We start from the raw sequence: 115343 nt of genomic DNA, 5'->3' as shown, positions 1-115343 counted from the left end.
GCCGGTACCGGGTTGGCCGTCGGAGTGAGCGCACTGGTCGGCGCGCAGGACATTCGCAGCGCCGTGGAGGAAGCACGTCACGCGCGCAGGTTGGCTGCCGGGCGTACCGACGGTCGGTGCGTCGTCGGGCACTCCGAACTCGCCACGCTGGTGCTGTTGCTGGCCGGTGTTCCCGACGACGTCCGGCTCATGTTCAGGTCGAGGCTCTTGGCACCGTTGACCGAGTACGACGAAGTCCACGGCAGTGATCTCGTCAGGACGCTGGCCGCATTCCTCGACACCAACGGTTCGTGGACGAAGTGCGCCGACCGAATGCACCTGCACGTCAACTCGGTGCGCTATCGAGTTCAGCGGATCGAGGAGTTGACCGGCAGGGATCTGTCGCAGCTCGAGCACCGTGTCGAGTTCTATCTCGCCCTGCGGTTGAGGTGACCGGTTCACCTGTCACTTCCCATCTGATACCGATCGGTGTCAGTATCTTTCCGTGAGCTCTTCCGATACCGAAATCGCCCCCGGCAGGCCCTATCGTGGGTCGAGCGCAGAGGAGCGACGCGATGCCCGCCGGGAACGGCTGCTGGACGCCGCCGTGGACATCTTCGGCACGAGCGGTTACCGATCCGCGTCGATCGATCGGATATGCAGTGCCGCGGGACTGACCAAACGCTACTTCTACGAGTCCTTCGACAGCAGCGAGGCGCTCCTGGAGGCCGTGTACCGGCGTGCGACCACGACGATGCTGAACAGCATCATCGTTCGTGGCGACGCGCACACCACCGGCGCCGAGCACGTTCTGCAATCGGCGTTGTCGAACTTCTTCCGCACCATCGCCGACGATCCTCGGTCCGCCCGCATCGTGCTGCTCGAGGTTCTCGGCGTCTCCGCCGAGGTGGACGCGCTGTACCGGCAGACCACAGGACTGTTCGTCGACGCCGTCCTCGCCGTCGCGGATTCGGTCGGAACCGCTCACGGCCTTGCCGGGCCCAACCGTCGAACACTCGCGGTGGGTCTCGTCGGTGCGGTGCTCATGATGACCCAGCAGTGGTTGCTCGCACCCGACTCCGAGCCACTGGACAGGGTCATCGCAAGCGCGCACACCATCCTCGGCGCCGTTGCATTCGGTCGACTCGACTAGAACGCATCGGACTCCAAGTCGTTTCCAAGTGCCTCGGTGCATTCTGACCTTCGTCCAGTTCACCTGCAGGCTCCGCTCCTGTATTCATGGTTCCACCGAAGAAATGCGAGGTCCCGATTCCCATGAGCGCACCTACGTCTACCGCCCCCACTCTCGTCACCGGCTGCCGTGTCCGCGCGGCCCGGGTGAGTTTCTGCGACCGGGCAGACGCCGAGATGTTTCTCGAATGGCTGCGGGTTCGGTCGGTAGCCCTGGGGACCGACGTCACGTTCCCGTTGTTCGCCTGCACCGCCGCCGACGCCTACAGCGTGTCCTCGGCCCTGACCTGCGCGGTGTTCGGCGACCTCGAGGTCGACACACTTCCCGGATCCGTCGCCGCATCGGTCATGGCGGCCTCACTACCTGCAGTTCTCGGCCCGCTCGAAAACGCCGACGGCGCGGACGTCGTGTTCGCGATCTCACGACGCTGAGATGGACAGCACCATCTCTCGCACGGCCGCGCGGTCGAGGTCGCGACCGACGACCCGTCCCGCATCGAGAATCGACAACGGAATGTTCTCCCGCATCTCTCGGTCGTATCGCCCGAGGTCGATAGGGTCCATCTTTACGGGGACGTATCCGTTGAGTTCGGTCTGTCGCTCCACTACTCCGAGCAACCGCGCTGCGGAATCGAAGTCGCCTCGCCGAAACAACGCGTAGGCCAGAGTGGCGAGCCCGACCATCCACGAGGACGTGTCGAACACCTTGTCGCAGGCGGAGATCATCCGGGCCAGCTTCTCCTCGGCAGGCCCACCCCAGTTGCCCTGCGCAAGATCTACTTTCGCATTAATCCAGAGTGCCGACCCTTCGCACCACTGGTAACCGGACTCGGCTGCGACATCGGTCGCCGCGGACAACAGTTCTTTCGCGTGCGACAAATCTCCGCTGCGTAGGTAGGCAGTGCCTGCGGACATCAAAGCCTCGGCACGGGTGTAAGGCGCATCGATGACGGTACCGAGCGCGAGTGCTTCGTCGGCGTGCTTCAGTGCCTCCTCGGTCGCGCCTGCCCCGGCTTCGAAGAACGCGAGGGAGACGAGCGCGTCGGAACGGGCGACGTCGTGACCGGGAGTGGCAGGTTCGAGTTCCGCCAGGCGTCCGAAGGATTCGAACAAGCCCGCCATGTCTCCGGCCAGATACCTGGTGATGGTGAGTCCGGCAACAGCGCGAACGAGAACACTGATATCGATGTCCTTCCCCTTCATCGCCGGTTCGAGGTAACGCAGCCCCTCTGCCACGTGACCACGCCGATACCAGTACCAGTACAGGCCTCCGGCGATCCGAAGATAGGTCTCGGACGATTTGTCCACGCGGTCCAGCGCGGCGCGCACGTTCGAGATGTCCCGGTCCAGTCGGGTCATCCATCGGGGGCATTCGGGACCGCGAAGACCGAAGTAGGCCTGCTCGGCCATTTCGACCACCCACGACGTATGCCGGTCCAGCAACGTCATTGTTCGACCCGGGTCGCGATGCAACGCGGCGTAGCTACGCAGCGTCTCGAGCATCCGGTAGCGACGCGGGTCGCCACCGACCGACTTGACGAGCGACTTGTCGATCAGTGCGCCGAGGTCACCGATGATGTTCCGCGTCCCCACTATCGCGCGCGCGGCATCCAGATCGAAACCGCCGTCGAAGATCGCCAGTTCCTCGAACAGCGTGCGTTCGGGGTCGGTGAGGCTCGACACAGACCACTCGACGGCGGCGAGCATCGTCGAATGCCGCACGTTGGTGCGCGGGCCACCTCGCAGGACTGCGAATCGGTCGTCGATGTTGTCCACGAGTTGCCGCACCGACAACGCGCGACATTGCCCGGCGGCAAGTTCGATCGCCAGCGGCATACCGTCGAGCCTGTTGCAGAGCGTCTCGAGCAGATCGAGATCATCCCCGCTCGGGTCCCATCCTCCCAACTGCGCCGCGGCCCGTTCGACGAACAACCGCACAGCCTCGCCGTCGACGCCGGTGCTCAGTGGCGGCATGTCGACGACGAATTCCCCGTGCACGCCGAGTGCTTCGCGGCTCGTCGCCAACACGGAGATCCCGGGCGCCGACGATAGGATCGCCTCCACCAGTTCCGCGATGGGCCCGATCAATTGTTCGCAATTGTCCAGTACGACAATCGTGTTCCGCTCCCGCAGAATCGCCACGAGAGCGTCTGTACCTCCGGAGACCGTAACCTGCAACGCGGTCGCGACAGCGTCCACGAGTACTCCGCCGTCGCGCACATCGGCCAGTTCGACGAACCACGGTCCGTCCGTGTCGTCGCGCGCACGCGCAACTTCCAGAGCAAGCCTTGTCTTGCCCATCCCGCCTGCACCCGTCAACGTGACGAGGCGGTGTGCGTTCACCGCGGCGGAGACGTCGGCGAGGACCTCGCGCCGTCCGACGAGATGAGTTGCCGGAATCGGGACCCGGTTGTTCCGTGGCCGGGCCGACGATCCCGCCTTGGTCGCGGCAGGTGCGTCGAGAGACGGCTCCTGGCGGAGGATTGCGTCGTACAGCGCGAGCGAGCTCGGCCGCGGGTCGGCGCCGAGCTCCTCGGCCAACAGATCCCGAGCCGTCCTCAGAGCAGTAAGCGCGTCTCCCTGTCTGCCGCCGCGATACAGGGCGAGGGCAAGCAGTTCCCACGCACGCTCGCGCAGTGGGTGTGCGCGAGTGTGGCCTTCCAACGCGGCCGCGGCAGCAGCGTTGTGGCCGAGAGCGATTGCAGCGTCCACGCGATCTTCGACGACGTCGAGGCGCAGTTCTTCCAGATGTCGGATCTCTGCTTTCGCGAATTCGCGGTCGGCGCAGTCCACATGCGCGGGTCCGCGCCACAGTTCGAGGGCGCTGCCCAGTATGCGGTCCGCGTCGGCTGCGTCACCCGCCGCGAGCGCCTGCTTGCCCCTCGCTGCTGCGACGACGAAACGCTTGGAGTCGACTGCGTCGGCTGGAAGATCGAGCGCGTATCCGGGACCACGGCGGACGAGAATCGTAGGTTTCGCCGAGCCCCGCCCCGGCTCCAACGCCTTGCGGAGACTCGATATGTATCCCTGCAGAGTCAACGAGGCTGTTCGCGGTGGTGACTCACCCCACAAATCGTCGATGAGCGTGTCGTCTCCGACCATCCGACCGTCGGCGATGACCAGACGTGCGACGAGCGCTCGGGGAACTGGTCCCCCGAGCGCTACTGGGTCACCGTCGAGCGAAGCCTCCAGCGGCCCAAGCACGCGCACCTGGACTCCGGCGCTGGTCGGGGACGGTCGGATCGGCACCGAAGGATCATAAATGCCGATTCGCCATTCGTCGCCCGTAATCGAGGCCGGGCACCGGAACTACGCGGGTGTGACGGTGGCTTTTCTCGCCAACAGAATGCCCAGGACCACGTAGCCGGTCAGCAGCTGAACCGAGCCCATGACCTGACCGGCATCGCGCACGACGAGCACGAGCGGGATCGTGGCAACGAACCACGACTGCGCCCACAGCGTCCACCAGCGGACGACGCCGGTCCATCGCCCTGCTATGGCAACCCTGATTCCGATGCCCACCATCGCGAACATCGACAACGGCCAGAACAGATCGAATGCCATCCACACAGCGGTGCCGTGCAGCAGCCAGAACATGTCGAGGGTGGAGGACACGAGTGCGCCTGTCATGAACACGAACTGGGCGACGTGGAAGCCAGCGGCCACCCTGCCGGTACCCATCGCTCCGGTCCGGTATTGCAAGAGCAACAACCTGATGATCGCGATCTGGAACGCGATTGCCGTGATGCCGCCGACGAGGGACTTCCAGCCGAACCCTTGGTGGTCGCCGACGACGGCGACGCCCACTGCCCACGCCGCGGTGGCGAGGGCGAGTGTGATGCCCACGGAGCGCACCGTTCTGGGTGAGCCGGAGGCACCTGCGTGGATGCTGGGGGGGATGGTCGTGTTCTGGATGGTGGACATGACGGCAACTCCTTGCGTATCGATGTGACGACCGGGATCGATCGGGTGGTCACACGATGGCAAGTGCCGCTTGGAATTCGCTGGGAGTCGACGCGTACTCGCTGGTACTCGCTACTGGGGTTGTTGCCGCTGGTACAGCTGCTCCTCGTAGGACGGGCCGTAATACTGCTCCAGCTCGGCGAGAGTTTCGGGTGAATCCGGCATGACCGCTTTGGTGATCCGAGCGACCGTCGGGAGTGCCGACGGATTCCAGGTGTCCGGCTCCCAGAGCCGTGACCGCATGAACGCCTTGGCACAGTGAAAGAACACCTGCTCGACGTCGACGAGCAGACACAGGATCGGACGATGCCCCTTGACCTTCATGTCGTCGAAGAACGGCGCATCCTTGAGCAACCGCGCTCCGCCGTTGATCCGCAGAGTGTCTCCGCGGCCGGGGACGAAGAAGTTGATTCCCACGTGCGGGTTCAGCAGGACGTTGCGGTAGCCGTCCATCCGCTTGTTTCCCGGCCGTTCGGCTATGGCGAGTGTGGTCTCGTCGAGCACGTGAACCAGCGCCCCCGCCGGGTCCCCCTTCGGCGACACATCGCATCTACCGGTGTCGTCGGCCGTTCCGATGAGGCAGAACGGAGACATGGACAGCCACTCCAGGTGGATCGGCAACAGCGCATCACGGTCCTTGTTGGCCGCCCGGTAACTCGGTGTGCCGAACAGTGCGGTCAACTCGTCGGTGTCGGTGATCTCGTCCCATGCCACGCGAGGAAGCCTAACAACGCCCGGGCACCGAGTCATCGGACTTTTCGGCACATCTGGCACAGTGACGTGCATGACCACTCGCACCACCGTCGTCACCGGAGGAAGCCGTGGCATCGGGGCTGCGGTGTGCAGACGGTTGGCCGCCGACGGCCACGACGTCGTCGTCACGTACGTGCGTGACCGCGCAGCCGCCGAGTCCGTTGCCGCAGACGTCGAAGCCGCAGGACGCCGTGCGTTGGTGTGCCGCGTGGACACGACCGACGAGGAATCCGTTATCGCGATGTACGGAGAGGTCGCGGAGTTCGGGACGCTCACCGGGGTGGTCACCAATGCCAAGGCCGCCTCTGCCGTGGGCGATCTCGTGGACAACGATCTCTCCGACATCAGGGCCGACATCGACCTCAACCTTGTCGGTGTTCTCGCCTGCATCAAGTACGCCATCGCGCCGATGACGCACTCCGGTGGCTCGATCGTCAACATCTCCTCTGCCGCAGCAACTCTCGGAAGCCCCGGAATGTACGTCCACTACGCGGCATCGAAGGCGGGAGTCGAGGCACTCACCGTCGGGTTGGCCAAGGAGTTGGCGGACAGAAACATTCGCGTCAACGCCGTCGCGCCCGGGACCATCTGGACCGATTTTCATCGCGATCCGAACAGACCGGCGAAGGTCGCGGAGTCGGTGCCCATGAAGCGTGCGGGCACCCCGGACGAGATCGCGGGCGCCGTGTCCTGGTTGCTGTCGGACGATGCGTCCTACGCGACGGGTACGACCATTCGCATCGCGGGCGGTCAGTAGCCTCGAATCACGACCGAGACACCGGGGCCCGCCAGATCCCCACCGTCGCGTCGATGATATCGGTGCCGCAGTCGGTCCAGTTGGGCGGGACGTCCGGATTCTCGGCGAACTCCATCTCCTTGTCGGCGCAGGTGTGCATCATCAGGTTGCGGGCCATGTCTCCGCGAATCTTTCGGACACTCACCGGCAACTCGGGCAGGCAGCGCTCCAGACCCGCGAGGGTAGGTTTCAGGGCTGTCAACTCGCCGGCACGGGCGTAGGCGACGGACCGCAGCACCGGGTCGGATATCAGTTGGACGCTGAATCTCCCGTACCAACTGGGCGATCCGAGAGAGTCGAGATGCGAGACGTAGGGCCTGATGAGGCACGCAACCCAATCCTGCAGATCATCCGATCCTTCCACCCGCGCGACCATCTGCGATCGAATCTCTTCGATCGATCGCGAATGTTTCTCCAGAATTGCTCGCACCAGATCCGTCTTCGTCCCGAAGTGGTACGCGACTGCGGCGTTGTTGCCCTGGCCTGCGGCCTCGCTCACGTGCCGGTTCGAGACCGGATGGATACCTTCCTCCGCATACAACCTCTCGGCCGTGGCCAACAGCGCCTCGCGCGTATCAAGGTTGCGGTCTGCACGCGTCATATGGACCAGCCTTCCACAGTCGTCACCGTCGAATTCGTCATCAATCGGACATACCGACCACAGTGAACAACGCCACTTTGACCCCGTCAAGCAGTTGCTTTAAATTGATTCAGTCACTTGCTTTAAAACTAACGCCGGGAGGCTCGAACCCATGTCGACCACTGCCCCACCACCCGACAACGCCACGGTGGCACCAGCAGGCGTCGTCGTTGCCGTGCTTGCGTTCACCGGAATTGTCGTCTCACTGATGCAGACGCTCATCATTCCTCTGATCCCCCAGCTCCCGACCCTGCTCGATGCATCGGCATCGAACACCGCCTGGGCCATCACCGCCACTCTTCTCGCGGGCGCCGTCGCTGTTCCGGTCATGGGCCGTCTCGGCGACATGTTCGGCAAGCGATTGCTGTTGATGGCCAGCCTCGTCCTGATGATCTCGGGGTCGATCGTCGGCGCGCTCAGCGAATCGCTGGTTCCGCTCGTCGTCGGCCGTGCGCTGCAAGGGCTGGCGGCCGGTGTCATCCCCCTCGGCATCAGCATCATGCGCGACGTTCTTCCACGGGAGAAGCTCGCCGGCGCGACAGCCACGATGGGCGCTTCCCTCGGTGTCGGCGGCGCTCTGGGGCTTCCCGCGGCGGCGCTCATCGCGGAGTACGCCGATTGGCATTTCCTGTTCTGGGTGTCCGCCGCACTCGGCGTAATCGTCGCGATCCTGGTGCTGACGCTCGTGCCCGAGTCCGAGGTGCGGACCGGCGGAACGTTCGACGCGGTCGGAGCGGCCAGTTTGTCCGTCGCTCTCGTGACTCTGCTGCTGTCCATCTCCAAGGGCGCGACGTGGGGGTGGAGCAGTTCCACCACACTGGGTCTGTTGGCCGTCGCCGTCGTCTCCCTCGGTATCTGGGGATGGTGGGAACTGCGCACGAAGCAGCCACTGGTGGACCTCCGCGTGTCGGCTCGCAGGCAGGTGCTGTTGACCAACCTCGCATCCGTGGTGTTCGGCTTCGCGATGTTCGCCATGACGCTGGTCTTCCCGCAGGTTCTTCAGTTGCCCGTCGAAACCGGCTTCGGACTGGGCCGCTCGATGCTGGTGACCGGTCTCGTCATGGCCCCCTCCGGCATCGTCATGATGCTGGTCGCGCCGATCTCGTCCAAGATCACCACGACAAGAGGCCCGAAGACGACGCTGATGCTCGGCGCGATCGTCGTGGCCGTCGGCTATCTGTTCGGTGTCGTCACGATGAGCGCTGTGTGGCAGCTCGTTGCCATCTCCTGCATCATCGGCGCAGGCATCGGTCTGTCGTACGGCGCGATGCCCGCCCTCATCATGGGCGCGGTCCCACCCTCGGAGACCGCCGCGGCCAACAGCCTGAACACGCTGATGCGTTCGCTCGGGACATCGACGGCGAGCGCCGTGGCAGGCGTCATCCTGGCGCAGATGACGATCACGCTCGGATCGGCGGAACTGCCGTCGCAGCAGGGGTTTCGGGTGACGATGGCCGTTGCCGCCGGCGCCTCGCTGATCGCACTCGCGCTCGCCGCGTTCCTACCGAGATTCGCGCCGGCAGCCCCCAGCCGTCAGGAGTACGCCCCCGTGAAGGCTGCGACGCGCCCGTAGGCGATCTTCGGCGTGAAATCGCGTCGAAGCAGCCCGAAGTTCTGTTCCGGATCGGCCAGGTTCGTGCCTGCATCTCGCAGGCCGTACACGTAGGACGGTCCGATCCACGCATTACCGAGGACCGCATCCATCACGACGACGATCGAGTCCGCTTGGACCTGTTCGCTCACCGCATTGGATGCGGTTCCCGTCGGGGCACCGAACTCCGTCAACCAGATCTGCTTACCCGCATCGCCTCCGGCAACCATGGTGTCGCGCATCGCCCACAGCGCGAACGCTGTACTCCACTCTTGGGTACTCGGGTCGTTGGGCAGCCACGGGTAGGTGTACGGGTGGACGTTGAACGCATCGAAGTACTTGTTCGCGCCGAGCTGGTACATCGCGGAGAGAAACGACTTGGGATTCATGTTCGTGCCGTTGTCCGTTGCGGGAGCAAGTCCACCACTGAGCACCGTGGACGCCGGCTGCACCTGTTTGATCGCCTGGTACGCCGCGCGCAGCATGATCGAGTACGCAGCGACATCGGGCTTCGGCTTCCAGAAGCCGACGATGTTCGGCTCGTTCCAGATCTCCCACAGATTCATGTGGTCGCGGTAGCGAGTGACGACGGTGCGTGCGAATGCGGCGTAGACGTTCGGATCTGCGGGCCGTGAATGCGAGTCACCCATCGCCTCGGGTACGCGCGCCCACTGCGGCGTGTAGGCGATGACACCGAGCGGGCACATACCGTGCGCCACTACCGCTGCCAGCACTCGGTCGGTGTTCGCCCAGTCGAACTGCCCCCTGTTGCGTTCGATGGTCGACCAGTCGATGTCCACCCGAACGGAGAACAGCCCGGCGTCGCGCGCCAGGTCCAACTCCGCATTCAGATCCGCGTTCGACGCTGCAGCCAGCGTGGCACCGGGCGAAGCACCGATGCGAGGCGAGCTGGTCATTCCGGAACACCGCCCGTCCGGTGACGAGGGCGCTGTGCGCCCAGGCGTCGTAGGTGACGCGTGCGCGGGAGTGATGACCGCGGCGATGGAAACCAGCAGAAGTGCAAGCGTGACCACGATCTTCGGCACGCTCAGCGTTACGCGCCGAAACATCGGCAGAATATAACAGCAGTTCTGCCGGATACCATCATTTGTTCGAATTACTGCCACCGACACGACCTCGAGTGAATGGATACGCCGACTTCGTTCGACTGCATTACCATCGGGAAAATGACAGACGTTGTTTCCGGGTTCGACGACCGCTTACACGAAATTCTCGCGCAACAGGCAGGCAAAGCCGGGGAATCGGTCGAAGCGTATGTGCGCCGCGCGGTCGTGACGCGGCTGGTTCAGGAAATCACTGCCGACGACGATTCCGAACTCGGCCAACTGCTGCGCCATCTGCAGGCCGCACGGATCGAGGTACCGACCTCGGACGAGGAGCAGCCCGAGTCCGATCGCCCGTTGCACAACCGCGACCGCGTCAAGGCCGTCGAGAGAACCGGCCTGATGGACACACCGAGGGAAGACAGTTACGACCGGCTGGTATCGATGGTGGCGGACGCCCTGATGGTTCCGTCCGCGGCCATCTCCTTGATCGACGACAAGCGCCAGTTCTACAAGAGCGCAGTCGGTTTGCCGGCCGAGATAGCCGAATCGCGCCAGCTGCCGATCGACCAGAGCATCTGCCAGTACACCCTCGACGGTGGTGAACCACTCGTCGTCGAAGACGCACGTCTGCACGAACTACTGAAGAATCACCCAGCAGTCCTGAACAACCTCGCGGTGTCCTACATGGGCATCCCTCTCGACGACGGCGAGGGCCACACGGTAGGCACGCTGTGCGTCTGGGACGAACAGCCCAGGCAATGGACAATCGGCCACCAACAAACCCTGCAGGATCTTGCATGGATTGTTCGCGAGCGAATATTCGGGTGAGAACGCCAATCCAGAACCTTTGCCCCGAAATTCAGATCCATAACAGGAATTCGGTCGCTTTTCCGTAACACGATCGATAAAGCAAAAGGGGGTTGTGACCAAATGCCTGAGATAGCCTTTGACAGTGCTTGGAACACGAACTGGGTCATGTACGGAGTAATGGCCCGTGTCTAAAACTCTCGAATCGCCCCTGGCGACCACCGACGCACTGCGCGACGTGCAGTCGCGTCCGCGGAGCCTGACCGATCGGCTACGGGTCGACCCACTGCATACGGTGGTGACGATTTCTGTCGACGTATTGGCAGCAACCATCGCGGTTGTCGAAGGCCTGCTCTGGCGAACCGGCAGCCTCACCGAGTTGGGGTGGCTACCCTGGCTGTTCATCCCTTTGGTGATCGCTTTCCTCGGCGCAGGAGGAATGTACCGACGGAGCCTCCGCAAGAACTTCCTCGACGAGATCGGCCCGGTCGAGACAGCTATCGCGTTCGCCACACTCGCACTGCTGTCGATCATGATCGTCGTCGACACCGAGTACCGCCCCGGCGCGCTGATGGTTCGCATCTGGATCTGTGCAGCGGTGTCCATCGCTGTAGGGCGCCTGATCCGCGTGATCATCCAGCGTCGAATCAGAGCGAAGTACAACTCGGCGGCTCCGACGCTCGTCGTCGGTGGTGGGCCGATCGGTCATCAGCTCGTCGCGCGGATGCGTCAGTTCCCCGAGTACGGGCTGAACCCCATCGGTCTCGTAGACGTGACACCGGTGGCGCCGGTGGACCCCACCGCGCCGGACTTCATCGACGTTCCCTATCTCGGCACACCGAGCCAGTTCGAGATGATCGCCAAGACGACCGGGGCCGAGGAAGTCATCGTGGCGTTCTCCTCCGTTCAACACGAAGAGCTCGTCGCCGCCGTCAGGTCCGCCCACAAGTTGGGCATCCGAGTCTGGGTGGTGCCGCGGTTGTTCGACACCGTCGGCCTCAAGACCCGCGTCGAGCACATCGGCGGACTCCCCCTCATGGTTCTTCCTCACGTCGACCCCAAGGGATGGCAATTCCTCCTCAAGGGACTCACCGACCGAGTGCTGACCAGCGTCGGCCTGCTGCTGATTTCACCGATCTTCCTGCTGCTCATGCTGCTGGTGAGGTTGAGTTCTCCCGGCCCCATCTTCTTCGCTCAGGAACGCATCGGACGTGACGGAATCCCGTTCGACTGCCTGAAGTTTCGGTCCATGCGTCCGCCGCGGGCATCCGATGCAGAGTTCGTCCGAGTCGAGGGCGCAGCACCGGGCGGCGTGGAGGGCGTGGATCGCCGTACCAAGATCGGCAAGATCATGCGGCAGACCTCGCTCGACGAGCTGCCACAGTTGCTGAACGTGATCCGCGGCGACATGAGCCTCGTCGGCCCGCGTCCCGAGCGGCCCGAGTACGTCGACCTCTTCGCCATGCAGATCCGTCGCTACGGTGAGCGCCACCGAGTGAAGGCAGGCGTCACGGGCTGGGCGCAGGTACACGGCCTACGTGGACAGACGTCCATCGCGGACCGTGCGGAGTGGGACAACTACTACATCGAGAACTGGTCCATCTGGCTCGATATCAAGATCTTGTTCCTGACCGTTCTGGCCGTGCTGAAGCGGGCCGAGGACTGAGTGTGAACATCGCTCCCGGCCAACCACACTCACGAGTCCCGGGTCGTCCGTGATCGCGTATGTCGCGATCGCCTTCGCCGCCGTTCTGGTGGTGGGGGCGGGTCTGTTCGTCGCCCGTGCGATCGTGCACCGCCCCCAGCGAGGACTGCTGCTTCTCGCTGCATTCGTGCCGCTCAACGGCCTGTTGGCCATCCTTCCCGTACCCGGCGTCGTGTCCGGATGGAAGGAAGGCCTTGTGCTGTTCACACTCGGCTGCGCATGGTTGCGGCGAGTCAGGCCGCGAACATCGACGCCGACACCACGTCCACACCCGCCGTTGACCATGCCCTGGTGGCCCGCGGCCGCCTTGTTCGTCGTCTTCGGAGTCGTCTCGGCGCTCGTGTCGTTCGGGCTCATCGGGTTCGTCGCCATCAAGGTGACGTTCTTCTACATGCTGTTGGTGGGGATCCTCTGGCTCGCTCCGTTCGACGCCCGTGACCGCGACAACCTGGTCAGTGTGCTCATGGGGATGGGCGTGTTCACGTCGTTGGTCGGGATTGCGCAATTGGTGCTCGGTCCCGCTTTCCTGGTCTCGCTCGGATACGAGTACGGCACGCAGGTCAGAACTTCCGGCGGCCTGCTGCGAACCTTCAGTACGTTCAACCTTCCGTTCCCCTTCGGCTTGTACGTGATGTTGGCTCTGCTCGTCGGCGGTGCTGTCGCACTGGCCGATCCAGCGCGCCGTCGCAACGCCGCGTTCCTGTGGATGTCGCCGATAATGGTCGTCGCGATGGCAAGTTCGATCGTTCGAGGAGCAATCCTCGGCTTGCTCGTCGGCTTGATATACCTGATCGCCGTGCGGTTCCGATTCTTGGCCGTCCCACTCGTCGTCGCCGGTGTGGCTGTCGCGGTGATCGTTCCGTTCGTACCCAAGATCTCCTCCGTCTTCTTCTCGTCCAGCAGCCTCAACGAACGCGGTGACGGATGGAGCGACATCATCGCGAGCATTCTGATCCACCCGTTCGGCCAAGGTCTCGGTGCGAGTGGCGCAGCAGCCGACCGTATTTCGACGGCCTCGGGAGTGACGTTCAGCGGATTGTCCACCAACTATCAACCGGACAACTACTACGTGAAGTCCGCGCTCGAACTCGGGCCCATCGGATTGTGGGCCGTCGTGGCACTCCTCGTTACGGCTCTGCTGTGGTGCACGCGCTTGTCCAGGTCTCTGCCCAGGGGCGACGAGGCCCTTGCGCTCGGTGTCGGTTCGTCGATCGTCGCGGCGATGTTCGCGAGCCTCGTCTCGACCTACTTCGAAATTTTTCCGATCGACGTTTATTTCTGGCTTCTGTTAGGAGTGGTGGGATGCGCAGCAGCGCAACACGAATCAGTAGCAACCCCCGGATCGTCTACGGGGCGCTCGCCCTTCGGCCGGGCGGCAGCGGGGTCCAGACGTACATCCGCGAGTTACTGAACGAGATTCCAGCACTGCTACCGACGGCTGATCTCGCCGCCGTCGTCCAGCGTGACGCGGTGGGCGAACTCCCGGGTGACGTGCAACCGCTCCCCCGCCGTGTCGCCGACGGCGCGGTGCGTGCCGTTCTGGGGGCGCTGCCCGTCGGTGACTGCGATGTCGTCCACGGTCTCGATGTCGACCTCCCTCTCGTGACCAGGGCAGCCACCGTGGCGACCGTCCACGACCTGTCTGTCATCGACATGCCGTCGGCGTCCAGCAAGTTCCGGGCGTTCGGTGAACAGAAGCTCGTTCGACGTGCGCTGAGGAAAGCCGACCTGTTGATCGCGGTGTCGCAGTTCACCGCCGATCGCATCAAGGCCGTCAGCGGCCGAGAAGCCGCCGTCGCGGAACTGGCGCCCGCGGCATGGGCGACGCCCCCGGCGGAATCCGCCCTCGACGCCGTCCGCGAGAAGTATTCTCTTCCCGAAAAGTTCGTATTGCAGGTCGGCACCGTCGAACCGCGCAAGAACGTTCAGCTCGTCGCCGATGCGGCCGAACGACTCGGAATTCCATCGGTGTTGGCAGGCGCTGGATCGAAGGGGCCGAACGCCCCGACGTCGTCGATCGGCCTCGGTTACATCGATGTCGAGGACCTGCCCGCTCTGTACGCCACCGCTACGGTCACCGCGTACGCATCACGCTACGAGGGGTACGGACTTCCACCCGTCGAAGCGATGGCCTGCGGCGGCGCGGTCGTCGCCAGTGCCGTCGGTGCCCTGCCCGACGTCGTCGGCGACGGTGCTGTGCTTCTCGGCTCGGAGCGGGTGGACAACTGGGCGGACGCCATGCGTCCCATCGTGTTCGACGCCGATGCTCGCGCTGCCCTTGTGTCGAACGCCGCGGCAGTCTCCGAGGGACTGACCTGGCGACGCACGGCCCAGCGCACCGTCGAGGCCTACCGAAAAGCGGGGATCATCTCGTGACCGAGGACCCGTCCGCCGAGGGTACCGAGCAGCCGCCCGACTACCGGGCCATAGCCGCGGACCCGAAAGCAGCAGCAAGAGCCACCGCCGCCGTGTTGGTGAGCCGGGTCATCATCGCTGGACTGGGCTGGGTCGGCAGCGTCATCGTGGCCCGTTCGCTCAGCCCTGAGGGCTGGGGCCAGTTCAGCTTCGTGTTCGCGCTGTTGGGCTTGATGTCCGTCGTCACCGATCTCGGGGTCGGCCGGGTGGTGTTGGCACGCTTGATGGACGGCAGCCCGGAGGAGATTTCGCGAACCGCGTCGTCGTTCCTGGCTCTGCGCACCGCCTTGGGCCTCGTCGGGTACGTACTCGCCGTGGGGTACGTCCTCATCCTCCGATACCCCACCGAAGTGGTGCTGGCGACAGCGGTAGGCGGTCTCGTCGTCGTCTTCGCCACCCCGAGTCACGCACTGTCGGTTCTGTTCCAGAGCCGACACCGACTGCTGATGGTCGCTGTCGCCGAGAGTCTCGGCCAAGCAATTCAACTGGCACTGACCATCCTCGCCGCCGTCTTCGCGCCGACTCTGCTCGTGTTCGTACTACCTGCCGTCATCAACGAGATCTTCAAACTGGTGTCGAAATCGGTCGGAATCAGGCGACCGTCGCTGGGTTTGAAGCCGTCCCGGCACATCGATGTGCACCGGTGGGGTCCGTACCTACGCGAAGCGATACCGCTGGCAATCGGTTTCGCACTGACCATCGCGATGCTGAAGATCGATGTTCTGATGCTCAGCCTGCTCGACACATTCGACGCGGTCGGACTGTATTCGATCGGCTACAAGTTCTCGGACATGATGGACACCATCATTCTGGCTGCAGTTGCGCCCATCAGTACCCTTCTCATTGCCGCGTGGCCCGACGACCTCGCGACATTCCGCAAGCGAACACGGTCGGCAGCAACGCTGTTCGCGCTGTTCGGAGCCGCTGCGGTGGTCGCCTTCTGGCCGTCGGCCGATCATCTCATCGAGCTTCTCTACGGCGAGCGGTTCGTGGCAGGTGCGGATGCCGCACGACTACTGGTACTGGGTGCCGCCCTGATGTCGCTGATCCTCCTGGGAATCTTCCTCCTCGCCTCTGCAGGAATGCAGCGCCACTACCCGCTGGTCGCAGTGCTCGGACTTGCCCTGAACGTGGGGCTCAATCTCGTTCTCATTCCGCGGATGTCCTACGACGGGGCCGCCATTTCCACCGTCGCGACGCTGGGAACGACCGTCGTACTCCTGTGGATCGTCATTGCCCGAACGGTTCCGGTGTCGACGTTGCTACCTCTGGGTCCGATCGCGCTGATCGTGGTCCTTGCGGCTGCGCTGTCCTACGCCGGTTCGCTTGCCGTCTCGGCACTTCCATCCCTGTGGCTCGTGGTGTCCATCGTGTTCGCGCTGCTGCTGGTCGTCATCGTGTTCGGTGCTGCGAAGCTCGGACTCGTCGAATCACCACTGGGCAACGACACCACCCCCGGCGCGGCCACACCGCGGGCCGGGGGCCGACACCGAGCGGAGAAACGATGACCGACACTTCCACCGTTGTGTTCGTCGCCCACACCGGACAGGTGTCCGGAGCGGAGAAGATGCTGCTCGCGCTGGTCGATCGAGCGTCGGAAACGGGACACACCGTCGTGGTGGCCAGCCCGGCCGGCGCATTGGCAGAGGCCCTACCCGACAGCGTTCGTCACGTGCCGATCCCGGAACTGGGACTGGGCGGCCAACGCGGCGCAGCGCGGGTGATGGCGGCCGGCCAGATGCTCGCCCGCTGGTGGTCGGCGGGAAGAACCCTGCGCCCCCTGGTGCGAGGAGCAGGGACTGCGACCGTCGTCAATTCCCTCTTCGCTCTGCCGGCAACGCGCATCGCACGCCCACCTCGTGGTGCGTCGTGGCTTGTTCACGACGTGATGGCAAGCGGGCGACAGCGCGCAGTGACGAGGCTCGGCCGAGGTGTCGTACGCAGAGCAGTGGCGTGTACCGACGCGGCCGCTGCTCCGGTGCGCGCTGCCGGTATCGACGTCGAACTCGTCCCGTACGGCGTGCCCTGGCCCGTCGAGGATTTCGGCCGTAGCACTGTCCACACGCCGCCTGTCGTCGGAATGCTTGCGCTGCTGACCCCGTGGAAGGGACACCGGGTGCTCCTCGACGCGCTGGCGCTCACCCCCGGGGTGGATGTCGAACTCGCCGGCGGCAGTTTTCCCAGCGACGAGAGTTACGTCGCCGAACTGCACGAGCGGGCTAGCGAACCGGATCTGTCCGGCCGAGTCAGGTTTCTCGGCCACACGAAGCTCGACGATGCGCTTCGGCGATGGGACGTCGTGGTGTCCACGAGCGTTCTCCCGGAGGCCGGTCCGCTTGCCGTGTTGGAAGCGATGTCACACGGATTGCCCGTGATCGCAACCGATCACGGTGGGCCGACCGAATTTCTGCGCGACGGTGCAGGTGTTCTGGTTCCACCCGGCGACCCTGCGGCGTTGTCCCACGCGATCCAGGACGTGCTGGCGGACGGAGCGCGTCGCACCGTTCTGGGATCCTCCGCCCGCGCGAAAATCGGCGCCGAACACAACATCTCCATCACGATGCCCGCGTTGCTCGAGGCGCTGATCGGATGAGGCCACGGTCGGACGTCGATCTGCCACGGACTCACGAACCGGAGTCGGTCCGGTTCTCGCCGCTCGAAACCGCGTCACCGACTGCTTCCAGCGGTCCGAAAGAACTTCATTCCTGTTTCACGGCAGCGATTTTCGCAACACCGGCACTCACGCGCCGTATCGGGCGTACCGAAGCACCGAGAGGCGGTTTGGGTATCATCACACCTGTCCGGTCTTCACGTTCGAGTGAAGGACTCTCTGCCCGTGTAGGCGATCAAAGGAGCTTCGGTTGGCATCCGTGAACGATCCAGTGCACCGTAGCGACGTGCCGCCGCCGATCGACCTCGCCGGGCACATGAGAGAACTCGGCCGCGCTTTCCTTCCCGCGCTCGTCATCGGCTTGCTGGTGGGCGCTGCGGTGTTCTTCGCCCGAACCGAGTTGAGCGAGAAGCAGTATTCGGCATCGATCGTCACCGAGATCAAGCCTGCACAGGCATTGGTTCCCGGTGATGCGTTCATCGAGCAGATGCGAGCGCCCTTCATCGGGCTCGCGTCGGACAACGACGTGCTCGAGCAAGTGGTCTCGGAGGTGGACACCGACTGGACCGCGGGCACTCTCGCTTCCAACCTGGCACTCGAGCCCGGCACCTCGCCTGCTCTGCTGGTCTTCACCGTCACGGCGCCGTCGCCGGAGCTCGCCCTCGAGTTGACCCAGTCGACGGTGTCGACTGTCGCGCAGGCGGCCAACGCCAACAGTGCTCGCGACACCCAGAGCCAGCTCGAACAGCTTCAGGCAGCGGTGGCCGCGGAAGAAGCACGGAACACCGCGCTTCCGGACGGGGATGCCAAGACTGCATCGAACGCCACTCTGAGCGATCTGCGAGGACAATTGGCGCAGGTACAGAGCGGCGGCGGCGATCAGCTCGTCGTATTGTCCACACCCGAACAGAGCGACACCCCGGTCTCCCCCAAGCCGTTCTCGGAGGCATCGGTTGCCGCGCTCGCCGCACTTGTCATCGCCGCAGAGCTGATCGTGTTGCTGCGCAGCAGAATCGGATCGAGGCCGACGCGGGCATGGGCCAGCCGAGTCGCCAAGAAGTACCGTGCCAGTTTCGATCCTCAGGGTGGAGATGCGCTGCCTCCGTCGGTGGTCGGCAGAATCGCTGCGCGTGAGCGCGGGGGGCCCCGCACATCGGGCTCGGCGCGGCATTCCGCGCCCGGACGTGACGGCTACGAAGCCGTCATCCTGATCGGCCAGGACGCCGAGTCCAACGCAGGCAGCACCACCCCGATCGCCGGATACGCCGTCGCCACAGCGGTCCCACCCCAGGACGGACGTGCGTTCATCGAGGGAGGTCTGGCCAGCGAGTGGTGGACGGTCGTCGATGTCGCAGACGTCGAGAGCGCCGTCGTGATCCTCTCGAAGGGCGGCAAGGATCGGAAAGCCGCCGAGCACGCCCTTCGTCGCCTGCACGAGTTCGGCGTACCCACGTATCTCGTGCTGCAACAAGCCAGTAGCACACGACGCAAGAAGTCTGCCGAGCCACAGAATGCGGAGGCCCCGAGCGATGACCACTGACCGGGTTGCAATCGTCCACGAGCGACTGACCGAGATCGCAGGGTCGGAACACGTCATCGAACAGCTTGCGCTGCAGTGGCCCGAGTCCCAGGTGTATGCCGCGGTGGCACGTGCACAGGGCATTCCGAAGGACCTGCCGCGGCCACCGAAGACGACGTTCCTCAACACGGGATACAAGGCACTCGGCGAGCGCTCCTACGCCCCACTGCTCCCCCTGATGCCCACGGCGTTTCGGCACTTGAAACTCGGCGACATCGACGCTGCCATCGTCAGCCACCATGCGTTCGCCACGCAGGCGGTGTTCGCCACCGACGCACCCGTCGTTGCGTACGTGCACAGTCCGGCTCGATGGGCGTGGGATCCAGCGCTTCGTGCGGGCGAGGGCGGTGGCAAGGCAGGTGCCGCGATACTCACCGCCTTGTCCGCGGTCGCCCGCAAGTGCGAGATCGCTGCTGCTCCCAAGCTGCGTACGGTGGTGGCCAATTCTTCCGCGGTCGCCGATCGCATCTCCAACTGGTGGGGACGCGACGACGCGGTGGTCGTTCATCCCCCCGTCGACACCGAGGGATTCACCCCCGACGCGTCAGTCGAACGCGAGGATTTCTTTCTGCTGGCAGGGCGACTGGTGCCCTACAAACGGCCGGACATTGCGGTGAAGGCAGCCGCGGCCGCCAACATCAAACTGGTCGTTGCGGGTGACGGTCGAGCCATGAGCGCATGCCGCGAACTCGCTGGACCCAACACGACATTCCTCGGGCGTGTGTCGCACGAAGACCTGCTCGGGCTTCACCGACGCGCTCGTGGCCTGCTGATGCCCGGTGTGGAGGATTTCGGAATCGTGCCGGTGGAGACGATGGCAACCGGAACTCCGGTGATCGCACTCGGAGAAGGCGGCGCGCTCGACACCGTCGTACCCGGGGTGTCCGGCCAACTCGTCGCATCGGGTTCCGACGACGAAGTGGTCGACGGCTTCGCCTCCGCGATGTCGTCGTTCGATCCGTCGGCGTTCGACCGCAACGAGATCCGCGCTTGGGCGGAGGGTTTCTCCCGGGCCAACTTCCGAGCCAGGATGCAGGGGGTTCTCGATGACATCGTCTGACCGCACGACAACGTATCGATCCACCGCGATGGATCGCGTGTTTGCCGAAGCCCGCACCATTGCCGTCGTCGGCCCGTGCGTGAGCTTGGACGAGGACGCCATCCGCAAGGCCCTGACAGTAGCGGAGCAGAGCACGTCGACTCCTCGGCTCGCAGTGGAGCCGGACACTCACAACGTCGAGTGGCGCTACCGTCGGAATTTGGGCGAGCGGACCCCGATCGTTCACCTGCCCGCCGAGGACAGTCGCGACCTCGGCCATCTGATGGGCGTGATCCGGCGTCGCCCCGGCGTGCGGGAGCCGCTGGAGGTGGTCATCGCCGGTGACTACATCGCCGTGGACTATTCGCACGGCGTCGGTGACGGTCAGATGGGTGTGCTGCTGCTCGCCACCCTCGGCGGAAACATCGACTTCGACCGCGCCCCGGCTCTCGCCAAGGGACTGCCGAGCAACACCACGTGGACGGCGCTTCGCCACCATTACTTGTCACGTCCCGCGGCACTGCGCGATTTCTGGCGTTTGCGCAAGCAGAACAAGAAGCCGCCTCGCCTGGTAGCGGGTGCCACCAAGCGCATCGAGGACTGGGAAGCCGGTAAGACGTCGCGAGCCGATTTCATGGCCCCTGATCGTGTTGCGCAGCTGAAGAAGTGGGCGTCCAGTCAACCCGGAAAGGCCACGACCGCGTCGGTCACCATTGCGTTGTGGATTGCCGCGCTGGAGGCAGAGGGCGTCACCGTCGACGAGTCGGTGATGATTCTCTTCAACAGTCGTCGTTACCTGCCACCGAAGCTGCAGGACGGCCACGGCAACTTCGCCGTCGGTATCCCTGTCCGGATTCCCCCGTCGCCGAGCGCCGCCGACATCGCCGCACTGATGCGTCAGGTGATCGAATCGGGTTGGCCCATAGCCATTCTGGGGATGTCGCAGATCAAAGCCGCTCTGAAGCGCTCGGCACCGACAGCTCACGCGCCGACCGAGTCGTCGATCGAGGTGAACGACCGCGTCCGCCTTGCAGTCAGCGATCTCGGCAAACTGACGATGTTCGACGACGGGCTGTGGATCCGTGACGAGCGGCCCCCGCGCCTGGCCGCGTTCTTGGAGCCGGACGGGCCCGACGGCGCCACACTGCTGGTGTCGGAGATCGACAACGGGCGCACGTTCACTGCGTCGTTCTGCGACAAGATGATCGACCCCGCCGTGATCGAATCCGCTCTGCGCCGGATGTGCGACGACCCCGTCGGGACCCTTCAGGCCGAACCGAAGTGATGACCGATGATCCGTGGAGCGCTCCGAGCACGAGGAATCGCTGCGGCACTCGTCGGCGTCCTTGCACTGGCGGGGTGTTCGAGTTCGTCCGGTGACGCAGCGAACGTCGACGCCGCGGCGACCGACGGGTCACCAGGCCGGCTGCTGGCCGAGCCGGTCGAGTTCCCGGGGTATCCCGCGCTGGCGGACCTCACCGGCACGTCGGTGTCGGTGCGCTATGCCTCGACATCCGGTATCGACGGCTCCCCCACCGAAGTCACCGGAGTGGTGTTCGCGCCCAAGGGAACTCCGCCCGAGGGAGGGTGGCCGATAGCGTCGATCGGCCACGCGACGACCGGGGTGAACAGTCGATGCGCCCCGTCGACCCGCATCGGCCTGCTGGGCAGCCTCACGACGATCATTCCGTTCTTGTCCAACGGTTATGCCGTCACGATGACCGACTACCAGGGCCTCGGCACCTCGGAGGTGCACCCGTACCTGGAGCCGACGACGGCCGGATACAACATCATCGACGCGGTGCGCGCGGCGCGGGAGGTGCTGCCGGAGAGCTCCACCGACTGGGTGGGGTACGGGGTGTCCCAGGGAGGGCAGGCCGTGTGGTCGGCCAACGAACTGTCCGACGACTACGGCGAGGGCCTCCAATTGCTCGGCACGGTGAGCATGTCCCCCGCCACCGACCTGACCGGGTTGGTCGACGAGATGCAGAACGGCACCTTGACCACCGCCCAGATCGCCGCTCTGCCGTCCATCCTGACCGGTATCGCGGCCAAACATCCCGAACTCGAGACGAGCGACTACCTGCATGGGGTGCTCGAACGCCGAAGCGACGCATTTCTCACGTGCGTCGGCGAGAATTCTGCCCTGCAGTCCACCCTGGCCGACTCTGTTGTTCCCGCCGACTACGCTCCGGTGTCCCCGCAGGCAGCGGACCGGTTACGAACGTGGCTCGCCGAGTACAGCATTCCGAAAGGACCGGCACCCCAGCCGATGTTCGTCGGTTACGGTGACCAGGACCAGCTCGTGGCACCGCAGTGGACGATCGATGCCGTCCGCCGGGGATGCGCCATGGGCGATGTCATCGAACTGCAGGTCGCCGCGAATCAGGGACACGGCATCCTGAATCTCGGTGCGCTGCCCGCGCAGTGGCTCGACGGACGCGCTGCAGGCACGCCGCCGCCCAACAACTGCGGCGGTTGATGTCGCTACGCCTGGGGCTGCAACGGCAGCCCGAAGGCCAGTATGGCGGTGTCGTCGGACAGCCCTTCGCCGAAGCCCAGCAACAATTCTCGAAGATCGTCGACGAACTCGACGGGCGATGCGGGCGATCGGGAGGCGGCGAACTCCAGCAGTGCGCCCTCATCGTCGTACCGTTTCCGCCCTACTCCGGTCCGAGCCTCGGTCAGGCCGTCCGTGTACAGCACGAGCGTGTCCCCCGGTAGCAGCTGCACGTGGACGGACAGGAAACGCGGTGCGGGGAGGATGCCGACCAGCTGGCCGCCGGTGGTGTCGAGATAACTCGCTGTGCCGTCCACTCGCAGCAGCAGAGCCGGCGGGTGCCCGCCGCTGGCCAGTTCGACGTCGAGCCGGCCGTCGCGCACGGTCAGGACGCCGAAGATCACGGTGCAGAATCTCGAATCTTCGTGCCCGAACTCGTGGAGCAGAAGCGAATTGAGGTTGTGCAACACCTCGACCGGGTCCTGTGCGTACACCGCCGCCGTGCGTAGCGAGTACCGCGTCGCGGACGTCACGACGGCCGCGTCGGGCCCCTTCCCACATACGTCTCCGAGGAAGAATCCCCAGCGGTCGCCGGACAGTGGGAACAGATCGTAGAAATCTCCCCCGACGTCGTCCTGCGACGCGAAGTGGTAGTACGCGGCGGAGTCGACGCCTGCGGGTGGCGACAGTGCAGGCGGCAGCAGTGAGCGTTGCAGTGTGCGTGCGAGCACCTCGACGCGCTCGCGCTCGCGCTCGGCACGCCGTCGTTCGGCGACCAGTTCACGCTCGTATGCTCGCCGCTCCCCGGCGTCGAGAGCGGTGATCCGAACCAGAGCAGGCAGCCCGTCGGGTCCGCGTCCGACGTTCGCCGTCACGAACATCGGGTGGCGCTCGCCGTCCCGGGCAACGAGGTCGAGCGCGACGCTGTCCACCGTTCCGCGGGTGAACAGCAGGGGCACGAAATGCGTCTCGTAGTGAATCCGCCCTCCCGCCGTCAGCAACTCGGTGAAGCGCAGACCGAGCAGTTCCTCGCGCTCGAATCCGAGCCAGTTCGTCAGCGTGGAATTGACCTTGGCAATGCGGCCGTCCGGCCACGTCGAGAGGTAACCGCACGGAGCGTTCTCGTACAGATCCTCCGCGGATTCGACCAGGAGCGGATCTACGTCGCTCACGTGCGGCCGACGAAGGACAGTATTGCGGCGGCCGTCAAGTCGGGATGACTCACGTGCGGACAGTGTCCACTGGCGTTCAACGTGATCAGCTCACTGCCGACGATGTTGTCGTGGACGTAGCGGCCGACCTCTCGCGGCGCCAACGCGTCGTGCTCGCACTCGATGACGAGCGTGGGGGTCACGACGCGACCGAGGTCGGTGCGGTTGTCGGAGAGGAACGTCGCGCGGGCGAACGAACGGGCACAGGATGGATCCGTCCGACAGAACGTGTCGGTGAGTTCGGCCGCCAGTTCGGGACGATCGGGGTTGTCCATGATCATCGGTGCGATCGCTGCCGACCAACCGAGGTAGTTCGCATCGAGCGATTCGAGTAGTTCGTCGATGTCGCCTCGGGTGAAACCGCCCTGGTAGTCATCGTCGTCGATGTAGCGCGGTGACGGCGTGACCAAGACCAGCTTGTCGAAAAGTTCCGGGCGCTCGGATGCGGCGAGCACCCCGATCATCGACGCGACGGAGTGGCCGACGTAGGTGACGGGCCCGAAATCCAGATCGACGAGAAGATCGACGACGTCCGCTGCGTATGCATCGAGGCCGGAGTAGTCCTCTTCGTTCCAAGCAGCCAGGTCCGATCCGCCCGCACCGACGTGGTCGAACAGCACGATGCGGCAGGTCGACGCCAACAGCGCGGTGACGCCGCGCCACAGATGCTGGTCGCATCCGAATCCGTGTGCGAGCACGACGGTCGGGCCGTCGGGAACCCCGGTGACCGTCACGTTGTTCTTCACACGCACATCCATCGGCACAGTCTTTCACCTGCTGCTACGTTCGGACGATGGTACCCACGACACCGGAGTCGCAGCCGCCGTCTTCCTCGGGTTCTCGCGGCGCGACACTGACTGGAAGCGGCTGGAATGTGACCGTCGCGTCGGTGGGCGCGGAGTTGGTGTCCGTACGAACACCGTCCGGGCGAGAATTGTTGTGGGACGCGGGTCCGCAGTGGCGTCGGCACGCCCCGATCCTGTTTCCGTGCATCGGCAGATCGCCCGCCGACTCGGTCACCGTGGACGGGGTGGTGTATCCGATGCCGCAGCACGGGTTCGCGCGGGACATGGCATTCACGCTGGTCGACACGTCCGACGACACGGCCGAGTTCGAGCTCGTCTCCGACGATCACACACGCCGGCACTACCCGTTCGATTTCGCCCTTCGGGTTCGCCACCGCGTGCGTGGCAGCTACCTGACGTCCGACTACACCATCGCCAACACTGGTTCGCGGTCCATGCCCGCGTCCTTCGGGCTGCACACGGCGTTTCTGTGGCCGACCGAACCGGGTGCACGCAACTCCAGCACCGTCGTGTTCGCCGAGGATCAGGCCGACCGCGTCCACCGCGTCGTCGACGGTGTCCCGATGCCCCAGTCCCAGCCGTCTCCGCTGGCGGGGCGAACTCTGAACCTCACCGACACACTGTTCGACGCAGGCGCTGTGGTCTTCGAGCGGGTCTCGGGGACCGAGGTCCGGTACCGGTCCGAGGCCACGGGATCCCTGACGCTGACATGGGCCGGTTTCGAGCAATTCGCGGTGTGGTCTCCGCCGTCGGGCGCGGGTTTCGTGTGCTTGGAACCGTGGGCGGGTCTGCCCGCTCTGGAGACGTCGGACGGAGAGTTGGGTAGCAGACCGGCAAGTCTGGCGATACCGCCCGGGCAGGATCGTGCGTTCTCCTGCACCGTGAAGGTGGACGCGGAACAACCACGCCAGAAGAACGGTTGAAGCGACAATGAAGAAGATAGGGTTTCTTTCCTTCGGCCATTGGACGCCGTCGCCCCAGTCGCAGACGCGCTCGGCCTCCGACGTTCTGCTGCAATCCATCGATTTGGCGGTCGCCGCCGAGGAATTGGGAGCTGACGGCGCGTACTACCGCGTCCATCACTTCGCCAACCAACTTTCGTCGCCATTTCCGCTGCTCGCAGCCATCGGAGCGAAGACGAGCACCATCGAGATCGGTACCGGCGTTATCGATATGCGGTACGAGAACCCCTTCTACATGACGGAGGACGCAGGGTCGGCGGACCTGATATCCGGAGGGAGACTGCAGCTCGGCATCAGCCGCGGATCGCCCGAGCAGGTCATCGAGGGATACAAGCACTTCGGGTACTCCCCGAAGGGTGGATCCGACCACGCCGAGATGGCGCGCGAACACACTCGCGTCTTCCTCGAGCTGCTGGAAGGCAAAGGGTTCGCCCAGCCGAACCCGCGTCCGATGTTCCCGAACCCCCCGGGGCTGCTACGCCTCGAGCCGCATTCGGCAGGGCTACGCGAGCGGATCTGGTGGGGTGCGGGCAACCGCGACACTGCTGAGTGGACGGCACGGCAGGGCATGAACCTGATGAGTTCGACGCTGCTCACCGAGGACACGGGCATTCCGTTCCATCAGCTGCAGGCCGAACAGATCGAACGGTTCCGCAAGACCTGGGCCGACGTCGGTCATTCGCACCAGCCACGAGTTTCTGTCAGCCGCAGCATCTTTCCCATCGTCAGCGATCTCGACCGGGCCTACTTCGGACGTCAGGCCGACGGCCAGGATCAGGTCGGATACATCGACGGCGGCATCGCACGTTTCGGCAAGTCGTACGCAGGCGAGCCCGATCAGCTGATCGAGGAACTGGCGGGCGACGAGGCCATCGCGGCCGCCGACACTGTGTTGATCACCGTCCCGAACCAGCTGGGCGTGGACTACTGCGCACACGTCATGGAGGCTCTGCTCCGCGACGTCGCTCCTGCTCTGGGCTGGCGCTGACCGACGATGTTTGAGCCCCGGTCGGACCGGTTACTCGCGTAATCGGCTGCGGGGGCCCGGGCATTCGTATGCCGCCGAAATGAGCCAATCAATTTGAAATACAATTGATTTCGGCTCATTTCGCGGTTTTCCGACACAGACGCGGGTGTTGGCGTTACGTTTCAGGTGTGGCAGAGCGGGGGGCCAAGCCCCAGGTATCTTTTGTGCGAAGAACAGCGCTTCGCGCGGTTCGAATGTTGTTCAATCCATTGAGACCGGACGACTATCTTGCGTTGATCAACCCGTTGTGGACGACGCGGGAACTGCGTGGGCAGGTCGTTCGGGTCGCGCCGGAGGGCTCGGAGGCGGTATCCGTCTTCATCCGCCCCGGCTTCGAATGGGCTGGTCACATACCCGGACAGTACGTCCGGCTCGGTGTCCTCATCGACGGGCGCTACCACTGGCGGGCGTACTCGTTGACGTCCGACCCGGACCCCGTAGACGGACTGGTCAGCGTCAGTCCCAAGCTCGTACCCGAGGGGACTGTGTCGCCGTACCTCGTCGGCACCATCCGCACGGGCGACATCGTCCGTCTCAGCGAGGTCGAGGGCGAGTTCACCCTTCCCGACCCGCTGCCGGACAAGATGGTCTTCATCAGCGCAGGCAGCGGCATCACGCCGATCATCAGCATGCTACGCAGCCTCGACCACCACGACCAGGTCCGAGACATCGTCGTGGTTCACTCGGTTCACACCCGCGAGCAGCTCATGTTCGCGGACACCCTCGACGAGCTGGAGGCCAAGCACGACGGCCTCAGCGTGAAGCTGCGCATCACCAGCGACGAAGGACGCATGAAGGCGACCGAACTGGACGAGCTGGTTCCCGACTGGCGAGAACGTGACGCATTCTGCTCCGGCCCGGGTGAGCATCTGGACGATCTGAAGTCCTACTGGAAAGACCAGGGCGATTACGACAGATTTCACCACGAGAGTTTTCAACCGGTCATCGGGGGGAACGCGGAGGAAGGTGAAGGCGGCGTGGTCGCGTTCACCAACAGCCAGAAGAAGGTCGAATGCGACGGTGGAACGACCATTCTCGCGGCCGGTGAGGATGCCGGTCTCGACCTCACCTTCGGGTGCAGGATCGGCATCTGCCACACCTGCGTGGGAACTCTGAAATCCGGACGGATACGGGACCTTCGAAACGGGGACGTCTCCGAACCGACCGGCCAAGCGGTACGCATCTGCGTGAACACAGCGGAAGGCGACATCGAAATCGAGCTTTGACATCTTCTGGGAGGACATAGATGACGATCGACGACGCAACCAGGACCGACCCGAGCAGGACCGAACCGGTCAATCCTCTGGCGCATCTGAGCGACGAGACCATAGCCGAGCTCGCCAAGGAGTTCGACGCCATTCACGACGAGGTGTACGCGAGCCTCGGCGCCAAGGACCGCAAGTACATCACGTCCGTCATCGCAGCTCAACGGCAGTTGTTGGTTGCCGGCAGAGTTCTGCTTCTGGGCTCGACGAGCAAGCCCGCCTGGGTTGCAGGTACCGCGTGCCTCGGGATCGCGAAGATTCTCGAGAACATGGAAATCGGCCACAACGTCATGCACGGTCAGTGGGACTGGATGAACGATCCGGAGATCCACTCGTCGGTGTGGGACTGGGACACCGCGTCGACGGCGCAGTCGTGGAAGCACTCGCACAACTACGTCCACCACACGTATACGAACATTCGTGGCAAGGACAAGGATCTCGGGTACGAGATCATGCGCATCGACCCCAACCAGAAGTGGCACCCCGTTTATCTGGCTCAGCCGTTCTACAACGTGTTGCTGATGGCGTTCTTCGAATGGGGAGTCGCGCTTCACGATCTGGACATCGAAGCGATCCGCCGGGGCGAAAAGCCCGTGAAGGAACTGGTCCGCGATCTCAAAGGAATCGCAGGTAAAGCGCGTAGGCAGTTCGTCAAGGACTACGTGGGTTGGCCGACCATCAGTGCCGGCGCGTTCGCTCTGGCGCAGCTGGCGAGCGGCGGCCGTATACGCGAGAGCAAGAAGTCGAGACTCGCCGCGAAACTGCGTGGCTCCAGTCGCTTCGGAAAGTCGAAGAGGACGACCGGTTTCCTCGATTCCCGATTCAGCGGCGTCGAGAGCACATTCCTGGCCACCCTTGCCGCGAACTTCACCGCCAACATCATCAGGAACGTGTGGTCGCACGGCATCATCTTCTGCGGTCACTTCCCGGATCAGGCCTACACCTTCAGCCAGGAGGAAGTGGAGAACGAGACACGGGGCGGGTGGTACGTCCGTCAGCTGGTCGGCGCAGCGAACATCGACGGCGGGCCGCTGTTCCACCTGATGAGCGGCAACTTGAGTTACCAGGTCGAGCATCATCTGTACCCGGACATGCCGAGCACCAGGTACTCCGAGGTGTCGCCCAAGATCAAGGACATCTGCGAGCGGTACCAGCTCCCGTACAACAGTGGTCCGCTCATCCAGCAATGGACCATGGTCCACCGCACCATCGCGCGTCTTGCGCTTCCCGGCGGGAAGGCTCGGCCCAAGCCCGGACCGTACCGCCCGGAGGAGGCATGGCGCCGCAAGTTCGACGATGCTCCCTCCGAGAGCGAGGCCGCGCGGTCACGTAGCCGTGTTCCCGCGGGCCATCCGGACGCAGGTCCGGAGCACTCGTCCGGTGGCGTCGACGTCGAACCGCCGCCCCGCGGTGACGACTGACGGTCTCGGTTCACAGCACACCACGTCGGGCGTTCTCGGTTCATGGAACCGAGGACGCCCGACGATTTTCGTGCTGGGTGTGCTCAGGCCTCGTGGCGTGTGTACAGGGCCCGGGCGGCGGCGTCGAACTCGGCTGCGCTCATGCGGCTGTCGACGGCACGCTTGACCAGTTCGGCATGAGTCTCGCCCGCCAACCCCGTCAACGGCTGGTCCAGATCGAGGTTCGACGGGAAGGCGTACCCTTCGGCCGACGCAGCGATGACGTTCTCGACGTCACGGGTGCGGCCACTCTGGGTCCACTCGAGCAACGTCGGGTACAGAGCCGATCCGATGGCTTCACGGTCGACGCTGTCCAGTGCGCGTCCGAACGCCGAGGAGACCTGCAGTAGGTTCGCCATGCGGTAGATGTCCGTCGACGTGTTGTGACCTGCCGCATGGAACAGCGCCGGGTTGAAGAAGACGGCGTCGCCCTCCTCCAACGGAAGCTGAATGTAGTTCTCCGCGAAGTACTCCCGGAACTCGGGCAAGTTGAACGCGATGTACCCGGCCTCGAACTTCTGGGAGTAGGGAAGGTACATCGTCGGGCCGCTCTCGATCGGCATGTCGCAGTGAGCAACTGCACCCTGGAGGGTGAGGGCGGGCGACAGACGATGGACGTGCGCACGGAATTTCGCGGCGGTGTCCGTCGACATGAAGCCGAGATGGTAGTCGCGGTGGGGGTTCTGAGCCGCACCACCGGGATTGACGACGTTGATCGCCGAGGTGACCTGATACATCGGGCCGAGCCATGCCTCGGAGACGAGAGCGAGAATGTCGTTGGAGTAGTAGCGGGCGTAGAGCTCCGGCTGCGCCAAGGCCAGCTTCTGCAGCGCAGACCAGATCCTGTCGTTGGCGCCCGGCTTGGCGAAGTGATCGCCACCGACGACGCCGGTTGCGTGCTGCTGCTCGATGATTCGCCGGTACTCCGCCGTCGTCTCCGCAAGCGCGTTCTCCGACGTGAACGCCTTCTTGAACACCACGATGCCCGGACCGTTCAGCAAAGCGTCGGCGAGCTCGTCCTGGATGTCCGAGCGGGCGTCCGCATCTGCGGCCTGTGCCGTCAGCGCGGCGGCGTCGTAGATCAGGACGTTCGACGCGACGTCGGCCGCATGGGGGTAGTCCGCCAGTTCGGTGGTCTGCGCGACGAGCTCACGAAATCGGTCGATGTTGCAGTCCGATTCGCTGAGCCTGTCGGTCCGCGGGGTCTGCCGGATGTCATTGGTCATGATGAGGTTCCTCGAAGTTCGGGGGATCGTTCCTGGATGCAAGCTTGCCAAGACGGATGTGGCCGATCAACGAAAAAAACCATCAAGATCCCCTCGAGCAACGGACGCGCTTCTCGAGGGGAATTTGATGGATCGGCCCGTTGATCGAGACCAGCGTTCCCGGGGACGATGAGCAGATGATCTCCGATGAGCCGGTGAAGTCCACGGACAATGCGACCCGAGTCCCCGCCGACATGATCGCCGCGTGCTGGACGTCCGCAGGAAACGTGCGTCCCGACGCCTCCCCCGCGCTGAGCCCGATTCCCATCACCGAACGCATCGCCGCCGTCGCGTCCGCGGGTTTCGCCGGGATGGGCATCGTGGCGGCGGATCTGGCCGCGATCGAGGCCGGCGTCGGATTGCGCACTCTCCGAGCGATGTTGGACGATTCGCCGCTGAAGTTCGTCGAGATCGAATTGCTGGAGAAATGGTGGATTCCGCGAGGCGAGGACGGCAACACCTTCGCCGTCCGTGACTTGCTGTTCCGCGCATCCGACGTGCTCGGTCCGACTCACATCAAGATCGGCTCGGAGAACGCAGAACCTCGCGACCTCGCTCCGTACACCGAACCGCTGCTGGAACTCACCCGCCAGGCCGCAGAACACGGAACGCGGATCGCGCTCGAACCGATGCCGTTCTCGATCGTCTCGACCATCCCTGCCGGGGCCGATCTCGCCCGATCCACCGGTCACCCCGATTGCGGGATCATCGTCGACGCGTGGCACGTGTTTCGGGCGGGCACGAAGTTGGACGAACTGCGCGACTCGCTGACGTCGGATGTCGTCTTCGGAATCGAACTGGACGACGCCGATGCAGAGGTGGTGGGTACGTTGCTGTCCGACACGATGGACAATCGTCGGCTCTGCGGCGACGGCACGTTCGATCTCACCGGACTGGTCGGGGTCCTGCGCGACATCGGTTACACCGGTACGTGGGGTACGGAGATCCTCTCGACCGAATTTCGTTCCACTGCCCTCGATCTCGCCCTGAAACGAGCGATCGACACCGCACGCGCCTTCGTCGAATAGTCAGAACATGTTGAACGGGGTGAGTACGCGAATCGCCGACGACTTGGCGGACACCGGCGCCAGCGCGCCTTGCGCGTGCATCAGCATCCGGCATGCTCGATTGGCGTCCGCACGGAGGTCGTGATCGAGCACGACGGTGATGCGATGCCGGTACAGCAGTTCACGGTTGTCGGCGTCCAGGTCGTGGGCCACGAACACCGAACAGCCGCGGCCGAGTTTGTCGAACGCACGCACGATCGCGGAGTTGCCGCCGCCGCACGAGTAAACGGCCACGATGTTCGGATTACGTTCCAGCGCATCGAGAACCAGAGTCTCGACCCGTGAATCGAGCCCGTCGTTCTCCGCGATCTCCACCACCGACCGCGGACGGTTGTCCTCGATTCCGGAGATCCTGCGCATGGCACTTCTGAATCCGATCTCTCGTTCTTCCTCACCGCGGTAGGAGTTGCTGCTCAGGGTGATCAGCACGTCCCCGGGTGTCTCGCCGAGCATTTTGGTGACCAGGTACGCGGCCGTCTCCCCTGCTGCCCGATTGTCGATTCCGACGTAGCCGACCCGTCGGCTCCCTGGCACGTCGGTGACGTGGGTGACGACGGGTATTCCAGCTGCGACGACCCGGTCGATCGCGTCGACGATGTCCGGAACTGCGGGCGCCTTCACGATGACTCCGTGGGACGACCCGGTTGCGATCCGGTCCAGCCGCTCGACGAGCAAGTCGACGGATCCGTGCTCCTGGAGGTGAAATCGAGCTCGGACCGACGCAGGTTCGAGAGCCGGTAGCTCGGCCTCGATCGCGCGCTTGACTGCGCCCGAGAACCGATGGGGCGCGGACATGACCACGTCGAACATGAACTTGCGCCCCGCGACTCGCAGCTGAGCGCGCTGATTGTCGAGGTCTGCGATCGCTTTCTCGACCGCATCCTTGGTCGATTCGCGAACCCCGGGACGCTTGTTCAACACTCGATCGACGGTGGCTTCGCTGAGTTCGGCCTGCTGGGCTATCTCGCGCACCCGGTATCGGTGGGGCATGCGTGCTCCTGATGGGATTTCGGCATCCGCACGGCGCAACAATCCATCACCGTACCCGCAGAGAATATCAGCGGCCGTGAACCGATTTTGCCTGAATCCAGCATCTCGCAGGCCCCGCGAACCAGGAGCCTGCCCGGGCGTGCCTCCATACGAAACGATGCCGTCCGCCAGCCATGAATGTGATTCACATCACACCCGCGTTTGCTTTGCCCCTCGGGAACCGACTGAGTATCTGCAATTTTCAATCACACATAGAAGAGGTGCTCGGATGAGCTTCATCGACAAGGCCAAGAACGCAGCAGAAGACGCATTGGGCAAGGCCAAGGAGGTCGTGGGTGACGCGACGAACAACAAGGATCTCGAGGCAGAAGGCAAGAAGGACCAGGGATCCGCAGGCGTGAAGAAGGTCGGCGAGAACATCAAGGACACGTTCAAGTAGACCTGCCCTCGACAATCCAGGCCCCGGCAGGGTCCAAGGCAGCACCTGGACCCCGCGGCGCCCGGATTCCCAGCACGACAAGTCCGCCGAGTTCATTCAGCCCAGCTACATCTCAGCCCCGAGGAATCACCATGACCACCACCGACTCCACCTCCGTACGCCCCGCACCACGCCGCCGCGGAGGTATCACCTCCAAGCTCGCGCTGATAGTCGCCCTGCTCCTGGCCGTCGCGCTCGTCGTCTTCGTGCTGCAGAACACGGTGCACACGCAGATCAACTTCATCGGGTGGAACTTCGACCTCGCTCAGGGCGTGTCACTGTTGGGCGCCGCTGCAGTCGGCGCCGTCATCACCCTCGCGGTGGTTGCGGCACTCCGGCTTCGACGCGCGGTGCGTTGACCGATGCTTCCACTTCTGGCTCGAAAGTACTTGTACCGGTACCTGTTCGTCGCGATCGCACTTCCGATTCTCGCGCGAATCCTGATGCTGGCCGGTCTGGCCATCGAGAAGCGCTCCGGCAAGCCGAACATGATCTCCAAGGTGTTGACTAAAAGCGGGCGGTTCGCCGAGCGCCGAGCGGATAAGGCCTCCGGTAAGCACGCCGCATGACGACGTAGGCAGACACTCGTGTCGACGGCAATCGAAGTCGAACGTCGGGAACAATCGGTGACAGGCGATGGTTCTCTTCCTCATGGCTCCGATCACCGTCGACATCTGGTCCGATATCGCCTGCCCGTGGTGCTACATAGGTAAGCGCCGCTTCGAAGAAGGTCTCGCGGCCTCCGGCCAGGGCGGAAACGTCCACATCGTGTACCACAGCTTCGAGCTTGCACCGGACACCCCGGTGGACTTCGACGGCTCCGAGGTCGACTTCCTGTCGGGACACAAGGGAATCCCCGCCGATCAGGTTCAGCAGATGCTTGCGCACGTCGGAAGCATCGCCGCGTCCGTCGGGCTGGACTACGACTTCGACGCGCTACAGCACACCAAGACGCTGAAAGCGCACGAACTCCTTCATCATGCCAAAGCACACGACAAGCAGCTCGAGCTTGCCGAGCGCCTCTTCCTGGCCTATTTCACCGAGGGCAGGCACGTCGGACGGATATCCGATCTGGCCGACCTCGCCTCCGATATCGGACTCGACCGGGCGGACGCCGAAGCGGCACTGACGGAGGGCAGGTATTCGGATGCTGTCGCATCCGACATCGACCAAGCCCGCACCTTCGGTATCACCGGTGTCCCCTTCTTCGTGATCAACGGCAAGTACGGGGTCTCGGGTGCACAGGAACCCAGCGCGTTCGCTGACGTCCTGCGCACAGTCGCTGCAGAAACCACAGCCGACACCGCCGCGGCCGATGTCTGACCAGACGCCTGGGGACGGTCCGGGCATTCCGTTCCGGATGCTCGGTGAACCCGCCGAGGCATGCGCGGGCGGCGTGTGCGCGTGGCCCCCGGCCGATAAAGAAGCGCTCTACGACGCCCCCGATTCCACCAGCCATTTCGCTCGCGCGGCCGACCCGACGTAGACGAACCGGTGCTGCACCGCGTGGTGACTCGAGCGAGATCCCGTGGTCACTAGACTGACGGCCGTGTCCAGTATCGATCAGCCCCACTCGGATCGACCGTGGGCCGAGCCGTCCAGAACCGGCCGCCGCCAGCAGGACCGCAGCCGGGAGACCCAGGGCAAAATCCTGAGTGCCGCAGTCACCGTGCTGATCGAGCAGGGATATTCGGGGGCGTCGACTCTGCGGATCCAGCAGCAGGCCGGGGTGTCTCGCGGCCGATTGCTGCATCACTTTCCCTCGCGCGAGAAGTTGCTCAGTGCCGCAGTCCACCACTTGGCGCTCGAGCGCATCCGTGGTCTGCACATCAGCTCGGACATTCCACAGGAACCGAAAGCGCGGATCCGGGCAGCCATCGACGCGATGTGGTCGAACTACAGCCAGCCCTACTTCTGGGCATCGAACGAGCTGTGGAATGCCGCGCGCACCAATGACGAGTTGCGAGCCGAACTCCGGCCCGTGGAACAGCGAATGGGTCAGGTCATCCGTGATCGGACCGACGCTCTCTTCGGTTCGGAGTGCACGACCCGACCTGGCTACAAGCAGATGAGGGAACTTCTGCTGACAAGCATGCGCGGCACCGCCATGACCTACACGTTCGATCCGCACGATCCGACGACCGATCGCCACCTCAGCCAGTGGTACTCACACGCGGAAAGCGTTCTACTGCACTAGAAATGCACGTAGGCGAAGCGCCCGAAGCACGCCCGACCATGGATGCCTCTTGCCGCACGCTCACCGGTGAGAGCGTCGGTGCGTCGCACTCGGACCGTGGTCCACCGGGCATCCCGTGGGAAACGTCCCGAGTTCGCAGATCCGGTACCCAGCAGGATAGGAACGGACCGCCTTCTGATCACGGGCGCGGTATGCCGTCGTACGCGGAGGAAGGAGACGGACCACACGTGCGCGCACCTTCACCATGGCTTCGGCAAGCGACCGTTCGAGCTTCGTCGGCTCCGGGTAATGGAAGGCGTCGAGCAGAGGCTTGTCCATCAGCGCGTATGCCATTCGCCGAAAGACCTTCTTCGGCAAGAATTTGTACGGCGCGAACGTGGACATGAGGTCGAGGGTGGCGTCGGCGACGGCGGTGCTGCCCACGTCGGAGGCGAAGTGCTGCTCCTCGTACTCGTCCATGTAACAGGCGAACTGGTCGTAGGTCTCGGGGATCTCCCTGATTCCCATGTGCCGCCCCAGAGTGCGGTAGTACATGACCATCGCGTCGCGCTCACTCACTCCGACCGGACGCCATCCGAACTTGTCGAGCCAGCGGACCGGCACGACCACGAACGTCGCGAGAACGTACAGAAAATCTTCGTTGGAGATGTCGTACGCACCGTGCATTCGATTCATCCGACGGATCGCCGTGCGGCCGTCGACGCTCCCGAACCCCGACTCGACGACCTGGTCGAGGATCAGATTGGTGTCGTCGTAGCGCTGCTGTACACGTTCGGTGAACTCGCCCGTCGCGGCCAGCAGGCTTCCGACGGTCGGGACTGCGTAGGTGCGGAACAACGCAAAGCTGAGGGCCTGAACCGTGTCCCACGGGAACTCGTAGGAGTAGTGCAGGCGGTATATCTCTTCGTAATCGGTAGTCGGGTCCAGAGACTCGATTCTCGTGGTCCACGGATCGTGAAACATGCGCACTCCGATGCAGTCACAGTGACCTCACTCGCTCACTGGTGAATGTAAGGGTTCACACGTAATCAGTCAACAGTGACCGTTTATGAGTCCGGCGACGCACGACGAAGCCGAGAACCAGGACATCCCCGACCCGGTTCTCGGCACAAAAAACCGGCTAGCGCCCGACGCAGCCTTGAAGCGTCGTGAAGCTACCCGCGAGACTGAGACCGGTGCACACTGCACCTGTCGGCGTCAGCGTGACAGTTCCGCCAGGACCTGCCACCGCAATCGACAACCCCGGCCCCACCCCTTCGTTCACGGCCGAACTGCCCGGCCCGAACGAGATCGCTGCCGGGCCCGCACCGGCGGTGGCGTCGGACACCGCGGTGCCGCCGTTCAGACCGAGGGCGAGCGCTGCCGCCTGCTCGAGCGCCGCGGCAGAACCCCAGCCCTCGAATCCGTATCCCGCGGCCGCACTGGATCCGTCGGCGACGCTGTCGCACTGCGACTGGCCTTCCATCGACGCCTCCTGCGCTCCGCCGGGGGCCGTGGTACATCCGACCGGCGCAGCCGAGGCGGCGGCGGGAGCGAGAAAGGACATGCCTGCGGCCAGGCCGAGAGTTGCTGCACCACCGAAGAGCTTCGTGAACGTTCTCATCTTGACGCCTTCCTTGGAACGACTTGGAGATCGATTACCAGCCTCACGCTGCTCTGTGGACAGCACGACCGTCGATCGCGAATATCTCGAATCAGCATCGACCTGATCACGCCAAAGTAACACCGCTCTTCTGCCGGCGAGCCGGGAACGTCGAACACGCAGTGGGTCGACCACGGTTGATCGGCTACCGCGCGGGTACACGATTCTCATGAGCGCACCAGCGCACGCCGCTGTATCACCCACCTTGCCCACACCGGACGGCGAATTGTCCGCGTCCATCGTCGACTATCTGTCCGGTGCGACCGCGTCGGTTGCCACCGTCCCCGACGTCGATCCCGTGGGCCGCGACGCCCAATTAGCGCTGTCCATCTGCTACGAACTTCACTATCGCGGATTTCATGACGTAGACGACGAATTCGAGTGGGACCCCGAGATTCTGACGTTTCGTAGGTCGATCGAACAGCCGTTCTTGGCGCACGTGCGCGATGCTGTCGAGGACGGCGACGACGCAGTTGCGGAAATGGACGCTCTGTCCGTCGAACCACGGAGCGGCAGCGGTCCGTCCTGGTTTCTGCGGGACGACGGAACCTGGGACCACATGCGCGAGTACTTCACGCACCGGTCCCTCTACCACCTGAAGGAAGCCGATCCGCACGCCTGGGCCATACCTCGGTTGATCGGGCAGGCGAAGGCGTCGTACGTCGCGGTCGAGTTCGACGAATACGGTGGTGGCCGCGGCGATCACGTCCACCAACAAATGTGGAGCGCGTTGATGGACGCAGCCGGGCTCGACTCGTCGTACCTGGGTTATCTGGACCGCGTACCTGCACAGACTTTGGTCTGGGTGAATCTGATGTCTTTGTTCGGCCTGCACCGGAGTCTGCGCGGAGCGACGGTCGGTCACTTGGCGGCAACGGAGATCACGTCGTCACCGGGTTCCCGACGATTCGTCGACGGTCTCCGCAGACTCGGGGCGCCGGATGCGTGCGTGGCTTTCTACGCCGAACACGTCGAAGCCGACGCGGTTCACGAGCAGGTACTGCGCCACGATGTCGTCGGAGATCTTCTGCGCCGAGAGCCCGAACTGGAACGCGACGTGGTCTTCGGAATGCGCGCTCTGGCCTACGTCGAGGATGCTCTTGCCGATCACATCATGGGTGCGTGGCAGAAGGGCGAGTCGTCACTGATGCAGCGGTGACGTGACTACAGCGGTGACGTGACTACAGCGGTGAACTAACTACAGCAGTGACGCGACGTCATGCGGGCCGTTGCTTGCGTCGGTGGCTCGTGTCGCACAGCGGATAGGTCTTGCTGCGCTTGCACGTACAAAGTGCGACCGCGAAACGGTCGGACGTAGTGTGGGTTCCGTCGTCCGTCTCGATGTCTACGGGACCGGACACGATGATCGGTCCGTTGGTGACGATCCGGATCGACGTTCGCCTGCCGTCATTGCTTGTCGGCACGGATGACCACCAATCGTTCCGTACGTTGACCGGTGCGCGCGATGCCCACGTTCTCGAGCCACTCCGCGCGCGAGGACACGACCGGCCCGTAGCCGATCGTACGTGAATCGACGATCGCCGCGGACATACCTCTCGCCGTCAACATCGACAACGTGAGCTGCGGATCTGCGAACTCGGATTGGACCGCCAGCAGCGTCCCACCCGGCGACAACATGTCGAATACGTTGTTGCACAAGGTATCGAGTACGAGTCGGCCGGTGGGGCCCGCGTCCCACGCCCGGGCGGGGCCGAGCTCGACGGGCACGTTGTCCGACGGTACATACGGCGGATTGCACACCACCACGTCGAACGGCCCCGCGCGTCGGGCATCGTCGAACGATCCCAATCGCACGTTCACATCCAACTCGGCATTCCGCGCGTTCTTCCGGGCACACGACGCGGCAACGGGATCGATGTCGAACGCGTGCACGCGTCGAGCCCCCGACTGTGCGGCATGAACGGCGAGAACCCCCGAACCGGTGCACATGTCCACGACACGAGCACCGACGGCAATTCCCGACGCCGTGAGCGCCTCCGCCAGCAGCCACGAATCCTCCTGCGGTCGATACACACCCGGATCGACCGCCACGTCGAAGAACTTCTGCATATCGTGACCGGCACGGACTGCCGTCGAGTTCGCCATGGAGGTAGGTATGCCGCCTGGCGAAAGACCCAAACCTCGAGGATCCTCGCCACCCGAACCATGCGTCGTTCTCGCTCTCGGCTGACGTTTGAGTTGGCCGGTTCGGGGAATCCGTCCCGAAGCAGCGAGGGTCTTCGGTTGAGCGTGCAGCCGACAACTCTTCATTTTTCAGTCGAAATTTTCGTCCTGTCGATGCCGGTCGTGCCCGGAGCACTTGTATCCGGCCGTGATTCGCCTCCGTCGCGGCATACGCAGGCGTCGGGACGCGAGAACAGGTGATTGCCGTGATGGATCGTGACCGATACCGAGCGGAGTGGTCAACCCTGCACGGGGGTCTCGACGCGTCGTCTTCGCGTCTGATCGACGGCTGGCTCGGGATCATGTACCTCTGCGCTGCCCCCTTCGTGCGACGCCGTGTCTCCCCGACGACCGTGACGATCCTGGCGCTGGTCTGTGCGGCGATCGCGGTGGCGGCGAGTGGATTCGGCCGCTGGGGCGCACTGGCGGCAATGGTGTTGATTCTGATGTCGACCCTGCTGGACGGGGTCGACGGCGCGGTGGCCGTCATGTCCGACCGCGCATCCGCGTGGGGGTCGGTCCTCGATTCCACCGCTGATCGCGTCAGCGATCTGTGTTTCTACGCGTGTGCCGCCGTGGTGGGTGTGCCGCTGCCGCTGATCGCGACGATGGCAGTCTCGACGCTCGTCCACGAATCCGTTCGCGCCCGGGCGGCCGCAGTCGGCATGCCGGAGGCGGGCGTGCTCACCGTGTGGGAACGACCGTCTCGCGCTGTCACCGTGTTGCTGATACTCGGCGCGAACATGCTCTTCCCCGATCAGACGTGGACCTCCACCGCCGGCGGAGCCGTCGGAGCCGGATTGGCGCTCATCGGGCTGGTCCAACTCCTGGTGGTGGTGCATCGTCGGCTCGCGGTCCCTGCGCAACAACCTGCGCGGTCGCCTGGGTGAACGTCCAACCCGTGATGAGCAGGACATGGAGCACCCACATCCACAGACCGATCGCGATCGCGGCTCCCACAGAGGTCAGGCCTCCGAACGGCGCGCCGAGCGACACCGGAATCGCCAGAAACAGAACGAAGCCCTGAACGAAGCCTGCGATGAACGACGCTGTGACCGCGGCACACCACCAGACGACGGCAAACGGAATGTCCTCTGCCGCAACTATCGAATACGCACCCGCGACCAGGACGCCGAGCACGAGCCACACGATGACGAAGCCCAACCACACGCGTAGCACCAGGGCCGCTACTCCCCCGCCCGTCGTAGCATCGGCGAGCCATTCTGCCGACGCCAGTACGCCCAGAAGCAGAAGCGGCGCGACCACCGCCACCGGTACCAGGGCAAGCCGGCCTCGCCAACCGTCTAAGGATGTAGGGCGAGGTCGCCTCCGCGAGGTCAGGGCTCGGCGCAGGCCCTCGCCGTAGAACGTGGCAGGGAAGATCGCCAGTACACAGTGCAGCAGACTCAACTCGGCTCCCGCCGAAACCAGCTGCAGCACAACGCTCCGGGCCCCGAGCGCGTCGGGTAGCAACGATGCGACGTCGTCGCCTCGCGCTTCGACCCACGACGCCGACGTGACCAGAGCACAAGCTCGCAACGACAACAGCAGCAATGGCACCACCGCGATGGCGCCGTAGAACGTCAGCGTGGCGGCCAGAGCGCTCGAGTCTCGTGTAGCCGAGATTTCCTTGTATCGCGCGACCGTCGCCGACGCTCGTCGCCTGACGGATCCGAGGTTCCGAGTGCTGGGCAATATGTTCATGATCTGTTGCCAATTCCCCGCGGACCCGCCGATCAACCCCGACCCGGGTTTTCGCGCGACCTACCTGGGTATGCCTCACACGATGACATTCGACGGTACTCCCGCGCCCACTGCCTTTTCTGCGCCTCGACATGGGCCGGAGGTGACCGACACCTTCGATGTTCTGATCATCGGAGGCGGCAACGCCGGAGTCAGCACTGCCGCTCGTCTGCTGCGAGAACACGTGACGGACAACGTTGCCATCATCGAGCCGCAGCAGGTACACACGTACCGGCCGATGCTGTCCTACGTCGGATCCGGCCAGGCCCGCCTGGCCGACGCGCAGAAGACGCAGCGGTCGGTGACTCCCGATGGATGCAGGTGGATCGAGGACTCGGTGGTCTCGATCGACGCGGAGTCTCGAACGGTGCGCACCAGCTCGGGCCGCGAGTACAAGTACACAGACCTGATCGTCGCGGCTGGTCTCGTGCCTGACCTGGACGAGCTTCCCAACGTGTTCGACGCCCTCGAGACTCCCGCTGTCGCCAGCAACTATCTCGACCGCGCAGAGAAGACTGCGTCGCTCGTCGACTCGATTGCTCTGCCCGGGCATGCTGTGTTCACGCTGCCACGACCACCGGTCAGCTGCAGCGGCACCACACTGAAGCCGCTGTTCCTCGCCGCGTCGCAGTGGCAACGCGACGGCCGGCTGCCGAGAATCGACATCACACTCGTCGTCGACCGCTCGTATCTGGTCGGTGTTCCTGCCTTGGACGACATTCTGCGCCGTAGGCTCGACGAACTGGGTGTGCGAGTTCTGTTCGACACCAGCATTTCCGGGATCGAGGCGGACCTCCAGCGCCTGCACATTCACGGCGGTGGCACCCGGAACCGGATCGACTACGACTTGCTCCACCTCGTCCCGCGGTTTCGCGGGCCCAGCTGGCTGGCGGACCTGGCCGATGACACACCTGCCCATCTCGTCGACATCGATCCGATGACCTTCAGGCACGTCCGCCACGACTCCATCTGGTCGCTCGGTGACATCGCGGCAACCGGCACCGACCCGTCGGGCGGAGCTCTGCGCAAGCAAGCTGCGACGCTCGTCGACAACATCGCGGCGGCCCGGAATTCACAGCCGTTGGCGACTTACGACGGTTACACCGTTGCACCTGTGGCGGTCGATTCGCATACCCTGATCGCCGGGGAGTTCGACCGAGATTTCGTGGTCTCGTCCTCCCTTCCGAGTTTCCTCGATCCGCTCAAGCCGCGTAGGTCGGCATTCCTGTTCGACCGCTACGCCCTGCCGCAGGCCTACTGGCGCAGGATTCTCCGCGGACGTCTGTGACGCCGGTGCCGGCTGATCGTACGAGCCGCACGGTTTGGATGACCTTGTTTGTGGACACCCACACCACATGACCGCTGAGCTCTACACCGCCCTGGTAACCGCGACGGAAGCAGGAGTGACGTCCGACGACGGATTTCTGTCACTCGACGTCCACGAGCCCGAGAAGCTCGGCGGGCCAGGAGAAACCACCAACCCCGAACAGTTGATGGCCGCAGCCTTGGCCAGCTGTCTCGTGCAATCCCTGCGCATCGCCGTCGGAACGGTCGAGGGAAGCATGGACTCCGTCGCCGTCGAAGGCACAGTTGTTCTCACCGACTCCGACAGTTCCGGATACGACGCCCGGTTCTCGTTGAAAGTCCAGCTACCCGACGTCGAGGATCCCGATGCCGTACTTGCACAAGCTGTCTCGATCTGTCCGTTCCTGAAGGTCATCGAGTCCGTCGATGTGAGTCTCGGCTGATTCTCTTTCGACCTCCCGATACGTCATCGGGTAACCCCCGCCTCCGCGGACTCTGTGGGAAAGTATTCCCACCGACGACCGCGAGGGGAACCCGTGACACAGACTCATCCCGGACTGCACCGTCAACGGGTGCCAGCCGAGCACCGTGTGCTCGGCCTGGACCGAAGAACGCTCCCGCCAGCACTTTTCGTCATCGCGGTCTTTCTGGTTCTCACCGTCGCCGTACCGCGCGTCGATGCTGCCATCGGCTGGAGCGATACCGTGCGCGCCGGTCAACAACTTGCACTCACGGACACGATTGCCTTCACGCCGAGGACAGGCTGGGAGGTCGAGACCGGGTTTCGTGTGGGCGAAGCAGACGGGAGATCCGGCGACGCCACCGTATCCGGGGACGGCGTCACGTTTCAGGTGACGGCCGACTCGTTCGACGGGACACCGGACGATTTGGTGGACCAGGTGGAAAAGGTCACCTCGCGCACCACCGACCCGTCGTTCCGGGTCGACGGAGACCGGACCACTCTGACCACAGCGGCGGGGCAAACCGGTGTCGTGCAGGCCTACAGCAGCCTCCGCGGAGACGGACTGGTCGCAGCGTTCGTTGTCGACGGCACCGGCCTGAAGATCACGGCGTACGGTCCGCCCACTCAGATGACCGCGGCGGCAACCGATATCAAGGACATGATCTCCAGCATCCAGACCGTCGACGGGAGCAACCGATGAGTGACGCCGTGACAGACACCGCGTCGTCCGCGGCCGAGCGCCGTCGGCACGAGGCGCTCGAGGTCTCCGGGTGGGGTGAACGGTTTGAATTCGTGCAACCCCACAACCTGTCGTTCTGGGTGTACATCGCGCTCACCGCCGTCGGAGCGTTCCAGGCGTGGGCGTTCTTCGCACCGGGAGCCGGGTTCTACGCCGAGGGATTCGCCGTGTCCGCGGTGCTGTGTACTCTGTGCGGACTCGCCTGGTTCGCGTGGTTCCGGCACATCGACCGGTGGGAACGACAGCCAGGCCGGCTGGTCGCAGCAGCACTGCTGTGGGGCGCAATCCCCGCCACCTTTGCCTTCGCGATGACGGTCAACACTGCGATGCTCAGCATCTACCCGAAGCTGTTCGGCCAAGTGTGGAGCGCGAATTGGGCTGCAGGCGCGACTGCACCGATCACCGAGGAAGCGGCCAAGCTCTGCGGTTTCATCCTGCTGATGAGCCTCGCCCCTCGGCTGATCCGAACGGCCAACGACGGCCTCATCGTCGGCGCGTTCATCGGCCTCGGGTTCGCGGTGTTCGAGGACTTCCTCTACGCAGCCAACGCCACTGCTCGGACGTTCGGAACCGACCCGGTGGGCAATGCCGTCCACATGTCGCTCACGCGGATAGCCGTCAGTTTCGTCTCGCACCCTCTCTTCAGTGCGCTGGTGTGCGCAGGCGCGGTGTACCTCATCGGTACGAAAGCACAGGCACGCAAGGTCGGGCGTGGTCTTGCTTTCGTTGCGGCGGGAGTGTTTCTGCACTTCACCTGGGACGACGCCACCGGGCTCGGCGGAGGTAATCCTCTTCTGTTGTTCGGCGTCATGTGCGCCTCCGTCGTCATCGCATTCACGGTGCTGACGATCGCGTTCCACAGAGCAGCACCACGCGAGTACCAATTCGTCCGCGACATTCTGGCTCCCGAGGTCGATGCAGGATTCCTCACCGACGCCGAGGTGGACGGCGTTCTCGACAGAAAGGCCAGAAAGGCATTCCGCGCGTCGTCGCCCAATCGGCGGGCCCGGAAAGCGCGTAAGCATCTTCGACGCGCGATCCTGGACCTCGCACACGACATCGCGAGCGCCAAGGGCGCGGACACCGAAGCGGTGCGGCACTCGCGTGCCGAGGTCGAACGTCTTCGCGCCGAGGACGGCATCCGGCAGCCACTCGGCAGTTAGGTGATCGACGGCGAATTACGCCTTCGCCACGAGCGGTGCCACCTCGGTCCCCAGTAGTTCGATTCCTCGGAGCAGATCTCCGTGTGCCAGGCGAGGATTCGTCATCTGCAACGACAACCGATCGACACCGCCCAGCTGCTCACCGACGCGCAGAATCTTGTCGGCAACGGTCTTCGGATCGCCCATGAAGAATGCTCCGTTCGGACCTGAAGTCGCGTCGAACTGTTCGCGAGTAGGACGCGCGAACCCACGCTCACGCGAGATCTTGGCGAACATCTCGTGCCAGCCGGGATAGATTGTGTCTGCTGCCGCTTGTGTCGATTCGGCGACGAAGCCGAACACGTGCAGTCCGACCTGCAGCTTCTCGGGCGCGTGCCCGGCCTCGGCGCCTGCCCGTCGATAGAGATCCACGAGCGGCGCGAACTGGCGCGGCTCGCCGCCGATGATCGCGATCATCAACGGCAGTCCCAACAATCCGGCACGAACGAAGGACTCGGGGGAACCTCCGACACCGACCCAGATCGGCAGCGGATCCTGTACCGGACGGGGATAGATGCTCTGCTTGTTCAGCGCTGGTCGGTGCTGCCCGGACCACGTGACTTCCACGTTCTCGCGGATGTCGAGGAGCAGCTCGAGCTTCTCGGCGAAAAGCGAGTCGTAATCGCGTAGATCCAGACCGAAGAGTGGGAAGGACTCGGTGAACGATCCGCGGCCGACGACCAGGTCGATCCGGCCCTTCGAGATCAGGTCGAGCGTGGCGAACTCCTGGAACACTCGTACCGGATCGTCCGCGCTGAGCACTTTGACTGCACTGCCGAGCCGGATTCGCTCCGTGCGCGCAGCCGCGGCCGCCAGAATGATCGACGGCGCCGAGTCGTAGTACTCGCTCCGATGGTGTTCACCGATTCCGAACGAATACAACCCGACTTGATCGGCGAGCGCGATCTCCTCCAACAGATGCCCCATCCGCTCGGACGGGCCGATAACCCGTTCGTCGGTCGGGTCCGTCACGGAGGAAACGAAGCTGTCTACGCCCAGGTGCATTGTTCGACCTCTCGATTCGGGGCGGACAGGCCCACCCGTGTCGATTGTAGATTCAACCATCAGGTCCGACGGTCCCTGTCGGCCCCTCACCGGTTCCCCTAACCTTGACGTGATCGTCTCACTGTCCGTGCGCACCCACACGTTCAAGCCGACAAGGGAGAACCCATGACAACGTGGCTCATCACCGGATGCTCGACTGGCCTCGGACGGCATCTGGCCGAGACGGCATTGGCACGTGGTCATCACGTGGTGGTGACCGCGCGCGACGTATCGAAGGTCGCCGACATCGCTGCCCGCTACCCCGACACCTCACTCGCCATTGCCCTGGATGTCACCGACGACACTCAGGTCTCTGCTGCCGTCGACGCTGCCACCGTCAGGTTCGGCACAGTCGACGTACTCGTCAACAATGCGGGCTACGGATATCGCTCCGCCGTCGAAGAGGGCGAGGACGGTCCGGTCCGCCGATTGTTCGACACCCATGTCTTCGGTACCGTGCGCACGATCAAGGCCGTTCTGCCGGGAATGCGCGGCCGTCGCTCCGGGACGATCGTCAACATCTCGTCGATCGGAGCGCGTCTTTCACCCGCCGGATCCGGGTATTACGCCGCGGTCAAAGCCGCCATCGAGGCGCTCACACTGTCGCTTCGTAGAGAGGTAGCCCCGCTGGGCATCCGCGCCCTCACGGTCGAACCCGGCGCGTTTCGCACGGACTTCGCGGGCAGATCCCTGACCCAGTCCGCCTCCCCCATCGCCGAGTACGCAGCCACGGCCGGTGCGCGCCGGATCGAGAACGACACAGCGCACGGCAACCAGCCAGGCGACCCGGTCAAGGCAGCACAGGGTGTCGTCGACGCAGTCGAATCCGAGGATCCCCCGTTCCTGCTGCTCCTCGGCAACGACGCGGTCGACGGATTCACCGGTGCGCTCGACGCCCTGCGCGCGGACGCCGAGTCATGGGAATCCGTTTCACGAAGCACAGATTTCGACTCCTGAACTGCACGCGATTCAGTCGTTCTGCGGGTTGTCGTCGTAGGTGACGGTGATTTCCTGGAACCCTTTGTTGCGTTGAGCTTCCGCTTGCCCGGTGTACGAGTTCTTGTCGCCCTCGGTGAGTTCGACATTGTCGGTGAACGGGGTCAGCAGCGCGCGCGGGTGAAGGTGATCGACTCGAACTGCGTTGATCTCGATACAGATCACGATCAGAACCGACGCTACGTACAGAAAACCCAACAGCCCCAGCACGATTGCGAACACACCGTTGCTTGTGCTGACGTTGCCGACGACGTATCGGATGTAGATACCGCCGAAGGATTGAAGAGCTTGCCAGATCACCGCGGCGGCTACGGCTCCGGGCAGCACGTCGCGGACACTCAGTGGCCGCGCGGTTCCGATGCGGAAAGCGGCAGCGAAGACCGCGCTGTTGAGCGCGACGGCGCCCAGGATCGCCAACACACCACCGGCGAAGCCGAACAGACCGGACGACGCGACCACGTTCAGCACGGTCAAACCGATGATTGCGCTGCCGACGGTGCTGAGCAGCAGCAGCCCGCGCACTCGGGCGCGAATCGGGTCAGGCTGGTTGTTGCGTGGGACGGACCACGCCGTGTTCAACGCGTGTTGCACCGCCAGTGACACCCCGAGACCGCCGTACAACGAGCCGGCCACGCCGATCACGATTGCCGTGACGCCGCCACTGAGACGGTCGGGCTCGCCGAGCTGGGCTCCGATGACCGGGATCTGACTCATCGCCGAGTCGAGGATGCGTTCCTGCAGATCGGGATTGCCCGCCAGCACGATGCCGAGCAGGGTGGTGAACAGCAGCAGCAGCGGGAACAGCGACAGAAACGCGTAGTAGGCGATCAATGCCGCCAGGTATCCGCCGCGGTCGTCGAGGAATTTGTAGACGACCGCGAGCGGGAACCCTGCCGCCGGGTGCTTGCGCTGGAACCCGTCGATGCGAGAGACCATCAGCGGTCGAAGAGGGACTTCGATTCGATGCTCCGCGCCAGTGCCCGCACAGCGCGAGTCGGCGCGGCCTTCAGCTGACGTTGACGACGGTTTCTCCTGGCGATGACGAACGCGATCGTTCCGGCGCCGATCACAGCGGCCACGACGGCCACGGCTCGAGGAGATGTCGCCGTGTCCACGACGCTGTCGACGTCGACCTCGCGGACCGTGGACGCTGCATTGTCGGCCAAGTCAGTGACCGAAGCCTTGGCGTCAGCTGCGGTCGATGCCGCGGAGTCGGCGAGCGAGGAGGCTGCCTTGGTGGCCGAATCGGCCACGTCGGACACGACGTCTGCGGCCTTGTCAGCGACCTCCGACGCCTTGTCGCCCAGTTCCTCGGCGCCGTCGGACACGGTGTCGGCGAGTTGATGAGCATTGCCCTTGGCCTTCTGCGCCGCCCCGCTACCGCGGAGTTCGTCGTCGCCCGTGGCGTTGCCGACGCGCTCCTTCGCATCACCGGCGAGTTCGTCGGCCTTGTGTTGCGCTTTGTCGATGAAGTCGGACATCAGGTTCCTCCAGGTCGTTCGCGACGCGGCACGGCGTGTGCGGCGTTCGAGGGTCGATCGGCCGGTCGAAACCGGCAGCATTAAGTCGGTTCGAACGGAGAAAAACAAACGCGGAGAAGTAAGTGATCTGCGCCACACTACCCAGAAGCGATCTCCTGCGCCGGCGGCCGCGAATTGATTGAAGAAAAAAGGTCCGACCAGTGTGTTTCATCTGCCATGCCACACGCCGACTCGGCGCAGGCCGTGCCAGAATCAGCTCCTCGATTCGACGTCCGATGCCGAATCCGAACAAACGCGGGAAGTAGGTCGTCTGTGGGCGCGAAGTCGATAGTCGAAAACGGGTCCGACATCAGACGGCCGACGAGGGGGTCCGACACCGACCGGACCTGCCAGAACATCGTCGACCTGGCCGTGGCGACCGTGGAATGCACGGGTGCGTCGATCACTGCGATGACCGACCGTGGCCGGCCCGCCATCGTCGCGGCCACCGATCCAGCGGTGATGCGCACAGCTCTGGAAGTCGCGTCGATCACCGGGTACTCGGCGACCGAGGCCGTCATCGACGGTCGGAGAGCCGTCGTGGTCGACGACATGGCCACCGAACCAGACCGGCCCGAGTACTCCCAGGAGATCCTGGCTCGTACCGGGGTGCGCTCGACAGCGAGCTTCCTACTGCTTCTCGACGACATCGAGCTGGGCGTGATGACGTTCTACTCGACGGAACCACGCACGTTCACACACGACGTCCTTGATCGGTGTGCACGTTTCGCGGACCAGTCGGCGCTTCGGTTGGCATACGCGAGCGCACGGGAGCGGGCAGACCAACTGGCCACCGCGTTGATACGTAGCCGTGAAATCGGCATCGCGATCGGCGTCGTCATGGCCACGGCCAAGGTGGATCGCGACGCTGCTTTCGACATGCTTCGTCGGGAGTCGTCGCTCACCAATCGCAAGCTGCACGAGATCGCGTCCGAGACCGCGAGAACAGGTGAAGTGCCGGGACTCCGCGTGCCGTGAATCGGTTGCCTGTCCGTCGGGCGCTGATCGATGTCGCGGAACGACCGACTATCGAGTCGCCCGCGATGTCTGCTCGACACGCGCGTCGATCCATCCGATCACCTCGGGGTAGGCGGCGACGTTCGCGCCGGGATGATCGAACGCGGGCACGAGATCGGTCCCGAAGTCGAACTCGCGGACGGTGATGTCGTGTGCACCAGCCGCGAGCCAACGATCTGCCAGGATTCTGCTCTGCTCGATGCTGACGGAGCGGTCGTTCACGCCCTGCACGATCATCACGGGCACGTCCGGGGCCATGAGCCCGATGGTGTTCGCAGCCGTGAGCGGACCCAGCACGGGCCCCGCCATGAGCTCACCCAACGTTGATCCGTCGGCGGTGAGATCCTCCGAGCGCAACGATCCGTAGGAGAGGGCGTCCACAGTGCAGAAGTTCTGCACCGTATCGAGAGCTGCGCGTCCGCGGTCGTTGAAGAGTCCACGAATTTCGTCGGCTCGGTCGGGGTGAGCGCCCATCGAGCCCACGATCGGATACAGCATCGTCGCGGCGAATGGGCTGCCCTCCAGGCCTTCCACGCGCAGCACGGGATCGGTCGGTGCGGCTCCGACGTACGCCCCGACCACGTCCAGATCCGGAGCGTAGGTGGAGGCGAGTTCCGCGGCGGCAGCCGACGCGGCGCCGCCGGCCGAGTACCCGTACAGCACGACGGGCGCGTCCGTCCCGTCTGCCGCGGCACGCGCCGCGTCCAGCACGGCACGGGCGACGGCGACGCGGCCGATGAATTCGTAGGCGCCCGGGGTTCCGAGCCCCTGGTAGTCCGTCGTGACCACCTGGTACCCGCGCGCCAACAAAGGCATTAGCGCAGGCATCGTCGTTGTCAGTCCCTGCCCGGACGAGCCCGCGCAGCGATCGGCGATCCCGTAACTGCCGGGGGCGTAGGCGATCACGGGCCGAGGCCCGGGACCATCCCACGTACTCCTCGGAGTGATGAGCAGTCCGGAGACCGCCACTGCAGAATCACGGGGATCGGCCGACCGGTACAGGATGCGCTCGGCGTGCGATCCCAGAAGGTCCAAGGCCGGCACCGGTTCTCGGCGCAGGATGGACCCGGGCGCGTATGCCTCGAGGTCGGCAACGGGAGCGGCATAGAAATCGGAGCCCATGGGGGCCGCCGCCACGGGCGCGGGCGACACGGCGGCTGCCCCGGTGAGGACGACGAGGGCGACGGCAGCAGAAAGGAGTCTCATGTCGAGAGTAATTATGACCCTGTGCTCAGTCGGCCTGATCCGCGCGTGCCATGACGCCCTGGTAGTCGTCCAGATCTATTTCCTCCGCAGTCACGGTCTTGGTCCCGTTGTAGACGTCGCGGTCGATCTCGTCGTCGGCGTTCGCAACGAGCATCGCAACGAACGTGTCACCGTTGACGTTGAGGAAGGTACGAAAGATTCCGGCGAACCAATCGACTGCGATCAGCAGGCCGACGGCTTCGAACGGCAGGCCGAGCGAGGTGGCCAGGAACATCGCGACGACAGGGAATCCGCCCGGAACGGTGATGGTGCCCATGTTGAGGAGGATCGCCAATCCCATACCGAGAGCGATCTGTCCGATGCTCAGGTCGATGTTTCCGGCTTGCGCGAGGAACATCACCACGATCATGTAGTTCAGGACCGCGCCGTAGGAACCCATCGTCAAGCCGATGGACAGCGTGAAGTTGGCGACCTTCTGACTGACTCCTACCTTTTCGACAGTGTTCTTCAGCACCGTCGGGAAGGTGACGGCCGAACTCGTCGTCGTCACCGCGACGATGGTCTGCTCGGTGAGCTTGTTCGGCAGCTTCCACGGGCTGAGACGAGTTCGTGCTGCCACGACAGCGACGAACAGCGCGAACAGGACGATGACGCCGATGAGTGTCGTGCCCAGATACTTCAGCGCGGTCGAGACCACCGAGAAGCCGACATCTCCCGCGAGAGCTGCCAGTAGACAGAACACGCCGATCGGGGCGATCACCATGACGAGGCGAATCATGGTCAGGACGATCTGTTGAATCTGATCGAACAGCCTCAGGACGCCGGTGTCACCGGTCTTGTTCACGTGGATGCGCAGCGCGATTCCGAACAGCAGCGCGAAGACGATGATCGGCACCATCGTCGCGGTGGACATCGCGTCGAACACGTTGGTGGACACGAAGTTCAGCAGCGTGTCCTGCCATCCGAGTGCTTCCCCCGCCGATTCCTCCAGGCTCGGGTCCAACTCTTGCGTGAACACCATTCCCGACCCCGGCCGCACGAGACTGCTGAGCACCCAAGCCAAGACGGCCGCAACGAACGAGAACCCGATCATCCACTTGAACGTTCGGAACGCGATCTTTCCCGTTCCGGTGCCCGACATGGATCCGGTGGCGACGATGACCGATGCCATCACCAACGGAACGATGGACATCTGGATCAGACGGATGAACAGGTCTCCGATGAACTTCAGGTTCGCCGCCCACTCACCGACGAGCAGACCGAACACAATGCCGCCGATCGCAGCGAGACCGATCTGTGCAGCGGGATGCCTCAAAGACTTCATGCCTCAAACTAGGACGAGCCCGCTACCAGGCCGTAACCGTCGCATTGCACTCGCATTACGGCCTCGAAGCGCGGCCGATTGCCGACGATGCGCCGGTCACGATTGCTGTCTTCATCCTTGCCCCTGTTCCGCCCCCGCGAGTGCGCGGAGCTTTCCCACCGACATGCGAAGCCCGTATGCCACCAGAGTCTTTCGACCGTCCGGGTGCGCCCAGCGCAGCAGGGCCGACGCGTCGTCCACCGAACCGGTGAGAATTTCCGGTTCACCGACGAGTGGTAGCGGACCTACCGCCTTGATGGACAACCCGAGCACCTCGGTCCAGAAGTAGTCGTCGACCGGAGCGCACCGAGCGGCTGCTCCGAGCGCGGATGCTGCAGCAACCCTGCCCTGAGCCACAGCGTTGGACCAGAACGGTCCGCGTCGGGGATATCTCGACGGCTCCCGGAAGTACGTGACGTCGCCGGCAGCGAACACGTCGGGTACCGACGTCGAGCAGTCCTCTCCTATCCCCACGCCGTCTCGATCCGCAACGCCGGTACCGTCGAGCCAGTCGGAGGCCGGCACCTCCCCCACACAACTGACAACGACATCGGCATGCAGCACAGTGCGATCCGGCAGGACGATCCCGTCCACGGGACTGCCGGACAGCGTCACCGGCCCCGCGGGGCGCAGCATACTTCCGCCGTTTTCCGCCAGGCGCTCTGCGATGGCCGCAGCAAGGAAGCGTCCGAGAACTCGCTCCAGAGGAGGATCCACGTCGACGACGGTTGTCTCGATAGTGCGTCGGACGCACGCCGAGGCGATTTCCATCCCGAGGAAGCCTGCGCCGACGATGATCGCCGACGATGCCGCGTCCAGCCGGGAACGCAGGACCCGTGCGTCGTCATGGGTTCTGACGACCAGTTCCCCCGCTTGGTCGACCCGAGCCAGGCGTCGAGCATCGGCCCCTGTCGCGACGACGAGTGTGCCGTACTCGACATCGGTTCCGTCTGCGAGAGCGACGATCTTGCTATCCGTATTCAATCGTGTTGCAGCAGAGTTAAGTTCGGTGATGCCCAAGTCGGACAGATCCCACCGGGACGACATGCCGTCGTCGGAGTCCAGGACATGCTTGGAGAGCGGTGGTCGTGAGTACGATCCGTCCGGATCTGCACCGATCATGACGACTTCTTCGTCGTGACCGAGCGCTCGGAGCTCACGGACGGCCGCGCAACCGGCTGTCGACCGACCGACGACGACAATCGGAGCTGCGTTCATTTCTGTTCGCGTAGCGCGGCCACCGGGCAGGCGCCGATCGCGGACCGCACCGCAGCGACCTGCTCCTCGGGGACGTCCTGGTGGTCGTACGCGTAGTGCAGTTCACCGTCGTCGTCGAGGCTGAACACCTCGTGTGCGGCCTCTTCGCACAGTCCGTGGCCTTCACAGCGATCCCAGTCGACGTCGATCCTCATGCTTGCTCTCCTCTACTCGGTACCAGCTCGAGCGGTAGCCGTTCGAGCCGGTGAATGATGTTGTTGACGGCCCACTTCGGCTCCCCGGTCAATTCGATTCGTTCGACCCGACGCGCCAGCGCCTGCAGCATCGATCGTGTTTCCAACCGTGCCAAACCCTGGCCGGCGCACCCGTGCACGCCGGACCCGAAGCCGAGCTGCCGAGCGGCATCGCGGGTGATGTCGAACGAGTCGGGTCGATCCCACTCGGCAGCATCACGGTTGGCCGAGGCGTAGATCACCAACAGGCGGCTCCCACGCGGGATCGGAACTCCACCGACGTCGACCTCGCGCGCTGCCTTGCGAGAGAACGCGCGCAACGGCGACTCGAACCGGACCACCTCGTTGACGGCGCCTGGGATGAGCGTGGGGTCGGCCCGCACCGCCTGCCACTGCTCCGGGTGCTGGGAGAACAGGTACAGCGCACTCGAGATGGCTCCGATGGTGGTGTCCAGAGATGGCGCCATGTAATCCACCATCAACGCAGGGCACGCCTTCGGATCGATCGTGCCCTCGTCGGCGGCAGCGAGAACGTCGTGGCCCATACTTCCGTCCAGAACCGATCTGTTCTTCACGACGCGATGTGCGAACGTCATCATTTCCGCAACGGCCTTCGCGGCACCGACCGATCGACAATTGATCGGCCCCATTGCGTCGAATGTTGCTCCGGCCCAGCGCAACAGCTCCTCGCGGCCGTCCTCCGGCCATCCGACCAGATCGGGAACAACCGACAGCGGAAGGGCCGTCGCCAAGTCCTCGACCCCATCGACGTCCAGCATCGACATCGCTCGAGCGACCACCCCGTCGGCGGCTTCCTCCACCGTCGTGGTCATCTTCCTCAGGGCTTTGGGGGTCATGCGGTGCGCCAGAACGGATCTTTTGGTCGCATGGTCGTCCGCGTCGCTGTTGAGCGTCGTGCCGCGTCCCAGGCGATTCGCGACGGGGTTGAGCGACACTCCGTCGCCGGAGACGAACGACTCGTCGTCGAGCAGCACCGCCTTGCAGTCCGCGTAACGCGATACGGCATAGACGCGTTGGTGCGGCAACCACACCGCAGGACCCAATGCGCGCAGCCGCTGGTAGTGGGGATACGGGTCGACGATCGCGTCGACATCGTAGATGTTCTGTCGGTATCGGGGGACTGACGAGTCAACGGTCATCGGAGCTCCTGACAATTCGATAGGCGCAACTCGGCAACCGCGTGTGCAGTGACGGCACCGACCGGCCTGCGGCCATCACCGTTCTGTCCGGCCGCACGATGGCAGCGTTGGCGCGGCGTCGATGCAGCCACATGCCGAGTTCCGAGGATTGCGGGACCTCCAGTGCGGTTGCGCCTCGGCGGACAACTTCCGTGTTCTGCTCTCGGGTGAGCGGTGTGGTGGAGACGAACAGGAAGCACCCTGGGGCAACGTCGTCGACCCTCATCCCGCGATCGACGACGGCGTTGGGACACAGTGATCCGGCGAGCCCACGCGACAATGCTCTTCGCGTAACGAAATTGGACGGGGACAGGCGCGGCGAGGCACTGTCGGTCACCTGCGCTCCGATCAGGGGTAGGTGTCCGAGGACGGGCGCGACGGACTTGCGTACGGCCTCGGTGATCGCTCCCCCACCGGTCATTGCCCTCCCGATTGCCACGGCCAATCGAATCGACGATGTCACGTGGGGTTTGCGCTCCGCTTCGTAGGAGTCGAGGGTGTCGTCGGCGAAGGATCCGTTCATGACGCCCACCAGTTTCCAGACCAGGTTCATCGCGTCGCGCACACCCGCGCCCATCCCCTGCCCGATGAACGGCGGCGTGAGGTGCGCTGCGTCGCCGAGCACGAAGATGCGGCGATCGCGCCACCGGTCGAGCACTCGGGCACGGAAGGTGTACTCGGTGGACCTGATCAGCTGCAGTGCGTCCCGATCCGCAGTTCCGAGCCAGGGCAACAACAGAGGGCGGACGCTGTCGAGATCACCGAAATCGTCGGCAGTTTCGGTGTCGCGGAGCCGGAATTCCCACCGATGACGAGTGTGGCCGATACGCATGTAGGTTGCGGCGCGTTCGGTGTCGCACACCTGGTGGACGCCCTCCCACAAATCGAGCTCGGCCTCGGTGGCGATGTCGATCACCAGCCATCGTTGCTCGAAGCCTAGGTCGAGCATTCTCGATCCGATCGATGACCGCACGGTGCTGTTCGCTCCGTCGCATCCGAGTACATAGTCCGCGGTGACGGCACAGCGTTCTCCAGTGCGTGTATCGAGGTATGTCACGACGCAGTGATCCCGCCTGTTCGCGACGTCGACGACGGTGCAGCCGCCTGCCATGCGGACGCTGTCGAGTGGGGACAGCCGCGACCGCATGAGATGCTCGAGGTCGGGTTGATCGAACATGTTGGCCTGCGGAAAGCCGTGCGGCATGCGGTCGGGGTCTCGATCGAACACTGCGAGCGGCGTGAGGCGTCGGTCGACCAACTGCAACCCGCGGGCCGGTCTGGAGATCGCCGCGAACTCTTCGGCCAACCCGAGGCCACCGAGTATTCGGTAGACCTCGTCGTCCAGGTGCACCGCCCGAGGCTGCGGGTACACACTCTCCCAGCGGTCCATGATGGAACAGGTGATTCCGTACTGCGCCAACAACAGTGCGGCCGTCATCCCGGTGGGACCGGAGCCGATGATCACGACCGGGTGGTGATCGACGGACTCAGGCATACCGCACCCTGGTCCGTTGAACACCGAGATCGAGTGCCCCATCGGGTGTCGACACCGCAAGTTCCACCACATCGCCGTCCTGCAGATACGACGGGTTGGACGACTGTTTCTTGAAGAAGATCTTCCATTTGAGTGCGGGAGGGAGGAGCGAGCCGATGATCTCGATCGGTTTGGCGGGCGCTGTCAGCGCTGTCCCGCCTGGAGTGCCCGTCAACAAGAGATCACCCGGGTCCATACGCTGAAATCGTGCCAGTATTCGCAACGTGTCCAACGGGTGGTAGATCATGTCCGCGACCGTGCTGTTCTGCCGTACTTCACCGTTCACGCGCAGGGTGAGGCAAAGATCGGTGAAGCGGCTGAAGTCGCCCGCCTCGAGAAGCAGCAACACCGGTCCGACGGGCGTGAACGTGGGGTACGACTTTCCCTCGTAGAACTGAGTTTTGGGCAGTTGTACGTCGCGAGCGGACACATCGTTGGTGATGACGAGAGCTGCAATGTAGTCCGCTATGTTGTTCTCGTCGAGTGCCGTGCCCACGGTCATCGATGCGCCGAAGACGAGCCCGATCTCGATCTCGTAATCGAGCAGTTGCACATGCGCGGGCTTGACGATGTCGTCTGCCGGACCACTGATGGACCCCGATGCCTTGCGGAAGAACGTCAGCGGCACCGTCTCCGGGTTCATCCCCGAATCCTTCACGTGCGTCGCATAATTGGTCATCTGCGCGACGACCCTGCACGGCGCGGTCACCGGTGAGACCAGCGCCAGACCCTCCACCGACGCGGTCGCCGAACCGCGGCGTGCGGCGTCGATCGCCGCCCGGTCGGCAAGGAGCTCGGCCGTCGTCACCGCGTCGGTGTCGACTCGGACGGCGCCGCCCGGCGTGTGCACCCACCAGGCGTCGACGGTACGGAGAATCGAAACAGTCATGAGTTGGCTACTTTCAGCAGGCCCCGCAAGCGCTGGGCGTCGAATTCGTTGTCGTGTCGTAGCGACGAGATGATCGACCGCAGTTCCCCCAACGATTGCCGTCCGGGGGCGATGCCGAGGAAATCTCGTGTTGCCGGCGGTCCCCATTGGGCGAGGCCCGACGCCGTCATCGGGGCCCAACCGGGTTCGAGCGAGCTGTCGAACAGGTCGCCGTCGCTGAAGTGCTCGACCAGGAAACCGTCGGGATCGCGCCAGTAATCGAAGATCTGGCTTCCCTGAATATGTCGGCCGATCCCCCACGAGTGGCGGTAGCCGCGTTCGGTCAGGAACTTGCTTCCCGCGGCGATAGCGTCGAGATCGCACACCTGGTAGGCCGAGTGCACGTATCGATCCGAGGGTCCCAGTGTCATCGCCACGGTGTGGTGGTCGGTCGGGGTGTCGCCGCGGTCGCAGCGGATGAAGCTCATCACCGGCCCACGTTCGCGCTGATTCTCGTAGAAGAGAAAGTCACTCACGATGAGCCCGAGGTGTTCCAGGTACCAGTTCAGGTTTTCGAGATATCGAGTGCGCGAGAGGACGACGTGACCGATGCGCTCGACGAGCGCTGGTTGACGGGGAGTTCGGCACGTCGCGTTGACGCGAGTAATGCTCCCGCCGTCGTTGTGGGGGTGGATGCGCTGGCCGGTCAGCGCAGGAAGAGCCCGGGTGCCGGCGACCACGCGTACCGGTTGTCCGCTCGGATCGTGGAGAGTGACCCCGATACCGCCGATGCTCTCGTGCAGTCGATCGACCCGACGTCCGGTTGCCTTGCCCAGCCGAAGTACGTCGGACTCGTCGACGGCCTGGAACGCCGCGCCGACGAAGCGGGTTCGCGTGCCTCTGCGGATGACGACGCACGGCGAACCGCCTTGCGTGCCCCGAAGGTGAAGCTCCTGGGACGAACGATGGGTCACGGTGAACCCGAATGCCGACGCGAATGCCTCGGCACGGAGAAGGTTCGGTTTGCAGAACTCCAGCCACGCGATGTCGTGAACTTTGACGATCGGATTCTTTGCCCGCCCCGGGTGCTCCCCTGGCAGCGCGCCCTGGTCGACGTGCATGTCCTTGTGCGCGTCCGCCATCGTCGTTCCTTCCCCTCGTCAACTTTCTGACGATATCGTCACCTATGAGCGAGTCGTCAGTCAAGGGTTCTGACTAAATCGTCAGCTATGAGGGTGGTCTAATGTGGCGACGGACATTCACGCGAAGAGGGGTGCGACCAGCAGAATGACCACTGCAGGAAACCGGCTCGAACGCCGCAAGGCTCGTACCCGCTCCGCACTGATCACGGCGGCGCAGCGGTTCATCGCCGACGGTAAACCCAACGCGCCGATCCTGGAGATAACGCAAGCCGCCGACGTGGGAATGGGCTCGTTCTACAACCACTTCGACAGCAGAGACGAATTGTTCGCTGCCGCAGTCGAGAGCGCACTGGAGTCCCTCGGGGACTACCTGGATTCACTCACCGTCGAACTCAGCGACCCAGCGGAGATATTCGCACAGTCCTTCCGCATCACAGGACGGCTCTTTCGCCTGCAACCCGAGCTGAGCCGGGTTCTCGTCAACTCTGGACCATCCCTCATCACCTCGACGAAGGGTCTGGCTCCGAGGGCTGCACGCGACATAGCCGCAGCTACCGAAGCCGGCAGATTCGTCGCCCCTGATACGGACCTCGCCATGGCATTGGTCGCCGGATCCCTCCTCGGCCTCGGGCAATTACTACTGCAGCAACCCGACCGCGACGACGCAGCGGCCGCCGACGCCATGACGGCTGGAATCCTTGTCTCACTCGGACTTTCACGCGCCGAGGCCGACGAACTGTGCAGCCGGCCCATACCGTTGGGCGCTGCCGATCTCGACCAGCCCTGACCGTCGCAGTCTCAGGTCTGCGGCAATGCGACTCAGCCTCCCTGAACGTACGTCTCCACGTGAGCGCCGGTGACCACTCCGACATTCGGTACAAGTGCACCCCACCCTGAGCTGCACGTACCCGACGCCTGACCTGTCGGCCCGAACGAACTTGTCGACGCGGTGTACGGCCCGACCGCGTAGAACGGGAAGGCATTGGGGATGCCATGAAGACCCCAGCATTCGATGCTGAGGAAATACTCTCTCCGGGGCGGAGCTCCGGTGTCGTGACAGGTTACCGATGCGCTGAAAGAGTCGTGCACGACGGCACAGTCCTGCGGGCCGGCCGACGCCACCCCGGAAGTCGAGATCGAAGCGGTGGCCAGACCGCACATGACGACGCTAACTCGTGCGGCTGCAATAAGTTTGCTTCTCATAGGTAGTAATTCGCCGGCGCGTGACACGCCGTTACGTCCGGAAGCAAGTAGTCAGCCCGCTGCACTTCTCGTCGCTCTCGACAAATGCAGGCAGTTCTCGCCCACATTGTGAACATATGGCAGTGATGCAGCCTACATCGCCGGCCATAGGCTTTCGTCACGCCGAAAAGCGGGGGCGAGTGTTCGGACCCCGACGTTCTCTGATCGGCGTTCTCGAAAGAATTCGGCGTCCACGCCGCCGTCGATGAAACGTCTACAGTCCCGCTTCGAGAGGAACCCCATGACCGGTGCAGCCGACGCTCGTATCGAGAGCCTGGAAAGAACTTCACCCGAGCGGGCGCGCACACGTCGAAAGGCGCTGATCGCCGGCGCAACGGGGAACATCGTCGAGTGGTTCGATTTCACAATTTACGGCTTCAGCGCCGCAGTTCTCGCCACAGTGTTCTTCCCTGCCGAGTTCGGCAGCGGCGCTCTGCTCGCCACCTTTGCACTCTACGGTGTCGCGTTCCTCGCCAGGCCCGCAGGCGGCGTGGTTTTCGGCAGGCTGGGCGACCGGTTCGGCCGCCGAGGATCCCTGTCCTTGGCAATTACGCTCATGGGTTGCTCGACAGCGGCTATCGGGCTTCTGCCGACCTACGCCTCCATCGGCGCTGCTGCCCCACTACTCCTGCTGGTCTGCAGATTGGTTCAGGGTTTCTCGGCCGGCGGCGAATACACCGGAGCAGCCACCTTCGTCGTCGAACACGCGCCATACCACCGTCGGGGACTTTACGCCGGAATCATTGCCGGTTCGTCCTTCGTCGGCAGCATTCTCGCGACAATCACGGTACTGACGTTCAATTCGGTTGGCACAGAGTACTTCCTGGACGGTGGGTGGCGTTGGCCGTTCATCATCGGAGGGGTTGTCGCAATTGCCGGCCTGTTCATGAGGCTTGCGGTCGACGAAACACCGGCTTTCACCGAGATGAAAGAAAAAGAAGCTCTTCTCACTCGCCCCCTGGCCGATCTGTTACGCAATCACTGGCGGTCTCTGGTCACTGCGTTCGTCTACTTCGCGTCGCTCGGTGTCGCTACTCATATGCTCATCGGTTACATGCCGACATTCCTGACACACGCTGCAGGAGTGTCGAGCACAGCTGCATTGATGCTGACGTCCGGTGCCCTGGTGCTCGCGGTTCCTCTGTACATCGCCTTCGGCGCAACTGTCGACCGGATAGGCAGGCGTCCCCTGGTCAGAATCGGAATGGTTGCATCGGTTCTTGTCGCGGTTCCCAGCTATGTTCTGATCGGCACGGGAAACATCGTCGCAATCGCAGGTGCGTTGATCGTCTTGGTTATCGTGCAATCCTTGCTTGCCTCAGCTCTTCTCGCGGTCCTCGAGATGATGCCGACGAATGCTCGATTCACGGGTACCGCACTGCCGTACAACCTTGCTTACGCGCTCTTTGCCGGTACCGCGCCTTTGGTATGCGAGACGCTGGTCAACACCACGGGCAGCAACCTGTCGCCGGCGTTCTATGCAACCGCGGTCGCTTCGATTGCGCTTCCGGTCCTCTGGCGCGGCATACCGGAATCGAGAATCGCAGGGACGGACCGCCCTTTGCACAGCTGAGAAACCCAACGATGCAGTGGCACCTCCCGAAGCAATCGATCGAACCGGGACTCGACATATGTCGATGGTCCCGTGCCCAAGTCGCAACGCGCGGCCACTGTCCGTTCCGGTGGTCACGCACCATGATGGGACCTGGGCGAAAGCACATGAAAGACATGCGTCATCGTTGCCATTACGGAGGAGACATCCGAAGAGGCGAAGACCGGGAGGTTGTGTGACGGAAACGTGGTACGCAGGAGGAAGAGTCGCGGACGGATCCGGTGTCGAACCATCCGCGGTGGATGTCTGCGTGAGTAACGGGATCATCACCGCCCTCGGCGATGCACCAGCAGGCGCGACAACGGTGGATCTGGATGGCAGGTTGGTCACCCCCGGACTGATCGACGCGCACGTTCACCTCGGTCTGTCCAGTCCCATCAGAGCACAGTTCGGATTCGAACTGTCTGCCGCCGAGATCGCGGCCGACATATTCGCCTCGGCAGGCTTCGCCCTCGATGCCGGCTTCACGACCGTTCGCGACACCGGTGGCATAGACCGCGGTGTCGTCGACGTCATCGCCAAGGGCAAGGTGCGGGGTCCGCACGTCCTGTCCTGTGGCCCTGTCCAATGCCAGGTCGGCGGGCACGGATACTACGGCGCCGATTGGGAACCCACAGAATTGTGGACACAGCATCACATTCCCGGGCTGTGTGCGCTGTCGCTGATGTCCGGCAACGCCGACGAACTCAGGAAGAACGTGCGTGAGACGTTTCGCCGGGGTGCCACGTTTCTGAAGTTGTGCGTTACCGGTGGAGTCGTGGGCGGGCACGACCGCCTCGCGGACACCCAGTTCACCGTCGAGGAAATCGCGGTCGCTGTGCAGGAAGCCGCAGCACGAGGCACGTACGTCACAGTGCATGCGCACGGTAAGGAAGGGATTCGCAACGCAGTACAGGCGGGGGTGCGCTGCGTAGAACACGGCACCGATATCGACGAGCAGACAGCGGCTCTGATGCTCGAGCACGACGTCGCTATGGTGCCCACCTTCTCCGTGATCGACCAACTGTTGAACGACGGGGTGGCGGATGTCGATCCCGCGACTGTCGAACGAGTAGCAGGAGTTCGAGAGCGGATGGCGGCCGCTCTCGAGGTTGCCCGCGCGTCCGGCCTGCGCATCGGCCTCGGTTCCGACCTCATCGGCCCGAATCAGCAACGGCGCGGCGACGAGTTGCGCGTGCGTTCGGAGTTGGAATCGCCGATGCAGGCCTTGGTGTCCGCAACGAGCGTCAATGCAAACATCCTCGGCGTGGGCGACACCGTGGGCATGGTGCGGGTTGGAATGCGAGCAGACCTGACCGTCTGGCAAGAAGACCCTCTCGAAGACCCCGATGTCTTCGCCGATCCCGAGATGGCCGTCCTCGTAGTCAAGAGCGGCACGACAGCAAAGGACATTCGTTGAGCGCGATATTGCATGGTTGCCTTCCGGACACCGAATACCTCGAAGTGGAGTCACGCTCAGGCAACCGGTACGGAATCTGGATCACCACACCTCCCGGATACGAAGAATCCAGCGAATCAGTGCCACTGGTCTACGTGTTGGACGGCAACTGGACCGTGGGTTTCACCGCTCCGCTCATCGTCACGCAACGCGATCCGTATCTGAGCATTGCGCCCTACATTCAAGTCACCGTCGGCTACGCCGGTGACGAGGCATCGGACTGGGCGCGGCTTCGCAACCGCGACCTCGTGCCGCACGGGGAACCTATCGGCGATGACGTAGTGGCTGCATTGGAGTCTGCACGCGAAACCGGGGCGATGAGTCAACGGGACATCGACGCCTACATCGAGCAACACTCGGACTGCAATGCGGATACGTTTCTGGACTTTCTGACCGACGAACTGCACCCTCGTCTGCACTCTCACCTTCGCGTCAGCGACACCGGTCACGGGCTGTTCGGGTTCTCGTACGGTGGGCTCTTCGCGTTGTACGCGTGGCTTCGCGGCGGAACTCCCTTCTCGACGGTCGGCGCGGGAACACCGGGGATCAGCAGCGCAGACAGCCAACTGTTCGACATGATCGGAAACCTTCCGGAAGCGAGCGACGGCGGCCCAGGCGCCGGACGTCTCCACGTCACTCTGAACAAGGTAGAACTCTGGGGCGATGTCCCCGTGTATCGCGGCTTGGCCCGAAATGTCCTCAGAGCGCTCGAGGGACTGCGCGCACAAGGTCGTTCGGAGCTCCTGTCGACTTCGATGCTCGACGAGACGCACGTCACCGGAGTACAGGCATCCTTCTTGAGCTATCTGAAGGAATGTCATGTCCGGTGATCGAGCGAGGTGGTCTCGGACCGCGCTGCACTAGCATCAAGGTGCCTGTCGAGAGTTGCGAGGAGAGTCCACATGTCCATCGACGAACTGCAGCTCCTCGTCGACGACCTGGCCGGGCGACTCCGCCGTTCTGTGGCCATCGACGACCCGTCCATCCGACTCCTTGCGTCCAGTCGACACTTCGGCGACGAAGACTCCCTGCGCGTCGCATCGATTCTGAATCGAGCGGTACCCGAGGAGGTTTCGCGGCCACTTCTCGCTCTCGGCATCGGCACCTGGATCAAACCGGGTCGCGCGCGGCCCGATGTGCCGGGGAGCGAGAAGCGACTCTGTGTACCTGTGCGGTGCAAGAGTCTGCTTCTCGGTTTCCTCTGGCTGATCGACAATGAAGAGAACCCTCTGACCGAGTCCGACGTCGAAATGGCTGAGGACACTGCCTCGCGCGCGGGCATTGTGCTGTACGAACGACTTCTGCGTCATGAGCGTTCGAATGCTCGTCGCGAATCGATTCTCCGCAACCTCGTCAGCTCAACTCCAGAGGTCAGGACGCAGGCCGTCGAGGATGTAGTCACCGACCAGCTGTTCGCCCCGCGACCGATGCTTTATCAGGTCATCGCAGCGCAACGCGACACTGCACACTCGGTAGAGGCATCGGACGACATAGCGGTACAGGTCGCGATGCAGGAAGCGCTGGACACTCTTCCGACCGGCGCCGGTCTGATGGTGGCAGACAAGTCCCGCGCGTGGATCCTTCTTGCATTCGAGAATATTCCGACGCCACAACAATTGAAGCGCGTCACCGAACGCGCGGATTCTCGCTTTCGCCAACTGAGTGGTCGGGACAGTCGATTCGTCCTCGGCGTCGGCGACACCGTGAACGAGCTCAGCGCGGTATACCGCGCCTATCGCAGCGCGACGGCCGCAGTTCGCGCTGCACTGCTCGTCCCCTCGCTCGGCGACGTGGCGAGATGGGGCCACCTGGGTCCCTACGACGTCCTACTGCGACTGTCCCGTGACGAAATCATCGGAGCTACACAGGTTTCACCTGTGAAGGCACTCGAAGCCGCGGACAAGCAACAGGTACTGACGACTACCCTCGGCGCATTCTTCGACAATGCGTGCGATATTCGACGCACCGCGGAACTGCTGCGAATTCACCGTGCGACGCTCTACCAGCGACTCAAACGCATCGAGCAGATCACCGGTTGCAGTTTCGACAACGGCGACGACCGACTCTCTCTGCACCTCGGCTTGAAGATGAAGTCCATAGCCGAAGCACACGACTCGTCGATCGGCTGACTGTTCCGTACGGGCGCCGTACGCGACAAATTCTGTTCGTAGTCAACCGAAGTATCCACAAATGGAGATAGCGTCGCCCTCCGGTCTAGGCAAAACTTGTGGTTGTAGCGGTTCGCTTCGTGTACACCGTCGCAACAACAAATCTGGAGGAACGATGCCCCGATCGACCGATGCGATAGTTGTGGGAGCCGGGGTGATCGGCAACTCCATCGCTTACGAACTTGCTGCTCGTGGTTACGAAGTCCTGGTCCTCGACAAGGAGGGAGGTTCCGGGTTCGGTTCCACCAGCGCCTCCAGCGCGGTCATACGCTACAACTATTCGACGTACGACGGGATGGCTGCAGCATGGGAGGCCGCGCACTGTTGGAAGAGCTGGCGCGAACATCTGGACGACTCCGCCCGCGGACCAATTGCCCAGTTCCACGAATGTGGAATGGTATTCCTCGATGTGGACCTCGCCCCACGTGAACGTACGGTTCGACTCTTCGACAAGATCGGGGTGAGGTACGAGCTGTGGGACTCGAAAACGTTGGGCGATCGGATCCCAGGAATCGATGTCGGGTCTTACTACCCTCCCAAACCTGTTGACAGCGAGGAATTCTATGCCGACACCCACACCTCGCTCGGAGCGGTGTTCACACCTGAAGCCGGCTTCGTCGACGACCCCCAGCTTGCGGCGGCCAACTTGGGCGCTGCCGCGGCAGCGAAAGGCGCGATCCATTCGTTCCGCACAACAGTGATCGGCATCGAACAAACTGCCTCGCGGCAGTGGGCCCTTCGACTGGACAACGGCGACACCGTCGAAACCTCGGTCGTGGTCAACGCTGCTGGGCCGTGGTCGAATGCGCTGAACGCAATGGCAGGAGTGGGATCGGATTTCACCGTCACCGTTCGCCCCCTCAGGCAGGAGGTTCATCATGTCTCGGCGCCGAAAGGCTACAACCACCATGCGCGACTCGGGCCGATGATCGCCGATCTCGATCTGGGAACCTATATGCGACCAGAACACGGCGGTGGCTTTCTGATAGGTGGTACCGAGCCCGAGTGCGATCCATTGGAATGGATCGACGACCCCGACACCGCAAACCCGAACCGCACTGCCGCTCGTTTTCAGGCGCAGGTCCTCAGAGCAGCTCGGCGTCTTCCACATTTGCCGGTACCGTCCCAGCCCAAAGGAATTGCCGGCGTGTACGACGCTGCCTCGGACTGGACCCCGATCTATGACAAGACCGATCGACCGGGCTACTACGTAGCGATGGGCACCAGCGGTAATCAATTCAAGAACGCACCTGTCGTCGGCCGAATGCTGGCTACTCTGATCGAGAAAGTCGAGGCGGGGCACGACCACGATCTCGATCCAGTTGTCTACACGGGTCCGCACACCGGTGTGCAGATACATCTCGGATCCTTCTCCAGGCGCAGGGAATTCAATACCGAGTCCACCGGAACTGTCCTGGGTTAGGCAATGCATCTGGACCACATCGGTCGACCACCGCACCAACACCTGAACTCATGCACGATGATTCTTCGGAAGGGCTTTCGAACATGACACTCAGCACGCAATCCGTCGCGGGCGCCGCAGACACAACAGTCTTCGACCGGACCGATGCACTCGAGGGATTGCCACACGAGCAGGTCGTCTTCTGCGAGGATCACGCCACGGGCCTGCAGTCGATAATCGCGATCCATTCGACCACCCTGGGTCCCGCCCTGGGTGGCACCCGGTTCTACCCCTACTCGGACCAGGGGGCCGCTTTGACGGACGTACTCCGCTTGTCACGTGGGATGACCTACAAAGCGGCAATCGCAGGCGTCCCACTCGGTGGCGGCAAAGCCGTGATCATCGGCGATCCGCGGGACATCAAGACCCGGGCTTTGCTCCGGTCGTACGGACGCTTCATCGACACTCTCGGCGGCCGATACATCTCGGCGGGCGACGTCGGCACCGGCGCAGACGATCTCGACGTCATCGGAGAACGGACTGCCCACGTGGTCGGACGGTCGGCGGCCGCGGGCGGTTCCGGCAACAGCGGTCCGATGACTGCTCTCGGCGTCTACCAATCCTTGCGTGCCGCGGCCACCTCGACCTGGGGCACGCCCGATCTCACGAATCGTGTGATCGGGGTCGAAGGCGTGGGAAAGGTCGGCTCCGAGCTGATCGCCTTGCTGGTGCGAGCAGGGGCGAACGTCATCGCGACGGACGTCGACGTCGAGGCAGTGCGCGCTGTTGCAGCCCGCTTCCCTTCGATCGTCGTCTGCGACGATGTTCTCGACGCCGAGTTGGACGTGTATGCCCCCTGCGCGCTGGGTGCGACCGTCACCGTCGCTTCCACCGACAGGATGACCGCATCTATCGTGTGCGGCGCAGCAAACAACCAACTCCGAACTGCGGACGTCGGCCAGTATCTGCACAGCAAGGGTGTGCTGTGGGTGCCCGACTACGTTGCCAACGCCGGCGGACTCATCCAGGTTGCGGGGGAAAAGGACGGTGTCGACGCGCAGTGGGTCCGCCACCGCGTAGAGAGGATCTACGACACGGTGTTGTCGATTCTCGACCGCTCCCGCTCCGACAGTGTTCCCCCAGGCGAGGCTGCCGACCGAATCGCTGGCGCCCGCCTCCGGCTCGAACGGAACGGGGTGTGACCGGTCTCCGCGCTAAAGCACGCCAGTCGAGACCCGGGTTGTCTCAGGTTGCTACAGACCGGTGGGCCGCTTCGATCCAGTTGCTGAATTCGCAGGCGAGATGCCACTGATGTTCTGCGATCAGTCTTGCCGGTGTCGTGCCAGGAAACTGCACCGTCAGCACAGCGTCGAGGTTTCCGTTGACATTGCGAAATTGATGTCGCACACCGCCGATGACCAAACCGTCATCGAGAACAGCCGATCCGGCGACCTGGATGGGATAGTCGTGATCGATCTCGATCGTCAACGACGCCGTTCGGGTGTAGTCGACCAAGAAGCGGCTTGCCGCAGGCGATCCGCCCGTCGTCTCGATGACCTCCTGGCGCCCGTCGGGTAGCCCCCGCAGAAGGTAGTGATCGGGACACGCGTCGAGCATGTCGGTTTCTGCATTGGTGATGGTCAAGTTGTCGAACCACTCCACGGAGCGTTCAGCGTCCACACCTGGGACCTGCAGCCGTGTCACGGCATGTCGGGTGCGGCCGCGACTGGCGGCAACACCGATACGCGTGAGGCGCTCCGATACTGCCATCTCGCGTCGGAGCGCAGCGTAGATCCCGGCATGTCCGAGTTCGTATTTCAATCGCGTCAATGCAGACCGTTGCTCGGCGAGGTTGGTCGACAGGAGCTGTTGGACCGACCGATTCGGCGACAGCTCGCGCATCGCCCGCTCCCCCAGCTTGGCCGCGAATGTGGTGAGCACTTTCGTTGCGCGGGCGGACTCCCACTCGAGCACACGCTGCCGAGACACCGTTCTCGCCCCGATGGTGGCCCGAATGTCCAGCGACTCTTTCATCTTCATTCCCCATCTCAGACGCGTGATCGAGCTACTCCGGTGGTAGGCGACCGAAGATGAGCGACTTAACGCCAGCAATTATTGCGTTAAGGATCCATTACCGCAAGAGGGCAGGAACTCGGGTTCGTCGAACGGTTCCTCTCAACCGCCCCGAACAGGGTGTGAGTGGATCCTGGCAGGCATCTAGCGTAGAAACAGAGCCCATGGACCGGGCCACACACGACATCCCTGAATCCGCGGCGGGTGACGGCGAGGTGCGTAGGAGAACCGGCGGCAGATCGGCACGTGTGCGCGAGGCGGTGCTCACCGCAACGCTGGACCAAGCCCGCGAACACGGCATCGAAGGATTGACCATCGGCGACATCGCCGCACGCGCCGGCGTCGCCGAAACGACCGTCTATCGCCGGTGGGGTACTCGAACCGCGTTGATCGCCGACGCTGTCACGGATCTTGCAGCTACCCATAATCCTGTCCCGGACACGGGAACCCTGCGCGAAGACCTGATGGTGGTTGCCGACCAGATAGCGCAGCTGATCTCGCGGCCAGGCATCACGCGTTTGATCGGCACGACCATCGCCCTGTCCGCCGATCCGGACGTCAGCGCCGCACGAAACCGGTTCTGGACCGAGAGATTCGAACAGAGTTCCCACGTGATCACCCGAGCCCTCGAACGGGGAGAGTTGCCCTCGAACACCGATCCCCGTTCGCTACTCGAAACACTCTGCGCACCGATGTATTTCAGACTGCTCGTCATCGACGAGACCCTGGACCGCGCTTTCATCGAGCAGTGCATCGACCACACCTTGGTCCTGTACGGTGCAACTTCCTGAGCGGTGCCCCCGCTGCGACAACGACAGTCACCGCACCGTCGAGTGGTGTCGACGATGTGAGGGGACGTCGTGATGAGCCGGTAGCCGCACGTCTTTTTCGCCGTCATCCGGTGCCCTGTCTGTGTGCTCGATCGGGGTGTGCAGCGCTTGGGTTCTGCCGGCCGGGGAACCTAGGCGGGCGCCGATCAGCTGCGCCGCGCTCCCATTCCCCGCGCCAGCAGGTCGTCGACGAATCGGCGGGTCAGTGCGTCCGTGCGCGTTCCGACCATCGCGACGACCGCGCGTTGTAGCGGTGGCCGCATCGGGGTGACGATGCCGGCGAACCGCGCGGGGAGTGCGGTGGTCGGAACGAGCGCGATTCCGAGGCCCGCGTGGGCGAGTTGTGCTGCTGTGGTGGCGTTCCGGGAATGGGCGACAGCATCGAGCTCGACGCCGTGGGTTGTCGCGACGGAGTCGAACCACCCGCGTAGACCGTTCGACGGGTGGTAGTGCACGATCGGTCTTCCGGCGAGATCGGTCCACGAGATGGCGGGCTCGTCGGCGAGATCGAGCCCCTCCGGAATCACCGCGACGATGTCTTCCGTCCCGATCACGTGGGTGACGCCGGTGAACTGCGTCGAAGCCGGACCGACTGCGAGGTCGATGTCGCCGTACGAGAGTGCGTCCGCCATCGCATCCGCGCTGGCGAACTCGGTCAGGTCCAGTCCGATGTGCGGATACTTTCTCGTCCATTTTCGTAGCGTGGGCGCGAGGACTGGGACAGTCATGCTTTCGGCGCACCCTAGCCGTAACCGGCCTTCGCGTCCCTCAGCCGACGCTCGTCCGATCCGGACGATTCGGTCGGCAGCTGAGAGTGCGGCCCGCGCATCGTCGAGCAATGCGCGGCCGGTCGGGGTCGTCCGAACCCCGCGCGGGAGCCGTTCCAGCAGCGGGGTGCCGATTTCCGTTTCCAACGACGCCAACTGATGAGACAGCGCAGGCTGGGAGAGATTCAACTTCGCTGCCCCGGCGGTCACAGAACCGGCGTCCACCACGGCGACAAAGCATTCGAGGGCTCGCAGAGTCGGCATCGGTCGAGCGTATTCTACGGCGACAGTCCGACGCCGCTAGCTTGAATCCCTCTTCAGGTAGCGGCTTGTCGTCTGAACGAGCATCGTGCTGAAGAAGATGCCGATCAGCGTGAGGATTACGCCGGACCGAATGTCTCCGTCGATGAAGTTCGTGACGGCGACGACGTAGGAGATCACGGCCATGACGATGCCTGCGGCCATTCTGATCCTCGGGTCGACGTTCATGTGTGTCAGCTCCTGTCGCAAGTAATGGTGTGCGCTGGTGGCGGCTCGGTTCGGTCAGCCGACCGCGACGAGTCCGGCTTGCCGGAGGAAGGTGAGGTTGTCTTCGAGGTGCCAGTCCGAGTCGATGCGAGCATCACCGACATGCTGGATGTCGATCGCACCGAATTCGATCGGTTGTCCGGTGCCGATGCGACCGTCGTACGTGCCGGTGAAATGACCCCGGAAGATCAACCGTGCGGTGAAGGTGTCACCAGTGACGTACAGATCGACGAGCTCGCACGTCAAGTCGGGCACCGCAGCGCGGAACGTGTCCGACGCCGCGACGGGTCCCGCTGGGCCTTGCGGGCGTCCTGGCGGCAGTGTGTTGTCGACAAAGCCGGGGTCCACCGCTCGGTGGAGATATTCCGTATCACCGGTGTTCCAGAATGTGTACAGCGTCTGCGCGATACGGACGACCTCGCGGGTTCGGTCCGTAACCGGTGCATCGCCGACGTTCACCGTCCCCGGTGCGACCAGGTCGACCGCAGAATCCACCAGAGGCCGGTCGGTGGTTGTCGCACGGGCGGAACACGCCATCAGTGGCAGCGTCACGGCCACCAGGGCAGCCATTGCCGTGAGGAGTTTCATGCCAACCGCCCTCCCCCGTCGACGTGCAGGGTGACGCCGGTGACGAAGGTGTTCGTCAGCAACGACAGTGCAGCGGCCGCGACGTCGGACGGTCGACCGACTCTGCGGACGGGGTTGGTGCGCGCCGTATCCGCGAACAGTTTGTCCTTCCCCGGTCCCATAGAGTCCCAGGCCCCCGAATCCACGATCCCGGGTGACAGGGCATTGACGCGGACGGGTGCAAGTTCGACTGCGAGCGCCTCGGTCAGGAACGCCACCGCCCCGTTCGTCGTCGCCATTACCGACAGGCCGGGCGCAGGTCTCCACGCAGCGACACCGGAGAAGAACAGGAACGAACCCCCCTCTCGCACCTGCGGCGAAAAGCGCTTCGCCAGCAGAATCGGTCCGATCACTTTGGCGTCGAATGCGTTTCGGACTGCGGTGCCGTCAAGATCGGCGATGGGTCCGTTCGCATGATCGGCAGCGAGGCTGATGACGTGGTCGACCGAGCCCACGGACGAGACTGCCTGCGCGATGGAGGACTCGTCCGCGAGATCCATCACCACCGCACTCGCTCCCGGACCCAACAGAGCGACTGCTGCGTCGAGAGACTCACGGCGTCGGCCGGCGAGGACCACCTCACCGCCGCCGTCGAGAACAGACGACGCAATGGACCGGGTGATCCCCGACGCTCCGCCGATCAGAAGTACTCGCATTCGAATGACCCTTTCGATGTGTATGTGTGCCATTCGAGTGAAGCAAGAGAGCGACCGTCGAACAATCGATACTTTCACTCCCTGCCATCGAAAATATCGATACCGGCCATCCTGGCCGCATCCACGAATCGATCGAATTCATCGCCGTCGACTAATGCGGTGGCCGAAGCAGCGTCGCGCAGTGGTCTGTCGCCGGCCTGAGCTCGGGTGCGCGGAAGCCGCGGCCTCCTCGTACCCGATCACATGGAACAGTGCGGCGGTGTCGCAGTTCAAATCGTTTCCGTTGAAACAGGATTCGATTGACTTGATACATATGTCGCCGAGAATCGTTGCCGAGCAACGCTGCCCATCGAATCGCTCTCACCCGACACCGTGGGAACCGAATGTCGACCGTAGTCGATTACCGGCCGGAATCCCGGACGCCACCAGCGCAGCACCGTCGGACCGCATGATGGCCTCACGCGGCGCGACCTCGATGTGACTCGTCGGGTTCGTGGTGGGTCATGCACAAGCACGCGCGGAAACGCTTCGAGGAACTGTTCAGAGAGATGACCGAGCCCGACATGAGGCTGGGCGACGGAGGTGCCAATGGGGTACGGACCTGTTCGAACTTGGGCGCGTTGGGACTATCTCGACGACGACATCCGCCGGTGTAAGCGTCGTCAGATCGACGCCGACGGGGTCGGTGGCACGTATAGCGGCGCGCATGCGGAAGCCCGCCCCACAGCCCCCACTCTCGTGGCGGTCCGAAGGTTGACTTCCGACTGCTTCCCATCTTGCGCAAGATTTCGCCCAGAGCGCTCCCTGACTTCCTGGCCCCGACCAACTGGGCGTGAAGCTAAACGCACTGAGACCGGTTCTCACCGTCGACACGGCTTAAACCAGGTGTGACCAGCAGCTGCTGCTGTTGCTACTCATCACTTCGAGCTCAAAGTGATGCGTAGGGCTGAAGTCTGCAGAAACCAAAACACCCCGCCTCCAGCTTTGCGCTGGTGACGGGGTGTTTCTGGGTGCGCCATCAGGGACTCGAACCCCGGACCCGCTGATTAAGAGTCAGCTGCTCTAACCAACTGAGCTAATGGCGCCGATCCGCACCGCGTGTTCTCTGCGGTGCGGGAGAAACATTAACAGGAGAAACTGCCAGTTGTGAAATCGCCTGGTCAGAGGGCCTGTGTTAGCTGAAGATCTTGCGCACGACGAGTACGGCGACTACTGCGCCGACACCGATGAGCGTGAACTTCACCGGCGGCTCGTTCAGCTTGGCAACGATGCTCTGCTTGGTGTTCTCCGCGATTCGCTTGGGGCTGGCCCGCACGCTGAGCTCGTCCAGGGTGCTGGCGAGCTGGTTCCGAGCTGCCTCGATTTCGCGCTCGATTCTGTCGGTGTCCCTGGCCACGTGTCCTCCAACTTGTTGCAAATCCTGGCTGTCACTGTCGAGCCTAAAGCACTGCGTGTCTTGGACCGGCTCGGTGGTTAGTCTCGTCTGGTGACCGACACCAAGAAGCTCGAGGCCGGCGACCCGGCGCCCGCGTTCACTTTGCCCGATGCAGACGGTAACGACGTCTCCCTCGCGGACTACGCGGGCAAGAAAGTCATCGTCTACTTCTACCCCGCTGCCAGTACGCCGGGCTGCACCAAGCAGGCCTGCGACTTCCGTGACAGCCTCACCGAACTCAACGGCGAAGGCCTCGAAGTCATCGGCATCTCCCCGGACAAGCCCGCGAAGCTCGCCAAGTTCCGAGACAAGGAAGGCCTGAACTTCCCGCTACTGTCCGACGAGGAGAAGACGACGCTGAAGGCGTGGGGCGCCTTCGGTGAGAAGAAGAACTACGGCAAGGTCTACGAAGGCGTCATCCGCTCGACGTTCCTGGTCGACGAGGACGGCAAGATCGAGGTTGCTCAGTACAACGTTCGAGCCACCGGCCACGTCGCCAAGCTCCGCCGCGACCTATCGGTCTGACGCACCCAACTTCTGCAAGAACAGAGCCTCGGCCCCCGCGAGATTTTCGATCTCCCGGGGGTCGACGCTTTCGTTCGGCGCGTGGATTCTCGCCAGCGGCTCCTCCACTCCCATCAGAATGATCTCGGCCTTCGGAAACGTTTCTGCCAGAACGTTGCACAGCGGAATGGATCCGCCCTGTCCCGCTGCAGCCACCGGCTGACCGAACGCCTCGGCCAATGCATCGCCCAGCGCTGCATATCCCGGACCGTCGGTCCTCGCCTCGAACGGCGATCCCACTGCCTCGGGTTCGACGGTGATCCGCGCGTTCCAGGGCACGTGAGCTTTCAGATGAGCGGTCAGTGCATCCTGCGCCTGCTGCGCATCGATTCCGGGCGGCACACGCAGATTCAGGCGGGCTGACGCCGTCGGCGAGATTGCCGCCGCCGACCCGACAACCGGCGAGCAATCGATTCCCAACACCGTGAGCGCCGGCCGAGCCCACACCGCGTCGGCGACCGACGACGAGCCCGCCAGCTCCACACCGTCGAGCACCCCGGCGTCAGCGCGGAACCGATCTGCTTCGTAGGCGATGCCGTCCCACTCCTGGTCCGTCGTCAACCCATCGACGACGGTGTTGCCGTGCGCGTCACGCAACGTGGACAAAAGTTGAACGAGGGCGGCCAAGGCGTCGGGCGCCGGTCCCCCGTACATCCCGGAATGGACTTCGCCCTCGAGCGTGTCGATACGCACGACGACGTTCGCGATCCCGCGGAGTGTCGTCGTCACCGTCGGTTGTCCGACGGCGGCGTTGCCGGTGTCCGCCACGACGATGATGTCCGACGCGAACAGCTCGGGCCGTTCGAGGACCAGATGCTCCAGTCCCCCGGTCCCCATTTCCTCGGAACCCTCGGAGACGACGGTGATCCCGACGCCCAGTTCGTCGCCCAACGCTCGTAGCGCAAGCAGATGCATCACGACGTTGCCCTTGCAGTCCGCCGCACCGCGGCCGTACCAGCGGCCGTCACGCTCGGTCAGCTCGAAAGGCGCACTGGACCACAGCTTGTCGTCACCGGGGGGCTGAACGTCATAGTGCGAGTACAGCAGAACGGTCGGCGCACCTTCGGGAGCAGCGCGGTGCCCGACGACCGCGAGCGAGCCGTCGACGGTCTCGATCAGCTCCGCGGTCTCGAGCCCGGCGTCGACGAACGCGTCGCGCACCCACTCCGCCGCTCCGACGCATTCTTCGCGAGGAAACTGGCGCTCGTCGGCGACCGACCGAAACTTGACCAACTCCGCGAGTTCGCGCCACGCGCGCGGCATGTCCGCAGCGATCCGTGCTCGTACATCCGACATCAGGACTCCTGACAGCTCGACCGATCTCTCCGGTCATTCTGTCACCGCGGCCCGACACGTCAGTTGCCGGTGATCTCCTGCTGCAGCCACTCTGCGGTGTGCGCCCAGTGGCGATCCCATGCTTCCTGCTCGAGCTGCTCCTGAGACTTGCCGGGCTCGGGAACGATAGTCGGAACAGCGAACTCCGGCGGCGCGACCGTCGTCTTCGGAACCACGGCCGCTGCGGGCGGAATCGCTGCCGCGGGAATCGGAGTGAGCGCCTCGGCGGGCACTGCTGCGCCCGTCGTCGGATCGATCGTCCACTGCTGAGTCGTCGGATCCACCACGATCGGTTGTTGCGTGACCGGATCGATGACAACCGGCGGCGGAGCGGGCACCGCAGGCGGCGCAGGCGGCGTCACCTCGACGGACTGCGTTGCGCCGACCAAGCTGGTGTCGAGGCCGTCGACCTCGGGAACCGTCGCAGGACTCGCCTCATTGGCGACAGGCGCGTTCGCGGGCAGCGTCGACGCCAGCGCTACGCCACCGGACAGCACTCCGGCCAGAAGAGCGGCTGTCAGCACGAACTTCTTTCGCGGAATGGACCCCGTCGACGACGACGCGGGTTCGATCCGCCGCACCGCGACGTTCGGAGCAACAGCCGACAGCAGCGGAGCCGGGGCAACGGTGGATCGAACGGCGACGCGCTCGGCCTGAACGGCGATATCGGCGGGTGCCTCGGCGGTGGCCTCGGCGACGGGCTCAGAGGTCTCCGACGCCTCGGAGTCGGGTGCGAGCGAGGCTTCGGGCTCCACGACCACCGGGAGCACCGCGTCGGCGTCGCCCGCGACAGCAAGGCTCGCGCCACACGCGGCGATCTGATCCGAGTCGCCGACGTGCACCACCGGGACTCCGAGGCCCAGGCTCAGGATGTCGACGAGATCCTTGTTCTCGGACCGATCACCGAACAGCGCGACGGCGTCGGGCTTACGGCCCGCCTCGTCGAGCACCTCCCATGCCAGCGGGACGGTGCTGCCGATGCGCTCGGGCGTCAGAGAATCGAGGGTTGCAGTCTTCGGCGTGGACAGGCTGGCGTCGGAGGCATCGGCCAGCGAGATCGACACACCCTTCGCACCGAGGTAGTAGAGGAGCACGCACTGGGCGGCGTCGAACTCCGACGACCGTGCAAGCCAACCGAGAAATGCGGTCGACGCCGACACGAGCTGGATTCCGTCGAGGTCGTTCTCATCGATCGCACGGGCGAACGCGTCACGTTCGTCGGCGGATCCGTAGACCAACCCCACGGCATCGACGTCGATCTGCCGTCGTGCGGCGACAGCCTTCATCGCCTCCACTGCGGTGGGCAGCGAGGTCGATGCACCGCCCTTCAGCGAGGTCACCTGGCTCGCTACAACCGCGTCCGCTTCGATATCGAAGAGGACAGCATTCATCGCACCTGACTCGACTGAAAGACCAATGGTCGCCACGTATGTTCTCCTGTGCCTTTGGGTGAGGCTCCCGACATGAGCGCCCCCGATACGCGATCGGCGACGCACACCCTGCACGAAAACGTAACTATTGGTGTGAACCATACCCAACGATTGTTTTCTTGACCAGAAAACAACCTATTACCTGTCACAAGCCGATTACAAGGGGGCATGTTGCGGTTGACAACCTGATCGCCGTCCAACGGTGTCCTTCGATACCTGTTACCGCGCGTTGTGGAGTTCAGGCACGTCAGGCCGCTAGCCTGGGTGGGTGGAGTCCTCTGCTAGCGCCCAAACCGCGAGACGTCTCGACGCTGCGCTCGAATCGAACGCACAGACGCAGGAGCTGATGCCACGTCGTCGCCCCACGCAGGAACGCAGTCAACGCAAGTTCGACGCCCTGCTGGCCGCATCCAGGGATCTCCTCAGCGACGTCGGATTCGAGTCCTTCACCTGCGAGGAAGTAGCGGCCCGGGCCGAACTGCCCATCGGCACGCTCTACCAGTTCTTCGCCAACAAGTACGTCATCGTCTGCGAGCTGAACCGGCAGGACCTCGTCGGCGTACAGCAGGAGCTCGCGGAGTTCAACGGCGAAGTTCCCTCCCTCGACTGGCTCCGATTCCTCAACAAGTTCGTCGACCACATGGCCGGCATGTGGATGTCCGACCCATCGCGACGTGAAGTCTGGCTGGCCATGCAATCGACACCGTCGACCCGCGCCACCGGCGTCATCCACGAACGCGAATTCGCCGACCAGGTCGCCAAGATGCTCGGACCACTGACCCCGCGCACTCCCCGTGCCAAACGCAACCTCATGGCCCAGGTTCTGGTGCACGTCGTCTACTCGATGCTCAACTTCTCCGTCCAGGACGGCCAGAGCCACGAGGACGCCGTCGCCGAACTCAAACAAATCATGACGGCCTACCTCCTCGTCGCCGAGAAACAATCCCGGCGCTCCGGCGCAGCCGCCGTCGACTGACACCCTGTTTTCGGGACCGAACGTGACGTTCGGTCACTTGGAGTGACCGAACGGTTCATTCGGTCACCACGAAGGAGGCCCAGACGCCGAAACGCCGGCCCATCGGAGATGGACCGGCGTCGGGCTGAGCTACTGACTCATTCCTCCAGAATTGCCACGGCAGCGGCGATGTCGCCGTCGTGGGTCAGGGAGAGGTGGATCTTCACTGTCGGCAGGAATTCGAGCGCCATGCCGTGCAGTTTGATCGAAGGACGACCCCAGGCGTCGTTGACGACTTCGATCAAGGGGTACGGGTTGTCTCCGATCTGCGGGGGCCGAGCGAAGCGCGAGGTTGCCCAGGCCTTCAGTACGGCTTCCTTGGCGGCCCACCGTGCTGCGTAGTGGCGGGCCGGGTCGGAACTCTTCGTCGCCGCGTGCCGACGCTCACCCGCGGTGAAGCTGTCGCGGATCATCGTCGTGCCTGCCTTCTCCATCTGCTCGGCGAAGTCGGACACGGTCACCAGGTCGAAACCTACTCCCAGGATTGCCATGTCTACTTGCACCCCGGCAGACCCGAGCGGTAGACGTCGTCGTCGCCGAGACGTGCGTCGTCGCAGAGCAGGACGTCGGCTTCGAGCTCGCGGGACTGGGCCGACGGTGTTCCGTCGTGCCCGAGCCTGCGGTCGTCGGGACGCTCGTACAGGGCTTCACCTCCGACCATCGCGGAGATCAGCCTGCGCTGACCGGCGATACGACGCTCGTTGGATCGAGCGACGTACTCGTCGCGGCGCTCAGCCGGAACGGCCTCGATGAACGCCTGCGGGTGAACCACTGCGATCAGCCCGGACACGTGTCCGAAGCCGAGCGAGGTCAGCAGTCCGGCCTTCAGCGGCACCGAGTCACCGAAGCGAAGCGGTTCACGTGCCCAGACGAGGTGTTCGAACTTCGTCATCTTGTCGTCGACGCAGTCGAGGCTGCGGTTCGGCGGGATGACACCGTTCGCCAGGACCTGGCACAGACCGATCAGCTGGAACGCTGCGGCTCCACCCTTCGAGTGTCCGGTGAGGCTCTTCTGCGAGACGACGAACAGCGGCGCTCCGTCGCTGCGGCCGATGGCCTTGGCGAGGCGGGTGTGCAGCTCCGCCTCGTTCGGGTCGTTGGCCGCCGTCGAGGTGTCGTGCTTGGAGATCACGGCGACCTCGTCGGCAGTGACGCCGAGCGCGTTCAGAGACAACGCGAACGTCGAATCCTTGCCGCCGCGACCGGCACTGAGCGCACCGAGTCCCGGAGCCGGGATGGAGGTGTGCACACCGTCGCCGAACGACTGTGCGTACGCGACCACACCGAGAACGGGCAAGCCCATCTCGAGCGCCAGGTCACCGCGAGCCAGCAGGATGGTTCCGCCGCCCTGCGACTCGACGAATCCGCCGCGCCTGCGGTCGTTGGCCCGTGAGAACCGTCGATCGCTGATTCCCTTGGCCGACATCGCTGCCGAGTCCGCGGTGGCCGACATGTCGCCGAAGCCGATGATGCCTTCGGTGCTCAGGTCGTCGAAGCCGCCGGCCACGACGAGCTGCGCCTTGCCCAGCTTGATCTTGTCGACGCCTTCCTCGACGGAGACCGCCGCGGTGGCGCAGGCTGCGACGGGGTGAACCATCGCACCGTAGCTACCGACGTACGACTGAACCACGTGCGCAGCAACGACGTTCGGCAGTGCTTCCTGCAGGATGTCGTTCGCACGAGCGTCGCCGAGCAGCGTGTCGATGTACAGCGAGCGCATCGACTCCATGCCGCCCATACCGGTGCCCTGGGTGTTGGCGACCAGCGTCGGGTGGGTCCACCGCATCAGTTCCGACGGGTTGAAGCCCGAGGAGATGAACGCGTCGACCGTGCAGACGATGTTCCACAGGGCGACTCGATCGATCGAGCTGGCCATGTCGGCCGAGATTCCCCACTTGGTGGGATCGAATCCGGTCGGAATCTGTCCACCCACGGTGCGGGTGAGCTTCATCTTCCGCGGAACGCGAATCTCGGTGCCGGCCTTGCGCGTCACCTGCCAGTCGCTCGAGTCGGCGACGGGCGTGATCAGCGTGTGCTCCGGATCGGCAGCGGCGAACGACCGTGCGTCGAGCTCGGTTCCCACGACGAACGTGAGGTCGTTGTCGAGGAAGATCGACGTCATCAGCGGTGCGGTGTTACCGACCATCGCGCCGTCGTCACCGTAGGTACGGATACCGCACTTCTCGACGACGATGTCGTGGTACTTGTCGGCGATGTCCTCCTCGGGGACGAAATCTCCGGACTCGATGTCGTACCAGCCGGGCTTGGGATCGTTCTCCCACGCGATGAGGCCGGTGTTCCACGCGAGTTCGAGAACGCCTGCCGCGGAAAGCTGCTCGTCGACCTCCATCTCGAAGCGGGTGCGGGCCGAGCCGTACGGTCCGAGCTCACCGGCGCCGACAATGACGACCAGGTCCTTCGGGTCGACGTCGAGCGCGGGCCATGCCGGAGCAGTCGTCGCGGCGAGACGCGGCGGTGCGGGCAGTGCGGCGATGACCGAGCTGTCGGCTTCCTCCGCGACCTTGTCCGACGCAGCGGCTGCCGCCTCACGAGCGAGCTCGACGAGGTTGAGCTTGGTGTTGGCCAACCCACCGGTGAGGTCCGCGAGCAGCGGAGCCTCCGCGGCCCGACGACGTGCCGACGGCTCGCTGAGCTTCAGCAGCTCGGTGGCCATCTCGTCGGTCGACCAGGTACGGACGCCTTCGGCCTCGACGGCTTCGACGATCGGGTCGTTTCCGCCCATGAGGCCGGTTCCACGAACCCACCCGATATGAGCGTGGGCGATGGACACGCGCTCGGCCCAGTTCTTCTCCGATCCCCACTTCGCCGCGATGGCGTCGAGTGCCGCCTTCGACTCGCCGTACGCGCCGTCGCCACCGAACATTCCGCGGTTCGGGGAACCGGGCAGCACGACGTGCAGGTGAGTGTCGATGTCGCTGTCGTAGCCGATCTTCGACAGTCCACCGATGAGACGTTCGACCGACCACAGGAGCACACGCATCTCCATCTCGGCGCGGCCACCGGCGTCGGTGAGTTCCCCGACGACGCGAGGTGCGGCGAACGGGAACAGCAGCGTCGGCGTGATGCCTGCCTTGACCAGGGTCTTCGCTCCACCGGCGTTGTCGACCTGATCGCTGCCGATCCACTCGATGAGCGCGTCGACGTCGGTGTACGACGCGATGTTCGCGGGCACGACCCACAGCGTCGCTCCGGCGCGAGCGTTGTCGCGGTAGAGGGCGCGGTAGAAGCCGAGGCGCTCGTCGTCCAGACGTGAGGTGGTGACGAAGACCGTCGCTCCCCCGCCGAGCAGCTTGGCTGCGACGGATGCCGCGATGGATCCCTTGCTGCCCCCGGTGATCACGGCGACCTCGTCGGACCAGACGCCCTTCTCCTCGGAGTCGAGCGCGATCGTCGCGATGCGGCCGTAGGTCTCGGCGAGAACAGCCTTCGCTTCGTTCTCCGCCTTGGCCTTCCACCACTGTGCCTGTGCAGCAACAGCTTTTCCTGCGCCGGCGAAGGACTCCACGGCAAGCTCACCTGCAGTACCGAGCCACAGACGGGCAAGGTCCTCACGGGCGGTTGCCCAACGGTCGTCGATCAGCACAGCTCGGCGGGCGTCGAATGCCGGTGCGACGAGTCGCGGCCAGTCCGAACCGAGTTCTGCGGCAACCAGATCCACCAGAGCGGCGTCCGGATTCTCCTCCGCGAGCGCGTTCGGTGCATCGGCGAGACCGAGCTGTTCGAGTACGAGGCGGGCTGCCGAGGCAAGCACACCGTCGCGTCCGGTGATGTGCTCGGTGAACTCGCCCAGTGCTGCCGCGTCGACGGTTCCGCCGCCTCCGCCGCCTGCGGCGGGCAGTGACACCGCGACACCGCGACGTGCCGCCACCGAAGCGACTGCGGCGTCGATGACCGCGTCGACGGCACCGCCGTCGGCGAGAGGTCCGTCGGCGAGTCCGCCCAGCGCACCGCCGCGAACCGAAGCGCCGTCGCGGGTGCCGAGGGCGACCTCGGCGGTGACGTGGTTGGCCCAACCGTCGCCCAGTTCCCAGGTCTTCTTGACGCGGTCCGCGATGGACGCGGGGCGTCGTCCCGAGGGACCGAAGACCTTGCGCAGGTGGTCGTTGATCGAGTCGCTCAACACGGGGCCGAACGGCTTGTAGGTACGGGCCAGCTTGTTGACCGTGCCGGAGAGCGCACCCATGTCGGCATCGGCGGCACCGTCGATGGCACCGAGCGACAGCTCCGAACCGAGGTCGACGAGCAGCTGGTTACGACGCGAGGAGACGCCGTCGCACAGTGCCTCGATGGTGTCGGCGGGGCCGATCTGATCGAGCTGCAGCTTGGTCCACAGACCGATGAGGATCTTGGTGGCATCCGCTGCACTGAAACCGATGTCGTCGGGCCGCGGGCCACCGGACGGCGCCGCAGCGGGTGCGGCGGCCGGAGCTGCGGCTGCCGCAGTCGGAGCAGCAGGCGCAGCCGTCTCGGCAGGTGCCTCCTCTTCCTCCACCGGAGCGGGGTCGGTGTCCGTGCCGTAGACGATTGCAGCTTCGCGCTCGACATTGAGGACCTCGACGGGGAATCCGAAGCGGCCCGGCAACTTCAGCGTCTGCGACGCGAGGTTGGCGACGGTCGGTGTTGCGCTGAGCCCGATCTCGACGAAACGCTCGACGCCCAGTCCGCCGTCGGCCTCGTCGGCGAACAGCAGGTCCTGCGTCTCGATCCAGCGAACGGGGCTGGCGAACTGCCACGCGAGAAGCTCGGTGAGCACCACGCGGCACAGATCGTGCGAACGCTCGGCCCAGGAATCGAAGTCCGCGAGGACGTCGTTCAACGGCTCGGACGGTACGAGGTCCGCGATCTCCTGGATGAACGAGCGTTCGAGGCTGAACGGCCTCGGCACCAGGTTCGGCACGTAGCGGCCGATCAGGATCTCCGGGTCGAGATCCTCGGGCAGCAACGCCTGCAGGCGGTTACGGAAGTCGTCGACTCCCCCGCGCAGCACCGTCGAGTGGAACGGCACGTCGATGCCGGGAACCATGATGTAGGCGGCCTTGCCACCGAATTCCTCACGTCGCACGGCGATCTTCTTCTCCAGCGCGTTCAATCCGTCGACCGTGCCGGCGATCGCGTACTGCGAACCGCGCAGGTTGAGGTTGACGATCTGGAGGAATTCGCCTGTCTCCTCGGCCACACCGGCCACGAACGCCTGAACGTCGTCGTCGGCCAGACCGATCTGCGACGGACGGATGGCGGCCATGCGGTAGTTGCTTCGTCCCGCCGCATCGCGAGGAACGAGTGCATGCATGGCGGAGCCGCGCTGGAAGACGACCTCGAGGACGGCTTCGAGCGGGAGAACGCCGGCGACGGCGGCGAGAGCGTTGTACTCACCGACCGAGTGCCCGGCGAGGATCGAGTTCTCCACGAACACACCGGCTTCACGAAGTTCGGCAACCTGTGCGACACCGAGGACCGCCATGGCGACCTGGGTGAACTGCGTCAGGTGCAGGACACCGTCGGGGTGCTTGTGCGTGACGCCGCGGGCCTTGAGAGACGTCGGGTTGTCCCGCACCACAGCGAGAATCGAGAATCCGAGTGCCTGACGGGTGTGCTTGTCGGCACGCTCCCAGACCTCACGTGCGGCCTTGGACCGAGCGCGAGCGTCGAGACCCATGCCCTGACGCTGGATGCCCTGGCCGGGGAACGCGTAGACCGTCTTCGGTGCTGCCGTACGAGCGGTCGCGACCATGACGAGCTCGCCGTCGACGCGGCAGCCGACCTCGGTGAGCTCGGCGCCCTGATCGAATCCGGTGCGGTCGACCCGCACGTCGATTTCGGCGCCGGGGCGCACCATTCCGAGGAACCGTGCAGTCCATGCGGTCAAGCGACGCGGCGGGGTCTTGGTGTCTGCGTAGTCGATCGCGGTGACAGCTTGCTGGGCGGCAGCGGAGAGCCACATGCCGTGCACGATCGGGCTGCCGAGGCCGGCGAGAAGTGCCGCCGGATCGGAGGTGTGAATCGGATTGTGATCGCCCGAAACCTGAGCGAACGCAGCCATGTTGCGTGGTGCGACGATCGTGGCCTGACGACGACGGCGACGCGGAGTGTCCTTGGCGTCGGCCGAGACCGAACCGCCGGCACGAGCCGGGTCGGACAGCTCGCCCTTGCCGGTGCGTCCGCGAATCGCGAAGCGCTCCACCAGAGTCGCGACGGCCGGTGCTTCGGTACCTTCGCCGAGCGCAGCGCCGATCTCGACGGTGACCTCGACGACTCGGCCGAGGTCGGTGTCGAGCACCTCTCCGGCTTCGGCCTTGACGACGAGGATCGACGGGTCGGTGGGGAGCGTTCCGACGAGATTGACCGAGTGGTCGAGGTGGACCAGGTCGAGCATTCCCTCGATCACGTCGATTCCAGACGCGGTGCGCGTGGCACCGAGAACGGCGAATACGGCAGGCCAGCATGCGCCGACGAGCACGTCGGGCACAGCCTTTCCGCTGACGGTCAGCGACTCGGGCAGACCGGAACCGGTGACGCCTGCGTGATCGGCGACCATGTCCGGAATCCAGGCGAGGCTGATGCGAGCGGCACCGCCCTTGACCTTCGGGAGTTCCTGGCCTGCCGCCACTCCGAGGAGCGCGGACATGGCCTTCTGCGCATCGTCGGCGGTGACGACGGGTGCGCCTCCGTCGATCGTCGATGCGGGAACCGTCAGGCGGATCCGAACCTCTTTACCGGGCGCGAGAGGAACCGTCAGCTCGACGTGCTCCGAGTCCTGCACTGTGAGAGTCGATCCGGTCTGTGGATGGGTTGCGACAGACTCGGAGTCGACGACCCATTCTGTGACGTCACCGAGACGTGCGACGGGGTTCTGCGTGGTCCGCGACGCCCAGTTGACGTCCGGCGCTGCGAGAACGATTCCGAGGAGGCCTGGGGCGACGTCGGAGTTACGACGGCTCGACACTGATTCGGCAGCGATGCCGTCGGCGAGGAGCTCGTCGGCGGTCGCCTTCTCGAAGCGATCGAGAAGTTCTCCGACAGGCTCGTCGACGCGGGTGATGCCGGCAACGGCGACCGTGCCGGGAATGATGCAGACCTGGTCGGCGGAGTACCGAGCATCGTGTGCCTGCCACAGAGAGTCGCTGCGCCACCAGCGTCGAACGTCACCGTCGACGACGGGAACGAAGTTGACCGGCTTGCCGGGCATCCGGCACAGCGCGGTGAAGAACGTGATGTCGGCGGGATGCAGTACCACCTCGGACGCGTCGGGGAACTGCGCGACGAGCGAGCGAAGCGCGGCCCGCGGGCGTTCGAGGGTGTCGACGTCGGCGAACAGCGTCGGGATGGGGCCGCGATCGACCGGGTGCAGACGAGCTTCGGCGCGCTGCAACATCTCGAGGAAGCGAGTACGCCAGGTGACGTCGAGCCACACGGATTCACGTGCCTCGGAGACTGCGTCGGTGAACTCACCGCCGCAATCGAACTCCTTGTGGACGTCCGCGCCGACGGCCAAGTCCAGGTAACGGGTCAGCCACTGCAGGTACGTCATCTCCGCGACGTCACCGAAGTACGGCTTCGCGGTGCCGTCGAGGGCGGCGATGATCTCGTCGCGACGCTTCGCAACGGCGTCGGAGTCTCCGGCTACGTCGTCGAGCAGACGGCCGCAGCGCGAGGCCGCGTTGTCGATCTCGTGAATATCGGCACCGAGCTGGCTTCGGCCCGAGGCCATTCCGCCGCCCGCGGTGCCTGCACCGACCCAGTCGGGAGTGCCGGGGGTCTCGGCGAGAAGCCGCTTGACGTCGGCCGACGTCGTGGCTTCGAGTGTCGCCATCGCTGCGGTTCCGACCAGGATGCCGTCGAGCGGCATCTTCGGGTAACCCGCTGCGAGCGACCAACGTCCGGTGAGGTATTCGGCCGCCTTCTCAGGCGTACCGATGCCGCCGCCGACGCAGATGACGAGGTTCGGCCGTGCGCGGAGCTCGGCGTAGGTGGAGAGAAGAAGATCGTCGAGGTCTTCCCACGAGTGGTGGCCACCTGCACGGCCGCCCTCGATGTGGGCGATGACGGGGAACGTCGGGACTTCGCTGGCGATGCGGATGACCGCGCGGATCTGCGCGACAGTTCCCGGCTTGAACGCGACGTAACTGAAGCCGGCCTCGACCAGGTCCTCGATGATCGTGACGGCTTCGTCGAGCTCGGGAATACCTGCGGTGACGACGACACCGTCGAACGCGGCGCCTGCTGCACGCGCACGCGGGACGAGACGCTTGCCGCCCACGTGGAGCTTCCACAGGTACGGATCGAGGAACATCGAGTTGAACTGCACGGCGCGGCCCGGTTCGAGCAGACCACCGAGCCTGTCGACGTGATCGGCGAAGATCTGTTCGGTGACCTGACCGCCGCCGGCGAGCTCGGCCCAGTGGCCTGCGTTGGCGGCAGCGGCGACGATCGCGGGGTCGACCGTCGTCGGCGTCATGCCGGCGAGCAGCATCGGCGAGCGCCCGGTGAGCTTGGTGAACGAGGTCTCGACGACGACGCGGCCGTTCGGCAACGTGACCGGCTTCGGTGCGAACTCGGACCACGACGGCTGCACCTCGGGTGCTGCGCCCGGGGTCAGCAGGTTGCGATGCCCACCGCGAGTGGAGGCGGCGATGATCCCGACGCCCTGGCCGCGCAGAGCGGGCACTGTCATCCGGGTGAGGATGTCGCTCGGTCCGAGGTCGAGGATCCAGTCGGCACCGGCGGCGATGACGCTGTCGATTTCCGCGACCCAGTCGACGGGATCGACGAGGATCCGCTGGGCCAGACTGCGTGCGACGTCGACGTCCAGGCCGGCGCGAGCCGCCCACGACGCGACGAGATCGACTGCATCGGCCAATGCGGGGTGATGGAATCCGACCTCGACCGACAGGATCTCGAAGACCGGCGAGAACACTGCGCCGCCGCGCTTCTTCGCGTCGCGCTCACGCTCTTCCTGCGCGGCGATCTGCTCGGCACGCTCCTGAACGCGCGCGAGCTGTGCGGGAGGACCTGCCAGGACGACGCGTCGGCGGCCGTTGCGGATGGCCAGCACTGCGGAACGCTCGGGAGCACCGTCGACGGCGAGTTCGTCGACGATCGCCTGGAGACGCTCGGGTTCGACGTTGGACACGGACACCATGGGTGCACGGTCGGCAGCGCCGAGGATGCCGCGACGACGGCCGACGAGCCCTGCTGCGGCGCCGATGAGCTGCGCGACGGCCAGAAGGCGTGCATCCTCTCGGCCTGCGGACTTGACCGACTCCGCGGCGATGAGGCCCTGTGAGTGACCGACGACGGCCACCGGTGCGGCGTCCTCCGGGTCCAGTCCCTGCAGCTTCAGCGCGCGGAGTGCCGCGACCTGCGTGAGAAAGACACCGGGCAGAGACACTGCAGCGGACGTGAGAGCGGCCTCGGAGGGACCGAAGGAGCCTGCGCTCGAGGGGTCGTCGGCGAGGTCCTGCTCGAGCATCCAGCCGATCGGGTCGAACCCTACGGAACGCACGACGAGCAAGTCGTCGGCGACCGGCGCCAGGATGGCCGCTGCTTCGTTGACCAAGTCGGTCAGCTCGGGCTCGAGCGCCGAGTCGCGAGCGAGTTCCTCGAGGGAACTGAGCCATGGCGATCCCTGGCCGCCGAACGCCAGAGCGTAGGGCTCACCGGCCGCAAAACGGTCTGCGAGGGTACGAGAACCGCCACCGCTCTGGGGAGATCTGCCCTTGCCCTGTCCGTGTGATGGTGTGCTCTCGTTGATCGTCAAGTGCTCTGATTCCTCTCGTGAGCAACTCCGGGGGGCCAGGGCTGCTTCGTTCGTTGGCATTCGTCGTCGGTGCCGTAGGAGCGGAATCGAGGAGCGCATCCGTCGTTGGCTTTCGACGTGGCTCTATCCGCGTGAGAACAAGGTTGACACAAAATCATGAGGAAATCCTCACGTTTCGTATGACGTCCTACTGCTACCCGCCAGTAAGCAGCTGAACTGCGGTTTTCATACCGATCGCCCAACTCGCGAGTAACAAACATCAGTGCAGGCAGCGCGCCGATATGCACCGAGAAAACATGAGGAAATCCTCATATCAATCGTTATCATTCCGTTATGTGAGCCTGGGCACACCCCTCGCTGCATCCGAAATTGTCGGAGCCGCCATGTACCTTCCCCGCCACGCAACCAACAGGGGGGTTCATGTATTCACCAGTTACACATATCCATTCACGCGGCACCGCCGACAGCCCTGTCGCGCGGGAAGCACTCGGCGAACACCGAGAAGAAGTCACTGCCCTCGTCGCCGCCATCGGCACGACGATGCACCGGGATGCGTCGCCGTTCTGGTTCCCGGGCTGGGAGGGTGAAATCGAGGCCGCTTTGCTCGACGCCGTGTTCGCAGCCCGGGCGAGTTACGGCGGAGAGGGCAGCGGAGTCCGTCGCGTCATCGCTCGGTGGCGTACGCACCGAGGCGACGGCCCGCTCGACGATCTCTCGTTCCTCGCGTCGTTCGTCGACAGAGTCGACGAACTGGACGAGCTGCTCGGCAACCGGCAGCGCGTGGCCGGAAACTCGACCACCAAGGCGGAGGCTGCCGCGAAGGCCGCCGCAACTCTGATCGGGGTCGGAGTCACCGGTTCGAAGGACCTCGTGGGCGCGGACGACGACGGCCACCGGCACCTGGCCCAGGCCGACGCTTTCACGTCCGTCACCGGCATCGGTTTCAAGACCTGGCGGAGCCTGGTGTACCTCGTCGGCGTTCGAGACTCCGAGGACTCGCTGCTCGTGCAGTTCGTGTCGAATGCCATCGGCGAACAGGTCGACGAGTGCGGAATGCTCGAGTTGACGACATGCGCCGCCGAAGAACTCGGTACGGATTCACAGACACTCCGACACGCCCTCTGGCGTGAACTCCGTCGCGCTTCGTCGTCGAAAAAGACTGCTGTCTAACCATTTTCGATCAGCACGGCCACACCGTCGAGAATTCTCTCGACACCGAAACGGTACTCGTGGACGGGATCGCTCGCAGCCGCGTAATGCGTCGCTGCGGCGGTCCCGACCCGCGACGACACCGCGTATCGGGATGGATCCATCACCGATTCCAGAACCGGAGCAGTCGCAGACCACCACTGTTCGTCCGTCATCCCGGAGTCCTCGCGCACACGGTCGACCTGAGCGAGCGCCCGTGCGCTACCCGCAACATGATCGAGCACCAACGTCAGCACCGAGTCCATCTGCACGTCCGTGAGACCGATACCGTCGAGCACCCGAAGCTCGGCCTCGTACTTGTCACTGACGTTGGGGCCCAATACTGCCCGGCCACCCTGAGCATCGAGCATCCACCGATGCCGCCGAATCAGCTCCCAGTTCCGCTCGGCAACGAACCGCAGCCCGGAGCGCCAATCCCCTGATGACGCAGCCTCGTCGAGAGTCGAGTACAGGCCCTTCTGTGCCTGGTCGATCATCAGCTCCACCAGGTCTTCTCGACCGGGGACGTGGGTGTACAGCGACATCGTCCCGACACCGAGCCGATCCGCGATCCTCCGCATCGACACCGCGTCGAGGCTCTCGGAATCGGCGATCGAGACCGCTGCGTCGACGATCGAGTCGATCGTCAGGCCTGTCCTGCTCTTCTTTTCGCCCACCCGCCACAGCAGGCCGAGTGTGCGTGCGGGATCGAACCCCGACTCGTTCTTTCCGGCCACCCGTCGAACAGTACGCTGTACGCTCTGGTTTCCCGGCCCTCGATCGCATGAGTGCGCCATCGGAGCGCCCAGACGGCATGAATGGCGCGGTCATGCGCTTGCGGGTACCCCAACCACCGCGTTGTAGACTTGCCGAGCACTCGCGCGAGTGGCGGAATTGGCAGACGCGCTGGATTTAGGTTCCAGTGTCTCAGGACGTGGGGGTTCAAGTCCCCCCTCGCGCACCAACATCTCCCGGTCGATCAGCAGATCCCTAACTACCTCCAGTAGTAGAGCCTCGGGTAACGTCGTGGTGTGGCAAAATCTCGCTCTCACCATCGACCGGCGCTCATAGCGCTGGTCCTCGTGTCAGCGGTCGCGTGCCTGGCCCTCGGATGGTGGCAGTGGGAACGCTTCGAATCCGTCGGTGGCGACGGCCAGAACCTCGGCTATGCGTTCCAGTGGCCCTTGTTCGCGGCGTTCGTGATCTACGCCTACCGCAAGTTCGTCCAGCTCGAAGGCGATGCAGAGGCCGCCGAGGACGAGGACCGCGTGGGCCCCACCGAGGACGTCGTTCGCGAGATCCCCGCGGACCTACTCCCCCAGCGCCCCACCTACACCGAGGATGACATCGACGACGTCGAGGCTCGGCAACTTCTCGAATACAACACCTATCTCGCCGAGCTGGACCGCTCCCGCGAGTGAAGACAGGAGCACGACGACTGTGAGCCAGGCAGCACCGAAGCCCGTTACCGCCGACAAGAAGAAGATCGCGTCGGCTCTGCTGCGCTACCGCGTACTGGCGTACGTCACCGGCATCTGGTTGCTGGTACTCACCGGAGAAATGGTCGCCAAGTACATCTTCAAGGTCGAGAACGTGCCCAGCTGGATCGCAGTCGTGCACGGCTGGGTGTATCTGATCTACCTGATCCTCACGGTCGATCTGGCCATCAAGGTTCGCTGGCCGGCAGGCCGGACCATCGGCACTCTGCTCGCCGGCACCATCCCGTTCCTGTCCTTCTACGTCGAGCACATCAGGACGAAGCAGGTCAAGACGACTTTCGCCATCTGATTTTCAGCACGTCACTCTTCGCGGATCGGTACCGGCAAGCGCGCCCAGAACCACCTGCTGCGCCACCGGGTCGTACGAGATTCCCGTGTGCTCGACGACGTTGGCCGGACACAGGTCCTGCAGTACCACGTTGCGGGCGCCTTCGCCCTGCAGCAATGACGCCGCATAAGGAACGACCTGGTCGTATCGAGTCACGACGACGGTGTACTCCACTCCCGGCACGGTGTCGCTCGGGGTGTTGATCCGCGCGAGGGCGTCGTCGACCGGTGGGCCGAATGCCGGAATGCCCACCTGACCGGAACCACCGGAGATGTCGTCGTTCCGCGGAGTCGATTCCCGATTGGGCGGGGACAGCGCGACGATCTTCGACGTGCGCTCTGCCCCGCCGAGGAAACGCACGTAGTACCGCGGAACCGTTCCGCCTTTGGAGTGTCCGACGATCGCGACTTTCTGCGTACCGGTGGCGGCCAGGACCTCGTCCACGAACGCGGAGAGTTCCACGGCACTGTCCTGGATCGAGTCGAACCCGCCGACGGGAATGCCCTCTCGCGCACCGTAGTTCAACGCGAACACACAGTATCCGTCCGCGACGAGACGTGGCGCAAGGGACGCCCAGTTGGCGAACGAGTTCTCCAGGAAGCCGTGGACCAGCACCACCGGTTCCGGATGCGACGACGACGGGACGCACGAGAAATCGTTGACCGCGGGCAGCGACGCCTCCGGATGAACCACCGAGAACTGCAACGCCTCGGAGAACGAGTCGGACGGCGCCGCAGACGCGGCGCCGCCCGACGAGGCCACGCACAGCGCAGCAACCGACATCAAGACAGTCACGACCGTGCGCTTCACGGCCATCAGTGTCCTACGAGCCGAGCTGCTGTAGTGCCGGAATCAACAAAGCCAGAGCCCGCCCGCGATGCGATGCCGCATCCTTCTCCTCCGGACTCAGTTCGGCTGCCGAGCGGCCGTCACCCTCCGGCACGAACACGGGATCGTAACCGAAACCGTTCTCCCCCAGCGGACTTCGTGCGATCACACCACGCCACTCACCCCGGACGACGGACTCGGAACCGCCAGGAACGACAAGAGCGCACGCCGACACGAAGCCCGCTCCCCTGCGTTCGTCGGGAACGTCGGCAAGCTGCGCGAGCAACAACGCGGTGTTGGCGTCGTCCTGACCGTGCACACCCGACCATCGCGCCGACAGAACGCCCGGCATCCCGTTCAACGCATCGACCTCGATACCCGAATCGTCTGCGACACAAGGCAATCCCGTTGCCGCAGCGCCGTCCCGCGCTTTGGCAAGCGCATTCTCCTCGAAGGTTGCGCCGGTCTCGGGTGCCTCCGGAAACTCCGGTACCTCGTCCAGACCGACCAACTCGACCCCCGAGACGCCTGCCGCATCGAGTACCCGACGCAGCTCGCGCAGCTTCTTCGCGTTGCGGCTGGCGACCAGCAGTGTCGACTCAGCCACCGAACTTCTTCTTCGGCGCGTCGGTGACGGCGGGCTCCGGCAGCTCACCCGGGTACGGTTCGGCGAGCGCGGCCTTCTGCACTTCGAACAACTTCTCGATGCCGTCCAACGCCGAATCCAACAACTTGTCCAGCGTCGAACGAGGGAACGTTGCACCCTCGCCCGTCCCCTGAATCTCCACCAACGTGCCCGTATCGGTCGCGACGACGTTCATGTCGACCTCGGCACGCGAATCCTCCTCGTACGGTAGATCGAGCCGAACCCGGCCGTCGACGACGCCGACGCTGACCGCTGCGATCGCACACGAAATGGGCTGCGGATCAGCCAGACGCCCCGCAGCACGCAAGTAGGTGACCGCATCCGACAACGCCACGAACGCGCCCGTGATCGCCGCGGTTCTCGTGCCACCGTCCGCCTGAAGCACATCGCAATCCAAGGCAATGGTGTTCTCGCCGATCGCGGCAAGATCGATGCACGCGCGCAACGACCGACCGACCAGCCGAGAAATCTCCTGGGTCCGACCGCCGACCTTGCCCTTCACGGACTCACGGCCACTGCGAGTGTGCGTCGCAGCCGGAAGCATCGCGTACTCCGCCGTCAACCACCCGAGCCCGGAGCCCTTGCGCCAGCGCGGAACACCTTCCTCGACACTGGCCGTACACATCACCCGCGTGTTACCGAACTCCACCAGCACCGAACCCGCAGGATTGCTCGTGAACCCCCGCGTGATCTTGATGGTACGAAGCTCGTCGTCAGCTCTTCCGTCTTCTCGTCTCGACACACAGCCAGACTAGTTGGGTCATTCCGCAGGCTCCACTCCCGGCACAACTGGGTCATTCCGCAGGCTCCACTCCCGGCATAACCGATCAGCCTGAGAAGCGCGTCAAACGGTGAATACATCTCCCGGTGAGACGGCATGCACGGGCCCGCTGAATTCGGCTTTCGCCTCGGCGATCACGTCTTCGCGAGACGTCCAGGGTGGGATGTGAGTCAACAGCAGTTCGCCGACGCCTGCCTCGCGGGCGAGTTGGCCTGCCTCGGTTCCCGAAAGGTGAACTCCGACCGGACGGTCCGGGCTGTGCGTCCAAGATGCCTCCGACAACAGCACATCCGCGCCCTGAGCGATGTCACGCACTGCCTGACACATTCCGGTGTCTCCGGTGTACGCGAAGATCTTGCCCGCGCCGGTGGTGATGCGCATTCCGTAGGACTCCGGCGGGTGGTAGACCAGCCGGGTCGTCACCGACAGTTGCCCGTGACGAATGGTGCGCCCGTCGGCCCAGCGGCGGAGGTCGAGGGTGTCGGACATGTCGTCGATCTGTCCTCCGCATTCGGCAGAGGCGACCCCCAGACGGAACGCTGTGTCCTTGGGTCCGTAGACGACAGCGCGCCCCTCGGGCGGGTTGGGGTGATAGCGCCTCCACACCAGCAAACCGGGTACGTCGAGGCAGTGGTCGGCATGCAGGTGCGACAGAAACACGCTGACGTCGCCCGGGTCTGCGTACCGCTGCAATGCGCCGAGTACGCCGGGGCCGAAGTCCAGGACGACGGGCGACGTGTCCGGTTCATCGAGGAGGTAACCCGACGCGGGGGAATCGGGTCCGGACACACTGCCCGAACATCCCAGCACGGTAATACGCATGATTGTCATGCTGCCACGTCGGCGCCCGTGGCAGAAACGCATCGGCGGTTTTCACTGACGAGACCGGAAAGGTCGTCGGTCACAGTTGTCGGAGTTCACTGACGGGAAGTGCCGACCGACCTCTGCTTGCGCGCGTTGCGGGCGTCCGCGGACAGAAGCCATGCAGCGACGACTCCGCCGACGGCCCCGAACAGGTGCCCCTGCCAGGACACACCGGGTGTGCTGGGCAGAACACCCCACAGAGCGCTGCCGTACAGAACGAACACGACGACGCCGATCGCGAGCTGACCCAGGTTCCGGGTGAAGAATCCGCGAACGAGCAGGTAGGCCAGGAAGCCGAAGACCAGGCTGGATGCCCCGATGTGATTGGAGTTGCTGCCCCCGATCAACCATGTCCCGACGCCGGCGATCACCCAGATCACGCCCGTCGCCGCCAGTCCCCTGCCGATTCCGGACAGCAGAACGAGGAAGCCGAGCACCGCGATCGGAACCGTGTTGGCGATCAGATGCGCCCAGTCGTCGTGCAGCACAGGCGCGAACAGAACTCCCCACAGACCATCGCTGGTGCGCGGGTTGATCCCGGCGGTCTCCACACGACTGCCCGACAGAACGTCGACTACTTCCACCACCCACAGCAACAGTACGAATCCACCGGTGTACATCGCCGCCGACTGCCACAACGGGCGCTTCGGGGTCGGAGCCGGTAGGTCCGGGTTCGTGCTCATCGCTGGCGCCTTTCGCGGGAGGTATGTCGCTTTTTCGAGCGTACCGCCGGTCAGGACTCGAATGCCGACGGAAAGATCTGGCGGTAGGTGGGAATGCCCGCCACCGACGTGGCGTCGAGCAGCGCACGCACGATCGCCCGCTCGACGACCTCGGCCGCGACCGAGGACACCGCGTCGAGCACCGGCAGATCCCGGTTGAACGCCGTGGGCAGCGACGATTCGGTGACGACAGATCGTGTGCCCGTGGACAGCGCGAAGATCGTGTCGCCGTCGAGAGGCGAATGGGCAGGACGAATCGCCCTCGCCAAACCGTCGTGGCCTGCGACAGCAACCCGCTTGCAGGAGCCGGCGGACAACTCGACGTCGGTCGCGACGACACCGATGGTGGTGTTCAACGCGGTCCCCTTCGGTGCAAGCGCATTCGCGTTCCACAGCTCGTGCACGTCGGGTTTGCGCATACGGAAGGCCTGCTGTCCCAGCGAGCCGACGCCCCACGGCAGCCCGGTGCGTGGGTCGAACACCGATCCGACCGGGTTGGTGACGATCAACGCGGCCACCGTGACTCCGTCGGCAGGCCCTCCCTCGATGACGGTGCTGGCGGTACCGACGCCGCCTTTGAGCACTCCGGCCCGCGCTCCGACGCCTGCACCGACCGACCCCGTCTCGAAGTCGGTTGCCGCGGCTGCGGCCGCTCGGTACCCGAAATCGGCGGTAGGCCTGCTCGACCAGTCACCGACGGGCAGATCGAAGATGACGGCGGCCGGAACGATGGGAACCACCTGGTCGGGGGTGCCCATCGAGATTCCGTGGCCGTGTTCTTCCAGCCATCGCATCACTCCGTCCGCTGCGGCGAGACCGTAGGCACTGCCACCGGTCAGGAGCACCGAATTGACTTGTTGGACGGAATGACTCGGGTCCAGGAGATCCGTCTCCCTGGTCCCTGGCCCGCCGCCGCGGACGTCGACCGCGGCGACGGCACCACCGAGGGTTCGGACGACGGTGCAGCCGGTGGCCGCACCCGTTCCGAGAGTGGCGTCGGGATCGAGTTCGTGATGGTGACCGACGAGCAGTCCCGAGACATCGGTGAGAGAGTCACGAGGACCGGGGGAACCAGGCACGCCGAGCGCTCCTACGGGGTGAGGACCTGCACCAGGGAATCCTGCATCCAGGTCAACCAGTGGTAGACGTCGAGGTGTGGAGCTCGTGGATCGCCCTCGTCGAGAACCTCCGGGGTGTCCGCGTCGATACCCAGTGTGGTTCCGAGCGCCAACCTTACGTCGTTGAGGCCCATCAACCACGCATCCGCTTGCTCCGGGGTCAGAAGAATCTTTCCACCCGACGCGGGGAGAGTGTCGAGGATGACGTTGCTCGAGCGCAGCTTCTCGTCGATGATCTCCGGCTCGTGCAGGCCGCGCAGAGCACTGTTGAGATTGGTCGAGCCGGACGGGTCGGTGTCGTCCCGATGGAAGTCCGGGAGCAGACGTGCCAGCGCCGCATCCTCCGGCGGGGTGCTGTGCCCGGTACGCAATCCGGTCAGGGCAGCGAGTTCGTCGGTCGGCGCAGCAGCCGCACGATCACCCAGCAGCCCGACGACAGATCCTACGAGCGACCGCAGAACCGTCGCCTCCCGCGGGTCCATCTCGGAGCGAATCTTGACACCGGAGAGTGTGTTCTTCCTGCTCCACGTACGCACTTGGTCAGAGGTCCTTGTCGTAGAAGCCGGTCACTTGTCCTGCTGCATGGTGGCCCACAACCCGGCGGCGTGCAGCCTGCGGACGTCGGCCTCCATCTTGTCGCGCTCGCCGCTGGACACCACTGCCTTGCCCTCGGAGTGCACCTGCATCATCAGCTCGGTCGCCTTGGCTTTGCTGTAACCGAAGAGCTTCTGGAAGATGAACGTCACGTAGTGCATCAGGTTCACCGGGTCGTCCCACACGATGGTCACCCACGGAACGTCCTGAGCCTCGTCCGTCGACCGGGCTGCAGTTTCGGCGGGCACGGCCTGAGGTGAGGCTGCCAGCGTCGGCACCTCGTCGACAATGCCCACGAATTCTTCAGCCGTCGATGAAGCCATGCCAACAGACTACGACGACGGGGGCAACCTGCACACCGTCGCCCCCGCGCCTCGTAAAGTTGACCGGGTGCCTACCGCATCGAATCACGGCCCGGACATAACGGACAGCGTCCGCAGCGCCGCACTCTTCACCGACCAGTACGAGTTCACCATGCTGTCGGCCGCGCTCGCCGACGGCACCGCCGACATTCCGTGCAGCTTCGAAGTGTTCGCTCGCCGTCTTCCGGGCGGAAGACGCTACGGCGTCGTCGCCGGTACCGCCCGCTTCCTCGGCGCGCTCACGCGGTTCCGATTCGACGAGGATGAGCTGGAGGTGCTCGGCACGTTCCTCGACGCTTCCACATTGGAATGGCTGCGCAACTACCGATTCACCGGCCATGTCGACGGCTACCGCGAGGGCGACCTCTACCTTCCGGGGTCACCGATACTGTCGGTCCGCGGCACCTTCGCCGAATGCGTGATCCTGGAAACTCTGGCGCTGTCGATCCTGAACCACGACAGTGCCATCGCCTCCGCCGCTGCGCGCATGGTCAGCTCCGCGGGATCGCGTCACATGATCGAGATGGGATCACGGCGCACTCACGAGGAGGCAGCGGTGGCGTCGTCGCGCGCCGCATACATCGCAGGTTTCGCGGCGACGTCGAATCTCGAAGCGGTCCGACGTCACGGCATTCCCGGAGCTGGTACGTCCGCGCACGCGTTCACCTTGCTCTACAACAACGAGAACGGACCGGACGAGAAGGCAGCGTTCGCTGCACAGGTGCGGGCGCTGGGAGTCTCCACAACCCTGCTCGTCGACACCTACGACATCACCCAGGGCGTAGCCAACGCCATCGAGGTCGCCGGACCCGAGCTGGGCGGAGTCCGCATCGACTCCGGTGACCTCGGCGTGCTCGCCCGGCAAGTGCGCCAGCAACTCGACGACCTCGGCGCGAGGAACACCAAGATCGTCGTCTCCGGCGATCTCGACGAATACGCCATCGCCGCCCTGCGTGCAGAACCCGTGGACTCCTACGGCGTCGGAACCTCACTGGTCACCGGATCCGGCGCACCGACTGCAGGCATGGTCTACAAACTCGTGACCGTCGACGGACGCCCCGTCGCGAAACGCAGCAGCCACAAGGAGTCGCGCGGCGGCGCCAAGTCCGCGGTCCGCACCTCTCGAACCACCGGCACGGCCGTCGAGGAGATCGTGTTCCTGCAAGGCACCACGCCGCCGATCGAGGACGGCCTGGTCGCGACCGAGCTCAGCATTCCGCTGGTGCGCGGCGGCGAGCAGGTGGAGGGACTGGGCAACCTGAACGACGCTCGTGCACTGCTCGCACAACGACTCGTCAGCCTGCCGTGGGAAGGACTCAAGCTGTCGCAGGGCGAGCCCGCGCTGCCGACGCGTTTCCTCTGACTCACATGGGCGCGGCACGCGGGAGCTGTCGGAGGCAGGCAGTAGTCTTCTTCGGTGCCGAAGACCGAACTCCCCACCGTGCCCGCCCTGTTGAAGGTCGCGGTGCACGCTCTCGGGGGCAAGGAAAGAAGCAACCAGCTCACCATGGCGTCGGCTGTGGCGCATTCCATCGACACCGGTCAGCATCTCGCCGTTCAGGCGGGCACCGGCACCGGTAAGTCGCTCGCGTACCTGGTTCCGAGCATCAGGCACGCTGTCGAGTCGGGCCGCACGGTCGTGGTGTCCACGGCAACCATCGCTCTGCAACGTCAGCTCGTGGATCGAGACCTGCCGCGCCTCGCCGACGCACTGACCGGTGCTATCGGCCGACGGCCGAAGTTCGCGATTCTCAAGGGCCGCAACAACTACCTGTGCATGAACAAGATCCACTCCGGTGCGTCGGAGGAGGCGCCGGAAGCCGAACTGTTCGACGCTTTTGCCGTGTCCCGGCTCGGCCGCGAGGTCGTGCGTCTGACCAAGTGGTCGTCGGACACCGAGACCGGTGACCGCGACGACGTCGTACCCGGAGTCAGTGATCAGGCGTGGCGGCAGGTCAGTGTCACCGCCCGCGAATGCCTCGGCAAGTCGCGCTGTCCCGTCGGTGAGGACTGTTTTGCCGAACGGGCTCGCGCGGAAGCCGCGCAGGTGGACGTCGTCGTCACCAATCACGCACTCCTTGCGATCGACGCCATCACCGGTATTCAGATCCTCCCCGAGCACGATGTAGTGGTGATCGACGAGGCTCACGAGCTCGTGGACCGCGTCACCGGCGTTGCCACATCGGAGTTGTCGGCGGCGACGGTCACCGCAGCTGCCCGACGCTGCAGCAAGTTGATCGAAGAGGAGATCGTCGACGCACTCGACGGCGCGGCCGAGAACTGGGGTGCGGTGCTGGACGATCTACCTCCTGGCAGGTGGGCGGCACTTCCCGACGACGTGGCCCCGGCGCTGGCGTCGATCAGGGATTCCGCGTGGGCGGTGCGCACGGCAATCGGACCCCAGAAACCCGGGATGGCGGCAACCGATCCAGAGGCGGCAGCTGCACGCAATGCGGCGCTCGTCGCGGTCGACGAGGTTCACGACAGTGCCGTGCGGGTTCTCGAGGCATTCGACGAGCCCGATCCCGCCAAGCGAAAAGACGTCGTCTGGCATGCCGTCGACGACTTCCGGGGGAACGTCAAACGCACGGTCCGGATGGCACCGCTGTCGGTCGGCGGCCTGTTGCGTTCCCGGCTGTTCGCAGAGTCGACCGTCGTCCTCACGTCGGCGACGCTGACGGTCGGCGGATCCTTCGACGGCCTGGCCGTGAACTGGGGTCTGCCCGCCGAGAACGCGGGTCGAAGCGACACCGCCACCGCGTCCGGCATCGAGCCTCCGTCGGATACAGCGTCGTTCCACTGGAATTCGCTCGACGTCGGATCACCGTTCGACCACGCCAGATCAGGCATTCTCTACGTGGCCGAGCATCTTCCGGCGCCGGGACGCGACGGACTGTCTCCGCTGTACCTCGACGAGATCGAGAAGTTGGTCAGTGCAGCGGGAGGCCGGACGCTCGGCCTGTTCTCCTCGATGCGTGCGGCGAAGGCCGCAGCCGAGGCGATGCGTGAACGGCTGGACACTCCGATCCTGTGTCAGGGTGACGACGCGACCGGGGCTCTGGTGGACAAGTTCGCGGCCGACGAGGCCACGTCACTGTTCGGCACTCTGTCTCTGTGGCAGGGCGTCGACGTGCCGGGCCCGTCGCTGAGCTTGGTCATTCTGGATCGAATCCCGTTTCCGCGGCCCGACGATCCCCTTCTCGTCGCGAGGCAACAGGCCGTTCAATCGCGTGGAGGAAACGGGTTCCTCGCGGTTGCGGCCAATCACGCCGCCCTTCTGCTGGCGCAGGGTGTCGGCCGATTGCTCCGCAGCGTCGACGACCGCGGCGTCGTCGCCATGCTCGATTCGCGGCTGGCGACGGCGCGCTACGGCGGCTACCTGCGTGCCTCACTGCCTCCGTTCTGGGAGACATCGGATCCGGAGGTCGTGCGCAAAGCTCTCACCCGTCTTGCGGGGAAGAGCTAGGACACCGGCATCTTGACCAGGCCGAGCTCGGCGTCGCTCGCGAACAGATCGTGGTGCGGTAGCACTCGCACCGTGTAGCCGACGGCTCCGCTGACCGGTAGCGCGGTGTCGGTCACGAAAACCTCACCGAGCGAGTCGGTTCCGGCATGGCTCATCGCGACGGTTCTGGTATCGGTCAGGTTCTCGTTCTCGTCGACCCGACCGAGCACCGCTTGAACCGACACGTCACCGGCGGACAGACCGCCCAGCCGAACGTAGGCACGCAAGGTCAGCTTGGCGCCGATGACGGGGGTATCCGGCAAGCCTTCGCTGTCGACCTGCACCACTTCCACCGACTGCCACGCAGATTCGACGCGGTTCCGGTAGGCCGCGACATCTTTGGCCCCGGCGTACTCCCCCGCGTCGACTGCACGCGCCGCCTCGGCCGCGGGTGCGTACAGACCGAGGGTGTAATCGCGAACCATGCGCGACGCCAGCACCTTCGGACCCAGATGTTCGAGGGTGTGCCGGACCATCTCGATCCACCGCGTCGGGACCCCGTCGGGGCGATCGTAGAACTTCGGCAGCACGGCTTGTTCCAACAGTTCGTACAGTGCAGCAGCTTCCAGATCGTCACGACGGCTCTCGTCGGCCATCCCGTCCGCCGTCGGGATCGCCCAGCCGTTCTCGCCGTCGTACATCTCGTCCCACCATCCGTCTCGGATGGACAGGTTCAGTCCACCGTTGAGAGCGGACTTCATGCCGGACGTACCGCATGCTTCGAGGGGACGCAGTGGATTGTTCAGCCACACATCGCATCCCCAGTACAGGTAGCGCGCCATCGACATGTCGTAGTCGGGGAGGAACACGATGCGATGCCGCACGTCGGCTTCGTCGGCGAATCGGACGATCTGCTGAATCAGTGCCTTGCCACCGTCGTCGGCGGGATGGGACTTGCCTGCGACCACCAACTGGACGGGACGCTCGGGATCGAGGAGCAGACGCTTGAGACGCTCCGGTTCCCGAAGCATCAACGTCAAGCGCTTGTAGGTCGGTACCCGTCGCGCGAAGCCGACAGTGAGCACATCGGGATCGAACACCGTTGCAGTCCAACCCAGTTCGGCTTCGGTCGATCCACGCTCGAGAGCCGAGCGCCGCACCCGCCGTCGGACCTCGTCGACCAACCGGCCGCGCAGTTCGTTTCTCGTCGACCACAGTCTCGCCGACGGGACGGTGTGCAACTGTTCCCAGCCGCGCGCTTCCTCGAGCGCTTCCGCTCCGACGACCTCGTGCGCCAGATCGAGCCACTCCCGCGCCGCCCAGGTCGGAGCGTGCACTCCGTTGGTGACCGAACCGATCGGCACCTCGGCGCTGTCGAATCCGCGCCACAGGTCGCTGAACATCTCGCGACTGACGATGCCGTGCAACTTCGAAACACCGTTGGCTCGCTGACCGAGACGCAGCCCCATGTGCGCCATGTTGAACACGGACCTGTCGTTCTCCGCGCCCAACGCCAGAATGCGCTCCAGCGGAAGACCAGGGAGCAGCGAGGAGTCGGGCGAGCCGTCCTGGGCACCGAAGTAGTGGCGGACCAGGTCCGCTGGAAAGCGGTCGATGCCTGCGGGGACCGGGGTGTGGGTGGTGAACACCGTTCCCGAACGCACCGATGCCAACGCCGAATCGAAGTCCAATCCCGTCGAGGTGACGAGTTCCCGAATGCGCTCGGCGCCGAGGAAGCCGGCGTGCCCTTCGTTCATGTGGAACACTTCCGGGTCCGGCAGGCCGTATTCGTGCGTGTACGCGCGAACGGCTCGAACACCGCCGATTCCAGCAAGGATCTCCTGTTTGATGCGGTGGTCCTGGTCGCCGCCGTAGAGCCTGTCGGTCACGCCGCGAAGCTCCGGATCGTTGTCCGGGATGTCGGAGTCGAGCAGCAACAGCGGCACCCGACCGACCTGCGCGATCCACACCCGCGCCCGCAACACCCGCGATCCGGGCATCGCGACGTGGATGAGGACGGGAACGCCCGACGAGTCGGCGAGAATACGGAGCGGAAGCCCCTGGGGATCGAGCGAGGGATACCTCTCGGCCTGCCAACCGTCTGCGGTCAGTGACTGACGAAAGTAGCCCGAGCGGTAGAGCAGACCGACGCCGATCAACGGCAGCCCCAGGTCCGACGCCGCCTTGAGGTGGTCGCCGGCGAGGATGCCGAGACCGCCGGAGTAGTTGGGAAGGACCTCGCTGACGCCGAACTCCATCGAGAAGTAAGCAATTCCCGACGGTAGTGACCGTCCAGCCTCCGCGTTCTTCTGATACCAGAGCGGGCGGGCCAGGTATCCGCGTAGATCGGCTGCCAGGTTGTCCAGCTTGTGCGTGAACTCGTCGCTCTCGGCCAGTTCCTCCAGCCGTGACGGCGCGACGGCACCGAGCAACGCGATCGGGTCTCGCTCCGTGCTGGCCCACAGTTGCGGCTCGATTTCCTCGAACAGCTCCTGGGTGGGCGCGTGCCACGACCAGCGGAGGTTTGTCGAGAGTTCCTCGAGGGCATGCAGACGCTCGGGAAGGTGGGCTCGGACAGTGAACCGACGCAAAGCTTTCACGAGCGAAACCCTACCCACCGTCGACCGCGTGGTGCACCGACTTGCCGATCTGTCTCCGACACCGGCGCAGCCAGCGCGACTGCACTACGGTTGACACCGAGCACGCCGACAGCGAAGTGACCCGGGCTCTCGCCTCACCGCGAGGAGTCCTCGAAGCGAAGAACGGAGCGTGAAGTGACAGGTCGACTCGGTATCGACAATGTCCTTCCAGACACATCTACCGGGAAGTATCCCGCGAAAGCGGTGGTGGGCGAGGCTTTTCCGGTGTCGGCCGACGTGTGGCGCGAAGGCCATGACGCCGTCGCGGCGACGCTGGCCGTGCGTGGTCCTGGACTGCGTACACCGCTGCGCATCACCATGACGCCCGGGCGCGAACCCGACACGTTCGACGCGATCTTCACTCCTACTGCTCCCGGGTACTGGATCTGCAGGATCGAGGCGTGGAGCGACCCGGTCGCGACCTGGCGCCACGCGGTCGAGGCCAAACTCGGAGTCGGGCAGAGCGCCGCGGAACTCGCGAACGATCTCGAGATCGGCGCCCGGTTGTTCGAACGCGCTGCCGACGGTGTCCCCGCCGAGGATCGCGCTCTGCTGAAGGACGTCGTCGTCGCCCTGCGGGACACCGATCGCCAGTTGCCTGCTCGCGTGTCCCCGGCGTTCGCGTCCGCTGTCTCCGCGTTGCTGCACGAACATCCGCTGCGTGAACTGGTGACTCGGTCCAACGGCATCAACATCTGGGTCGATCGAGCGCGCGCGTTGAACGGCGCCTGGTACGAGTTCTTCCCGCGGTCGACTGGTGGATGGAACGACGACGGCAGTCCGCGTCACGGCACGTTCGCCACATCGACCGAGCAGCTCCCCCGCGTCGCCCGGATGGGCTTCGACGTGGTGTACCTGCCCCCGATCCATCCGATCGGAACGATCAACCGCAAGGGCCCGAACAACACTCTGACCCCGGGGCCGGACGACGTGGGCTCGCCGTGGGCGATCGGCTCGAAGGACGGCGGACACGACGCCATCCATCCGGAGCTGGGCACGGAAGCCGATTTTCGCGCCTTCGTCGACGCCGCCCATGCGCTCGATCTGGAGATAGCACTCGATCTGGCTCTGCAAGCCGCCCCGGATCATCCGTGGGCGCAGAACCACCCGGAGTGGTTCACCGTCCTTCCCGACGGCACCATCGCGTACGCAGAGAATCCCCCGAAGAAGTACCAGGACATCTATCCGGTCAACTTCGACAACGACCGACGAGGAATCTACGACGAGGTCCTTCGGGTCGTTCGATACTGGGTGTCGTTGGGAGTCAAGATCTTCCGGGTCGACAATCCGCACACCAAGCCACCGGACTTCTGGGAATGGCTGATCGCGGAAGTCAAGAAGACGCACCCCGAGGTCCTCTTTCTGGCCGAGGCCTTCACCCGTCCCGCACGCATGTACGGGTTGGCGATGCGCGGGTTCACGCAGTCCTACACGTATTTCACGTGGCGAACAGCCAAGTGGGAGCTCACCGAATTCGCCGAGGAGCATGCTCGTCGGGCCGACGATGCGCGTCCCAACCTGTTCGTCAACACCCCGGACATCCTGCACGAGAGTCTGCAGCACGGCGGTCCCGGAGTGTTCGCGCTGCGCGCCGCTCTGGCCGCGACGATGTCTCCGACGTGGGGCGTGTACTCGGGATACGAACTGTACGAGCATCAGGCGGTACGGCCGGGAAGCGAGGAATACCTCGATTCCGAGAAGTATCAGCTTCGTCCACGCGACTTCGACGGTGCGTTGGCGCGCGGCGAGTCCCTCGAACCGTGGCTCGCCACGCTCAACTCCATCCGACGCGCACATCCCGCTCTGCAGCAGCTGCGCAACATTCACTTCCACAACGTGGACAACGACGCACTCATCGCGTACTCGAAGTTCGATCCGAGCACCGGGGATTCGGTGCTCGTGGTGATCAATCTCGACCCGTTCGGATCGGAGGAGGGCACGATCTGGCTGGACATGCCGCAGATCGGGCTCGACTGGCACGACACGCTGACGGTCACCGACGAGGTGACCGGTCAGCAGTTCCATTGGGGTCAGGCCAATTTCGTGAAGTTGGAGCCGTGGAAGGCAGTCGCGCACATCCTTGCGCTTCCGCCCATTCCGTATCCGGCGCGTCTCGACTTGGCCTACCGCGGCAACCGGAAGTGAGTCGAACACCTTGAGCGAGAACCAGAGCACCACCGACACGGCAGCACCCAGCGCCAACGACCTGGAGTTGTTGGCGAAGGGCACGCACTACAACCCACACTCGGTGCTCGGAGCGCACCCCGCACCGGGCGGGACCGCGATCCGCGCTCTGAAGCCGAACGCGGATTCCGTCGTCGCGCGGATCGGTGGTACCGACTACCCGCTGACACACGTCGCGCACGGCGTGTTCTCGGGCCTGGTCCCGTTCGAGGATCTGATGGACTACCGGCTGGTCACGACGTGGCCGGGCGGGCATGTCTCGGTGGCCGCCGACGGTTATCGGTTCCTGCCGACCCTGGGCGAACTGGATCTGCATCTGTTCGGCGAGGGACGGCACGAAAGGCTCTGGGACATCCTGGGAGCCCATCGACAGAACTACACCACTCCCGACGGCGACGTCAGTGGTGTGTCGTTCGCGGTGTGGGCCCCAGCCGCGTCCGGGGTCACCGTCATCGGCGACTTCGACGGCTGGAGCGGTCGCAGCTTTCCGATGCGCGCTCTCGGGTCCACCGGCGTCTGGGAACTGTTCGTCCCGGACCTGCAGCCGGGTGCGATCTACAAGTACCGCATCCACGGCTCGGACGGAGTCACCCGGGACAAGGCCGACCCGATGGCGTTCGCCACCGAGATTCCGCCTGCCACCGCGTCGGTCGTCTCGAGCTCGGAGTTCGAGTGGACGGACGACGCCTGGCTCGACACCCGTGCCGGGATCGAGCCCACCGCCGCACCGATGAGTGTCTACGAAGTACACCTGGCGTCGTGGCGTCAGGGCCTCGGTTATCGCGAAGTCGCGCATCAGCTCGCGGACTACGTCATCGAGACCGGCTTCACGCACGTCGAACTGCTTCCCGTGGCGGAACATCCGTTCGGTGGGTCGTGGGGTTACCAGGTCACGTCGTACTACGCCCCGACGTCCCGTTTCGGCAGCCCCGACGATTTCCGCTACTTCGTCGATCACCTGCACGAGCGAGGCATCGGCGTCATCGTCGACTGGGTGCCCGCGCATTTCCCCAAGGACGAATGGGCGCTGGCGCGGTTCGACGGGGGCCCGCTGTACGAGCACGGTGACCCCAAGCGCGGTGAGCAGCTCGACTGGGGCACATTGGTTTTCGATTTCGGCCGACGCGAGGTCCGCAACTTCCTCGTCGCGAACGCCTTGTTCTGGCTCGACGAGTTTCACATCGACGGACTCCGCGTCGACGCCGTCGCGTCGATGCTCTACCTGGACTACTCGCGCCCCGAGGGCGGGTGGACCCCCAACATTCACGGTGGCCGCGAGAATCTCGAAGCGGTCTCGTTCCTGCAGGAGATGAACGCGACCGTACACAAGAAGTTCCAGGGAGTCGTGACCGTCGCCGAGGAGTCGACGGCCTGGCCGGGCGTCACTCGTCCGACGAATGTCGGCGGCCTGGGCTTCAACATGAAGTGGAACATGGGGTGGATGCACGACACGCTCGGTTTCCTCGGGCGTGATCCGATCCATCGGACGTACCACCACCACGAGATCACGTTCTCTCTCGTCTATGCGTGGAGCGAGAACTACCTGCTGCCGATCAGCCACGACGAAGTGGTGCACGGCAAAGGCACGTTGTGGACGCGTATGCCCGGCGACGATCACGCGAAGGCGGCCGGTCTGCGCGGAATGCTGGCCTACATGTGGGCGCACCCGGGCAAGCAACTGCTGTTCATGGGTCAGGAGTTCGGCCAGATTCGTGAATGGTCGGAGGAACGTGGACTCGACTGGTTCCACCTCGACGACGACGGTCTCCACCGTGGAGTCCTCAACCTGGTCACCGACCTGAACGCAACGTATCGGCAGCACTCGGCGCTGTGGACCTTGGACACCTCCCCCAGCGGCTACTCCTGGATCGACGCGAACGACACCGAGAACAACGTGTTGAGTTTTCTGCGTTACGGATCCGACGGGTCGGTGGTGGCGTGCATCTTCAACTTCTCAGGAGTCGTACGCGGCGACTATCGTGTCGGACTACCGGAACTGGGACGTTGGAGCGAGATCCTCAACACGGATGCCACCTCGTACGGCGGAAGCGGTGTCGGCAATCTCGGAGAAGTGACGGCAACTTCGCACTCATGGCATGGCCGACCCGCGTCCGCGCAGGTCGCGCTCCCCGCCAATGGAGCGATCTGGATCAAACTGGAGCGATAGATGAGTCGCGGTCGTACCCGACGCACACTGTGGATGACCGCACTGATCGCAGCGTCGGCTCTGCTCGCGTCGTGCGCGCAGAGCGTCGACGGCCGCGCCGTGTCGATCTACGACAACCCGTTCACCGTGGCGGGTCTTCCTGTCACCGACGGTCCCAGTGGTCCGCGCCCCGGCATGACGAACTCGACTCTGCAGGTGACGGGCTCGGAGGGTACCGACTCCGACGTCATCGCGACCAACGCGATCGAGGACATCCAGCGGTACTGGACGCAGACGTACCCCGAGTTGTTCAAGACGCAGTTCACTCCCGTGTCGGAGCTGATCTCGTGGGATGCGAGCGAGGAGGAAGGTCAGGGAGCACGTTTCTGTGGTTTCCGGACCGGCGGTATCCCCAACGCTGCGTATTGCATGAAAGACGACACGATCGGCTGGGACAGAACGATCCTGTTGCCTGCGCTGATCGACGCCTTCGGCCCCATGGCCGTGGTCATGGTCATCGCCCACGAATACGGCCATTCGATTCAGCACCAGTCCGGTCTGGTCGGAGAGGACACTCCGACCATCGTTGCCGAGCAGCAGGCCGACTGTTTCGCGGGTGCATTCATCCGGCATGTCGCCGAGGACGAGTCGCCGCACTTCACCATCAACACCTCCGACGGGCTGAACGGCGTGCTCGCGGCGACGGTCGCGGTGCGCGACGTCGACCCCAACGACCCGGATTCGGTGCACGGTTCGGCGTTCGAGCGAGTCACTGCTGTACAGCTCGGTTTCACCGACGGCGCGTCTGCGTGCGTCGCCATCGACGAGGCGGAGATCGATTCGCGCCGAGCGGATCTACCACAGAAATTCTCCGACGCCGACGACGACGGTGAACTGCCGGTGACCGAGGAAACGCTGCAAGCTTTCGTGCGGTCCTTCGAAAGCCTTCTTGCACTTCCGAATCCCCCGACGGTGTCCTACGACGGCACCGACACCGACTGCCCGGAAGGAACGTCGACCGAGCCGGTGTCGTACTGCGCATCGAGCAACACCATCGGCGTGGACGTTCCAGCGCTCGCCAAGCTCGGAACCGCCGAGCGGCCACAGCGCGGTGACGTCATCCCTCTGAACGTCTCCGGCGATTACAGCGCCTATGTGCTCTTCGCTTCCCGCTACACGCTTGCGGTCCAGAACGCGGCAGGCCAGCCGCTCGACAACCCCCAGACCGCGCTGCGCTCGGCATGCCTGTCCGGAGTGATCACCGCCGGGTTGAGTTCGGAGAACCCGGAGGCCACCGACCTCGAAGTGTGGTTGTCCCCCGGCGACCTCGACGAGGCCGTGTCCGGTCTCCTCAGTGACGGATTGACGGCAAGCGACATCAACGGCGTCACCCTCCCGAGCGGCTTCTCGCGTGTCGACGCGTTCCGCTCGGGAGTTCTCTACGGCCAGGACACCTGCAACGCCCGCTACCGCTGAGGCTGAAACAGCCCAGTTCAGGACGATCCGGTCAGTACAGCGCGGACGCAAGCTTCCTGCGCGCGGCGACAACAACGGGGTCGGCGGCGTCGAACAGCTCGAACAGTTCGAGCAACCGGGTCCGCAACTGCGTTCTCTCGTCACCCGCGGTCCGCTTGATGCCGTCGATGAGACGACCGAAGGCTGCCTCTGGATTCTGCTGCGACAGTTCGACGTCGGCAGCCTCGATCCGTGCCGCGACATCGGCAGGGTCGGCGTCGGCCTTCGCCACAGCATCGGCGTCGACGTTCTGCACCCGCGCCAGGAACTTGACCTGCCGCAGCGCAGCTTTGGCGTCGGCGTTCGCAGGCTCGGCAGCGATGATGTCCTCGTACGCCGCGATGGCCTTGTCGAAATCGCCGTCGTCGAGGGCCTCTTCGGCCGCCACGAGCCTCGGGTCTTCCGGCTCCGGCTCGTCCTCGACCGGCTCTGCTCCAGGAGGCCCCGTGAGCTTGCCTGCCGTGGCCTGTTCGATCGCTTCGATCCACTTCCGAAGCTGATCCTCCGGCTGCGATCCCTGGAAGTCAGCGAGGGGCTGGCCACCCGCGACAGCAACGACGGTGGGGATCGCCTGCACCCCGAATGCCTGCGCGATCTGCGGGTTGGTATCCACGTCGACGCGAGCATGGATCCACCGGCCACCGGCCTCCAGAGCCAACTGCCCGAGCAGACGAGTGAGCGAAACAGACTGCGGCGACCGCGCAGAACCCAGATCGACGATGACCGGCACCTGAGACGACCGGCGTAGAACCTCGTCTTCGAAAGTGGCGGTCGTCACGTCGACGATCGGAGGCAAGCCACCTTCGGCGACCTCACCAGCCGCCGCAGGTGGCGGCGCCGGACGGTCTTTCAGGGCGGACAGATCCACTGCACCGGCGATGGATGCCGGAACAGCTGCTGGCGGACGGGCTGACGAGCGAGAACCGGGACGAGTCACGCTCTACAGTTTGTCATCTCATCCGCCCGCCCACTACCGCGAAGGTGCGTCACCCCCGACCAGCCCGGGTCATTCCGCAGGCTCCACTCCCGACCACCCCGGTCATTCCGCAGGCTCCACTCCCGCCCACCCCGGTCATTCCGCAGGCTCCACTCCTACGAGACGGTCGAGCCCTTACCGAGACCGACGCCCGGTCCACTGAGCTCTGCAAGCTTTCCTGTCCGCGCTGCCCAGATCTCGAAGACGACCGTGCCGAACGGCGGGATGCTGGCCAGGGCAGCGAGGAGGGTCGTGACGACGTTCCATCGCAGCTTCACCGCAGTGACGACCGTCACGATCAGGTAAAGGACGAAAACAGCGCCGTGGATGGGTCCGAAGATCTTGACGCCGATCTCGTTGCCGTCGGCCGGGATGTACTTGAACGCCATTCCGATCAGCAGACCGAGCCACGTGAGGGCCTCCAGGACTGCAACGAAACGGAAGCGCTTGGCGGTCGTGCTCAGGTCGAAGAAGTTCACCATGGAAGACCATTGTGCCCGAACTACTACGACACAGCGTAGTGGCTCTGATCTCACCCGTAAGTCTTGACCAGAGCCACCATGCTGTGGGCTTACTTTCTCTTTACTTCTTCGGCACCCGAATGATCAGCGCGTCGCCTTGTCCGCCTCCGCCGCACAGTGCAGCTGCGCCGACACCACCGCCGCGACGCTGCAGTTCCAGAGCGAGGTGCAGAGCGATACGCGCACCGGACATCCCCAGAGGATGCCCGATGGAGATAGCACCACCGTTGACGTTGACCTTGCTCTCGTCGATCCCCAGTTCACGCGTCGAGGCGATACCGACCGCCGCGAACGCCTCGTTGATCTCGATCAGATCCAGATCCTTCGGATCGATCCCTTCCTTCGCGCAGGCTTTGACGATCGCCCGCGCCGGCTGCGACTGCAGCGACGAATCCGGCCCGGCAACCACACCGTGCGCACCGATCTCCGCGATCCACTCCAGCCCCAAGCTCTCGGCCTTGGCCTTGCTCATCACGATCACCGCGGCAGCACCGTCGTTGATCGTCGAGGCATTACCTGCGGTGATGGTGCCGGTCTTCGAGAACGCCGGCCGCAGCTTGGCCAGAGTGTCGGCGGTGGTGTCGGCACGGATGCCCTCGTCCTGGGAGAACACGATCGGATCACCCTTGCGCTGCGGGATCTCCACCGGCACGACCTCGTCGTCGAACACGCCGTTCTTCCACGCCGTCGCCGCACGCTGATGCGACGCCGCCGCGAACGCGTCCTGCTCCTCCCGGGTGGACGCGACCGCACCCTCGTTACGCGATTCGGTGAGCCCGCCCATCGCCTGATCGGTGAAGATGTCGTACAACCCGTCGTAGGCGAGGTGATCCTTCATCGTCACATCGCCGTACTTGAACCCCGCACGCGACTTCTCGAGCATGTGCGGTGCCTGCGTCATCGACTCCTGACCACCGGCGACGACGACCTCGAACTCCCCCGCCCGGATCAGCTGATCGGCCAACGCGATCGCATCGACACCCGACAGGCACACCTTGTTGATCGTCAACGCCGGAACATCCATCGGAATCCCCGCCGCGACCGCAGCCTGCCGAGCCGGGATCTGACCCGCACCGGCCGTGAGAACCTGCCCCATGATGACGTACTCGACAAGCTCGGGAGCGACACCCGACTTCTCCAACGCACCCTTGATCGCGATCCCGCCGAGATCCGAACCCGAGAAATCCTTCAGTGCTCCGGACAACCGACCAACCGGGGTCCTGGCCCCAGCGACGATGACGGACGTGGTCACGATGTTCCTCCAACCGTATGCGACGAAGTTATTCGCCATTTACTTTGACAGCCCCGGTGAGCGTTGCCAAGCAACCACCGCTACCGTCGACTCTATGACCACCGACACTCGACCGTCCACGGGACTCCCACTTCCATCAGACCTCGTCACGGCAATCGACCACGTCGGTATCGCCGTCCCCGATCTCGATGCAGCCATCGCCTGGTACGCAGAGCATCTCGGCATGGTCTCGACCCACGAAGAGGTCAACGAAAGCCAGGGAGTTCGCGAAGCGATGTTGTCTTTCCCCGGCGCCTCGGACGGGTCGACGGCGTTGCAGCTCCTCGCACCGCTCGACGAGAACTCGACGATCGCCAAGTTCATCGATCGCAACGGCCCGGGCTTACAGCAGCTCGCTTATCGCGTCACGGACATCGGCCGGATCTCGACGGAGTTGCGTGCGCGCGGCGTCCGACTGCTCTACGACGAGCCGCGCCGAGGAACTGCGGACTCGAAAATCAACTTCGTTCATCCCAAAGATGCAGGCGGAGTCCTCATCGAACTCGTAGAACCGACAAGGCGTCCGATTCATTGACCCATCGTCTGGCTCTCAACCCTACGCACCGGTAAATTGACCGCCATGGCCACAGAGCAAGAGCGCACCGGTGTGCAACTTCCCTTCTCCCTCGTCCGAAAGGGATTCGACCGCGACGAAGTCACGAACTATTTCGAAAGGTTCGACGCCGAACTGCGGCTGACGACCGCTGATCGTGATGCCGCGGCTGCACAGGCCCGCGACCTGGCCAAGCAACTCGACGACGCCCGAGACGAGATCGACGAACTCCGCAAGGACATCGATCGCCTGTCGGTACCGCCGACCACCGCTGAAGGTATGAGCGACCGCATCTCTCGCATGCTTCGTCTTGCTTCGGACGAGGCCTCGGAGGTCAGGGCCAAGGCACATGCCGAAGCGGAGGAAATGGTCTCGGTCGCCGAACAGGAGAGCGCTCGTCTTCGTGGCCGTCACGAGTCGCTGGTAGCCGAGCTCGAAGAACGTAGGTCCGCACTCGAGACCGAGCACGAACAAACGATGGCTCAGGCTCGAACGGAGGCAGCGCGAGTCGTCGAAGCCGCGCAGGCCGAGCGCGACCAGCTCGCTGCGGAGTCCGAAGCCAAGCGCGCCAAGGTGCAGGAGGACTTCGAGATCACGATGGCGGACCGCCGCACGAAGATCCTCGCCGCACTGGAGGATCTCGAAAGCTCCAGCAAGGCCGATGCTGCGCATCGCATCGAAGAGGCTACGACGGAAGCCACGCGTCGACTCCAGGCCGCCACCGAGCAGAGCGAACGGCGCATTGCGCATTCGAAGGAACTCGCCGAGGAACTGCGCGTCCTCCGGAGCCGAGTTCTGGCTCAGCTCTTGGGCATTCGCGGACAACTCGATTCGGTCCCCGCGATGCTCGCGTCCGTCAACCGCGAAAGCGAGCTTCTGGACTCCCCCGAGGCGATCGCACTCGGCAAGGACGACGAGTCGTCCGACAAGTCCGACGACAAGGACAAGGCCGAAGCCTCTTCCTGACGGATGCGTGCGGCGCTGGTTACGACCAGCGCCGCGTCAAGCCGCGAGTCGCCCTCCCCGACCAGCAGCCGGAATGCCAGTGCCGCCGATTGTCCGGGCCGCCGAGCTCGGCAGCCGGCCACGCCACGACGTGCGACACCCCAGGTCTGATCTCGTGATCGCAGCCCGGGCATCGGTAGGTCTTCGTCGCCCGATTTCCGGGGACGGTGCGCGTCGTGAACTCCTCGTCGGACCAGCCCGACGGACCACTCTCGATCCGGGCGCCACCCATCAGCGAATCGGGACGCGAATCACGCGAACCGTTGGTTCTACGGTTCGCTTTCCTGTCGTGATTACGCCGAGGCACGGTCTCGATTGTAGAAGAAGCCGTCAGAACAGCCGAAACTCCGTGCTTTCGGTTCCACGGAGAACGTCGTAGTCCAGGGTCAGGCAACGGATTCCGCGATCTGTCGCCAACGTCCGCGCCTGCGGTTTGATGATCTGCGCGGCGAAAACTCCACTGACCGGCGCCAGCACCGGATCACGGTTCAGCAGCTCGAGGTAGCGGGTGAGCTGTTCGACGCCGTCGATTTCACCGCGGCGCTTGATCTCGACCGCAACCGTTCCACCGTCGGCGTTGCGACACAGCAGATCCACTGGGCCGATGGCCGTCATGTACTCGCGGCGAACCAACGTGTAACCCTCACCGAGAGTCTCCACGTGTTCAGCCAACAGTTCCTGAAGATGCGACTCGACGCCATCCTTGACGAGACCGGGATCGACGCCGAGCTCGTGGCTCGAATCGAGTTCGACGTCCTCGATCGTGATGCGCAGTTCCTCGCCGGCCTTGTTCGTCACGACCCACTTGATGGTGTCGTCCTCAGTGGATTCGACAGTCCAGCACGGTGGGCTCATCCAGTTCAACGGCTTGTACGCGCGGTCATCGGCGTGAATACTCACGGACCCGTCGGACTTGACGAGAAGTAGCCTCCTAGCAGGAGGAAGATGAGCGGTAAGACGACCGACGTAGTCCACTTGGCACCGAGCAATTACGAGACGCACTTGCCCACCCTAAGCCAAACCGAACGCTAGTCTGTGACCACCATGCCGCAATTCAGACGATCCGCCGCACCGCTCGGATCACGCCTACTCGGCGACACGTCCGAGTCCCCCAGACGCCGTCGCGTCCGCGTCCAGATACTGCTGACGATTTTCCTGCTGGGGTCCAATCTCATCGGTGCCGTCATCGTGGGTGCACTGGTGAGTGTCGTGGTGCCGGGGCCTGATGTTCTGGTTCCGAAGTACTGGTGGGTCAATTACATCGTCATCCCGGTATACGTCGGTTTGGCGTTCATCGTCGGTGTTCTCTGGGGTACTACGCGCGCCGTACGGGCGTTGCGGTGGGCCATCGAGGACCGGAAGCCGACGCGTAAGGAACAGGTCAACACCCTGTCCATGCCGTGGCAGCTCACCCGCGTTCAGATCCTGTTGTGGACAGTTGGGCTCGTCCTGATCACCACGATCGACGGCATCATCGATCCGCAGTCGATTCCCAAGGTGGCGTTCACGATCGGTGCCGGTGGAACCGTCGTCTGTGCGTTCAGTTATCTCCTCAGCGAGTTCGCACTGCGCCCAGCAGCGGCACGCGCGCTCGAGGCCGGCGATCCACGACGCATTCGGATCGCCGGTGTGATGGGACGGTCGATTCTGTCCTGGATCCTGGGGACAGGCGTACCTGTCGCTGGCCTCATGATCATTGCAATCTTCAGCTTCATTCGGCCGTACCAGACGGACGCGGACAGAATGGCTGTCGCGATTCTGGCGCTCGGCGGCATCACCCTGGTCTTCGGTTTCTTCCTGACTCTCTTGGGTGGTTTCGCCACCACCGCACCCATCAGCAATGTGAGATCGGGAATGGCGGAGCTCGAGCGCGGCAACTCGGACGTGCACCTTGCCGTGTACGACGGCACCGAGCTCGGCGAACTTCAGAGCGGCTTCAATCGCATGGCCGACGGCATCCGCGAACGAGAGAAAATTCGGGATCTGTTCGGCCGCCACGTCGGACACGAAGTTGCCGAAGCTGCACTGAGCAAGAATCCAGAACTCGGCGGCGAAGAACGAGACATTGCTGTCTTCTTCATCGATCTGGTCGGTTCCACGGAGATCGCGTCTTCGCGTCCGCCCGCCGAAGTCGTCGCTCTACTCAATCGTTTCTTCGCCGTGGTGGTCGACGAGGTCGACGAGCACGGCGGCTTCATCAACAAGTTCGAGGGTGACGCCGCCTTGGCCATCTTCGGAGCTCCCGGCGATATGGAAGACCACTGTGGCGCTGCCCTTGCCGCCGCACGGAAGATCAGTACACGGCTCCGCGACGAGGTACCCGAGTGCAGCGCAGCCGTCGGCGTCGCCTCCGGACGCGCGGTCGCCGGCAACGTCGGTGCGAAGTCACGCTTCGAGTACACGGTCATCGGCGATCCGGTCAACGAAGCCGCCCGCCTGTCGGACCTGGCCAAGAACGCACCCGGCGCCATCCTTGCCTCGAAGATCACGGTAGAGGGCGCATCCGATCCCGAAAGCTCGTGCTGGAAGTTCGGAGACAGCGTCACCCTCCGAGGCCGATCCGCAGAAACCGTCCTCGCCTCCCCCACTGCCTGACATTCAGCCCCGGGGGCAGGGGGCAGGGGGCCAACCCATGCCAACCAACGCGTGCGCGGGTCAGTCCTGGCGCAGATGCTCGCCGTTGTGTCAGGTGCACGGCCAGGTGCTGGCACCTGGGTGAGCGTCTGGCTCGTGGGTGTGCGTCTGTGTCTCTGCCCGGCGGAGATGGGTGGATTCACCCTCCTGTTGTGCGTGTGGAGGGGGTGTCAGCGCACATTCGGGGGGTGTCTTTGCGGTGGGTGTGTGCTCGACCGGTGTCGACCGGTGTCCGAGGGGGTCTGCACGGTGGAGTGTTTTTTGTTGGGGAATGCAGAACACCCCCGAACCGTGTGGTTCGGGGGTGTTCTGGAAAATGTGTTCGGCGGTGTCCTACTCTCCCACACCCTGTCGGGTGCAGTACCATCGGCGCTGGAGGGCTTAGCTTCCGGGTTCGGAATGGGACCGGGCGTTTCCCCTCCGCTATGGCCGCCGTAACTCTGCGAAACAGTGTCACGAACGAACCGAAGTCGGAGACACACACACTGTGTGTGTTCGTTCTTGGTTCTCATGCAGTTGTGTACCTGAAATACAACTTTCGTGTGTTGTTTCAGATATTGCACAGTGGACGCGTAGCTTCTTTGTGGTAAGTCCTCGGCCTATTAGTACCAGTCACCTGCAT

The 115343-nt window shown here is 64.4% G+C and carries 105 protein-coding genes, 2 tRNA genes, 1 rRNA gene and 1 pseudogene (1 of these 109 running past the window's edge); 56 read left to right on the top strand and 53 right to left on the bottom strand.

What is annotated here, in order from left to right; all coding sequences use genetic code 11:
* From ACFULT_RS16835 to ACFULT_RS16825, 3 genes are all read left to right on the top strand, one after another.
* On the top strand, positions 1-432 hold the 3' end of the coding sequence (locus tag ACFULT_RS16835; RefSeq protein ID WP_241483726.1) for a PucR family transcriptional regulator. The gene continues 1089 nt to the left of window position 1, outside the view; 432 of the gene's 1521 nt are visible here — the last part of the coding sequence; the start codon falls outside the window, past its left edge; the stop codon is at positions 430-432.
* A gap of 52 nt (positions 433-484) precedes the next feature.
* Complete coding sequence (locus ACFULT_RS16830; protein WP_037108978.1) at positions 485-1132, top strand: TetR/AcrR family transcriptional regulator; 648 nt, start codon at positions 485-487, stop codon at positions 1130-1132.
* A gap of 122 nt (positions 1133-1254) precedes the next feature.
* A complete protein-coding gene (locus tag ACFULT_RS16825; RefSeq protein WP_141217192.1) occupies positions 1255-1602 on the top strand; it encodes a hypothetical protein in 348 nt (115 codons plus the stop codon).
* Here the strand turns inward: ACFULT_RS16825 and ACFULT_RS16820 are convergent.
* The 3 genes from ACFULT_RS16820 to ACFULT_RS16810 form a co-directional block, all read right to left on the bottom strand.
* Positions 1591-4419, bottom strand: a complete 2829-nt coding sequence (locus tag ACFULT_RS16820; protein WP_378481967.1) for a BTAD domain-containing putative transcriptional regulator — start codon at positions 4417-4419, stop codon at positions 1591-1593. The genes ACFULT_RS16825 and ACFULT_RS16820 overlap by 12 nt on opposite strands.
* A gap of 60 nt (positions 4420-4479) precedes the next feature.
* Positions 4480-5094 (bottom strand): hypothetical protein, encoded by a 615-nt coding sequence (locus tag ACFULT_RS16815; protein WP_378481966.1) that lies wholly within the window; start codon positions 5092-5094, stop codon positions 4480-4482.
* A 111-nt stretch (positions 5095-5205) separates the two neighbouring features.
* Positions 5206-5847 (bottom strand): pyridoxamine 5'-phosphate oxidase family protein, encoded by a 642-nt coding sequence (locus ACFULT_RS16810; RefSeq protein ID WP_037108983.1) that lies wholly within the window; start codon positions 5845-5847, stop codon positions 5206-5208.
* A gap of 70 nt (positions 5848-5917) precedes the next feature.
* Between ACFULT_RS16810 and ACFULT_RS16805 the strand changes: the two genes are divergently transcribed.
* Positions 5918-6643 (top strand): SDR family NAD(P)-dependent oxidoreductase, encoded by a 726-nt coding sequence (locus tag ACFULT_RS16805; RefSeq protein ID WP_378481965.1) that lies wholly within the window; start codon positions 5918-5920, stop codon positions 6641-6643.
* 7 nt (positions 6644-6650) lie between these two features.
* Here ACFULT_RS16805 and ACFULT_RS16800 read toward each other — a convergent pair whose 3' ends face one another.
* Positions 6651-7283: a TetR/AcrR family transcriptional regulator gene (locus ACFULT_RS16800; protein ID WP_037108988.1), complete on the bottom strand. Its 633-nt coding sequence runs from the start codon at positions 7281-7283 to the stop codon at positions 6651-6653.
* Between the two features lie 151 nt (positions 7284-7434).
* Here ACFULT_RS16800 and ACFULT_RS16795 point away from each other — a divergent pair, with 151 nt between their 5' ends.
* Complete coding sequence (locus ACFULT_RS16795) at positions 7435-8895, top strand: MFS transporter (RefSeq protein ID WP_037108990.1); 1461 nt, start codon at positions 7435-7437, stop codon at positions 8893-8895.
* On the opposite strand, the gene ACFULT_RS16790 is transcribed toward ACFULT_RS16795, so the two are convergent.
* Entirely contained in the window at positions 8856-9983 is a 1128-nt protein-coding gene (locus ACFULT_RS16790; protein WP_037108993.1) for a cellulase family glycosylhydrolase, read from the bottom strand. The two genes, ACFULT_RS16795 and ACFULT_RS16790, sit on opposite strands and share 40 nt — an antisense overlap.
* Before the next feature lie 117 nt (positions 9984-10100).
* Here ACFULT_RS16790 and ACFULT_RS16785 point away from each other — a divergent pair, with 117 nt between their 5' ends.
* The 10 genes from ACFULT_RS16785 (at position 10101) to ACFULT_RS16740 (ending at position 22618) form a co-directional block, all read left to right on the top strand.
* Positions 10101-10808, top strand: a complete 708-nt coding sequence (locus ACFULT_RS16785) for a GAF domain-containing protein (RefSeq protein ID WP_037108996.1) — start codon at positions 10101-10103, stop codon at positions 10806-10808.
* 190 nt (positions 10809-10998) lie between these two features.
* Entirely contained in the window at positions 10999-12453 is a 1455-nt protein-coding gene (locus tag ACFULT_RS16780) for a sugar transferase (RefSeq protein ID WP_037109033.1), read from the top strand.
* A gap of 49 nt (positions 12454-12502) precedes the next feature.
* Positions 12503-13903 (top strand): O-antigen ligase family protein, encoded by a 1401-nt coding sequence (locus tag ACFULT_RS16775; protein ID WP_378481964.1) that lies wholly within the window; start codon positions 12503-12505, stop codon positions 13901-13903.
* Positions 13795-14868 carry a glycosyltransferase family 1 protein gene (locus ACFULT_RS16770; RefSeq protein WP_037109003.1) on the top strand — a complete coding sequence of 358 codons (1074 nt, stop codon included), beginning with the start codon at positions 13795-13797 and terminating at the stop codon, positions 14866-14868. The genes ACFULT_RS16775 and ACFULT_RS16770 overlap by 109 nt, the downstream gene beginning before the upstream one ends.
* Positions 14865-16415 carry a flippase gene (locus ACFULT_RS16765; RefSeq protein ID WP_037109005.1) on the top strand — a complete coding sequence of 517 codons (1551 nt, stop codon included), beginning with the start codon at positions 14865-14867 and terminating at the stop codon, positions 16413-16415. Before ACFULT_RS16770 ends, ACFULT_RS16765 begins: the two co-directional genes overlap by 4 nt.
* The gene (locus ACFULT_RS16760; RefSeq protein WP_378481963.1) at positions 16412-17500 is read left to right on the top strand and encodes a glycosyltransferase family 4 protein; all 1089 of its coding nucleotides are present in this window, start codon (positions 16412-16414) and stop codon (positions 17498-17500) included. The genes ACFULT_RS16765 and ACFULT_RS16760 overlap by 4 nt, the downstream gene beginning before the upstream one ends.
* Positions 17501-17777: 277 nt before the next feature.
* Entirely contained in the window at positions 17778-19058 is a 1281-nt protein-coding gene (locus ACFULT_RS16755) for a hypothetical protein (protein WP_241483730.1), read from the top strand.
* The gene (locus tag ACFULT_RS16750) at positions 19048-20157 is read left to right on the top strand and encodes a glycosyltransferase (protein ID WP_378481962.1); all 1110 of its coding nucleotides are present in this window, start codon (positions 19048-19050) and stop codon (positions 20155-20157) included. Before ACFULT_RS16755 ends, ACFULT_RS16750 begins: the two co-directional genes overlap by 11 nt.
* Positions 20144-21421, top strand: a complete 1278-nt coding sequence (locus ACFULT_RS16745) for a hypothetical protein (RefSeq protein ID WP_378481961.1) — start codon at positions 20144-20146, stop codon at positions 21419-21421. Before ACFULT_RS16750 ends, ACFULT_RS16745 begins: the two co-directional genes overlap by 14 nt.
* 6 nt (positions 21422-21427) lie before the next feature.
* Positions 21428-22618 (top strand): lipase family protein, encoded by a 1191-nt coding sequence (locus ACFULT_RS16740; RefSeq protein ID WP_378481960.1) that lies wholly within the window; start codon positions 21428-21430, stop codon positions 22616-22618.
* Between the two features lie 5 nt (positions 22619-22623).
* Here the strand turns inward: ACFULT_RS16740 and ACFULT_RS16735 are convergent, their stop codons facing one another.
* Together ACFULT_RS16735 and ACFULT_RS16730 are read right to left on the bottom strand one after the other, a co-directional pair.
* Entirely contained in the window at positions 22624-23808 is a 1185-nt protein-coding gene (locus ACFULT_RS16735) for a PP2C family protein-serine/threonine phosphatase (protein ID WP_378481959.1), read from the bottom strand.
* Positions 23805-24605: an alpha/beta fold hydrolase gene (locus ACFULT_RS16730; RefSeq protein ID WP_378481958.1), complete on the bottom strand. Its 801-nt coding sequence runs from the start codon at positions 24603-24605 to the stop codon at positions 23805-23807. The genes ACFULT_RS16735 and ACFULT_RS16730 overlap by 4 nt, the downstream gene beginning before the upstream one ends.
* Before the next feature lie 35 nt (positions 24606-24640).
* Between ACFULT_RS16730 and ACFULT_RS16725 the strand changes: the two genes are divergently transcribed.
* The 4 genes from ACFULT_RS16725 (at position 24641) to ACFULT_RS16710 (ending at position 29328) form a co-directional block, all read left to right on the top strand.
* Positions 24641-25576: an aldose 1-epimerase family protein gene (locus tag ACFULT_RS16725; RefSeq protein WP_378481957.1), complete on the top strand. Its 936-nt coding sequence runs from the start codon at positions 24641-24643 to the stop codon at positions 25574-25576.
* A gap of 7 nt (positions 25577-25583) precedes the next feature.
* Positions 25584-26603, top strand: coding sequence for an LLM class flavin-dependent oxidoreductase (locus ACFULT_RS16720; RefSeq protein WP_378481956.1), 1020 nt, complete (start codon positions 25584-25586; stop codon positions 26601-26603).
* A gap of 167 nt (positions 26604-26770) precedes the next feature.
* Positions 26771-27868 (top strand): ferredoxin reductase, encoded by a 1098-nt coding sequence (locus ACFULT_RS16715; protein WP_170945297.1) that lies wholly within the window; start codon positions 26771-26773, stop codon positions 27866-27868.
* Positions 27869-27888: 20 nt separating this feature from the next.
* The gene (locus ACFULT_RS16710; protein WP_378481955.1) at positions 27889-29328 is read left to right on the top strand and encodes a fatty acid desaturase family protein; all 1440 of its coding nucleotides are present in this window, start codon (positions 27889-27891) and stop codon (positions 29326-29328) included.
* Between the two features lie 83 nt (positions 29329-29411).
* On the opposite strand, the gene ACFULT_RS16705 is transcribed toward ACFULT_RS16710, so the two are convergent.
* On the bottom strand, positions 29412-30593 hold the full coding sequence (locus ACFULT_RS16705; protein WP_378481954.1) for a phytanoyl-CoA dioxygenase family protein: 1182 nt from the start codon (positions 30591-30593) through the stop codon (positions 29412-29414).
* 140 nt (positions 30594-30733) lie between these two features.
* On the opposite strand from ACFULT_RS16705, the gene ACFULT_RS16700 reads away from it, so the two are divergent.
* Entirely contained in the window at positions 30734-31660 is a 927-nt protein-coding gene (locus ACFULT_RS16700) for a sugar phosphate isomerase/epimerase family protein (RefSeq protein ID WP_378481953.1), read from the top strand.
* On the opposite strand, the gene ACFULT_RS16695 is transcribed toward ACFULT_RS16700, so the two are convergent.
* Positions 31661-32689 carry a LacI family DNA-binding transcriptional regulator gene (locus ACFULT_RS16695; RefSeq protein ID WP_037106980.1) on the bottom strand — a complete coding sequence of 343 codons (1029 nt, stop codon included), beginning with the start codon at positions 32687-32689 and terminating at the stop codon, positions 31661-31663.
* Between the two features lie 268 nt (positions 32690-32957).
* Here ACFULT_RS16695 and ACFULT_RS16690 point away from each other — a divergent pair, with 268 nt between their 5' ends.
* From ACFULT_RS16690 to ACFULT_RS16665, 6 genes are all read left to right on the top strand, one after another.
* A complete protein-coding gene (locus ACFULT_RS16690) occupies positions 32958-33128 on the top strand; it encodes a CsbD family protein (RefSeq protein ID WP_019664848.1) in 171 nt (56 codons plus the stop codon).
* A 131-nt stretch (positions 33129-33259) separates the two neighbouring features.
* Positions 33260-33526, top strand: a complete 267-nt coding sequence (locus ACFULT_RS16685; RefSeq protein ID WP_094721255.1) for a lipopolysaccharide assembly protein LapA domain-containing protein — start codon at positions 33260-33262, stop codon at positions 33524-33526.
* A gap of 3 nt (positions 33527-33529) precedes the next feature.
* Positions 33530-33736, top strand: a complete 207-nt coding sequence (locus tag ACFULT_RS16680; protein WP_037106975.1) for a hypothetical protein — start codon at positions 33530-33532, stop codon at positions 33734-33736.
* 67 nt (positions 33737-33803) lie between these two features.
* Positions 33804-34490: a DsbA family protein gene (locus ACFULT_RS16675; RefSeq protein WP_037106972.1), complete on the top strand. Its 687-nt coding sequence runs from the start codon at positions 33804-33806 to the stop codon at positions 34488-34490.
* Positions 34483-34653 (top strand): hypothetical protein, encoded by a 171-nt coding sequence (locus tag ACFULT_RS16670; RefSeq protein WP_170945296.1) that lies wholly within the window; start codon positions 34483-34485, stop codon positions 34651-34653. Before ACFULT_RS16675 ends, ACFULT_RS16670 begins: the two co-directional genes overlap by 8 nt.
* A 63-nt stretch (positions 34654-34716) precedes the next feature.
* Positions 34717-35364 (top strand): TetR/AcrR family transcriptional regulator, encoded by a 648-nt coding sequence (locus ACFULT_RS16665; protein WP_037106967.1) that lies wholly within the window; start codon positions 34717-34719, stop codon positions 35362-35364.
* A gap of 60 nt (positions 35365-35424) precedes the next feature.
* Here ACFULT_RS16665 and ACFULT_RS16660 read toward each other — a convergent pair whose 3' ends face one another.
* Complete coding sequence (locus ACFULT_RS16660; protein ID WP_378481952.1) at positions 35425-36327, bottom strand: oxygenase MpaB family protein; 903 nt, start codon at positions 36325-36327, stop codon at positions 35425-35427.
* 157 nt (positions 36328-36484) lie between these two features.
* Positions 36485-36967 carry a DUF6764 family protein gene (locus ACFULT_RS16655; RefSeq protein WP_378481951.1) on the bottom strand — a complete coding sequence of 161 codons (483 nt, stop codon included), beginning with the start codon at positions 36965-36967 and terminating at the stop codon, positions 36485-36487.
* Between the two features lie 208 nt (positions 36968-37175).
* Between ACFULT_RS16655 and ACFULT_RS16650 the strand changes: the two genes are divergently transcribed.
* Positions 37176-38165 (top strand): iron-containing redox enzyme family protein, encoded by a 990-nt coding sequence (locus tag ACFULT_RS16650; protein WP_378481950.1) that lies wholly within the window; start codon positions 37176-37178, stop codon positions 38163-38165.
* Between the two features lie 58 nt (positions 38166-38223).
* Here ACFULT_RS16650 and ACFULT_RS16645 read toward each other — a convergent pair whose 3' ends face one another.
* Together ACFULT_RS16645 and ACFULT_RS16640 are read right to left on the bottom strand one after the other, a co-directional pair.
* The gene (locus ACFULT_RS16645; RefSeq protein WP_052059183.1) at positions 38224-38430 is read right to left on the bottom strand and encodes a CDGSH iron-sulfur domain-containing protein; all 207 of its coding nucleotides are present in this window, start codon (positions 38428-38430) and stop codon (positions 38224-38226) included.
* Complete coding sequence (locus tag ACFULT_RS16640) at positions 38414-39112, bottom strand: HemK2/MTQ2 family protein methyltransferase (RefSeq protein ID WP_378481949.1); 699 nt, start codon at positions 39110-39112, stop codon at positions 38414-38416. Before ACFULT_RS16640 ends, ACFULT_RS16645 begins: the two co-directional genes overlap by 17 nt.
* Before the next feature lie 287 nt (positions 39113-39399).
* On the opposite strand from ACFULT_RS16640, the gene ACFULT_RS16635 reads away from it, so the two are divergent.
* Positions 39400-40080 carry a CDP-alcohol phosphatidyltransferase family protein gene (locus tag ACFULT_RS16635; protein ID WP_255122925.1) on the top strand — a complete coding sequence of 227 codons (681 nt, stop codon included), beginning with the start codon at positions 39400-39402 and terminating at the stop codon, positions 40078-40080.
* Here ACFULT_RS16635 and ACFULT_RS16630 read toward each other — a convergent pair.
* The gene (locus ACFULT_RS16630; protein ID WP_094721249.1) at positions 39998-40894 is read right to left on the bottom strand and encodes a YhjD/YihY/BrkB family envelope integrity protein; all 897 of its coding nucleotides are present in this window, start codon (positions 40892-40894) and stop codon (positions 39998-40000) included. The genes ACFULT_RS16635 and ACFULT_RS16630 overlap by 83 nt on opposite strands.
* A 142-nt stretch (positions 40895-41036) precedes the next feature.
* Here ACFULT_RS16630 and ACFULT_RS16625 point away from each other — a divergent pair, with 142 nt between their 5' ends.
* From ACFULT_RS16625 to ACFULT_RS16610, 4 genes are all read left to right on the top strand, one after another.
* Positions 41037-42221, top strand: a complete 1185-nt coding sequence (locus ACFULT_RS16625; RefSeq protein ID WP_378481948.1) for an NAD(P)/FAD-dependent oxidoreductase — start codon at positions 41037-41039, stop codon at positions 42219-42221.
* Between the two features lie 67 nt (positions 42222-42288).
* Positions 42289-42681, top strand: a complete 393-nt coding sequence (locus ACFULT_RS16620; RefSeq protein WP_378481947.1) for an OsmC family protein — start codon at positions 42289-42291, stop codon at positions 42679-42681.
* A 93-nt stretch (positions 42682-42774) separates the two neighbouring features.
* Positions 42775-43401, top strand: a complete 627-nt coding sequence (locus ACFULT_RS16615; RefSeq protein WP_378481946.1) for a hypothetical protein — start codon at positions 42775-42777, stop codon at positions 43399-43401.
* Positions 43398-44603: a PrsW family glutamic-type intramembrane protease gene (locus ACFULT_RS16610; protein ID WP_378481945.1), complete on the top strand. Its 1206-nt coding sequence runs from the start codon at positions 43398-43400 to the stop codon at positions 44601-44603. The genes ACFULT_RS16615 and ACFULT_RS16610 overlap by 4 nt, the downstream gene beginning before the upstream one ends.
* Before the next feature lie 15 nt (positions 44604-44618).
* Here ACFULT_RS16610 and ACFULT_RS16605 read toward each other — a convergent pair whose 3' ends face one another.
* Positions 44619-45647, bottom strand: a complete 1029-nt coding sequence (locus ACFULT_RS16605) for an LLM class flavin-dependent oxidoreductase (protein WP_037106936.1) — start codon at positions 45645-45647, stop codon at positions 44619-44621.
* A 165-nt stretch (positions 45648-45812) separates the two neighbouring features.
* On the opposite strand from ACFULT_RS16605, the gene ACFULT_RS16600 reads away from it, so the two are divergent.
* A complete protein-coding gene (locus ACFULT_RS16600) occupies positions 45813-46643 on the top strand; it encodes an oxidoreductase (protein ID WP_378481944.1) in 831 nt (276 codons plus the stop codon).
* Positions 46644-46655: 12 nt separating this feature from the next.
* On the opposite strand, the gene ACFULT_RS16595 is transcribed toward ACFULT_RS16600, so the two are convergent.
* Both ACFULT_RS16595 and ACFULT_RS16590 read right to left on the bottom strand, forming a co-directional pair.
* Entirely contained in the window at positions 46656-47618 is a 963-nt protein-coding gene (locus ACFULT_RS16595; protein ID WP_378481943.1) for a YihY/virulence factor BrkB family protein, read from the bottom strand.
* Entirely contained in the window at positions 47618-48163 is a 546-nt protein-coding gene (locus ACFULT_RS16590) for a CsbD family protein (RefSeq protein ID WP_378481942.1), read from the bottom strand. Before ACFULT_RS16590 ends, ACFULT_RS16595 begins: the two co-directional genes overlap by 1 nt.
* Before the next feature lie 312 nt (positions 48164-48475).
* Between ACFULT_RS16590 and ACFULT_RS16585 the strand changes: the two genes are divergently transcribed.
* On the top strand, positions 48476-49180 hold the full coding sequence (locus ACFULT_RS16585) for a GAF and ANTAR domain-containing protein (protein ID WP_255122924.1): 705 nt from the start codon (positions 48476-48478) through the stop codon (positions 49178-49180).
* Between the two features lie 48 nt (positions 49181-49228).
* On the opposite strand, the gene ACFULT_RS16580 is transcribed toward ACFULT_RS16585, so the two are convergent.
* The 8 genes from ACFULT_RS16580 to ACFULT_RS16545 all read right to left on the bottom strand — a co-directional run bounded on the left by ACFULT_RS16580 (position 49229) and on the right by ACFULT_RS16545 (position 57982).
* The gene (locus tag ACFULT_RS16580) at positions 49229-50425 is read right to left on the bottom strand and encodes an alpha/beta fold hydrolase (protein WP_378481941.1); all 1197 of its coding nucleotides are present in this window, start codon (positions 50423-50425) and stop codon (positions 49229-49231) included.
* Positions 50426-50450: 25 nt separating this feature from the next.
* Positions 50451-51749 (bottom strand): dicarboxylate/amino acid:cation symporter, encoded by a 1299-nt coding sequence (locus ACFULT_RS16575; protein ID WP_037106926.1) that lies wholly within the window; start codon positions 51747-51749, stop codon positions 50451-50453.
* 111 nt (positions 51750-51860) lie between these two features.
* Positions 51861-53006, bottom strand: coding sequence for an NAD(P)/FAD-dependent oxidoreductase (locus ACFULT_RS16570; protein WP_378481940.1), 1146 nt, complete (start codon positions 53004-53006; stop codon positions 51861-51863).
* A complete protein-coding gene (locus ACFULT_RS16565) occupies positions 53003-53200 on the bottom strand; it encodes a ferredoxin (RefSeq protein WP_019664872.1) in 198 nt (65 codons plus the stop codon). The genes ACFULT_RS16570 and ACFULT_RS16565 overlap by 4 nt, the downstream gene beginning before the upstream one ends.
* Positions 53197-54399 (bottom strand): cytochrome P450, encoded by a 1203-nt coding sequence (locus tag ACFULT_RS16560; RefSeq protein ID WP_378481939.1) that lies wholly within the window; start codon positions 54397-54399, stop codon positions 53197-53199. The genes ACFULT_RS16565 and ACFULT_RS16560 overlap by 4 nt, the downstream gene beginning before the upstream one ends.
* Positions 54389-55933, bottom strand: a complete 1545-nt coding sequence (locus tag ACFULT_RS16555; protein ID WP_378481938.1) for a bifunctional 3-(3-hydroxy-phenyl)propionate/3-hydroxycinnamic acid hydroxylase — start codon at positions 55931-55933, stop codon at positions 54389-54391. The genes ACFULT_RS16560 and ACFULT_RS16555 overlap by 11 nt, the downstream gene beginning before the upstream one ends.
* Complete coding sequence (locus tag ACFULT_RS16550) at positions 55926-56861, bottom strand: fumarylacetoacetate hydrolase family protein (protein ID WP_378481937.1); 936 nt, start codon at positions 56859-56861, stop codon at positions 55926-55928. The genes ACFULT_RS16555 and ACFULT_RS16550 overlap by 8 nt, the downstream gene beginning before the upstream one ends.
* On the bottom strand, positions 56858-57982 hold the full coding sequence (locus ACFULT_RS16545) for a VOC family protein (protein WP_378481936.1): 1125 nt from the start codon (positions 57980-57982) through the stop codon (positions 56858-56860). Before ACFULT_RS16545 ends, ACFULT_RS16550 begins: the two co-directional genes overlap by 4 nt.
* Positions 57983-58127: 145 nt before the next feature.
* On the opposite strand from ACFULT_RS16545, the gene ACFULT_RS16540 reads away from it, so the two are divergent.
* The 7 genes from ACFULT_RS16540 (at position 58128) to ACFULT_RS16510 (ending at position 67046) form a co-directional block, all read left to right on the top strand.
* Positions 58128-58769 carry a TetR/AcrR family transcriptional regulator gene (locus ACFULT_RS16540; protein ID WP_037142036.1) on the top strand — a complete coding sequence of 214 codons (642 nt, stop codon included), beginning with the start codon at positions 58128-58130 and terminating at the stop codon, positions 58767-58769.
* A gap of 696 nt (positions 58770-59465) precedes the next feature.
* Positions 59466-60797, top strand: coding sequence for an MFS transporter (locus ACFULT_RS16535; RefSeq protein WP_037158287.1), 1332 nt, complete (start codon positions 59466-59468; stop codon positions 60795-60797).
* 289 nt (positions 60798-61086) lie between these two features.
* Positions 61087-62235, top strand: coding sequence for an amidohydrolase family protein (locus ACFULT_RS16530; RefSeq protein WP_230593894.1), 1149 nt, complete (start codon positions 61087-61089; stop codon positions 62233-62235).
* Positions 62232-63104, top strand: a complete 873-nt coding sequence (locus ACFULT_RS16525; protein ID WP_378481935.1) for an alpha/beta hydrolase — start codon at positions 62232-62234, stop codon at positions 63102-63104. The genes ACFULT_RS16530 and ACFULT_RS16525 overlap by 4 nt, the downstream gene beginning before the upstream one ends.
* Positions 63105-63176: 72 nt before the next feature.
* Positions 63177-64403 (top strand): PucR family transcriptional regulator, encoded by a 1227-nt coding sequence (locus ACFULT_RS16520; protein ID WP_378481934.1) that lies wholly within the window; start codon positions 63177-63179, stop codon positions 64401-64403.
* Positions 64404-64557: 154 nt separating this feature from the next.
* Positions 64558-65865 (top strand): FAD-binding oxidoreductase, encoded by a 1308-nt coding sequence (locus ACFULT_RS16515; RefSeq protein WP_094721233.1) that lies wholly within the window; start codon positions 64558-64560, stop codon positions 65863-65865.
* 83 nt (positions 65866-65948) lie between these two features.
* Positions 65949-67046, top strand: a complete 1098-nt coding sequence (locus tag ACFULT_RS16510; protein ID WP_033190389.1) for a Glu/Leu/Phe/Val dehydrogenase — start codon at positions 65949-65951, stop codon at positions 67044-67046.
* A 43-nt stretch (positions 67047-67089) separates the two neighbouring features.
* On the opposite strand, the gene ACFULT_RS16505 is transcribed toward ACFULT_RS16510, so the two are convergent.
* Complete coding sequence (locus tag ACFULT_RS16505; protein WP_255122922.1) at positions 67090-67878, bottom strand: hypothetical protein; 789 nt, start codon at positions 67876-67878, stop codon at positions 67090-67092.
* 203 nt (positions 67879-68081) lie between these two features.
* Between ACFULT_RS16505 and ACFULT_RS16500 the strand changes: the two genes are divergently transcribed.
* Positions 68082-68708, top strand: coding sequence for a TetR/AcrR family transcriptional regulator (locus ACFULT_RS16500; RefSeq protein ID WP_094721231.1), 627 nt, complete (start codon positions 68082-68084; stop codon positions 68706-68708).
* A 185-nt stretch (positions 68709-68893) separates the two neighbouring features.
* Here ACFULT_RS16500 and ACFULT_RS16495 read toward each other — a convergent pair whose 3' ends face one another.
* From ACFULT_RS16495 to ACFULT_RS16465, 7 genes and pseudogenes are all read right to left on the bottom strand, one after another.
* A complete protein-coding gene (locus ACFULT_RS16495) occupies positions 68894-69778 on the bottom strand; it encodes a LysR family transcriptional regulator (RefSeq protein WP_094721230.1) in 885 nt (294 codons plus the stop codon).
* Between the two features lie 36 nt (positions 69779-69814).
* Entirely contained in the window at positions 69815-70003 is a 189-nt protein-coding gene (locus tag ACFULT_RS16490; RefSeq protein ID WP_019664883.1) for a hypothetical protein, read from the bottom strand.
* A 54-nt stretch (positions 70004-70057) separates the two neighbouring features.
* Positions 70058-70630 (bottom strand): ester cyclase, encoded by a 573-nt coding sequence (locus tag ACFULT_RS16485; RefSeq protein ID WP_378481933.1) that lies wholly within the window; start codon positions 70628-70630, stop codon positions 70058-70060.
* Positions 70627-71325 (bottom strand): SDR family oxidoreductase, encoded by a 699-nt coding sequence (locus tag ACFULT_RS16480; RefSeq protein ID WP_378481932.1) that lies wholly within the window; start codon positions 71323-71325, stop codon positions 70627-70629. The genes ACFULT_RS16485 and ACFULT_RS16480 overlap by 4 nt, the downstream gene beginning before the upstream one ends.
* Positions 71326-71685: 360 nt before the next feature.
* Positions 71686-71811, bottom strand: a pseudogene (locus ACFULT_RS16475) (hypothetical protein); the annotation flags it as partial.
* A 525-nt stretch (positions 71812-72336) separates the two neighbouring features.
* Positions 72337-72410 (bottom strand) — tRNA-Lys (locus ACFULT_RS16470).
* An 89-nt stretch (positions 72411-72499) separates the two neighbouring features.
* Positions 72500-72721, bottom strand: a complete 222-nt coding sequence (locus tag ACFULT_RS16465; protein WP_020113319.1) for a DUF3618 domain-containing protein — start codon at positions 72719-72721, stop codon at positions 72500-72502.
* A gap of 90 nt (positions 72722-72811) precedes the next feature.
* Here ACFULT_RS16465 and bcp point away from each other — a divergent pair, with 90 nt between their 5' ends.
* Positions 72812-73285 (top strand): thioredoxin-dependent thiol peroxidase, encoded by a 474-nt coding sequence (gene bcp / locus ACFULT_RS16460; RefSeq protein WP_020113320.1) that lies wholly within the window; start codon positions 72812-72814, stop codon positions 73283-73285.
* Here the strand turns inward: bcp and ACFULT_RS16455 are convergent.
* Positions 73274-74620 carry a dipeptidase gene (locus ACFULT_RS16455; protein ID WP_378481931.1) on the bottom strand — a complete coding sequence of 449 codons (1347 nt, stop codon included), beginning with the start codon at positions 74618-74620 and terminating at the stop codon, positions 73274-73276. The genes bcp and ACFULT_RS16455 overlap by 12 nt on opposite strands.
* Before the next feature lie 59 nt (positions 74621-74679).
* A complete protein-coding gene (locus ACFULT_RS16450; protein ID WP_378481930.1) occupies positions 74680-76050 on the bottom strand; it encodes a hypothetical protein in 1371 nt (456 codons plus the stop codon).
* 385 nt (positions 76051-76435) lie between these two features.
* Here ACFULT_RS16450 and ACFULT_RS16445 point away from each other — a divergent pair, with 385 nt between their 5' ends.
* Complete coding sequence (locus ACFULT_RS16445; RefSeq protein WP_019664956.1) at positions 76436-77065, top strand: TetR/AcrR family transcriptional regulator; 630 nt, start codon at positions 76436-76438, stop codon at positions 77063-77065.
* 137 nt (positions 77066-77202) lie between these two features.
* Here the strand turns inward: ACFULT_RS16445 and ACFULT_RS16440 are convergent, their stop codons facing one another.
* Together ACFULT_RS16440 and ACFULT_RS16435 are read right to left on the bottom strand one after the other, a co-directional pair.
* Positions 77203-77595 (bottom strand): holo-ACP synthase, encoded by a 393-nt coding sequence (locus ACFULT_RS16440; RefSeq protein ID WP_019664957.1) that lies wholly within the window; start codon positions 77593-77595, stop codon positions 77203-77205.
* Positions 77596-77597: 2 nt separating this feature from the next.
* Positions 77598-86882 (bottom strand): fatty acid synthase subunit beta domain-containing protein, encoded by a 9285-nt coding sequence (locus ACFULT_RS16435; RefSeq protein WP_378481929.1) that lies wholly within the window; start codon positions 86880-86882, stop codon positions 77598-77600.
* Positions 86883-87302: 420 nt separating this feature from the next.
* On the opposite strand from ACFULT_RS16435, the gene ACFULT_RS16430 reads away from it, so the two are divergent.
* Positions 87303-88052 carry a hypothetical protein gene (locus ACFULT_RS16430; RefSeq protein ID WP_094721210.1) on the top strand — a complete coding sequence of 250 codons (750 nt, stop codon included), beginning with the start codon at positions 87303-87305 and terminating at the stop codon, positions 88050-88052.
* On the opposite strand, the gene ACFULT_RS16425 is transcribed toward ACFULT_RS16430, so the two are convergent.
* Positions 88049-88807: a TetR/AcrR family transcriptional regulator gene (locus ACFULT_RS16425; RefSeq protein WP_378481928.1), complete on the bottom strand. Its 759-nt coding sequence runs from the start codon at positions 88805-88807 to the stop codon at positions 88049-88051. The two genes, ACFULT_RS16430 and ACFULT_RS16425, sit on opposite strands and share 4 nt — an antisense overlap.
* A 142-nt stretch (positions 88808-88949) precedes the next feature.
* On the opposite strand from ACFULT_RS16425, the gene ACFULT_RS16420 reads away from it, so the two are divergent.
* From ACFULT_RS16420 to ACFULT_RS16410, 3 genes are all read left to right on the top strand, one after another.
* Positions 88950-89034: transfer RNA gene (locus ACFULT_RS16420), tRNA-Leu, on the top strand.
* Between the two features lie 67 nt (positions 89035-89101).
* Positions 89102-89491, top strand: coding sequence for a glucitol operon activator (locus tag ACFULT_RS16415; RefSeq protein WP_037106877.1), 390 nt, complete (start codon positions 89102-89104; stop codon positions 89489-89491).
* Positions 89492-89510: 19 nt separating this feature from the next.
* Positions 89511-89858 (top strand): DUF3817 domain-containing protein, encoded by a 348-nt coding sequence (locus tag ACFULT_RS16410; RefSeq protein WP_037106874.1) that lies wholly within the window; start codon positions 89511-89513, stop codon positions 89856-89858.
* Positions 89859-89861: 3 nt separating this feature from the next.
* Here ACFULT_RS16410 and ACFULT_RS16405 read toward each other — a convergent pair whose 3' ends face one another.
* The 8 genes from ACFULT_RS16405 to clpS form a co-directional block, all read right to left on the bottom strand.
* Entirely contained in the window at positions 89862-90713 is an 852-nt protein-coding gene (locus ACFULT_RS16405; protein ID WP_378481927.1) for an esterase/lipase family protein, read from the bottom strand.
* 7 nt (positions 90714-90720) lie between these two features.
* Complete coding sequence (gene rdgB / locus ACFULT_RS16400) at positions 90721-91332, bottom strand: RdgB/HAM1 family non-canonical purine NTP pyrophosphatase (RefSeq protein ID WP_378481926.1); 612 nt, start codon at positions 91330-91332, stop codon at positions 90721-90723.
* Positions 91325-92113, bottom strand: a complete 789-nt coding sequence (gene rph, locus ACFULT_RS16395) for a ribonuclease PH (protein WP_019664965.1) — start codon at positions 92111-92113, stop codon at positions 91325-91327. The genes rdgB and rph overlap by 8 nt, the downstream gene beginning before the upstream one ends.
* A gap of 102 nt (positions 92114-92215) precedes the next feature.
* Positions 92216-92974, bottom strand: a complete 759-nt coding sequence (locus ACFULT_RS16390) for a cyclic nucleotide-degrading phosphodiesterase (protein WP_176458402.1) — start codon at positions 92972-92974, stop codon at positions 92216-92218.
* A gap of 95 nt (positions 92975-93069) precedes the next feature.
* On the bottom strand, positions 93070-93699 hold the full coding sequence (locus ACFULT_RS16385) for a rhomboid family intramembrane serine protease (protein WP_378481925.1): 630 nt from the start codon (positions 93697-93699) through the stop codon (positions 93070-93072).
* A 50-nt stretch (positions 93700-93749) separates the two neighbouring features.
* Positions 93750-94817: a P1 family peptidase gene (locus ACFULT_RS16380; protein ID WP_037106859.1), complete on the bottom strand. Its 1068-nt coding sequence runs from the start codon at positions 94815-94817 to the stop codon at positions 93750-93752.
* 11 nt (positions 94818-94828) lie between these two features.
* The gene (locus ACFULT_RS16375) at positions 94829-95392 is read right to left on the bottom strand and encodes a DUF2017 domain-containing protein (protein ID WP_019664969.1); all 564 of its coding nucleotides are present in this window, start codon (positions 95390-95392) and stop codon (positions 94829-94831) included.
* Between the two features lie 30 nt (positions 95393-95422).
* The gene (clpS, locus tag ACFULT_RS16370; protein ID WP_176460057.1) at positions 95423-95773 is read right to left on the bottom strand and encodes an ATP-dependent Clp protease adapter ClpS; all 351 of its coding nucleotides are present in this window, start codon (positions 95771-95773) and stop codon (positions 95423-95425) included.
* Between clpS and ACFULT_RS16365 the strand changes: the two genes are divergently transcribed.
* Complete coding sequence (locus tag ACFULT_RS16365; protein WP_378481924.1) at positions 95739-97175, top strand: nicotinate phosphoribosyltransferase; 1437 nt, start codon at positions 95739-95741, stop codon at positions 97173-97175. The genes clpS and ACFULT_RS16365 overlap by 35 nt on opposite strands.
* A 54-nt stretch (positions 97176-97229) precedes the next feature.
* Complete coding sequence (locus ACFULT_RS16360) at positions 97230-99278, top strand: ATP-dependent DNA helicase (protein WP_378481923.1); 2049 nt, start codon at positions 97230-97232, stop codon at positions 99276-99278.
* Here ACFULT_RS16360 and glgP read toward each other — a convergent pair.
* Positions 99275-101857 carry an alpha-glucan family phosphorylase gene (glgP, locus tag ACFULT_RS16355; protein WP_378481922.1) on the bottom strand — a complete coding sequence of 861 codons (2583 nt, stop codon included), beginning with the start codon at positions 101855-101857 and terminating at the stop codon, positions 99275-99277. The two genes, ACFULT_RS16360 and glgP, sit on opposite strands and share 4 nt — an antisense overlap.
* 174 nt (positions 101858-102031) lie before the next feature.
* Here glgP and ACFULT_RS16350 point away from each other — a divergent pair, with 174 nt between their 5' ends.
* From ACFULT_RS16350 to ACFULT_RS16340, 3 genes are read left to right on the top strand one after another with little or no spacing between them, the layout of a single operon-like run.
* Positions 102032-104041, top strand: a complete 2010-nt coding sequence (locus tag ACFULT_RS16350) for a maltotransferase domain-containing protein (protein ID WP_378481921.1) — start codon at positions 102032-102034, stop codon at positions 104039-104041.
* Between the two features lie 10 nt (positions 104042-104051).
* A complete protein-coding gene (gene glgB / locus ACFULT_RS16345) occupies positions 104052-106247 on the top strand; it encodes a 1,4-alpha-glucan branching protein GlgB (RefSeq protein WP_094721201.1) in 2196 nt (731 codons plus the stop codon).
* Positions 106248-107702 (top strand): neutral zinc metallopeptidase, encoded by a 1455-nt coding sequence (locus ACFULT_RS16340; RefSeq protein WP_378481920.1) that lies wholly within the window; start codon positions 106248-106250, stop codon positions 107700-107702.
* A gap of 31 nt (positions 107703-107733) precedes the next feature.
* On the opposite strand, the gene ACFULT_RS16335 is transcribed toward ACFULT_RS16340, so the two are convergent.
* From ACFULT_RS16335 to ACFULT_RS16325, 3 genes are all read right to left on the bottom strand, one after another.
* On the bottom strand, positions 107734-108621 hold the full coding sequence (locus ACFULT_RS16335; protein WP_378482056.1) for a co-chaperone YbbN: 888 nt from the start codon (positions 108619-108621) through the stop codon (positions 107734-107736).
* 212 nt (positions 108622-108833) lie between these two features.
* Positions 108834-109199, bottom strand: a complete 366-nt coding sequence (locus tag ACFULT_RS16330) for a DUF3817 domain-containing protein (RefSeq protein WP_378481919.1) — start codon at positions 109197-109199, stop codon at positions 108834-108836.
* A 100-nt stretch (positions 109200-109299) separates the two neighbouring features.
* Entirely contained in the window at positions 109300-110490 is a 1191-nt protein-coding gene (locus tag ACFULT_RS16325) for an acetyl-CoA C-acetyltransferase (RefSeq protein WP_176460056.1), read from the bottom strand.
* Between the two features lie 94 nt (positions 110491-110584).
* Here ACFULT_RS16325 and mce point away from each other — a divergent pair, with 94 nt between their 5' ends.
* Together mce and ACFULT_RS16315 are read left to right on the top strand one after the other, a co-directional pair.
* Positions 110585-111064, top strand: coding sequence for a methylmalonyl-CoA epimerase (gene mce, locus ACFULT_RS16320; protein ID WP_378481918.1), 480 nt, complete (start codon positions 110585-110587; stop codon positions 111062-111064).
* A 45-nt stretch (positions 111065-111109) separates the two neighbouring features.
* Positions 111110-112048, top strand: coding sequence for a hypothetical protein (locus ACFULT_RS16315; protein WP_037110961.1), 939 nt, complete (start codon positions 111110-111112; stop codon positions 112046-112048).
* Between the two features lie 19 nt (positions 112049-112067).
* Here the strand turns inward: ACFULT_RS16315 and ACFULT_RS16310 are convergent, their stop codons facing one another.
* Both ACFULT_RS16310 and nucS read right to left on the bottom strand, forming a co-directional pair.
* Positions 112068-112394, bottom strand: a complete 327-nt coding sequence (locus tag ACFULT_RS16310; protein ID WP_378481917.1) for an ATP/GTP-binding protein — start codon at positions 112392-112394, stop codon at positions 112068-112070.
* 23 nt (positions 112395-112417) lie between these two features.
* A complete protein-coding gene (gene nucS, locus ACFULT_RS16305; RefSeq protein WP_026347768.1) occupies positions 112418-113089 on the bottom strand; it encodes an endonuclease NucS in 672 nt (223 codons plus the stop codon).
* A 42-nt stretch (positions 113090-113131) separates the two neighbouring features.
* Here nucS and ACFULT_RS16300 point away from each other — a divergent pair, with 42 nt between their 5' ends.
* Positions 113132-114682 (top strand): adenylate/guanylate cyclase domain-containing protein, encoded by a 1551-nt coding sequence (locus ACFULT_RS16300; RefSeq protein WP_037110963.1) that lies wholly within the window; start codon positions 113132-113134, stop codon positions 114680-114682.
* A gap of 359 nt (positions 114683-115041) precedes the next feature.
* Here ACFULT_RS16300 and rrf read toward each other — a convergent pair.
* Positions 115042-115158: ribosomal RNA gene (rrf, locus tag ACFULT_RS16295) — 5S ribosomal RNA — on the bottom strand.
* Positions 115159-115343 lie beyond the last annotated feature (185 nt).

Origin of the sequence: Rhodococcus sp. NPDC057297 (assembly GCF_042667435.1) — a bacterium.
Lineage (GTDB): Bacteria > Actinomycetota > Actinomycetes > Mycobacteriales > Mycobacteriaceae > Rhodococcoides.
Note: the sequence above shows the minus strand (reverse complement) of the source record. Positions and strands in the feature narration are given on the sequence as shown.

Bases quoted from the DNA above. Each gene is read 5' to 3' on its own strand.
- ACFULT_RS16825 (WP_141217192.1), top strand. From the start codon at position 1,255: ATGAGCGCACCTACGTCTACCGCCCCCACTCTCGTCACCGGCTGCCGT.
- ACFULT_RS16815 (WP_378481966.1), bottom strand. From the start codon at position 5,094: ATGTCCACCATCCAGAACACGACCATCCCCCCCAGCATCCACGCAGGT.
- ACFULT_RS16805 (WP_378481965.1), top strand. From the start codon at position 5,918: ATGACCACTCGCACCACCGTCGTCACCGGAGGAAGCCGTGGCATCGGG.
- ACFULT_RS16800 (WP_037108988.1), bottom strand. From the start codon at position 7,283: ATGACGCGTGCAGACCGCAACCTTGATACGCGCGAGGCGCTGTTGGCC.
- ACFULT_RS16795 (WP_037108990.1), top strand. From the start codon at position 7,435: ATGTCGACCACTGCCCCACCACCCGACAACGCCACGGTGGCACCAGCA.
- ACFULT_RS16790 (WP_037108993.1), bottom strand. From the start codon at position 9,983: ATGTTTCGGCGCGTAACGCTGAGCGTGCCGAAGATCGTGGTCACGCTT.
- ACFULT_RS16785 (WP_037108996.1), top strand. From the start codon at position 10,101: ATGACAGACGTTGTTTCCGGGTTCGACGACCGCTTACACGAAATTCTC.
- ACFULT_RS16770 (WP_037109003.1), top strand. From the start codon at position 13,795: ATGCGCAGCAGCGCAACACGAATCAGTAGCAACCCCCGGATCGTCTAC.
- ACFULT_RS16760 (WP_378481963.1), top strand. From the start codon at position 16,412: ATGACCGACACTTCCACCGTTGTGTTCGTCGCCCACACCGGACAGGTG.
- ACFULT_RS16750 (WP_378481962.1), top strand. From the start codon at position 19,048: ATGACCACTGACCGGGTTGCAATCGTCCACGAGCGACTGACCGAGATC.
- ACFULT_RS16745 (WP_378481961.1), top strand. From the start codon at position 20,144: ATGACATCGTCTGACCGCACGACAACGTATCGATCCACCGCGATGGAT.
- ACFULT_RS16740 (WP_378481960.1), top strand. From the start codon at position 21,428: ATGATCCGTGGAGCGCTCCGAGCACGAGGAATCGCTGCGGCACTCGTC.
- ACFULT_RS16730 (WP_378481958.1), bottom strand. From the start codon at position 24,605: ATGGATGTGCGTGTGAAGAACAACGTGACGGTCACCGGGGTTCCCGAC.
- ACFULT_RS16725 (WP_378481957.1), top strand. From the start codon at position 24,641: ATGGTACCCACGACACCGGAGTCGCAGCCGCCGTCTTCCTCGGGTTCT.
- ACFULT_RS16720 (WP_378481956.1), top strand. From the start codon at position 25,584: ATGAAGAAGATAGGGTTTCTTTCCTTCGGCCATTGGACGCCGTCGCCC.
- ACFULT_RS16710 (WP_378481955.1), top strand. From the start codon at position 27,889: ATGACGATCGACGACGCAACCAGGACCGACCCGAGCAGGACCGAACCG.
- ACFULT_RS16705 (WP_378481954.1), bottom strand. From the start codon at position 30,593: ATGACCAATGACATCCGGCAGACCCCGCGGACCGACAGGCTCAGCGAA.
- ACFULT_RS16695 (WP_037106980.1), bottom strand. From the start codon at position 32,689: ATGCCCCACCGATACCGGGTGCGCGAGATAGCCCAGCAGGCCGAACTC.
- ACFULT_RS16690 (WP_019664848.1), top strand. From the start codon at position 32,958: ATGAGCTTCATCGACAAGGCCAAGAACGCAGCAGAAGACGCATTGGGC.
- ACFULT_RS16685 (WP_094721255.1), top strand. From the start codon at position 33,260: ATGACCACCACCGACTCCACCTCCGTACGCCCCGCACCACGCCGCCGC.
- ACFULT_RS16680 (WP_037106975.1), top strand. From the start codon at position 33,530: ATGCTTCCACTTCTGGCTCGAAAGTACTTGTACCGGTACCTGTTCGTC.
- ACFULT_RS16675 (WP_037106972.1), top strand. From the start codon at position 33,804: ATGGTTCTCTTCCTCATGGCTCCGATCACCGTCGACATCTGGTCCGAT.
- ACFULT_RS16670 (WP_170945296.1), top strand. From the start codon at position 34,483: ATGTCTGACCAGACGCCTGGGGACGGTCCGGGCATTCCGTTCCGGATG.
- ACFULT_RS16660 (WP_378481952.1), bottom strand. From the start codon at position 36,327: ATGTTTCACGATCCGTGGACCACGAGAATCGAGTCTCTGGACCCGACT.
- ACFULT_RS16655 (WP_378481951.1), bottom strand. From the start codon at position 36,967: ATGAGAACGTTCACGAAGCTCTTCGGTGGTGCAGCAACTCTCGGCCTG.
- ACFULT_RS16650 (WP_378481950.1), top strand. From the start codon at position 37,176: ATGAGCGCACCAGCGCACGCCGCTGTATCACCCACCTTGCCCACACCG.
- ACFULT_RS16640 (WP_378481949.1), bottom strand. From the start codon at position 39,112: ATGGCGAACTCGACGGCAGTCCGTGCCGGTCACGATATGCAGAAGTTC.
- ACFULT_RS16635 (WP_255122925.1), top strand. From the start codon at position 39,400: ATGGATCGTGACCGATACCGAGCGGAGTGGTCAACCCTGCACGGGGGT.
- ACFULT_RS16630 (WP_094721249.1), bottom strand. From the start codon at position 40,894: ATGAACATATTGCCCAGCACTCGGAACCTCGGATCCGTCAGGCGACGA.
- ACFULT_RS16620 (WP_378481947.1), top strand. From the start codon at position 42,289: ATGACCGCTGAGCTCTACACCGCCCTGGTAACCGCGACGGAAGCAGGA.
- ACFULT_RS16610 (WP_378481945.1), top strand. From the start codon at position 43,398: ATGAGTGACGCCGTGACAGACACCGCGTCGTCCGCGGCCGAGCGCCGT.
- ACFULT_RS16605 (WP_037106936.1), bottom strand. From the start codon at position 45,647: ATGCACCTGGGCGTAGACAGCTTCGTTTCCTCCGTGACGGACCCGACC.
- ACFULT_RS16600 (WP_378481944.1), top strand. From the start codon at position 45,813: ATGACAACGTGGCTCATCACCGGATGCTCGACTGGCCTCGGACGGCAT.
- ACFULT_RS16595 (WP_378481943.1), bottom strand. From the start codon at position 47,618: ATGGTCTCTCGCATCGACGGGTTCCAGCGCAAGCACCCGGCGGCAGGG.
- ACFULT_RS16590 (WP_378481942.1), bottom strand. From the start codon at position 48,163: ATGTCCGACTTCATCGACAAAGCGCAACACAAGGCCGACGAACTCGCC.
- ACFULT_RS16580 (WP_378481941.1), bottom strand. From the start codon at position 50,425: ATGAGACTCCTTTCTGCTGCCGTCGCCCTCGTCGTCCTCACCGGGGCA.
- ACFULT_RS16575 (WP_037106926.1), bottom strand. From the start codon at position 51,749: ATGAAGTCTTTGAGGCATCCCGCTGCACAGATCGGTCTCGCTGCGATC.
- ACFULT_RS16570 (WP_378481940.1), bottom strand. From the start codon at position 53,006: ATGAACGCAGCTCCGATTGTCGTCGTCGGTCGGTCGACAGCCGGTTGC.
- ACFULT_RS16565 (WP_019664872.1), bottom strand. From the start codon at position 53,200: ATGAGGATCGACGTCGACTGGGATCGCTGTGAAGGCCACGGACTGTGC.
- ACFULT_RS16560 (WP_378481939.1), bottom strand. From the start codon at position 54,399: ATGACCGTTGACTCGTCAGTCCCCCGATACCGACAGAACATCTACGAT.
- ACFULT_RS16555 (WP_378481938.1), bottom strand. From the start codon at position 55,933: ATGCCTGAGTCCGTCGATCACCACCCGGTCGTGATCATCGGCTCCGGT.
- ACFULT_RS16550 (WP_378481937.1), bottom strand. From the start codon at position 56,861: ATGACTGTTTCGATTCTCCGTACCGTCGACGCCTGGTGGGTGCACACG.
- ACFULT_RS16545 (WP_378481936.1), bottom strand. From the start codon at position 57,982: ATGGCGGACGCGCACAAGGACATGCACGTCGACCAGGGCGCGCTGCCA.
- ACFULT_RS16540 (WP_037142036.1), top strand. From the start codon at position 58,128: ATGACCACTGCAGGAAACCGGCTCGAACGCCGCAAGGCTCGTACCCGC.
- ACFULT_RS16535 (WP_037158287.1), top strand. From the start codon at position 59,466: ATGACCGGTGCAGCCGACGCTCGTATCGAGAGCCTGGAAAGAACTTCA.
- ACFULT_RS16520 (WP_378481934.1), top strand. From the start codon at position 63,177: ATGTCCATCGACGAACTGCAGCTCCTCGTCGACGACCTGGCCGGGCGA.
- ACFULT_RS16515 (WP_094721233.1), top strand. From the start codon at position 64,558: ATGCCCCGATCGACCGATGCGATAGTTGTGGGAGCCGGGGTGATCGGC.
- ACFULT_RS16510 (WP_033190389.1), top strand. From the start codon at position 65,949: ATGACACTCAGCACGCAATCCGTCGCGGGCGCCGCAGACACAACAGTC.
- ACFULT_RS16505 (WP_255122922.1), bottom strand. From the start codon at position 67,878: ATGAAAGAGTCGCTGGACATTCGGGCCACCATCGGGGCGAGAACGGTG.
- ACFULT_RS16500 (WP_094721231.1), top strand. From the start codon at position 68,082: ATGGACCGGGCCACACACGACATCCCTGAATCCGCGGCGGGTGACGGC.
- ACFULT_RS16495 (WP_094721230.1), bottom strand. From the start codon at position 69,778: ATGCCGACTCTGCGAGCCCTCGAATGCTTTGTCGCCGTGGTGGACGCC.
- ACFULT_RS16490 (WP_019664883.1), bottom strand. From the start codon at position 70,003: ATGAACGTCGACCCGAGGATCAGAATGGCCGCAGGCATCGTCATGGCC.
- ACFULT_RS16485 (WP_378481933.1), bottom strand. From the start codon at position 70,630: ATGAAACTCCTCACGGCAATGGCTGCCCTGGTGGCCGTGACGCTGCCA.
- ACFULT_RS16480 (WP_378481932.1), bottom strand. From the start codon at position 71,325: ATGCGAGTACTTCTGATCGGCGGAGCGTCGGGGATCACCCGGTCCATT.
- ACFULT_RS16455 (WP_378481931.1), bottom strand. From the start codon at position 74,620: ATGTCGGATGTACGAGCACGGATCGCTGCGGACATGCCGCGCGCGTGG.
- ACFULT_RS16450 (WP_378481930.1), bottom strand. From the start codon at position 76,050: ATGAATGCTGTCCTCTTCGATATCGAAGCGGACGCGGTTGTAGCGAGC.
- ACFULT_RS16445 (WP_019664956.1), top strand. From the start codon at position 76,436: ATGCCACGTCGTCGCCCCACGCAGGAACGCAGTCAACGCAAGTTCGAC.
- ACFULT_RS16440 (WP_019664957.1), bottom strand. From the start codon at position 77,595: ATGGCAATCCTGGGAGTAGGTTTCGACCTGGTGACCGTGTCCGACTTC.
- ACFULT_RS16430 (WP_094721210.1), top strand. From the start codon at position 87,303: ATGTATTCACCAGTTACACATATCCATTCACGCGGCACCGCCGACAGC.
- ACFULT_RS16405 (WP_378481927.1), bottom strand. From the start codon at position 90,713: ATGGCCGTGAAGCGCACGGTCGTGACTGTCTTGATGTCGGTTGCTGCG.
- ACFULT_RS16390 (WP_176458402.1), bottom strand. From the start codon at position 92,974: ATGCGTATTACCGTGCTGGGATGTTCGGGCAGTGTGTCCGGACCCGAT.
- ACFULT_RS16385 (WP_378481925.1), bottom strand. From the start codon at position 93,699: ATGAGCACGAACCCGGACCTACCGGCTCCGACCCCGAAGCGCCCGTTG.
- ACFULT_RS16365 (WP_378481924.1), top strand. From the start codon at position 95,739: ATGCCCACGAATTCTTCAGCCGTCGATGAAGCCATGCCAACAGACTAC.
- clpS (WP_176460057.1), bottom strand. From the start codon at position 95,773: ATGGCTTCATCGACGGCTGAAGAATTCGTGGGCATTGTCGACGAGGTG.
- ACFULT_RS16340 (WP_378481920.1), top strand. From the start codon at position 106,248: ATGAGTCGCGGTCGTACCCGACGCACACTGTGGATGACCGCACTGATC.
- ACFULT_RS16330 (WP_378481919.1), bottom strand. From the start codon at position 109,199: ATGGTGAACTTCTTCGACCTGAGCACGACCGCCAAGCGCTTCCGTTTC.
- mce (WP_378481918.1), top strand. From the start codon at position 110,585: ATGACCACCGACACTCGACCGTCCACGGGACTCCCACTTCCATCAGAC.
- ACFULT_RS16315 (WP_037110961.1), top strand. From the start codon at position 111,110: ATGGCCACAGAGCAAGAGCGCACCGGTGTGCAACTTCCCTTCTCCCTC.
- ACFULT_RS16300 (WP_037110963.1), top strand. From the start codon at position 113,132: ATGCCGCAATTCAGACGATCCGCCGCACCGCTCGGATCACGCCTACTC.